We start from the raw sequence: 89,078 nt of genomic DNA on the forward strand, positions 1-89,078 counted from the left end.
TGCCGCCGTTCACGTTCCCGGCGTTGCCGCCGATTTCGTTGCCGAATATTGGTGCTGACATCAACGCGGCGTTGAATGCGCTGTTGTCGGGGAACTTGGCGTTGCCGGGTCTGCCGCCGATCACGCTGCCGCCGTTCGCGTTCCCGGACCTCGGCAGCCTGGGTGTTGAGCTCAGCGCCGCGCTCAACGGGATCAGCGGCTCGCTGAGTGCGTCGCTCAACGGGCTGAGTGCGTCGCTGAACGCGATGCTGGGCGGCAGCCTGAACCTGGGTGCCAACCTCAACGGGTTGATCCAGACGGGCGCGACGCTGGCCGGGAACTTCGTCACCGGTCTCGGCGACCTGGCCGCCAACATCACGGCGGGCCTGAACACGGCGATCCAGACCGGGGCGAACCTGGCCGCCGACTTCTTTGCCGCGCTGCCGACTCTGTCCCTCCCGAACCTGGGTCTGACGATCAACGCGGCACTGAGCGCCAGCCTCGGCGGCGCCCTGAACGGCCTGCTGAACGCCACTGGGTCGCTGGCTGGCGGCCTCACCGGTGGCCTGGCCGGCCTCGTCAGCGCCGGCGAGACCCTCGGGGCGAGCCTCGGCGCCGGACTGGGTGGTCTTGCGCAGACCGGTGGCACGCTGGCCACCATCTGGGTGGACACCACCCGGGCCGTGGCTGACGCCCTGGGCACGGGCCTCGAGGCGAGCGTCGGGGTGGCCTTCCCGGGTCTGTTCCAGACCGGTGAGACCCTCGCACTCGGGCTCGAGGACGCCGTCGGCGGGCTGGCTCAGACGACTGGTGGCCTGGCGGCCTCCCTGGAAGTGGCGCTGACGGACCTGGGGGCCTCCCTCCAAGCCGCCATCAACGCCAGCCTGGGCATCGGTATAGCCGCCTGATCCGCGGGTAGGCCCCAGCGCCCCGGAGCCCTGTCGTCGCGGTCTCGTCCCCAAGCGAGACCCCGACCGACACGGCGCTCCGGGGCGCTGTCATGCCGGCACCAGCCGCATTCGAATGGATTTGCAATCTTCTGCATAAGCATGCAGAATTGTCGAAATGGCCGACGAGACAAGGGTGGCGGTCGCCGGTGCGAGCGGCTACGCGGGCGGAGAGATCCTGCGACTGCTATTGGGGCATCCGCGCTACGCCGACGGCCGGATCACCATCGGCGCGGTGACAGCGGCGGCGAGCGCCGGGAGCGCACTGGCCGAGCATCATCCGCACCTGACGCCGCTGGCGCAGCGGGTGGTCGAGCCCACGGAGTTGTCCGTCCTCGCCGGCCACGACGTCGTTTTTCTGGCGCTGCCGCACGGGCATTCGGCCGCCCTGGCCGAACAGCTCGGCGACGAGACGCTGGTCATCGACTGCGGCGCCGACTTCCGGCTTACCGACGCCGCCGCGTGGGAGCGGTACTACGGGTCCCCGCACGCCGGTAGCTGGCCCTACGGGCTTCCGGAGCTGCCCGCCGGCCGGGAGCGGTTGCGTGGCGCGCGCCGCATCGCGGTGCCGGGCTGTTACCCGACCGCGGCGCTGCTCGGCCTGTGGCCCGCGATGGCCGAGGACCTGATCGAGCCCGCCGTCACCGTGGTGGCCGTCAGCGGTACCTCGGGAGCCGGTCGCGCCGCCAAGACCGACCTGCTCGGCTCGGAGGTCATCGGGTCGGCCCGCGCCTACAACATCGCCGGGGCGCATCGGCACACCCCCGAGATCGCCCAGGGCCTCGAGATGGTCACCGACAGGGACGTCACGGTGTCGTTCACTCCGGTCCTGATTCCCACCTCGCGAGGCATCCTGGCAACCTGTACCGCGCGCACGCGGGCACCGCAATCTCAGCTTCGCACCGCCTATGAGAAGGCCTACGGCGCCGAGCCCTTCATCCATCTGCTGCCCGAGGGGCAACTGCCCCGCACCGGCGCGGTGATCGGCAGCAACGCCGCACACGTCGCGGTCGCGGTGGACGAAGCGGCCGAGACGTTCGTCGCGATCACCGCGATCGACAACCTGGTCAAGGGCACCGGCGGCGCCGCCGTCCAGTCGATGAACCTTGCGCTGGGTTGGCCTGAGACGGAGGGCCTTTCGGTCGTCGGGGTGGCGCCATGACGGAGGTAGCCGGCGCCATGCGCCTGGTGCGCGAACAGGGCGTCACCGCCCCGGCGGGATTCCGGGCCGCGGGCATCGCCGCGGGCATCAAAGCCTCGGGGGCCCGCGACTTGTCTCTGGTCTTCAACGAAGGGCCCGACTACGCGGCCGCCGGCGTGTTCACCCGGAACAAGGTCAAGGCCGCGCCGGTGCTGTGGACGCAGCAGGTGCTGACCACCGGCGAGTTGCGCGCGGTGGTCCTCAATTCCGGGGGCGCCAATGCCTGCACGGGTCCCGGCGGCTTCCAGGACACCCACGCCACCGCGGAGGCCGTCGCGGCGGCGTTGTCGGACTGGGGCACCGAAACGGGGGCCATCGAAGTCGCGGTCTGTTCCACCGGCCTGATCGGGGACCGGTTGCCGATGGACAAGGTGCTCGCCGGGGTGCGGCAGATCGTTCAGGACATGGCCGGCGGACTGAGCGGGGGAGATGAAGCCGCGCAGGCGATCATGACCACCGACACCGTGCCGAAACAGGTTGCGCTGCACCACTTCGGGGACTGGACCGTCGGCGGGATGGCTAAGGGCGCGGGCATGCTTGCACCCTCGCTGGCCACCATGCTGTGCGTGCTGACCACCGACGCGGTCGCCGACTCAGTTGCCCTCGACCGGGCGTTGCGGCACGCCGCCGCCCGCACCTTCGACCGGCTCGACATCGACGGCGCCTGCTCGACCAACGACACCGTGCTGCTGCTATCGTCCGGCGCCAGCGGGATCGCGCCGGACCAGGCCGACCTCGACGAGGCCGTGTTGCGCGTGTGCGACGACCTATGCGCCCAGCTGCAATCCGACGCCGAGGGCGTCACCAAGCGGGTCGCCGTCACCGTGGCGGGCGCCGCCTCAGAGGGCGACGCGGTGGCCGCCGCGCGGGTGGTCGCGCGCGATAGCCTGGTCAAGACGGCCGTCTTCGGGTCCGACCCCAACTGGGGGCGCGTCCTCGCCGCTGTTGGGATGGCGCCCGTTACGCTCGATCCCGATCGAATCGCCGTGTCGTTCAACGGCTTCCCGGTCTGCATCGACGGCGCCGGGGCGCCCGGCGCCCGCGACGTCGACCTATCGGCAGCCGACGTCGACATCACCGTCGACCTGGGGGTCGGCGACGCCTCCGCCACCATCCGGACCACCGACCTGTCGCACGGCTACGTCGAAGAGAACTCGGCCTACAGCTCATGACCCGCGCCACCGAAGACCTGCCGACCCAGATCAAGGCCGAGGTGCTGGCCGAGGCGCTGCCCTGGCTCAAGCAGCTGCACGGCAAGATCGTGGTCATCAAATACGGTGGCAACGCCATGACCGACGAGACGCTCAAACACGCCTTCGCGGCCGACATGGCGTTCCTGCGGAACTGCGGCATCCATCCCGTCGTCGTACACGGCGGCGGACCGCAGATCACCGCCATGCTCCGCCGGCTCGGCATCGAGGGCGACTTCAAGGGCGGCTTCCGGGTCACGACGCCCGAGGTGCTCGACGTCGCGCGGATGGTGCTGTTCGGCCACGTGGGCCGCGAATTGGTGAACCTGATCAACGCCCACGGGCCCTACGCCGTGGGCATCACCGGCGAGGACGCGCAGCTGTTCACCGCCGTCCGGCGCAGCGTCATCGTCGACGGGGTGGCCACCGACATCGGCTTGGTCGGTGATGTCGAACTGGTCAACACCGCGGCGGTGCTCGACCTGATCGCCGCGCGCCGCATCCCCGTGGTGTCGACCCTCGCGCCCGACGCCGAGGGCGTCGTCTACAACATCAACGCCGACACCGCGGCCGCGGCGCTGGCCGAAGCCCTGCGGGCCGAAAAGCTGCTGATGCTCACCGACGTCGAAGGGCTGTACACCAGCTGGCCCAATACCGATTCGCTCGTGAGCGAAATCGACACCGCCACACTGTCGCAACTGCTACCCACGCTGGAGGCGGGCATGATTCCGAAAGTCGAAGCGTGCCTGCGGGCGGTCAACGGCGGGGTGCCCAGCGCGCACGTCATCGACGGCCGGGTCAAGCATTGCGTACTGGTCGAGCTCTTCACCCACGCCGGAACCGGGACGAAGGTGGTGAGCGCGTGAGCACGAACACCGAAGCGCTCCAGCGGCGTTGGGAAGCCGTGATGATGAACAACTACGGCACCCCGCCGGTCGCGCTGGCCAGCGGCGAGGGCGCCGTGGTCACCGATGTCGACGGCAAGAGCTACCTCGACCTGCTCGGGGGCATCGCGGTCAACGTGCTCGGTCACCGCCACCCGGCGGTCCTCGAGGCCGTCACGCACCAGCTGGCGACGCTGGGCCACACCTCGAATCTCTATGCCAGCGAGCCCGGTATCGCCCTGGCCGAGGAGCTGGTCGCCCTGCTCGCCGCCGACGCCCCGACGCGCGTGTTCTTCTGCAACTCGGGCGCCGAGGCCAACGAGGCGGCGTTCAAGCTGACCCGGCTCACCGGACGCGCCAAACTCGTTGCGGCGCAAAATGCGTTCCATGGCCGGACGATGGGATCGCTCGCGCTGACCGGGCAGCAGGCCAAGCGGGCACCGTTCGAACCGCTGCCGGGCGACGTCACCTTCGTCCCCTACGGCGATCCCGACGCGTTGGCCGCCGCGGTCGGCGACGACACCGCCGCGGTGTTCCTCGAGCCGATCATGGGGGAGGGCGGCGTCGTCGTCCCACCCGAGGGCTACCTGGCCGCCGCCCGCGACATCACGACCCGGCACGGGACCCTGCTGGTCATCGATGAGGTGCAGACCGGAATGGGCCGCACCGGCGCCTTCTTCGCCCACCAGCACCACGGCATCACCCCGGACGTCGTGACCATGGCCAAGGGACTCGGCGGCGGGTTGCCGATCGGGGCCTGCCTGGCCACCGGCCCGGCCGCCGAGCTGCTGACGCCGGGGCTGCACGGCAGCACCTTCGGCGGCAACCCGGTCTGCACCGCGGCGGCGCTCGCGGTGGTGCGGACGATCGCGTCGGAGGATCTGGTGCGCCACGCGGAGGTACTGGGCAAGTTCGTGCGCCACGGCATCGAGGCGCTCGACCACCCGCTCATCGACCACGTGCGCGGCCGCGGGCTGCTCTGGGGCCTGGTGCTGACCGCGCCGCGGGCCAAGGAGTCCGAGGCGGCCGCGCGCGACGCTGGGTTCCTCATCAACGCCGCCGCGCCCGACGTGATCCGGTTGGCGCCCCCGCTCATCGTCACCGAGGCCCAGCTCGACGGCTTCATCGACGCCCTGCCCGCCATCCTCGAAAAGGCCGCACATGCCTAGGCATTTCCTGCGCGACGACGACCTGTCGCCCGGCGAACAAGCCGAGATCCTGCAACTGGCCGCCGAACTGAAGAAGGACCCATTCAGCGCCCGCCCGCTGGAGGGGCCACGCGGTGTCGCGGTCCTGTTCGACAAGAACTCGACCCGCACCCGGTTCTCGTTCGAAGTCGGCATCGCGCAACTCGGCGGGCATCCCGTCGTCGTCGACGCCCGCAGCACCCAACTGGGGCGCGATGAGACCCTGGAGGATACGGCGCGGGTGCTGTCCCGCTACGTCGACGCCATCGTGTGGCGGACATTCGGCCACGACCGGCTGCGGGCGATGGCCGAGGTGGCGACGATCCCGGTGGTCAACGCGCTCTCCGACGACTTCCATCCGTGCCAGGTGCTGGCCGACCTGCAGACCCTGGTCGAGCGCAAGGGCTCGCTGAAGGGACTGCGGATGTCCTACCTCGGCGACGGCGCCAACAACATGGCCCACTCGCTGATGCTGGGCGGGGTCACCGCCGGCATCCACGTCACCGTGGCCGCGCCCGCCGGGTTCGCGCCCGGCCCGGCGGTGGTGGCCGCGGCCGAGCGGCGCGCGGAGGCCACCGGTGCCTCGATCACCGTCACCGCAGACCCGGACGCCGCAGCCCGCGGCGCCGACGTCCTGGTCACCGACACGTGGACCTCGATGGGGCAGGAGGACGACGGACTGGATCGCGTCGAACCGTTCCGGCCGTATCAGCTCAACGCGCGGCTGGTGGACCTGGCGGACCCCGAAGCCGTTGTCCTGCATTGCCTCCCGGCCCACCGCAATGACGAGATCACCGACGAGGTGATGGACGGGCCGGCCAGCGCCGTCTGGGACGAGGCCGAGAACCGGCTGCACGCGCAGAAGGCACTGTTGGCGTGGCTGCTGGAGCGGCGCTGATGACCCGCTCGAAACCCGCCCACGACGTCACGCGGGCTGGCCGGCAAGACCGCATTGTGGCGATCCTGTCGTCGGCCTCGATCAGCAGCCAAAGCGAACTGGCGGCACGGCTGGCCGACGAGGGCATCGACGTCACCCAGGCCACGCTGTCGCGCGACCTGGAGGAACTGGGTGCGGTAAAGCTGCGCGGCGCGGACGGCGGCGTCGGCGTCTATGTCGTCCCCGAGGACGGCAGCCCGGTGCGGGGCGTGTCTGGGGGCACGGCGCGGTTGTCCCGGCTGCTCGGCGAGCTGCTGGTGTCGGCCGACGCGAGCGCGAACCTCGCGGTGCTGCGCACCCCGCCGGGGGGCGCCAACTACTTGGCCAGCGCGATCGACCGGGCGGCGCTACCGTACGTCGTCGGCACCATCGCCGGTGACGACACGGTCTTCGTCGCGGCCCGGGACCCGATGACGGGCGCAGAGCTGGCCCGCACCCTCGAAAGCCTTACCTAAGAAGGAGATTGGTTCATGTCAGAGCGCGTCATCCTGGCGTATTCCGGTGGCCTGGACACCTCGGTGGCGATCAGCTGGATCGGCAAAGAGACCGGCCGCGAGGTGGTGGCCGTGGCGATCGACCTCGGCCAGGGCGGTGAAGACATGGAGGTCGTCCGCCAGCGTGCCCTGGACTGCGGCGCCGTGGAGGCCGTCGTCGTCGACGCCCGCGACGAATTCGCCGAGGGCTATTGCCTGCCCACGGTGCAGAACAACGCGCTCTACATGGACCGCTACCCGCTGGTCTCGGCGATCAGCCGGCCCCTGATAGCCAAGCACCTGGTCGCCGCGGCCCGTGAGCACGGCGGCGGCATCGTCGCGCACGGCTGCACCGGCAAGGGCAACGACCAGGTTCGGTTCGAAGTTGGATTCGCGTCCCTGGCGCCGGATCTCGAGGTGCTCGCGCCCGTCCGTGACTACGCCTGGACCCGCGAGAAGGCGATCGCGTTCGCCGAGGAGAATGGCATCCCCATCAACGTCACCAAGCGTTCGCCGTTTTCGATCGACCAGAACGTATGGGGCCGCGCGGTGGAAACCGGTTTCCTGGAACACCTGTGGAACGCACCCACCAAGGACATCTACGCCTACACCGAGGACCCCACCGTCAACTGGAGCACGCCCGACGAGGTGATCGTCGGGTTCGAGCGCGGTGTGCCGGTGTCCATCGACGGCAGACGGGTGTCCGTGCTGCAGGCCATCGAGGAGCTCAACCAGCGCGCCGGCGCGCAGGGCGTCGGGCGCCTCGACGTCGTTGAGGACCGGCTGGTCGGCATCAAGAGCCGCGAGATCTACGAGGCGCCGGGCGCCATGGTCCTCATCGCCGCGCACACCGAACTCGAGCACGTCACCCTCGAGCGGGAGCTGGGCCGCTTCAAGCGCCACACCGACCAGCGCTGGGCCGAGCTGGTGTACGACGGGCTCTGGTATTCGCCGCTGAAGGTGGCGCTGGAGAGCTTCGTCGCCACCACACAGGAGCACGTGTCCGGCGAGATCCGCCTGGTGCTGCACGGCGGCCACATCGCCGTCAACGGCCGGCGCAGCGCCGAATCCCTGTACGACTTCAACCTGGCCACCTACGACGAAGGCGACAACTTCGACCAGTCGGCGGCCAAGGGCTTCGTCTACGTGCACGGTCTGTCGTCCAAGATCGCCGCCCGCCGGGACCACGCCACGTGACCGCGCCCAGTAGTTCCCCCGCGAGCGTGCGTGTCTGTACGGCGACACGCCGCATACCGCGTACAACTGCGCACGCTAGCGCCGGGGTGAAGGCCGGGGTGAAGGCCAAGTGAGCACTCGCGAGGGGTCGCTGTGGGGTGGGCGATTCGCTGACGGCCCGTCCGACGCGCTGGCCGCGCTCAGCAAGTCCACCCACTTCGACTGGGTGCTTGCGCCCTACGACATCACCGCGTCGCGGGCCCACGCCGTCATCCTGTTTAACGCCGGGCTCCTCACCGAGGACCAGCGCGACGGCCTGCTCGCCGGGCTGGACAGCCTCGCGGCCGACGTCGCCGACGGCAGCTTCGGTCCGCTGCCCAGCGACGAGGACGTGCACGCCGCGCTCGAGCGGGGGCTGATCGACCGGGTCGGTGCAGACCTGGGCGGGCGCCTGCGGGCGGGCCGGTCCCGCAACGACCAGGTCGCCACGCTGTTCCGGATGTGGCTGCGCGACGCCGTGCGCCGGATCGCGGCCGGGGCGCTGGACGTCGTCAGCGCGCTGGCCGGCCAGGCCGCCGCGCACCCGGACACAATCATGCCCGGCAAGACGCACCTGCAGTCGGCCCAGCCGATCCTGCTGGCTCACCACCTACTCGCGCACGCCCACCCGTTGCTGCGCGACGTCGATCGCATCCTGGACTTCGACGCGCGGGCTGCGATCTCGCCGTACGGTTCAGGCGCGCTGGCCGGCTCGTCGCTGGGCCTCGACCCCGACGCGATCGCCGCCAAGCTCGGTTTCGCGGAGGCCGCGGACAATTCCATCGACGCGACCGCCGCCCGCGACTTCGCCGCGGAGGCCGCGTTCATCTTCGCGATGATCGCCGTCGACCTGTCCCGGCTGGCCGAGGACATCATCCTGTGGAGCTCGACCGAATTCGGCTACGTCCGGCTGCACGATTCGTGGTCGACGGGCAGCTCGATCATGCCGCAGAAAAAGAATCCGGACATCGCCGAGCTGGCCCGTGGGAAGGCGGGCCGGCTGATCGGGAACCTGGCCGGGCTGCTGGCCACGCTGAAGGCCCAGCCGTTGGCCTACAACCGCGACCTGCAGGAGGACAAGGAGCCGGTGTTCGACTCGGTGGCCCAGCTCGAGCTGCTGCTGCCGGCGATGGCGGGCCTGGTGGCCAGCCTGACGTTCGACGCCGAACGGATGGCCGCCCTGGCGCCGGCCGGCTACACCCTGGCCACCGACATCGCCGAATGGCTCGTGCGGCAGGGGGTCCCGTTCCGCTCCGCGCACGAAGCCGCGGGCGCCGCCGTGCGCGCCGCGGAGGGGCGCAGCGTCGGGCTCGACGAGCTGACCGACGACGAGCTGGCCGCCATCGACCCCGCGCTGACGCCGCGCGTGCGGGAGGTGCTGACCATCGAGGGATCGGTGTCGTCGCGCGACGCCCGGGGCGGCACCGCGCCGCGCCGGGTCGCCGAGCAGCTCGAGGGGGTCCTGGCCAGGGGGGAAGCGCTCCGGGCCCGGCTGACGTGACGACGGTCTCGGTGCCGGGCGGCCGCGAGCGGACTAGACTACGCGATTTGAGTGTCCGCGCTGAACCTCTCGGTCCGGATCGTCGTTACCAAGGATGGGCCCCATGAGCGTCGTCGCCGGAGTTTTCGGTGCGGTGCCGCCGCACCGCTACTCCCAGCGAGAGCTCACCGAGTTCTTCCTCAGCATTCCGGGCTTCGAGGACTACGAGGACATCGTCCGCCAGCTGCACGCCAGCGCCAAGGTCAACAGCCGCCACCTGGTCCTCCCGCTGGAGCAGTACCCCATGCTGACCGATTTCGGGGCGGCCAACCGGACCTTCGTCGACAAGGCCGTGGACCTCGGTTGTGAGGCGCTGTCGGGCGCCCTCGACGAGGCGGGGCTGCGGCCGCAGGACCTGGACGTCCTGATCACCACGACGGTCACCGGCCTGGCGGTGCCCTCGGTCGACGCGCGGATCGCCGGCCGGCTGGGCCTGCGCGACGACGTGCGCCGGCTCCCGCTGTTCGGCCTGGGCTGCGTGGCCGGGGCGGCCGGGGTGGCGCGCCTGCACGACTACCTGCGTGGGACTCCCGACGGCGCCGCCGCCCTCGTTTCGGTCGAGCTGTGCTCGCTCACCTACCCCGGCTACCAGCCGTCGCTGGCCGGGCTCGTCGGCAGCGCCCTGTTCGCCGACGGCGCCGGAGCGGTGGTGGCCGTCGGCGACCGCCGCGCCGAGCAGGTGGACGCCCGCGGGCCGGGCATCGTCGATTCGCGCAGCCACCTCTACCCCGACTCACTGCGGACCATGGGTTACGACGTCGGCGCCGCCGGGTTCGAGCTGGTGCTGTCGAAGGACGTCGCGGCCGTCGTGGAGCAGTACCTGTACGACGATGTCACCGGGTTCCTGGGCTCGCACGGCCTGACCACCGCCGACATCGGCGCGTGGGTCAGCCACCCCGGCGGCCCGAAGGTGATCGAAGCCATCAACGCGAGCCTGGACCTGTCGCCGCAGGCCTTGGAGCTCACGTGGCGGTCGCTGGGCGAGATCGGCAACCTGTCGTCGGCGTCGGTCCTGCACGTGCTGCGCGACACCATCGCCAAGAAGGCGCCCAGCGACAGCCCCGGGCTGATGATTGCGATGGGACCCGGCTTCTGCTCCGAACTCGTCTTGCTGCGCTGGCCGTGAGGCGTCGCCTGTTGGGCCCGAAGATGTGAACGGCAACCACGATGAGCTCGTCAAGGCGCTCCGGAAAACGCTGAAGGAAAACGAGCGGCTGAAGCGGGAGAACCGCCGGTACCTGTCGCTGATCGGGGAGGCGATGCCGGAGCCGGTCGCACTGGTGGGGATGGCGTGCCGGTATCCCGGCGGGGTGGACTCGCCGGAAGCCCTGTGGGAGATGGTCGAGCGCGGCCGCGACGTGGTGTCGGACTTCCCGGCCGACCGGGGCTGGGACCTGGCGGGGCTGTTCGATTCCGACCCCGACGCCGTGGGCAAGTCCTACACCCGGTGCGGGGGCTTCCTGGCCGACGCCGCCGACTTCGATGCCGCGTTCTTCGGCATCGCGCCCAGCGAGGCGCTCGCGATGGATCCCCAGCAGCGCCTGCTGCTGGAGGTGTCGTGGGAGGCGCTGGAGCGCGCCGGCATCGACCCGTCGGCGCTGCGCGGTTCCCCGACGGGAGTCTTCGCCGGCATTTTCCACGGTTCCTACGGCGGCCAGGGGCGGGTGCCGGGGGACCTGGAGCGGTACGGGCTGCGCGGCTCGACGCTGAGCGTGGCGTCGGGGCGGGTGGCCTACGCGCTGGGGCTCGAGGGTCCGGCGGTCTCCGTCGACACGGCGTGCTCGTCGTCGCTGGTCGCCATGCACCTGGCGGCGCAGTCGCTGCGCGCGGGCGAGTGCGACCTGGCGCTGGCCGGGGGCGTGACCGTGATGGCCACCCCGGCGATGTTCATCGAATTCAGCCGCCAGCGGGCCCTGTCCACCGACGGTCGGTGCAAGGCTTACGCCGGCGCCGCCGACGGGACGGGCTTCTCCGAGGGCGTCGGGGTGCTGGTCCTCGAACGGCTGGCCGACGCCCGGCGATCGGGGCATCGGGTGCTGGCGCTGCTCCGGGGTTCGGCGGTCAACCAGGACGGCGCTTCCAACGGTCTGGCGACGCCCAACGGCCCGTCGCAGCAGCGGGTGATCCGCGCGGCGCTGGCCCACGCGCGACTGAACACGGCCGACGTGGACCTGGTGGAGGGGCACGGGACCGGGACCACCCTGGGCGACCCCATCGAGGCCCAGGCGCTGCTGGCCACCTACGGTCGCGGGCGCCCCGCCGACCGGCCGCTTTGGTTGGGCTCGATCAAGTCCAACATGGGCCACACCTCGGCGGCGGCCGGCGCGGGCGGCGTCATCAAGATGGTGCAGGCCATGCGGCACGGGGTGATGCCCAAGACCCTGCACGTGGACGAGCCGACGCCGCACGTCGATTGGTCGGCCGGCGCGGTGTCGCTGCTGACCGCGCAGCGGGCCTGGCCCGCGGTGGACCGACCGCGCCGCGCGGGGGTGTCGTCGTTCGGGATCAGCGGGACCAACGCGCACGTGATCCTGGAGGAGCCTTCCCCGGAGGACGCCGCGGCGGACGGCGACGACGTGCCGGTGCCGTGGGTGGTCTCGGCCCGGTCGGCGGACGCCCTGGCCCGCCAGGCCGCGCGGCTGCTCGAACACGTGCGGGCGCACCCGGAGTCGCGTGTGGTCGACGTGGGCTGGTCGCTGGTGTCGACGCGGTCGCTGTTCGAGCATCGCGCCGTGGTGGTCGGCGGGGACCGCGAACGCGCATTGGCCGGCCTGGCCGCCGGTGAGCCCGGCGCGGGCGTGGTGGTCGGCCGGGCGGGCGCGGTGGGCCGGACGGTCTTCGTGTTCCCCGGCCAGGGCTCGCAGTGGGCCGGGATGGGCGCCGAATTGCTCGACACGTCGGCGGTTTTCGCCGAGCACCTGCATCGCTGCGAGAAGGCGCTCGCCGAGCACGTGCAGTGGTCGCTGGTTGACGTGCTCCGCAGATCGCCGGGCGCGCCCGGCCTGGATCGCGTCGACGTGGTGCAGCCCGCGCTGTGGGCGGTGATGGTGTCGCTCGCCGAGCTGTGGCGGTCGGTGGGCGTGGCGCCCGACGCGGTGATCGGGCACTCGCAGGGCGAGATCGCCGCCGCCTGCGTGGCGGGGGCGCTCTCGCTGGAGGACGCCGCCCGGGTCGTGGCGCTGAGGAGCCAACTGCTGCTGCGATTGTCGGGGGCGGGCGGGATGGTGTCGCTGGCGTGCGGGGAACCGCAGGCCCGGGCGCTGATCGCCGCCTGGGGCGATCGGCTCAACATCGCCGCGATCAACGGCGTTTCGGCGGTCGCCGTGTCCGGGGCGGCGGATGCCCTGGCCGGCCTGATGCGCCGGTGCGAGACCGACGGGATCCGCGCCCGCGCCATCGACGTCGACTACGCATCGCATTCCGCGCAGGTCGAGGTCATCCGCGGGGAACTGGCCGACGCGCTGGCCGGTCTCGAGCCGAGATCGTCGTCGGTGGCGTTCTTTTCGACCGCGACCGGTGAACGGATGGACGGCGCCGGCCTGACCGCCGCCTACTGGTACCAAAGCATCCGGGAGACGGTGCAATTCGTGCGCGCGGTGCGCAGCGCCGGCGAAGCCGGGTACGGCGCGTTCGTCGAATGCAGCCCGCACCCGATCCTGACCGCCGGGATCGAACAGATCTGGACGGACTGCCGGAGCGGCCACGAGCCCGCCGACCCGCTCGTCATCCCGTCGTTGGGCCGCGACGACGGCGGGCTGCAACGTTTCTGGGCTTCGGTGGGTCAGGCGCACGTGGCGGGGGTGGGCGTCGACTGGCGGTCCGCGCTCGCCGGCTTCGGCGGGCGGCGCGTTGATCTGCCCACCTATCCCTTTGCCCGGCAACGATTCTGGCTGCCCGGCGGTTTTGCGGGGTCGTCCGACGCTGCGGGCATGGGTCTGGCGGCGGCCGAGCACGGATTGCTCGGCGCGGTCCTGCGGCGGCCGGACCCGGGTGGGGTAGTGCTCACGGGCCGGATCTCGACGGCCGCGCAGCCCTGGCTGGCCGATCATGCCGTGAGCGGGACGGCGATTCTCCCGGGGGCGGCGTTCGTCGAGTTGGCCGTGCGGGCCGGCGACGAGGTCGGGTGTGCGGCGATCGACGAGTTGACGTTGTCGGCCCCGTTGGTGCTGCCGGTCGCCGGTTCGGTGCGGATCCAGGTGGTGGTGGGTCCGGACGAATCGGGGCGGCGCGAGGTGTCCGTGTATTCGTCTGCTGCACAGGATGATTCGGTCTGGACGCGGCACGCGCAGGGGACTCTTACCGTGGGGTCCGTGCCGGCGGCCGGCGACTTGTCGGTATGGCCGCCGGTGGGTGCAGTGCCCGTCGACGTGAGCGACGCCTACGGGCGGCTGGCGGGGCGCGGGTACGAATACGGCCGCGCTTTTCGTGGGCTGCGGGCGCTGTGGCGACGCGGCGACGAGATTTTCGCCGAGGTCGCCGTGCCCGACGATGGGGTGCCAAGCGGTGGCTTCGCCGTGCACCCGGTGCTACTCGACGCCGCGCTGCACGCGCTCGGGGTCGCGGCCGGCGACGAGCGGACTCTGTTGCCGTTCGCGTGGCAAGGGGTGTCGCTGCACGCGGCGGGCGCGCGGCGGGCGCGGGTCCGCATCGCGCCCGCGGGCGACGGGGCCGTGTCGGTCGCACTGGCCGACGCGGCCGGGCTGCCGGTGCTGTCGGTCCGGTCGCTCGCGATGCGACCCCTCGCCCCCGGGCAACTGGCAGGCGCGGCGACGCCCGGGGACAACCTGACGGGCCTGCTGGGCTTGGACTGGACCTCGGTCCCCGCGGTGGCCGACGCCGGCCACGACGGCGTTGTGGTGTGGGAACTGCCCAGTGCCACAAGCGACGTGGTGAGCTCGGTGCACACGGTGACCACCGAGGCGCTGAAGGTGCTGCAGTCCTGGCTGGCCGGCGACGCGTCCGGTGTGCTCGTGGTGCGCACGAGCGGGGCGGTCGCGCTCGCCGGCGAGGACGTCGGCGACCTGGCGGGGGCGGCCGTGTGGGGTTTGGTGCGCTCCGCGCAGGCCGAGCATCCGGGCCGGATCGTGCTGGTTGACTCCGACGACTCGCTGGACGTGGCGGCGGCGATCGACTGCGGGGAGCCGCAGGTGATCGTGCGCGACGGCACGGCGTACGCCGCCCGGCTGGCGCCGCTTGCGGCGCCACCGCCGCTGAGGTTGCCGCCGGGCCAGTGGCGGCTGGCTGCCGGCGGTGGGGGCACATTCGACGACCTGGTGGTGCGCCGATGCCCGCCGGCGGCGCTGGCGCCGGGGGAGGTGCGGGTCGCGGTCGCCGCGGTCGGCGTCAATTTCCGGGATGTCCTGGTGGCATTGGGGATGTACCCCGGGGGCGGCCAGCTGGGCGCCGAGGGGGCCGGGCGGGTGCTCGAGGTCGGGCCCGGCGTGACGGGCCTGGCCGTGGGCGACGCGGTGCTGGGACTGCTCGGGGTGGTCGGGTCCGAGGCGGTGGTCGACGCGCGGTTGTTGGCACCGGTGCCCGCGGGGTGGTCGTTCACGCGGGCCGCGAGCGTCCCGGTGGTGTTCTTGACCGCGTTCTACGGGTTGTCGGTCTTGGCGGGCCTGCGCGCCGGGCAGCGGGTGCTGGTGCACGCCGCGACCGGCGGGGTCGGCATGGCGGCGGTCCAGCTGGCCCGGCATTTCGGTGCCGAGGTTTTCGCGACGGCCAGCCGCGGCAAATGGGACACGTTGCGCGCCATGGGTTTCGACGACGACCACATCGGCGACTCGCGCACGCTGGAGTTCGAGGAGAAGTTCCGGTCCGCCACCGACGGGGCCGGCGTCGACGTGGTGCTCAACTCGCTGGCCGGCGAGTTCACCGACGCGTCGCTGCGCGTGTTGGCCCCCGGCGGGCATTTCGTCGAGATGGGCAAGACCGACCCACGCGACCCGCGGGCCGTCGCCGAACTGTACCGGGGCGCGGTGTACCGGGCGTTCGACCTCATCGAGGTCGGGCCCGACCGGACAGCGGCGATGCTCGCCGAGGTGCTGCGGCTGCTGGCCGACGGCGCACTGAAACCGTTGCCCGCCAAGGCGTTCGACGTCAGGTGCGCGCCCGCGGCGTATCGGTACGTCAGTTCGGCGCGGCACATCGGCAAGGTCGTGCTGACCCTGCCGGGCGGCCCGGACGGTCTGCTCAGCGGATGTGGCGGGCTGGCCGGCGGCACCGCGGTCATCACCGGGGGGACGGGCATGGCCGGTTCGGCACTGGCCCGCCACCTCGTCGAGCGTTATGGCGTGGCGCACGTGGTGCTGGCCAGCCGGGCGGGCGCCGACGCGCGCGGGGTGAGCGAGCTGGTGGCCGAGCTGACCGATGCCGGGGCGCGGGTGTCCGTGGTGGCCTGCGACGTCGCGGATCGCGACGCGGTGGCGGGGATGCTCGCCCAGATACCGGCGGAGCATCCCCTGCGGGCGGTGGTGCACGCCGCGGGTGTCCTCGATGACGGGCTGATCGCCTCGTTGACGCCGGATCGGGTGGATGCGGTGCTGCGGGCGAAGGTCGACGGGGCCTGGCATCTGCACGAGCTGACCCGGCGCCACGATCTGTCGGCGTTCGTGGTGTTCTCGTCGATGGCGGGCACCGTGGGCACCGCTGGGCAAGCCAACTACGCGGCGGCGAACAGCTTCCTCGACGGCCTCGTCGCCCACCGGCGCGCGCACGGCCTGCCGGGCCTGTCCCTGGCGTGGGGCCTGTGGGAACAAGCCTCGGCGATGACGGCGCACCTGGGCGATCGCGACAAGGCGCGGATGAGCCGGATCGGGTTGGCGCCGCTCACCACCGGACAGGCGCTGGAGGCGTTCGACACGGCGATGCTGGTGGACCGTCCCGTGCTGGTGGCCGCGCACCTGGACCGCGCGGCGCTCGCCGCCAACGCCGACGGCCTGCCGCCGCTGTTGCGCGATCTCGCGGACCGCCCGGCCAGGCGCGTCGTCGCCGAGACCTCCGCCGCCTCAACGACCGGCCTGGCCGCGCGCCTGCGGGCGATGAGCCCGGACGCCCGGCGGCGGCACCTGGTTGACGTGGTCCGTGGCAACGCCGCCACCGTGTTGGGCCTGCCGGACACGGACGTCGACCCCGGCCGCTCGTTCCAGGAGCTGGGCTTCGACTCGTTGACCGCCGTCGAACTGCGCAACCGGCTGAAAACGGCCACCGGACTTACCCTTTCACCCACCTTGATCTTCGATTACCCGACGCCGTCGGTCCTGGCCGGGCACCTCGACACCCACCTTGCCGATGCCGCCGACGCGCCCGGCCCGATGGCCCGGTTCAACGACGTCGCCGCCGAATTGGGCGCGCTGCTCGACGGCCCCGGCTGGGACCCCGACGAGCATGCGGCGGCAAGGGCGCGGATTCAGCAGCTGCTGGGTGCGCCGCCGGCCGGCCCGCTAGACGACGACCTGCAGGCCGCGAGCGAAAGCGAACTCTTCGCGATCCTCGACGAAGAACTGGAATCCTGACATGCCGGGCACCGACAAACATCTCGACTACCTGAAGCGCCTGACGGCCGACCTCAGGCGCTCCCGGCGGCGCGTGTCGGAGCTCGAAGGCCGGCTCTCCGAGCCAGTGGCCATCGTCGGCATGGGCTGCCGCTACGCCGGCGGGGTGGATTCACCGGAAGCGCTGTGGCGCATGGTCGCCGACGGCCGCGACGCGGTGTCGGACTTCCCGGCGGACCGCGGGTGGGACATCGATGCGCTGTTCGATCCCGATCCCGACGCCCCGGGCAAGACCTACACCCGCCGCGGCAGCTTCGTCCAGGACGCCGGCGATTTCGACGCCGGTTTCTTCGGCATCGGGCCCAGCGAGGCGCTGGCCATGGATCCGCAGCAGCGGCTGATGCTGGAGATCTGCTGGGAGGCGTTGGAGCGGGCCGGCATTGACCCGACCGGGTTGCGGGGCTCGGCGACCGGCGTGTTCGCCGGCGTCATCCACGCCGGCTACGGCGGCGAGGTCAAGGGCGAATTGGAGGGCTACGGGCTGACGGGCTCCACGTTGAGCGTGGCGTCCGGCCGGGTGGCGTACGTGCTGGGCCTGGAGGGTCCGGCGGTGTCGGTCGACACGGCGTGCTCGTCGTCGCTGGTCGCCATGCACCTGGCCGCGCAGTCGCTGCGCTCCGGCGAGTGCGACCTGGCCCTGGCCGGCGGTGTGACCGTGATGGCCACCCCCGCCGCCTTCGTCGAGTTCAGCCGGCAGCGGGCGCTGGCCGCCGACGGCCGCTGCAAGGTGTATGCCGCCGCCGCGGACGGCACGTCGTGGTCGGAGGGCGCGGGCGTGCTGGTCCTGGAGCGACTGGCCGACGCCCGGCGCCTCGGGCACCCGGTGCTGGCGCTGCTGCGCGGGTCCGCGGTGAACCAGGACGGCGCCTCCAACGGCTTGACCGCGCCGAATGGCCCTTCCCAGCAACGGGTCATCCGTGCGGCGCTGGCCGGCGCGGGGCTCGGCGCGGCCGACGTCGACGCGGTGGAGGGGCACGGGACGGGGACCACGCTGGGCGACCCCATCGAGGCCCAGGCGCTGCTGGCCACCTACGGGCAGGACCGGCCCGCCGACCGCCCGCTGTGGCTGGGGTCGATCAAGTCGAATATCGGCCACACCTCCGCCGGGGCCGGGGTGGCCGGCGTCATCAAGATGGTCCAGGCGCTGCGGCACGGCGTTCTGCCGGCAACTCTGCACGTGGATTCGCCCTCGCCGCACGTGGATTGGTCCGCGGGCGCGGTGCGCCTGCTCACCGAGGCGCGGCCGTGGCCGGCCGACGAGCGGCCGAGGCGCGCGGGGGTGTCGTCGTTCGGGATCAGCGGGACCAACGCGCACGTGATCGTGGAGGAGGCCCCGCAGCAGCCCGCCTCGGACCCGGACGCCGCCGAGCCGCCGCGCCGTACCCCCGCGCCCGACGTGGCCTGGGTCGTGTCGGGCCGCTCCGCCGAGGCGCTGGCCGCGCAGGCCGGGCGGCTGGTGGCCCACCTGGGCGCCGACCCCGACCCCGTCGATGTGGGTTGGTCGCTGGCCACCACCCGGGCGGTGTTCGAGCACCGGGCGGTGCTGGTGGGCGCCGACGCCGGCGCGCTGACGGCGGCCCTGGCCGGGCTGGCCGCCGGGGAACCGGACGGGGCCGTGGTGCTGGGGCGGGCCCGGCCGACGGGCAAGGTGGTGTTCGCTTTCCCGGGCCAGGGTTCGCAGCGGCTGGGGATGGGCGCGGCGCTGTACGAACGCTTCCCCGCGTTCGCCCGCGCCCTGGACGAGGCCGCCGAGCAGCTGGACCCGCACCTGCGCGTGCCGCTGCGCGAGGTGATGTGGGGTGACGACCCGGAGCTGTTGCAGAGTACGGAATTCGCCCAGCCGGCGCTGTTCGCGATCGGGGTCGCGCTGGCGGCGTTGTGGCGGTCCTGGGGCGTGGTGCCCGACATGGTGCTGGGCCACTCGGTGGGCGAGATCGCCGCGGCGCACGTCGCCGGGGTGCTGTCGCTGGCCGACGCGGCGCGCCTGGTCGCCGCCCGCGGCCGGCTGATGGCCGGGCTGCCGGACGGCGGCGTGATGGTGGCGGTGGCCGCCGGCGAGGCCGAGGTGCTGCCGCTGCTCGGCGAGGGTGTCGACCTTGCCGCCGTCAACGGGCCGCGGGCCGTGGTGTTGTCCGGCGAGCGGTCCGCGGTGAACGCGGCGGCCGACCGGTTGGCGGAGCAGGGCCGCCGGGTGCATCGGTTGGCGGTCTCCCACGCGTTTCATTCCCCGCTGATGGATCCCATGCTTGAGGAGTTCGCCGCCGTGGCGGCCGCGGTCTCGGCCGCCGAACCCCGGATCGAGCTGGTGTCCAACCTGACCGGGCAGGCCGCGGGCCCTGGGTACGGGATGCCGGCGTATTGGGTCGAGCACGTCCGCCGGCCCGTGCGGTTCTTCGACGGCGTGCAGGCCGCCGAGTCGCTGGGAGCCGGGCTGTTCGTGGAGGTCGGGCCCGGGGCGGCGCTGACGGCGTCCATTGGGGAGGCGGTCGAGACGACCGCGGTGGTGTCCATGGCCAAGGACCGCCCGGAGGCCGAGTCGGTGCTGTCGGCCGCGGCGCGGGTGTTCGCCGCGGGCGTCGGCGTGGACTGGGCGGAGACCTTCACCGCCCTTAATCCCGCGCGGGCCGATCTGCCGACGTATGCCTTTCAGCGGCGCCGGTATTGGCTGCCGCCCGAAGCGGTGGGCCTGCGCGACGTCGGCGTCGTCGGCCTGGCGGGGGCCGCGCACGGGCTGCTGGGCGCGGTGGTGGAGCGGCCCGATTCCGGCGGGGTGGTGCTGACGGGCCGGTTGTCGGTCGCCGCCCAGCCGTGGCTCGCGGACCATGCCGTCGCCGGCACGGTGTTGTTCCCGGGGGCGGGGTTCGTGGAACTGGTTCTGCGCGCCGGTGACGAGGTCGGCTGCGCGGTGATCGAAGAGCTGACGCTGTCGGCGCCGTTGGTGCTGCCGGCGTCCGGCGCGGTGCGGGTGCAGGTGGTGGTGGACGGCGCCGGCGACGACGGGTCGCACGTGGTGTCGGTGTATTCGTCTGTGGCGCAATCGGACTCGGAATGGACGCGGCACGCGGCGGGGGTGTTGCGCCTGGGCCCGGTGCCGCCGGTGGCGGACTTGTCGGTGTGGCCGCCCGCGGGCGCGGAGGCGGTGGACCTGACCGGCGCCTACGACGGGCTCGCGGAGCGGGGCTACGGGTACGGCCCGGCCTTCCGGGGCCTGCGGGCGGTGTGGCGCCGCGGGGCCGACACCTTCGCCGAAGTGGAGGCGCCGGGGGACGGCGGTGCGACGACCGCCGGGTTCGGCATCCACCCGGCGGTGTTGGACGCAGCGCTGCACGCGCTGGGGGTGGCCGACGAGGGGACCGGGGCGGCGTTGCCGTTCTCCTGGCAGGGCGTGTGCCTGCACGCGACGGGGGCGACGCGGGTGCGGGTGAGGCTGGCGCCGGCCGGCGCGGGCGCGGTGTCGGTGGACATCGCCGACCCGGCGGGGTCGGCCGTGCTCTCCGTGCGGGAGCTGGTGACGCGCCCGGTGTCGGTCGATCAGCTGACGGCGGCCGTCGGCCACGGGGGCGCGGGGCTGTACGAAGTCGCGTGGTCAGCGGTTGCCTTGCCGGACGGCGCTTCTGGCGGCGCGGACCCGGACGTGTGGGAGTTGGCGCCGGCCGGCTCGGTCCGCGCGGCCGTCCACGAGGCACTGGGCGTCCTGCAGTCCCGGCTGGCGGCGGATGGCACCGGCCCGCTGGTGGTGCTGACGCACGGGGCTGCGGGATTGGCGGGCGAGGACGTCACGGACCCGGCGGGCGCGGCGGTGTGGGGGCTGGTCAGGTCGGCGCAGGCCGAGCATCCGGGCCGCGTGATGCTGGTCGACTCCGACGGATCCGTCGGCCCACGCGCCCTGATGGCCTGCGGCGAACCGCAATTGGTGGTGCGCGACGGGGTCGCCCACCGCCCGCGGCTGACGCCGCTGCGCTCGCACCCGCTGCTGCGGCTGCCGGACCGCCCGACGGTATGGCGGTTGGCCGCGGGCGGCGGGGGCACGCTCGAGGACCTGACGGCGCAGCCCTGCCCGCCGGCCGAGCCGGGTGCGGGTGAGGTGCGCGTCGCGGTGGCGGCCGTCGGCGTCAACTTCCGGGACGTGCTGGTGGCGCTGGGCATGTACCCCGGCGCCGCGGAGCTGGGCGCCGAGGGGGCCGGCCTGGTGGTCGAGACCGGGCCGGGCGTGACGGGGCTCGCGGTCGGTGACGCGGTGCTGGGCATCCTCGGTTTGGCGGGCTCCGAGGCGATCGTCGATCAGCGGTTGCTGGCGCGCGTGCCGCCCGGTTGGTCGCTGCGCGACGCCGCGGCGGTGCCCGTGGTGTTCTTGACGGCGCTGTACGGGTTGTCGGACCTGGCGGGCGTGCGGGCCGGGGAGCGCGTCCTGGTGCACGCGGCCACCGGCGGCGTGGGTATGGCCGCGGTGCAGCTGGCCCGGCGCTGGGGCGCCGAGGTGTTCGTCACGGCCAGCCGCGGCAAGCGGGACACGTTGCGCGCCATGGGTTTCGACGACGACCACATCGCCGATTCCCGCGCGCTGGGGTTCGAGGGCCAGTTTCTATCCGTCACCGGTGGGGCCGGCATCGACGTCGTCCTCAACTCGCTGGCGGGGGAGTTCACCGACGCGTCGCTGCGGCTCCTGGTCCGCGGTGGCCGCTTCATCGAGATGGGCAAGACGGACCTGCGCGACCCGCAGGCCGTCGCCGCACAGCACGCGGGGGTGCGGTACCGGGCGTTCGACCTGATGGAGGCCGGCCCCGACCGGATCGCCGACATGCTGCGCGAGCTGACCGGGCTTTTCGCCTCGGGCGCGCTGACGCGGCTGCCGGTGCAGGCCTTTGACGTGCGCCGCGCGGTGGAGGCCTACCGGTTCGTCAGCCAGGCCCGGCACATCGGCAAGGTCGTGCTCACCCTGCCCGGCGGCCCGGGAGGGCTCGCCGGCGGCACCTCGCTGATCACGGGCGGCACCGGCATGGCCGGTTCGGCGCTGGCCCGCCACCTGGTGCGGCGGTACGGGGTCCCGCACGTGATGCTGGTGAGCCGCCGCGGCGAGCAGGCCGCCGGCGCGACGGACCTGGCCGCCGAACTGCGCGACGCCGGCGCGGCGGTGACGGTTGTCGCCTGCGACGTCGCCGACCGGGACGCGGTGGCCGCCTTGTTGGCGGCGGTCCCGGAGCGGTACCCGTTGCGGGGGGTGTTTCATGCCGCCGGCGTGCTCGACGATGGGCTGATCGAGTCGCTCACCCCCGACCGGATCGACGCGGTGCTGCGGGTCAAGGTCGACGGCGCCCGGCACCTCGACGAGCTGACTCGGCACCTGGGCCTGGCCGCATTCGTGCTCTTCTCGTCGATGGCCGGCCTCGTGGGCGCGCCGGGCCAGGGCAACTACGCGGCGGCCAACAGCTTTCTCGACGGCCTGGCCGCGCACCGGCGCGCCCGTGGGCTGCCCGGCCTGTCGGTGGCCTGGGGGCTCTGGGAACAGGACAGCGCCATGACGCGGCACCTCGGCGAGACCGACCGCGCCCGCATGAACCGCGCCGGGCTGGCGCCCCTGCCCACCGCGGCCGCCCTATCGCTCCTCGACGACGCCCTGCCGGCCGACCGGCCGGTGCTGGTGGCCGCGCGGCTCAACGCGGCGGGCCTGCCCGGCGACGCCGCCGAATTGCCGCCCCTGCTCAGAGAATTGGCGACTCGTCGAGTGCACCGTGCCGCGGCCGACGCCGGCGGCGCGGCCCTGACGTCGGGACTGCGGGCCCGGCTGAACGGGCTCACCGCCGAGCAGCGTCACCGCGAACTCGTCGACCTGGTGTGCAGCAACGCCGCCACGGTACTCGGGCACAGTTCCGCGGACGTCGACGCCGAGCAGCCTTTCCAGGAGCTCGGGTTCGACTCGCTCACCGCGGTCGAGCTGCGCAACCGTCTCAAGGCCGCGACGGGCCTCACGCTGTCGCCGACCGTGATCTTCGACCATCCGACGCCCGCCGCGCTGGCGGCGCATATCGACACCCAGCTGTCCACCACCATCATCGAACAGCGGCCCGATCGCATGGCCCGGTTCAATGACGTCGCCCGCGAATTGCAGGCGCTGGTCGACGAGCCGGGTTGGGAACCCGCCGACAGGACCCGGCTGACCGCCCGGCTGCAGGCTCTGCTCGCCGCCCTGACGGTCCCGGCCCCGCAGCCGCCGCCGGAGGACTTCGACGACGACCTCGCCACCGCCACCGACAGCCAGCTGTTCGCCCTGCTCGACGAGGAGGTCGGCCCCTGATGCCGAGCGACGTCCGCCCGGAGGACGTGGCCGTCGTCGGCGTCGCCTGCAGGTTTCCCGGCGCCGCCGGCCCGGACGAGTTCTGGCAGCTGATCCGCGACGGGCTCGAAGCGTCGCGGCTGACCGTGGACCCGGCCGGGTTCGACGCCGACTTTTTCAACGTGTCTCCCCGCGAAGCCCGCGCGATGGACCCCCGGCAGCGACTGGCGCTCGAACTGGCGTGGGAGCTGCTCGAGGACGCATTTGTGCTGCCGGAAACCTTTCGCGGACAACAGGTCTCCGTGCATCTCGGCGCCATGACCGACGACTACGCCGTCCTGACGCTGCGCGACCCCGACGGCCTCGACCATCACTCGTTCACCGGCATCAGCCGGGCGATGATCGCCAACCGCGTCTCGTACGCCTTCGGGCTGCACGGCCCCAGCATGACCGTCGACTCCGGGCAGTCCTCGTCCCTGGTCGCGGTGCACCTCGCGTGCGCGGGACTGCGGGCGGGCACGTCGACCCTGGCGATCGCCGGTGGCGTGCACCTGAACCTCGCGGCCGAAACCGCGGCGCTCGAGCGGCAATTCGGCGCGATGTCGTCGTCCGGTCACACCTTCGCGTTCGACCGCCGAGCGGACGGCTATGTGCGCGGCGAGGGCGGCGGCCTGGTGCTGCTCAAGCCGCTGCGCGACGCCCTGGACGCCGGGGACCGGATCCGCGCGGTCATCCGCGGCGGCGCCGTCGGCAATGCCGGCCACAACGCGGGCGGGCAGACCGCGCCGTCGGTCTCGGGGCAGGCCGACGTCATCCGGCGCGCCCTGGCCGACGCCGGAATCGACGGTGACGCCGTCGACTACGTGGAGGCCCACGGCACCGGCACCCGGGCCGGCGACCCGGCCGAAGCCGAGGCGCTGGGCCGGGTGTTCGCGGGTCATCGCCGTCGCCCCTTGCGCCTTGGATCGGTGAAGACGAACATCGGCCACACCGGGGCCGCGGCGGGAATCGCGGGTCTGATCAAGGCCGTCCTCGCGCTGGAAAACGGCGCCATCCCACCCACCCCCAACTTCGCCGACCCGGTGTCCGGCCTCGACGGCCTGGGACTGGAGGTCGGCACCGCGGTCGAGCCGTGGCCGGCGGGCGAGGCGCCGCGGTGCGCGGGCGTGTCCTCGTTCGGCATGGGCGGGACCAACGCCCACATGATCGTCGCGGATCCCCCTGTCCGGCCGGCGCCGGCCCAAACCGTTGGCGCGCTAGCTGACCCGGAGCCCGCGGTCGCCTGGGTGGTGACGGCGCGTTCCGCACGGTCGCTGGCCGACCAGGCCGAACGCCTCGCGCAACGGGTGGCAGGCGTCACGGCGCCGCGCGCCGGGGACGTGGCGTGGTCGCTGGCGACGACGCGCACGCGCTTCGAACACCGGGCGGTGCTGGTGGGCCGCGACCGGCAGGCGCTGACGCAAGCGCTGGCGGAGTTGTCGTCCGGGCGGGCGACCGCGGACACCGCGACGGGCGTGTCCCGCGAGGCGGGCAAGACCGTGTTCGTGTTTCCCGGTCAGGGTGCGCAGAGGCTCGGGATGGGGGCCGGGTTGTACGCGCGGTTCCCCGAATTCGCGCGGGCCTTCGACGAGGCTGCCGCGGCGCTGGACGGCCGGCTGCGGCGCCCCGTCCGCGACGTGATGTGGTCCGCCGACGGCGCGGCCCTGGACGACACCGAATTCGCCCAGCCGGCGCTCTTTGCCGTGGAGGTCGCGCTGACCGCGCTGCTGCGGCACTGGGGTATGGTCCCGGATGCCGTGCTGGGTCATTCGGTCGGCGAGATCACCGCGGCGCACGTGGCCGGCGTGCTGTCGCTGCCCGATGCGGCCAGACTGGTGGCGGCGCGGGGCCGCTTAATGGCCGGGCTGCCCGCCGGTGGCGCCATGGTCGCGGTGGCGGCCGGTGAAGCCGAGGTGACCCCGCTGCTGCCGGACGGGGTGAGCATCGCGGCGGTCAACGGCCCGGACGCGGTGGTGTTGTCCGGCGCCGAGGCCGACGTGGGCGCCGTCGCCGAGCGGTTGACGCGGCGCGGCCGGCGGGTGCATCGGCTCGCCGTCTCGCACGCGTTCCATTCCGCGCTCATCGAGCCGATGATCGACGAGTTCGCGGCGGCGGTGGCCGACATCACGCCCAGCCCGGCGCGTATTCCCCTGATGTCCAACGTCTCTGGCCTTCCGGCGGGGGCGGACTACGGGTCGGCGCAATATTGGGCGCGGCACGCGCGCGCCGCGGTGCGCTTCGCCGACGGCGTCCGAGCCGCCGAGGCGTTGGGCGCCGGGGCGTTCGTCGAAGTCGGTCCCGGCGGCGGTCTGGATGCGGCCGTGGAGCAAGCCCTGACCACGCCGGGGCCGGTGGCGGTGGCAACCCTGCCCAAGGACCGGCCCGAGCCGGAGGCGGTGCTCGCGGCGGCAGCGCGCCTCTTCGTCACCGGCACCGAGATCGACTGGGCCGCAGCCCTCGAGGGTGGCAACCGGGTCGCGTTGCCGACGTACGCGTTCGAACGCCAACGGTTCTGGCTGGGGGACGGGCCGGACCCGGCGCCGCCCGGAGCCCCCGATCTGGCGGTGTCCCTGCGCGAGGCCGAGCCCGGCGAACGGCGGCGGCGCCTGATCGACCTGGTCCGCACCCACGCTGCCGCCGTTCTCGGCCACCCGGACGGCCGCGGCGTGGACGCCGGGCGCGCGTTCCAGGACCTCGGGTTCGACTCGATGGGCGCGGTCGAGCTACGCAATCGCGTGGCCGCCGCGACCGGGCTGACCCTGTCCCGGACGGCCATCTTCGACTACCCGAATCCCACGGCGCTGGCCGAGCACGTCGGGCAGCAACTGTTGGCGCCCCGCGGGGCAGAAACCGATGACGAGAAGATTCGCGATTTGTTGTTGAGCATTCCCGTCGGTGAACTCCGGGATGCCGGATTACTCGACAAACTTTTGTTGCTGGCCGGTGACCGCGACGGGTCGTTTATAGACCCTGTTGTCGATGACGACGACATCGACTCGCTGAGTCCCGATGCGTTAATCGCCTTGGCGCTCAACGGCGAAGACCCGAATGATGCGGGTTGAGAGGCAACCGCGGCCATTTTCACCGTGAGTTTTCGACTCGACAATTGTACAGATGTCGAATACCGGCCACTTTGCGGTGGTGAACCGAAACTCTTAAGCTTTCCTCAATTAGGATACCGAACCGCGGCGCGGATCGAATTTCGTTTGTTCAGCGGGGTAACGACCCCAAAGGGATAGGGCCATGAGCGTCATTGCGGGTGTGTTCGGGGTGTTGCCGCCGTACCGGTACAGCCAGGGCGAGATCACCGATCAATTCGTCGAGTTTCCCGCGCTGAAGGAACACGAGGAGATCGTTCGGCGGCTCCACGGCGCCGCGAAGGTCAACAGCCGCCACTTCATCCTGCCGCTGGAGCGCTACCCCTCGCTGACCGACTTCGGCGAGGCCAACGAGATCTTCATCGAGGAGGCCGTCGACCTCGGCTGCGCGGCGCTGCTCGGGGCGCTGGAGGAGGCGGGCCTCCAGCCGCAGGACGTCAACATGATCGCGACCACCACCGTCACCGGCGTCGCCGTGCCATCGCTGGACGCCCGGATCGCCGGGCGGCTGGGGCTGCGACCGGACGTGCGCCGGGTTCCGTTGTTCGGCCTCGGTTGCGTGGCCGGCGCGGCCGGCGTCGCCCGACTGCACGACTACCTGCGTGGCGCACCCGACGACGTCGCGGTCCTGATCTCGGTGGAGCTGTGCTCGCTCACCTTCCCCGCGGTGAAGCCGACGGTATCGGGCCTGGTCGGGACCGCGCTGTTCGGTGACGGGGCGGCCGCGGTGGTGGCCGTCGGGCAACGCCGCGCCGAACGGCTGTGCCCCGCCGGTCCCGACATCCTCGACTCGCGCAGCCGTCTCTACCCGGAATCGCTGCACATCATGGGCTGGAACGTCGGTTCGTCGGGGCTGCAGCTTGTGCTGTCGCCGGAACTCACCGACCTCGTCGACCGGTACCTGGCCGACGACGTCACCGGGTTTCTGGCCACGCACGGGCTGACGAAGGACGACATCGGCGCATGGGTGAGCCACCCGGAGGGGCCGAAGGCCATCAACGCCATCGCCAGGAACCTCGACCTGCCCCCGGACGCGCTCGAGCTGACCTGGCGCTCGCTGGGCGAGATCGCCAACCTGCAGTCCGCCTCGGTGCTGCACATCCTGCGGGACACCGTCGCCAAACCGCCGCCGAGCGGGAGCCCGGGCCTGATGGTGGCGATGGGGCCGGGCTTCTGTTCCGAGCTGGTCCTACTGCGCTGGCACTGAGCCGACCTCGACGAGCAACCCTCATTCGAGCGTCTCCGACAGCTCGAGCCAGCGGCCTTCGGTCGCGCTGACCTCGTCCTCGAGCGCCCGCAGCTCGCCGGTGAGCCGTGTGATGCCGACATGGTCCGACTGGTCATGCTCGGCCAGCTCGTGATGCTTGGCCTTGATCCGGTCGGACAGGCGGCCGAGCTGGCGGTCGACGGAGGCCAGCTCCTTCTCGGCCGCGCGCCGCTCCGCGCCGGACATCCCCTCGACAGGCGGGGGCGGCTCGGCCCGCCCGGCCGCCGGCTCCCGGTGGGCGGCCAGCCGCAGGTACTCGTCGACCCCGCCCGGCAGGTGCCGTAACCGGCCGTCGAGGATCGCGTACTGCTGGTCGGTGACCCGCTCGAGCAGATAGCGGTCGTGGGAGACCACGATCAGGGTGCCCGCCCAGGAGTCGAGCAGGTCCTCCATGGCGGTGAGCGTGTCGGTGTCGATGTCGTTGGTGGGCTCGTCGAGCAGCAGGACGTTCGGCTCGTCGAGCAGCGTGAGCATCAGCTGCAGCCGCCGGCGTTGGCCGCCCGACAGCTCGCCGACGCGCGCGGACAGCTGCCCGCGGCCGAACCCGAGTCGTTCCAGCAGCTGGGTCGGCGTGACCTCGCCGCCGTCGACCTCGTATTCGGCGCGCAGCCCGCCGATCACATCGGCGATCCGGTTCTCGGCGAGGGCCGCCAGCCGCTCGCCCTGCTGGTCGAGCACGGCCAGGCGCACGGTTTTGCCGCGTTTGACGCGCCCGGAGTCCGGCGTGACGGTGCCGGCGATCAGGCCCAGCAGGGTCGACTTCCCGGCGCCGTTGGCGCCGACGATGCCGGTGCGCTCCCCGGGCGCGATCCGCCATTCCACATCGCGCAGCACCGGGCGGCCGTCGAAGGACACGGACACGTCGAGCAGGTCGATGACGTCCTTTCCCAGCCGGGCGGAGGCCAGCTTGGCCAGCTCGACGGTGTTGCGCAGCGGCGGCACGTCGGCAATCAGCTGATTCGCGGCCTCGATGCGGAACCGGGGCTTCGACGTCCGGGCCGGGGGGCCCCGGCGCAACCACGCCAGCTCCTTGCGCATCAGGTTCTGCCGCTTGGCCTCGGACGCCGCCGCCATCCGGTCGCGCTCAACGCGCTGCAACACGTACGCCGCGTATCCGCCCTCGAACGGTTCGACGATGCCGTCGTGCACCTCCCACGTCGTGGTCGCGACCTCGTCGAGAAACCACCGGTCGTGGGTCACCAGCAGCAGCCCGCCCGCGTTGCGGGGCCAGCGCTGCTGCAGGTGGCCGGCCAGCCAGGTGATGCCCTCGATGTCGAGGTGGTTGGTGGGCTCATCGAGGGCGATGATGTCCCAGTCGCCGATGAGCAGCCTGGCCAGCTGGACGCGACGCCGCTGGCCCCCGCTGAGCGTCGAGACGAGCGCGTCCCAGGCGATGTCGGACACCAGCCCGCCGACCACGTCGCGCACGCGCGGGTCACCGGCCCACTGGTGTTCGGGCTGCTCGCCGACGAGCGTCCAGCCCACCGTGCGGCCGGGGTCCAGGGTGTCCGCTTGGCTGAGCGCGCCGACCCGCAATCCGGTGCGGCGGGTGACCCGCCCGGAGTCCGGTCGGAGCTGACCGGTCAGCAGGGCCAGCAGGCTGGACTTGCCGTCGCCGTTGCGCCCGACGATGCCGATGCGCGCGCCGTCGTTGACCCCGATCGTGACCGACTCGAAGACGACTTGCGTCGGGTATTGCAGGTGTACGGCCTCGGCCCCCAGCAGGTGTGCCACCTGCTCGACGCTAGCGTGGCGCCCACTCGAGGGTGAGCAGGACCTGGTCGACGTGGGCCGGAAATCGAGCGCCGCTCTTGGCCCGCCTCGGTTAGCCGGCGCCGCGGCTACCGCCAGCCGGGCGGTAGGTCGGCCGCGTGGTCGGGGATCGTCCATCACCGCGCAGGCCTCCCGCTCGCGGTTGGGATCCGCGTGGCCGATGCCGACGCCGCACCACGGCGCGAGGCCCGCCAGCAGCAGGGGCGCGAGGGCTCGCGCGCCGCCCTTCGCGCGTCGCTTACGCCGGGGCGCGGCGGGGGAGTACTGGTTTGTGTGCAATTGCGAGGCGTACGTAAGGGCCGGTACCCAGACGGCCCGGGATCTCAACCTCGAACCGGCGGATTGGGATCGGTAGCCGCCCGCCGACGCAAACATTTCGCAAGGCGCCGGCCATAACCTTCGGCCCACCACAGCGAAAGGAGTCTTAATGCGCAGCACCCGCACCCTCATGACGGTCATCGCCGGGGCGTTGCTCTCGGGCGGCCTGGCGGCCGGGGGCCTCGGGCTCGCCGCGGGTACCGCCCAGGCACACCCGGGCATCGCCCCGATCCCAGCGGACAACCCCGACTGGGGCCCGGCCCACCGCTGGTGCCCCGGGGAGCCCCTGCCCGCGACCGGCAACCATGTCACCGACCCGTTCCGCGGCTGGGACATGTCCGTGTGCCAAACCTACTACTACCTGTGGCCAGGGATGGGCAACGTCTCCAACATGATTTGGGACGGCGACAACCCGCCGCCGAAGCCGCCGCCCCCACCGGCCCTCATCACGCGGGACAACTGCCAGCAGATCCTGGGGATCTTCTGCCCGCACGCATGAGCGGGGGCCCTCCGCCGGGCACCCTCGCGGGGCGGCGAATCACCGGGCCGGCTGTGCCGAAGGGTGTCGCCCGCGCCGCCCCGCGGGCAAACGCCCTGACCAGAACCACCGCGCTGCCCGGTGTGCCATGATGACCAGGCTGTCAAGAGTCAGGGAGCAGCGGTGGATCTCAATTTTGCGTTGGTCACACGACCGGTCGAGCGGCTGATCGCTACGGCACAGAACGGGCTGGAGGTCTTGCGCTTGGGGGGCTTGGAGACCGGCAGCGTGCCGTCGCCGTCCCAGACCGTCGAGAGCGTCCCAATGTACAAGCTGCGGCGGTATTTCCCGCCGGACAGCCGGCCGGGAAAGCCGCGGGTGGGTCCGCCCGTGCTGATGGTGCACCCGATGATGATGTCGGCCGACATGTGGGACGTCACCCGGCAGGAGGGCGCGGTCGGCATCCTGCACTCGCGCGGGCTCGATCCGTGGGTCATCGACTTCGGCTCCCCGGACAAGGTGGAGGGCGGCATGCGCCGCAACCTCGCCGACCACATCGTCGCGCTCAACCAGGCCATCGACACGGTCAAGGACGCCACGGGCCAGGACGTGCACCTCGTCGGCTACTCGCAGGGTGGGATGTGGTGCTATCAGGTCGCGGCCTACCGGCGGTCGAAGGACCTGGCCAGCATCGTGACGTTCGGCTCGCCCGTCGACACCCTGGCGGCGCTGCCCATGGGCATCCCCGCCAACTTCGCCGCGCCGGTCGCCAACTTCATGGCCGACCACGTGTTCAACCACCTGGACATCCCAAGTTGGATGGCGCGCACCGGTTTTCAGCTGCTCGATCCGCTCAAGACGGCCAAGGCGCGGGTGGACTTTGTGCGGCAGCTGCACGACCGCGAGGCGCTCCTGCCGCGCGAACAGCAGCGCCGGTTCCTCGAGCGCGAGGGCTGGATCGCCTGGTCGGGGCCCGCCGTCTCCGAGCTGCTGAAGCAGTTCATCGCGCACAACCGCATGATGACCGGCGGGTTCGCCATCAACGGGCAACTGGTCACCCTCACCGACATCACCTGTCCGGTGCTGGCGTTCGTTGGCGAGGTCGACGACATCGGCCAGCCGGCGTCGGTGCGCGGCATCCGGCGCGCGGCGCCGAACGCGGAAGTCTACGAAAGTGACATCCGCACAGGGCACTTCGGCCTGGTCGTCGGTTCCAAGGCGGCGCAGCAGAGTTGGCCCACCGTCGCAGAGTGGGTCAAGTGGCTGTCGACCGGTGGCGACAAGCCGGGCAGCATCGACCTGATGGCCGATCAGCCGGCCGAGCACAGCGACAGCGGCGTCGCCCTGAGTTCCCGGCTCGTCCACGGCATCGGCGAGGTCTCCGGCGCGGCGCTGGGGCTGGTGCGCGGCACCGCGGACGCGATGGTGGCGGCGAACAAGTCCATGCGTACCTTGGCCGTGGAGACGGTCCGGACGCTGCCGCGCCTGGTCCGGCTGGGACAGATCAACGACCACACCCGCATCTCGCTGGGCCGCATCATCGAGGAACAGGCGCACGACGCTCCGCAGGGCGAGTTCCTGTTGTTCGACGGGCGGGTGCACACCTACGAGGCCGTCAACCGGCGCATCAACAACGTGGTGCGCGGCCTGATCGAAGTCGGCGTGCGGCAGGGTGACCGCGTCGGCGTCCTGATGGAAACCCGGCCCAGCGCGCTGGTGGCGATCGCCGCCCTGTCCCGGCTGGGCGCGGTCGCCGTCGTGATGAAGCCCGACGCCGACCTGGTCGCGTCCGTGCGGTTGGGCGGGGTGACCGAGATTCTCACCGACCCCACCAACCTCGACGCGGCGCGGGACCTGCCGGTGCAGACCCTGGTGCTGGGCGGCGGGGAGTCGCGTGACCTGCGCCTGCCCCAGGACACCGACGTCATTGACATGGAGCAGATCGACCCGGACGCGGTCGAGCTGCCGGCGTGGTACCGGCCGAATCCGGGCCTGGCCCGCGATCTCGCGTTCATCGCCTTCACGTCGGCCGGCGGCGAGCTGGTGGCCAAGCAGATCACCAACTACCGCTGGGCGGTGTCGGCCTTCGGGACGGCCTCGACGGCCGCGCTGGACCGCCGCGACACCGTGTACTGCCTGACCCCGCTGCACCACGAGTCGGCGCTGCTGGTCAGCCTGGGTGGCTCGGTGGTCGGCGGAACCCGCATCGCCCTGTCCCGCGGGCTCGACCGGGAGCGGTTCGTCCGGGAGGTACGGCAGTACGGCGTCACCGTGGTCTCCTACACCTGGTCGATGCTGCGCGAGATCGTCGACGATCCGGCCTTCGTGCTGCACGGCAACCATCCGATCCGGCTCTTCATCGGCTCGGGCATGCCGACCGGGCTCTGGGAGCGGGTCATCGACGCGTTCGCGCCGGCCCGCGTCGTCGAGTTCTTCACCACCGCCGACGGGCAGGCCGTGCTGGCCAACGTGTCCGGCGCCAAGATCGGCAGCAAGGGCCGCCCGCTGCCCGGGGCCGGGCGCATCGAGCTGGGCGCCTACGACGTCGACAACGACCGGATCCTGGAGAACGACCGCGGCTTCGTGCAGGTCGCCGACACCAACCAGGTGGGCGTCCTGCTGGCCGCGTCCAACGGCCCCATCGACCCGACGGCGTCGGTGAAGCGGGGCGTTTTCGCCGCGGGGGACACCTGGATCGCCACGGAGTATCTGTTCCGCCGCGACAGCGACGGCGACTTCTGGTTGATGGGCCGGCGCGGGGGCGAGATCCGCACCGCGCGCGGGCTGGTCTACGCCGAACCGGTCACCGACGCGCTGGGCTGCATCAACGGCGTCGACCTCGCGGTGACCTACAACGTACCGGTGGGCGACGAGCAGATCGCGGTGTCAGCGGTGACGCTGCTGCCGGGGGCGAGCGTCACCGCGGCCGACCTGACCGAGGCCGTCCGCCGGATCCCCGTCGGGCTGGGTCCCGACATCGTGCAGGTGTGCCCGGACATGACGTTCAGCGCGACCTACCGCCCAACCGTGAGCGCCCTGCGCGCGGCCGGTGTTCCTAAGCCGGGGCGGCAGGTGTGGCACTTCGACACGGCCCGCGGCGAATTCCGTCGCTTGACGCCCGAGGCACTTACTGGGTTGAGTGGGCGTGGTGATGGTTGACGATTCGCTGTTGAGCATTCTGGTGTGCCCGGACGACCGCGGGCCGCTGGTGCTCTTCGATTCGGGCGCTGGGGAGCTGCTCTACAACCCGCGGCTGCGCCGCGCCTACCGCATCGAGGACGGCATCCCGGTGCTGCTGATCGACGAGGCCCGCGACGTCGACGACGACGAGCACGCCCGGATCATGGGGCGAGATTAGACGGCGGCGGCTTCCACAATGCTGAACGGCGACGGCGTCGGCACGATGCGGGTCATCTGAAAATCAGTTTTTTCCAACAAATCTCGATATTCATCACCCGTGCGTTCCCGGCCCGTGTTGACGACCAGCATTTCCAGGTCCGTCCATTTGGCGACGGAGTCGCGGTCGTGTGGTGGTATCACGCACTCGACAAGCAGGACCGTGGTGCCGGTTCGGGTCGAGGCGCGCAGGGTCTTGAGGATCTGTTGGGCTTTGTCGTCCGGCCAGTCGTGGATGATGTTCTTGAGCACATAGAGTTCGCCGCCCTCGGGGACCGCATCGAAAAACGATCCCTCGAGGATTCGCACACGCTCTGCGACAAAGTGATTGGAGAGCAGTGGTTCGGCGCCGGCCACGACGTGGGGCAGATCGAAAAGGATGCCCGTCGCCGTTGGGTTCTTGGCGAGGATGCCGGCCAGCAGCCGGCCATGCCCCCCGGCAACGTCCACGATGGTGCGATAGTCGGCGAAGTCGTATGCGGCAGTCACCGCATCAACGGCCAACTCGGAGAGGTTGGTCATCGCCGCATCGAAGAGTTCACTGAGTTCGGGCTGGCCCGCGAGCCATTCGAAACCGTCCATGCCACGCAACTTGGGTACTACCGCCTCGCCCGTGCGAACCGCATCGATGCAATGGCTCCAGTGTTCCCGCATCTCCGGCGCGCCGACCAGCCGGGCCATGCCGGCCACGGAATCCCGCGCCTCCCAGCGCAGCGTGGCCGCGAGCGGCGTCAGCCCGTACCGGCCGTCGCGGTGCCGGCGGAAGATGCCGCGGCTGATCAGCGCCCGCAGCAACCGGCTCAGCGCGTCGGGGTCGGCGCCCACCCTGGCCGCAAGCTGATCAAGCCCGAGAGGTTCATCGTCGAGCGCATCGGCGATGCGGAGGTCGGCGGCGACGGTGATGGCCTGTGCCAACCAGGCCGCCATGATGAGCTCGGACATCGAGGCCGACGCGGGGGCTAGCGACTGGTGCAGCCGCAAGAGACGATGACGCACCCGCTGCAAGGCGTTGACCATTGGAACGGACGGGACTGTGGTCGTGATCTTCATCGGTTTCCTCTCCGATCGGACTTTGAGTCGACTATTCAGCGCGCTGCGGCCAATACCATCGGTCGGAATGCGGAAGAAATCCGGGCGCCGGTCGAAGATCCGGGGCGACGGACGGCGAAATCTCAGCGGTTTCGCGGATGTTGTGCGGTCGGCAGGCACCGATGCTGGCTAACATGAGCGACACTGGCCCGCGCGCGGGCAGACCCGCGGCGGACGAGAGCGATGTGGGTGTGAGCGAGCTACCAACCGGAACGGTGACGCTGCTTCTCGCCGATATCGAGGGCTCGACGCGGCTCTGGGAAACGCAGTCGCAAGACATGGCGCAAGCCGTTGCACGGCTCGACCGTGCGCTCGCCGAACTGATTGCGGCGCATGGTGGTGTGCGCCCTGTCGAGCAGGGCGAAGGAGACAGCTTCGTCGTCGCGTTCAGCCGCGCCAGTGACGCCGTCGGCTGCGCCCTCAACCTGCAGCTGGCGCCCCTGGCGCCGATCCGGCTGCGGATCGGTTTGCACACCGGCGAGGTCCAATTGCGGGATGAGGGCAACTACATTGGGCCGACGGTCAACAGGACCGCACGGCTGCGCGACTTGGGGCACGGCGGGCAAACCGTCCTGTCCGGTGCAACCGAAGAGCTCGTGGCCGACCATTTGCCTCCCGGCGCCTGGCTGCTTCCGCTGGGTAGCCATCAGCTGCGCGACCTTCGTCGCGCCGAGCGCGTCATCCAGCTGTGCCACCCCGACCTGCACAATCAATTTCCGCCCCTACGTCTGCCCGCCGCGGTATCGAAGGGGCTCCCTCCCCAGCTGACCAGCTTTGTGGGCCGTGAATCGCAAATCGCGGAGTTGTCGCACATTGCCGCGGAGAACCGACTCATCACCCTCACCGGCCCCGGCGGTGCGGGCAAGACCCGCCTCGCAGTGCAGGTCGCCGGCCAGATCGCCACTGAATTTTGTGACGGCACGCAGTACGTCGATCTGGCGCCGATCACCGAACCGGACCTTGTGTCCGCCACGACCGCGCGGACCCTCGGGCTGGCCGACGTTCCCGGGCGCTCCGCGACCGACGCCGTGCTCCGGTTCATCACCGATCGGCAGATGCTGCTCATCCTGGACAACTGCGAGCACCTGCTCGATGCGACGGCCGACCTCGTCGGGGCCATACTTCGGGCCTGCCCGGGCGTAACGGTGCTGACTACCAGCCGTGAGCCGATCGGCATGACCGGCGAAGTGATCTGGCGGGTGTCGTCGTTGTCGATCACCGACGAAGCGGTTGAACTGTTCACCGATCGCGCACGTCTCGTCAGGCCCGAGTTCGCCATCACCGGCGACAACACCGCCGCCGTCGCGGAGATCTGCCAGCGCCTTGACGGCATGCCCCTGGCGATCGAACTCGCGGCGGCGCGAGCGCGGTCATTGTCTGTCACCGACATCCTCGCCAGCCTGCACGACCGATTCAGGATCTTGACCGGCGGCACCCGCACCGCGGTCCGACGACAACAGACGCTGCGCGCCTCGGTGGACTGGTCGCATGCGCTGCTCACCGAGGTGGAACGTTTGATCTTCCGGCGGCTGGCGGTGTTTCGCGGCGGATTTCACCTCGACGCCGCCGAGGCCGTCACCGCCGACGATCAGGTGCAGCGCCACCAAGTGCTCGACGAACTCACCCTACTGGTTGACAAGTCTCTCGTGATCGCCGAAAACGTCAGCGGCCGAACGCGATACCGGCTGCTCGAGACCGTCCGCCAGTACGCACTCGAAAAACTTGGCGAAGCGGACGAATCCGATGCGGTTCGCGCCCGTCACCGGGACCACTACACATACCTGGCCGTGCTGTTGGATCAGCCGAGCTCGGCCGGCCGACGCGAGTTCGTCGAACGGGCCGAAATCGAAATCGACAATTTGCGAGCCGCATTCACCTGGAGCTCTGATAACGGCGAGCGTGAGAAGGCGCTGGAACTCGCGTCCGCCCTGCAGTCGTTGTGGCTCACCCGTGGGCGCGTCCAGGAGGGCCTGTCGTGGATCAAATCGGTATTGTCCGATGCGCCCGCGGCCGCGGCCGACATGGCGTCCACCATTTACGCGCGGGCGCTCGCCGACCAGGCGGTGCTCGCCGCAGCTGTGGGTGACCCGATCGGCATGGAGGAACCTCAGCGCGCCCTCGCGATGGCGCGGGAGATCGATGACCCCGGCCTGCTGCTGCACGCCCTCGTCGCGTGCGGGTGCACAGCCGCATACGACCCGAAAGTTGCGGGGCCATACCTCGACGAGGCGGCAGGCCTGGCCCGCGAATCCGGCGACAGATGGAGGCTGAGCCAAATCCGTTGGTGGCAGGCCTACGCGACGATATGCGGCGGTGAACCCGCAGCCGCGCTCGAGGCAGGCGAAGAAGGCCGCGACCTGGCCGACGAGATCGGAGACCGATTCCTGTCGCGGATGTGTCGATTCTGGGGCATCGGAACGGCCCACGTTATGCGGGGGGAACTCAGCCGCGCTAAGGCCGAATTCCTGGAGATCATGGCGGAGGCCAAGGCCGAACACGACTTGCTCATGTGGGAACTCTGCCACTGCCACCTGGGCCACACCCTGGCGTGGTCCGGAGACACTGAAGCCGCATTGGAATCGGCCGCCGCAGCAGTCAAAGCAGCATCCGAATTCGGTGACATGGCTGAGGGCATGGCGCTCGGCCCGTTAGCTCTCGCGCAACTCGCGGCTGGCCACGTCGCGGCCGCGGTGCAGACCAGTGAGGTCGCCGCACAGCGAATTAGCGCCAAGCAGGGGCACACCGTGGTCAACGCCAACCCAATCGCCGATGTCATGCTGGCGTGCGGGGATGTAGCTGCGGCCAGACGGTGGGCCGACGCGGCGGTCGCGGTAACTGCCGGGTGTCATTTGGGATTGGCGCTGAACACCCGTGCGCGCGTTGCGATGGCGCAGGGTGACCTTGACCAAGCGGAACGCGATGCCCGTGAAGCACTGGCCACGGCAGCTGCGGTCGAGGCCCATGTGGTCACCCCGGACGCCTTGGAGTGCCTTGGCGGGCTTGCCGCCGGTGCCGGCGATTACCGCGCAGCCGCGCGGTTTTACGGCGCGGCTAGTGCGGTCCGGCAAAACACCGGCGTGGTTCGATTCAAAATCCATGACGACGCGTACGCGTCCGCGCTCGAAGCCGTCCGGGAAAACTTGGGGCACAGCGACTTTGAAAAGTTTTGGAGCGAGGGTGCGACGTTGTCCGCACTGGAGGCGATCGCGTACGCGCTGCGGGGGCATGGCAAACGCAAGCGACCGGCAAGCGGATGGTCCGCGCTAACGCCTACCGAGCTTGACGTGGTGCGCCTGGTCAGCGAAGGGTTGGCCAACAGTGACGTCGCTACCCGACTCTTCATTTCGCCGCGCACTGTACAAAGCCATCTCACCCACGTCTACAACAAGCTCGGCGTCAGCTCGCGGGTGCAACTGGTGCAAGAAGCCGCGCGACACTAGCAACGGTGCTGTCGGATGTTGGTAAATCCCTGATCGTCGATAAATTCCGCTTCAACCGTGGAAATCCGGCAGATCCCCGGTGAGGTAGCGCTGCAGGTTCGGCGCGATGGTCCGGGCGATCTGATCGGGCGGCAGCGATGCGAACGGCTCCAATTGCAGGATGTAGCGCGCCATCACGATACCCACCAGCTGCGACGCTACGAACTGGATGCGGGTGACGCCACTGCCCGGCGGATCGTCGACGCGTGAGCCCACCTCCACCGCGATGATGTCCTGGATGAACGTGCGGAACAGGTTCACCTCTGAGCCGGCCAGGATCGACCGGAGCACCGCGATGAACCCGGTGCCCACTTCGGAATCCCACAGCGGCAACAGCATTGACGGCAGTCGATAGCCGAGCTCCTCGGTCGGCACCGCGCGCAGGGGGCCGATGACGTCCATCGGGTCGATCGGGATGTGCACGGCGGCGGCGAACAGTTTCTCCTTGGTGCCGAAGTAGTGATGCACCAACGCCGAGTCGACGCCCGCTGCGGCCGCGACAGCCCGTACTGATGTGTTGCGAATCCCCTTGCTGGCGAAGAGCTCTCGGGCGCTGGCGAGGATGCGCTCGCGGGTGTCGGAGACGCCGGCCGGTCGCCCGGGGCGCCGGCGGCCGGCGTTGGTTCGTGGCATGTCGGGGCGCTCAAGGGGTGCGTGGGGACCCGCCGCGCCCGGCTCCGCCGCGCTTGCGATCCCCACTAAGCGGTCCGTCGCCGCAACGTGGCCGCGGCCAGGCACAGCGCCGCCAGGGCGAAACCCACGACGACGGCGATGTCGCGCACCGCGACGCCGGTCAGTTCCGCGTGGGCCCCAACCTGTTGCAGCGCCTCCAGGGCGTAGCTGGCCGGCATCGCGTCGCTGAGCCGCTGCAGCCAGTGCGCCATCGAGCCTCGGGGCACGATGATCCCGGCCAGCAAAAACTGCGGGACCATCACGAGCGGGATGAACTGAACGGCTTGAAACTCGGTGCGCGCGAACGCGCTACAGAGCAGTCCCAAGCCGACCCCGAGCACGGCGTTGGCGATCGCGATGACGAACACCCACACCGGGCTGCCCGCGGTGTGGAGCCCGAGCAGCCAGAACGACACCCCGCATGCCACGACGGCCTGCACCGCGGCGGCGATCGAGAACGCGGTGCCGTAGGCGCCCAACAGGTCGAGCCGGCGCAGGGGAGTGGTCAGGATGCGCTCCAGCGTGCCCGACGCCCGTTCCCGCTGCATGGTGATCGACGTGATGATGAACATCACGAACAGCGGGAACAGGCCCAGCAGGATCAGGCAGGCGCCGTTGAACGGGGTCGGGCCGCCCGGTCGGTGCGGTGCGTTTTCGAACATGAAATAGATCAACGTGATCACCAGCACCGGCACCAGCAGGATCAGCGCGACGCTGCGGTGGTCGGCGGCCAGCTGCCGCAGAATCCGCACGGTGGTCGCCGCGTAGGGCTGCAGCGAGGCGCGCAGCCCTACCCGGCTTGGCGGCTGGTGTTCTGCGCGGTGCTGCGCCTGATGATGGACAGGAACGCCTCCTCGAGTGACGTGCATCCGGTGTCCTCTCGTAGCCGGGCCGGGGTGGTGTGCGCGACCAACCGGCCGTCGCGCATGAGCACCAGGTCGTCGCAGTGGTCTGCCTCGTCGAGCACGTGACTGGAGACCAGCAGCGTGGTCCCGCCGCGGGCGAGGCCGGTGAACTGTTCCCAGAGGTCGGCGCGCAGGACGGGGTCCAGCCCCACGGTCGGTTCGTCGAGGACGAGCAGCTCCGGCCGGCAGACGAGCGCGCAGGCGAGCGACACTCGGGTGCGCTGGCCGCCGGAGAGGTTGCCGCACGGGGCGGCGCGGTGATCGGCGAGCCCCACGCGGTCGATCGCGGCGTCGGCGGCGCGGCCGTCATACCCGTACAGCGCGGCGAAGTACCGGACGTTGTCGACAATCCGCAGGTCGTTGTAGATGGACGGGTCCTGCGGCATATAGCCCACCCGGCTGCGCAGCGTGGGGCTGCCCGCGCGGTGACCCAGCACGGTGACAGACCCCGCCGTCACGATCTGGGTGCCCACGATGCTGCGCATCAGCGTCGTCTTCCCGCACCCGGACGGGCCGAGCAGGCCGGTGATGGTGCCGCGCTCGATCCGTATCGAGAAGTCATGCAGCGCGGGGCGTTTGAATCGCACGACCCGCAGGTGCTCGATCTCGACGGCGGGCTGGTCGACGCTCGACGATAATTCATCATGCGATGAACTCATCATGTGATGAATATCCGCTCGCGGCCGCCGGTTGTCAAGGGTGCCGGGTGAGCAGATAGCGCCGGCGCTAGCGCTTGCGGGACTCACATATGACTCGGGAGAGTTGACCGCCGTGACGCATCAGACATTGCACCCGCGCCCGGCGTTACCCTGGCGAGCCTGGGCGGCGCAAGGGGAGGTGCCCCTGGACGCCCTCGGCGTAGGCGGTCTCGGCGTGCTGGGTGAAGTCGACGCCGGTGGTTTCGTCCTCCGGGCTCAACCGGAAGCCCATCACCCGGTCGATGATCTTGGCGAGCACGAACGACACCGTGAACGCGTAGAGGGCGACCACCACGATCGCGAGCGCCTGCTTGCCCAGCTGGGCGAAGCCGCCCCCGTAGAACAGGCCGCGCGGCCCGGCCGTCATGACCGCCGTGGCGAGCAGCCCGATCAACGACACCCCGACCACGCCGCCCACGAAGTGGACGCCGACCACGTCGAGTGAATCGTCATAGTTGAAGCGAAATTTCGCCGCCACCGCGAACGAGCAGACGACGCCCGCGGCCAGCCCGACGACCGCCGCGCCGAGCGTGTTGACGGTGCCGCAGGACGGGGTGATGGCGACCAGGCCGGCCACCACGCCGGATGCGGCGCCGAACGTCGTGGGCCTGCCGTCACGGATCTGTTCGACCGACAACCAGCCGAGCATTCCGAGGCACCCGGCGACCAGCGTGTTGAGGAAGATGGCCGCGGCGGTTCCGTTGGCGGCCAGGGCCGAACCGGCGTTGAACCCGAACCAGCCGAACCACAGCAGCCCGACGCCCAGCAGGACGAGCGGCAGGTTGTGCGGCCGCATGGCGTCCTTCTTGAAGCCGATGCGCGGCCCCAAGGCCAAGGCCAGGGCCAAGGCCGAGGAACCGGACACGATCTCGACGACCAGGCCGCCCGCGTAGTCGAGCACGCCCAGCTTGGAAAGCCACCCGCCCGGGCCCCATACCCAATGCGCGACAACGGAATACACGACGATGCTCCACACTGGGACGAATGCGACCCAGGCGGCGAACTTGGCCCGGTCGGCGATCGCGCCGCTGACCAGCGCCGCGGTGATGATCGCGAACGTCAACTGGAACGTGGCGTACAGCAGTTCGGGGACCGCGCCGTGGCGGGTGTCGGGGTTGATGCCGAGCATCCCGACATGGCTGAGATTGCCGATCAAGCCGCCCGCCCCGTCGTCGGAGAACGCCAGGGTGTAGCCGACCAGCAGCCAGGCCACCGTGACCAGTGGAATGGAGATGAAGCTCATCATGATCATGTTCAAGACGCCGGTGGTGCGCACCATGCCGCCGTAGAAAATCGCCAGGCCGGGAGTCATCAGTAGGACGAGGGCGGTGCTGGCCAGAAGCCACGCGGTGGCGGCCGGGTCGATCGCAGGCATCGGTGAGCTCCTTCCAACGGTGCCGGTAGGTTACCGAAGCGTGACGGCCGGCCAGTTGCTAGTGGACCCGGTCGAGGCCGCGCGCCGGCTGCTGGGCGCCACGCTCACCGGCCGGGGCGTGCGGGCGGTCGTCGTGGAGGTCGAGGCCTACGGCGGGGTGGCGGACGGACCGTGGCCGGACGCCGCCGCGCACTCCTACCGCGGTCGCAGCGGTCGGAACGCCGTGATGTTCGGGCCGCCCGGGCGGCTCTACACCTACCGCAGCCACGGGATCCACGTCTGCGCCAACGTCGCGTGCGGCCCCGACGGGACCGCCGCGGCCGTGTTGCTCCGGGCGGCGGCGCTCGAGGAGGGTACCGACGTGGCCCGCGCGCGCCGCGGCGAGCTGGTCCGCACCGCGGCGCTCGCCCGCGGACCCGGCAACCTGTGTTCGGCCCTGGGAATCACCATGGAGGACAACGGCATCGACCTGTTTGATGCCGACAGCCCGGTGGCCCTGCAGCTGCACGAGCCGCTGACCGCGGCGGCCGGCCCGCGTGTCGGGGTGAGCCAGGCCGCGGATCGGCCGTGGCGGTTGTGGTTGGCGGGGCGGCCCGAGGTCTCGGCGTATCGCCGCAGCCCCCGCGCACCCGCGCCGGGCGCCAGCGATTAGCCCGGCCTAGCCCGGCCGCGCCCAACGGAAGCCCCAGCCCCGCCCAACGTCGAGTTGTGACGCGGAAACCGCGACGATCCGCGCCACAAGTCGACGCTCGGCGCGTGGCGACGCTCTGGAAGGATCAACGCCATGATTCTCGACGAGCTCGGCTGGCGCGGGTTGATCGCGCAGTCCACCGACCTCGATGCGCTGGCCGCCGAGGTGCGGCGCGGCCCGCTGACCGTCTACGCCGGCTTCGACCCCACCGCGCCCAGCCTGCACGCCGGGCACCTGGTGCCGCTGCTGGCGCTGCGGCGGTTCCAGCGCGCGGGCCATCGCCCGATCGTGCTCGCGGGCGGGGCTACCGGCATGATCGGCGACCCCCGCGACGTCGGGGAACGCAGCCTGAACGAGGCCGCGACGGTGGCCGACTGGACGGAGAAGATCCGCGGGCAGCTGGAACGCTTCGTCGACTTCGACGGCTCGCCGACCGGGGCGATCGTCGTCAACAACCTCGAGTGGACCGGCCGCCTGTCCGCGATCGAGTTCCTGCGCGACATCGGAAAGCACTTCTCGGTCAACGTGATGCTGGACCGCGACACCGTCCGGCGGCGGCTCGACGGCGAGGGCATCTCCTACACGGAGTTCAGCTACATGCTGCTGCAGGCCAACGACTACGTCGAGCTGCAGCGGCGCCACGGCTGCGCGCTGCAGATCGGCGGCTCGGACCAGTGGGGCAACATCATCGCGGGCGTCCGCCTGGTCCGCCAGACGCTGGGCGCTTCGGTGCACGCGCTCACGGTGCCGCTGGTCACCGCCGCCGACGGCACCAAGTTCGGCAAATCCACCGGGGGCGGCAGCCTGTGGCTGGATCCGCAGTTGACCAGTCCGTACGCCTGGTACCAGTACTTCGTGAACACCGCCGACGCCGACGTCATCCGGTACCTGCGGTGGTTCACGTTCCTGTCTGCCGATGAGCTCGCCGAGCTGGAACGGGCCACGGCCGAGCGCCCGCAGCAGCGGGCCGCCCAGCGCAGGCTGGCCCACGAGCTGACGGCGCTGGTGCATGGGGAGGCGGCCACCGAGGCCGTCGAGCATGCCAGCCGGGCGCTGTTCGGGCAGGGGGAGCTGGACCGGCTCGACGAGGCGACCCTGGCCGCCGCGCTGCGCGAGACCTCGGTCGCCGAGCTCGAACCCGGTGCCCCCGACTCGATCGTCGACCTGCTGGTGGCCACCGGACTGTCCGACAGCCGCAAGGCCGCGCGCCGCACGATCGGCGAGGGCGGCGTCTCGGTCAACAACTCGCGGATCGAGACCGACGAATGGGCCCCGCAGCCCGCCGACTTCCTGCATGGCCGGTGGCTGGTGTTGCGCCGCGGCAAGCGCAACGTCGCCGGGGTCGAAAAGGCTTGACGCCCGAACGGTGACCGTGTCGTGCCCTCGACGTGACCGGGGTTGGCCAGGGTAGTCACGGTGACTTCCGCGACACGGGTGATCCGGCTGCTGGGTGCGACCGCGTGGGCGGCCGGCATGACTGCGGCGCTCGCGCCGCCCGTCCACGCCGACCTGATGGGCAACGCGTTCCTGCGGGCGCTGGCGAACGCCGGGGTTCCGGTCTCGCAACCGGACGCCACGTTGGCGCTGGGGCAACAGGTCTGCCCGCTGCTGCTGGCGCCCGGCGCCTCGTTCGACGCGGTGGTGGCCAGCACGGCCGACGCCGCCGGGATGTCCGACAACGCCGCCGGCGCGTTCACGGTCGTCGCGATCGGCACGTATTGCCCGGCGGTGCTGGCGCCGCTGCTGTCCAATCGGCTCCCGGGCTGATAGCGGTGCCGCCGATGGGCGGCGCCCACCGGCCAGCGATGCAATCAAGCCTCTTGATTGCCCAACACGGCTTGGGTTTGGGTGACCTGGGCGACGCGTTTGCCGCGATCGTCTCTCAAGTCGGTCTGGACGACGATGGTGCTGCGGCCGACGTGCAACGGGTTGCATGTCGCGCTCACGATGCCGCCGCGGACTGCGCGGAAGAAGTTGGTCTTCGATTCGATGGTAGAGGTGCCCGCGCCCTCCGGCAGATTGACGACCGCGCACAGGGCGCCCACGGTGTCGGCGAAGGCCATGAGCGCCCCGCCGTGCAGAATGCCACCCGCGGTACACAAATGCTCGGCCCAGGCCATCGTCGCGGTGACTTCCTTGGCGGTCACCTTCCCGATGCCGATCCGGAGGGTGTCAGCGAACGGGAGCTGCGGAATGTCGGCGGTTCGATCTGAGGTGTTCATCCCGTCAGCTTTCACCCGGGCCCGAACGATGGTCGAGGCGTGCCGAGGTCGCGGTCATCGGAGGGCCTCCTGCACGCACCGCAGCCGGTGCAGCTGCTCGACGAACCCGTCCGGACCGACAACGCCCGGGCGGCACACGATGTGCCGAGCGCCGGCGTCGACGAAGCTCGCCAGCCGGGCGACGACGGCGTCGGGTGTCCCCGCCGCGAACGTCTGGATCCGCTCGACGATGTCGATGCCGAATCCGTATGTGTTGGTGGCGAAGTGGTCCAGCGCGGCCCGACCACTATCGGCATCCTCGGTTACTAGGATGGTGACAAACAACGCGGGCATGACGGCGTCGGCCCCGCGGCCGGCGCCGTCGACGGCGGCGCGCACCTCGCCCAGACCCGACCGATAACTTTCGGGCACAGGCGGATAGGGGAGCCACCCGTCGTACATCCTGCCGGCACGGGCTCGGGCGCCCGGCGTGTCGCTGGCCAGCCACACGGGCGGGCCGGACGCATGGAACGGCGTGATGCCGGCCGGGATTTCCTCGAGGTGCAGCACGGCACCGTGAAACGAGCTCGGTTCCTCGGTGTTCCAGAGCTGACGCCACAGCGCGACGGTGTCGTCGAGGCGCGCGAACCGTCGACTCCACGGCACCTCCGAGGCGGCGTATTCGACCTCTGACAGCCCCGGGAAGCCGGCGCCGACCGCCACGGCCAACCGTCCGCCGGACAGCCGGTCGATGGAGGCGAGGACCTGCGCGGTCTGCACCGGCCGGCGCAGCGCCGGCTGCAAGGCGGCGGTGCCCAGGGTTATCCGATCGGTGACCGCGGCCGCGGCCGACAGAAAGGTCAGCGCTTCGATGCGGGGCCGCACCAACGAGTCGTTTGCCCACACCGAGTCGAACCCCAGGTCCTCGATTGCGCGGGCGAAGTCGAGGAGCCGGCGCAGATCGGCACAGGCCCAGGGCTCGGCGGCCAGGGGTGGCATCACACCGAGGCGAAGTGGCTGATTCATACCGCGATCGTGTCGCCCGTGGGGATGGGCGGCAATTCCCCGCAAGGAATAGCGCCCAGAGTCGTTCGCGGGTTGACTGTGTGCATGTCCACTGCCACGCCGGCGGACTTCGGCACGGTGCTCCGCGGATGGCGCAATCGGCGCCGGCTCAGTCAGGTCGACCTGGCGAACGACGCCGGCACCACCCAGCGGCACCTGAGCTTCCTGGAGCAGGGCCGATCGGCGCCCGGGCGCGACATCGTCAGCCGACTGGCCGACTCACTCGGGCTGACGCTGCGGCAGCGCAACGCGCTGCTGTCGGCGGCGGGCTTCGTGCCGGCGTACCCCGAGTCACCCCCGGACGCGCCGGTCCTGCAGCCCGTGCGTGAGGCGCTGCGGCATGTTCTCGACGGTCACCTGCCGTATCCGGCGTTGGTCATGGACGGTTTCGGCGAGTTGGTTGCCGCCAACGCCGCACTGGGGGTGCTGACCGACGGGGTGGCGGGGTCGCTGTTGGAGCCGCCGGTCAACGTGCTGCGCGTCGCGTTGCACCCGGAGGGTATGGCGCCGCGCATCGTGAATCTCGACGACTGGCGGCGCCACATCCTGCACGGCTTGCGCGAACGCGGCCCACACCCGCGCATCGACGCGCTGACCGAGGAACTCGAGGGTTACGGCCTGCCGTTGCCGGGCGGCCGGCCGGTCGAATCGCTGGGCTTCGCGGTGCCGCTGCACCTGCGCTGCCCCGACGGTGACGTGCGGCTGGTCGCGACGATCGCGACGTTCGTCACGGCCCTCGACGTCAGCGTGTCGGAGCTGCGCCTGGAAGCGTTCCTGCCCGCCGACCCGCAGACCGCCGCAACGCTCGCCCGCCACCACGGCGGCTGAGGCGACGCGGCCCGCCGTCACGAACTGAGCGCACAGTTTCGTGGCGTTTTCGTCTCTACATCTTCGACAGCTACCGAAATTCTGCCGAGGAGGATCCATGAGGATTGCCGACAAGACCGTGCTGATCACGGGGGCCAGCCGAGGAATCGGACAGGCGTTGGTCGAGGAAGCGCTGGCCAGGGGCGCAGGGCGCGTCTACGCCGCCATGCGCCGGCCCGCGGCCCACCCGGACGGGCGCGTCACGCCCCTGACCCTGGACGTGACCAACGCCGCCCAGACTCGGGCCGCCGTCGAACAAGTCGGATCTCTGGACATCCTGGTCAACAACGCCGGCGTGGCGCTATACGACGACCTGAGCGACCATTCGGTGCTCGAACGGCATCTCGCGGTGAACCTGTTCGGTACCCGCGACGTGACCCAGGCTTTCCTGCCACTGCTGACGCGGTCCAAGGGGGCAGTCGTCAACAACCTCTCGATCAACGCCTTGGCTCCGTTGCCGCTCATCCCGGCCTACTCGATCTCCAAGGCGGCCGCATTCAACCTCACACAATCGCTACGCGCACTGCTGGCGGGTCGAGGCGTGCGCGTGCACGCCGTCTTGACCGGCCCGGTGGACACCGACATGACGGCAGGCCTCGACATCCCGAAGGCGGCTCCGGACTCGGTGGCGCGAGCCATCTTCGATGGGGTCGAACAAGGGGCGGAGGACATCTTCCCCGACCCGATGTCGGGGTCGATGGCGCGCAGCTGGCACAGCGGCGCGGTCAAGGAGATCGAGCGCCAATACGCGGCGGTCCTAGCTGCCACGCCGGTCGGAAGTGACCGCTGAAAGCGATTGTCGCACTGCATCACAACGATGCCGCCTGGCGGCGAAGGGAACAAACACCATGTTACTGGAAGACAAGAACGCGATCGTCCACGGCGCCGGGGGCACCATGGCCGCCATGACCCACCGCAAGCGGGCCACCACGTTGGGGGAGCTTGCCGACGCCGCGGCATTTGTGGCCTCCGACCGCGCCGCCGCGATGACGGGTACGGTCGCGAACCTGACCGGCGGGATCGTCGTCGACTGACGGGCACGTCGAGGGTGACCGCGATCCCGGCCACGTCGGGTCTTCGCCCACACGGCCCGTATCCTCTGCAGCGTGGTCGACGACAGATTCGCGCGCGGGCGAAACGGTGAACGGCGACTGCGCTCCGCGCCCGGCAAGCGGTCGGGGCCGGGCCGCGCGCGGCCGGCCCAGCCGGACGCCTCCGCCGAGCGTGCGCCGCACGACGCGCCCCCGATACCGGCCGACGTGGAGGCCCGGCAGCTGGCACCCGAGGTCCGGCGTGAGCTGAGCACCCTGGACCGGGCGACGGCCGACGCGGTCGCCCGCCACCTGGTCGCCGCAGGCGAGCTCCTCGACGAGGACCCGGAGGCCGCCCTCGGTCACGCCCGGGCGGCGCGGGCGCGCTCCAGCCGGATCGCCGCGGTCCGCGAGGCCGTCGGGATCGCCGCCTACCGCTGCGGCGACTGGGCCCAGGCGCTGGCCGAGTTCCGCGCCGCACGTCGGATGGGTAGTAAGTCGTCGCTGCTGGCGCTGATCGCCGATTGCGAGCGCGGCCTCGGCCGTCCGGAGCGGGCGATCGAGCTGGCCCGCGGCCCGGAGGCGGCCGAGCTCAGCGGCGACGACGCCGACGAGCTGCGCATCGTGGCGGCCGGGGCGCGCGCCGATCTGGGACAGCTGGAGCAGGCGCTGACCGTCCTCGCGACCCCCCAGCCCGACCCGAGCCGCACCGGCACGACGGCGGCGCGGCTGTTCTACGCCTACGCCGACGCCCTGCTGGCGCTGGGTCGCAAAGACGAAGCGCTGCAATGGTTCCTGCACTCCGCGGCCGCCGACGTCGACGGCGTCACCGACGCCGAGGAACGGGTCGACGAGCTGGGCATGGGGGAATGACCGTGGAAACCATTGCGCAGCAATACGATTGCCTGCTGATCGACCTCGACGGCACCGTTTTTCGCGGCGCCCAGCCGACGACCGGTGCCGTGCTGGCACTGGACGAGGTGCGCAGCCGCAAGCTCTTTGTCACCAACAACGCCTCCCGCAGCGCCGACGAGGTCGCGTCGCACCTGCGCGACCTCGGCTTTGCGGTCACCGGCGACGACGTCGTCACCAGCGCCCAGAGCGCGGCCCACCTGTTATCCGGCCTGATACCGCCGGACTCGCCGGTGCTGATCGTGGGCACCGACGCGCTGGCCAACGAGATCGCCGCGGTCGGCCTGCGCCCGGTCCGCCGATACGACGACGACCCCGTCGCCGTCGTCCAGGGCCTGTCGATGACGCTGGGTTGGCCGGATCTGGCCGAGGCGGCGCTGGCCATCCGGGCGGGGGCGCTGTGGGTGGCGGCCAACGTCGACCCCACGCTGCCCACCGAGCGGGGGCTCCTGCCCGGCAACGGGTCCTTGGTGGCCGCGCTGCGGGCGGCCACCGGCGCCCAACCCCGGGTCGCCGGCAAGCCCGCCCCGCAGCTGATGAACGACGCGGTGGGCCGGGGCGACTTCCGCGCACCCCTAGTGGTCGGCGACCGGCTGGACACCGACATCGAGGGCGCAAACGCCGCGCAACTGCCCAGCCTGATGGTGCTGTCCGGGGTGAGCACCGCGCGGGACGCGGTGTATGCCGAACCGGTCCGGCGGCCCACCTATATCGCGCACGACCTGCGCTCGCTGCACACCGGCTCCGAGGCGCTCGCCGTCGGGCCGCAGCCGGACTGGCGCGTCGAGGTCGGCGCCGGGGTGGTGACGGTCCACGGGAACGGCTCCGCTGAGGGGGACGGGTTGTCGGTCGTCCGGGCGGTGGCCAGCGCCGTCTGGGGCGCCGATTCCGCGGAGCCGCCCCCGCGCATCGAGGGCGCCGATGACCGGGCCCGCGAGGCGCTGGCGCGCTGGTCGTTGGTGCACGCCGATTGACCGGTGACTAGCGTAGGAGCGCAATGAGTATCGATCCCGAACAGCTGCATGCCGAAATCGAGGCCCTGGTCGCCCAGTTGCCCGACCCCGCCGACCCCGAGAACGGGCCGTCGCTCGCCGAGCTCGAGGAGATCGCCCGGCGATTGTCGGAGGCGCACGACGTGCTGATGCAGGCGCTGAAGTCGGCGGAGAAGGGCTGAGTGCACGCATGGCACGACGTGCCCGCGTTGACGCCGAGCTGGTTCGGCGCGGCCTGGCGCGGTCGCGTCAGCAGGCGGCCGAGTTGATCGGCGCCGGCAGGGTGCGCATCGACGGCATGCCCGCGGTCAAGGCCGCCACCGCCGTCGCGGCCACGGCGGCGCTGACTGTCGCCGGGGACGACGAACGCGGCTGGGTGTCCCGGGGCGCGCACAAGCTGATCGGGGCGCTGGACGCGTTCGGAATACCGGTGACGGGCCGGCGCTGCCTGGACGCCGGAGCGTCGACGGGCGGGTTCACCGAGGTGCTGCTGGACCGGGGCGCGGCGGAGGTGGTCGCCGCCGACGTGGGGTACGGCCAGTTGGCCTGGTCGCTGCGCAGCGATCCCCGGGTGGTCGTCGTCGAGCGGACCAACGCGCGCCATCTCTCGCCGGAGGCGATCGGCGGGCGGGTCGACTTGGTGGTCGCCGACCTGTCGTTCATCTCGCTGACCGCGGTGCTGCCCGCGCTGATTGGATGTGCTTGGCCCGGTGCGGATATCGTGCCGATGGTGAAGCCGCAGTTCGAGGTGGGCAAGGGCCAGGTCGGCGCCGGTGGGGTGGTCCACGACGCGGGATTGCGCGCCGACGCCGTGCTGAGCGTCGCCCGGTACGCCCGGGACTTGGGCTGGAGCACCGTTGGTGTCACCGCCAGCCCGCTGCCGGGTCCCTCGGGCAATGTCGAATACTTCCTGTGGCTGCGCGCCCAGACGGATCGGGGGCTATCGGATGAGGGGCTGGAGGACGCGGTGCGCGACGCGGTAGAGGACGGCCCGTCGACGATGCGGGCCGGAACGGCCCGAGATGGGGGCACCTCCCGCTTGCGGGGGAGAGCGGGCCAATCCGAGGAGGGCCCGCAGTGACCCGCACCGTGCTGATGGTGGTTCACACCGGCCGCGACGAGGCCACCGAGACCGCGCGTCGCGTCCAAAAAATGCTGGGCGACAACGATATTGGACTCCGGGTGCTTTCCGCCGAGGCGGTCGACAGGGGGCCGCTGCACATGTCACCCGGCGACGTGCGGGCCATGGGCGTCGAAATCGAGGTGGTCGATGCCGACCCGCTCGCCGCCGAGGGCTGCGAACTCGTGCTGGTGCTCGGCGGTGACGGCACCTTCCTGCGGGCCGCCGAATTGGCGCGCAACGTCGGCATTCCCGTGCTCGGGGTCAACCTCGGCCGCATCGGGTTCCTCGCCGAGGCCGAGGCGGAGGCCATCGATCGCGTGCTCGAGCATGTCGTCACCCGCGACTACCGGGTGGAGGACCGGCTGACCCTGGATGTGGTCGTGCGCAAGGGCGATCAGATCATCCAGCAGGGCTGGGCGGTCAACGAGGCGAGCCTCGAAAAAGGCCCTCGGCTGGGGGTTCTCGGCGTGGTGGTGGAGATCGAGGGGCGCCCGGTGTCGTCGTTCGGCTGCGACGGCGTGCTGATCTCGACGCCCACGGGGTCCACCGCCTACGCGTTCTCGGCGGGCGGCCCGGTGCTGTGGCCCGACCTCGAGGCGATCCTGGTGGTGCCCAACAACGCTCATGCCCTGTTCAGCCGGCCGATGGTGACCAGTCCCGACGCCACGGTCGCCGTCGAGATCGAGGGTGACGGGCACGACGCCCTGGTGTTCTGCGACGGCCGCCGCGAGATGCTGTTGCCCGCCGGCGGGCGGCTCGAGGTGAGGCGTTGTGGCACACCAGTGAAATGGGCGCGCCTGGACAGCGCGCCGTTCACCGACCGCCTGGTGCGCAAATTCCGGTTGCCGGTGACCGGGTGGCGCGGGAAGTAACGGCGTCCCTGTAGATGCTGACGGAAATCCGCATCGAGTCGCTGGGCGCGATCAGCGCCGCCGTGGGCGAGTTCGGCCGCGGCCTCACCGTGCTGACCGGCGAGACCGGCGCCGGCAAGACCATGGTGGTGACGGGCCTGCACCTGCTCGGCGGCGCCCGCGCCGACGCCACCCGAGTCCGGTCGGGCGCCGAACGCGCCGTCGTCGAAGGCCGGTTCACCACAACGGATCTCGATGAGGCGATGGCCTCGCACCTGGACGGGATGCTGGAAGCCTCGGGGGCCGAGCGCGACGAGGATGGCAGCGTCATCGCGTTGCGCTCGGTCAGCCGCGAGGGGCCGTCGCGGGCGTACCTCGGCGGGCGCAGCGTGCCCGCCAAGTCACTCGGCGATTTCACCACCGAGCTGCTCACCCTGCACGGGCAGAACGACCAGCTGCGCCTGATGCGCCCAGAGGAGCAGCGTGGCGCCCTGGACCGGTTCGCCGGAACTGCCGCGGCGCTGGAGCGCTACCGCAAACTGCGCGACGCCTGGCTCATGGCGCGGGGCGACCTCGTCGACCGCCGCAACCGCGCGCGGGAACTGGCCCAGGAGGCCGACCGACTCAAGTTCGCGCTCAACGAGATCGACACCGTCGACCCACGCCCGGGGGAGGACGACGCGCTGGTCGCCGACATCCTGCGGCTCTCCGAACTCGACACGCTGCGTGAGGCCGCGGCCGGCGCCAGGGAGGCGTTGTCGGTGGAGGACCCGGACGGATCCGCCCTCGGCGCCGCCGAGTGCGTGGGCCGGGGCAGGGCGGCGCTCGAATCCACCGACGACGCCACGCTGCGGTCGTTGGCGGCACAGCTCGACGAGGCGCTGACGGTGATCAACGAGGTGGCGCGCGAACTCGGCGCCTTCCTGGACGAGCTCCCCGTCGACGCCAGCGCGCTGGAGTCCAAGCTGGCCCGGCAGGCCGAGCTGCGCACGCTGACCCGCAAGTACGCCTCGGACATCGACGGGGTGCTGCGCTGGGCCGACGAGTCGCGGCAGCGGCTGGCGCAACTCGACGTGTCCGAGGAGGGCCTCGCGGCGCTTGAACGGCGGGTCGACGAGTTGGCGCGTGAACTGGCCGGCGCCGCAACCGATTTGAGCAAGGGGCGACGTAAGGCCGCCAAGCGGCTGGCCAAGGAAGTGACAGCGGAGCTCGGCGGGCTCGCGATGGCCAGCGCCGAGTTCACCATCGACGTGGCCACCGATCTCGCCGGCGACCGGGACGACCCGGCCGCGCTCGCGCTCCCGTCCGGTGAGCTGGCCCGGGCCGGAGCGGACGGCGTCGACCAGGTCGAGTTCGGGTTCGCCGCCCACCGAGGCATGACGGTCCTACCGCTGGCGAAGAGCGCGTCCGGTGGCGAATTGTCGCGGGTGATGCTGGCGCTCGAGGTGGTGCTCGCGGCCTCGGCGGCCGGCACGACGATGGTGTTCGACGAAGTGGACGCGGGCGTTGGGGGCCGGGCGGCGGTGCAGATCGGGCGGCGCCTGGCCCGCCTCGCCCGCACGCACCAGGTCATCGTGGTCACGCACCTGCCGCAGGTCGCCGCGTACGCCGACGTGCACCTGGTGGTGCACAGCGCCGGCCCGCGGGGGACCAGCGTGGTACGGCGGGTGACCGACGACGACCGCGTCGCCGAGCTGGCGCGGATGCTGGCCGGGCTCGGCGACTCCGACACCGGCCGCGCGCACGCCCGGGAGCTGCTCGACGCCGCCCAGAACGACAAGGCCTGACCCGATCTGATCCGATCCGACGGACTCGCCCCCGATTCGCGAGCGTGCGTGTTTGCACAGTGACACGCCGAGCAAGGCGTACATTTGCGCACCCTCGCGCAAACCGATCGCGACCAAGCCGATGCGCAGGATTCATTGACCTGTGACTGGTGTGAATATAGATAACTTCTGTGGCGGATGTTACGGCGCGCCTCCGCGGGGAACGGCCCCCTGCCCGACAGAATCGAGCGTCATGAAGATGTCAGGTCTACTGTCCCGTAATACGTCTCGGCCGGGCCTCGTGGGCACCGCCCGGGTTGACCGCAACATCGACCGACTGCTGCGCAGGGTGTGCCCCGGCGACATCGTGGTGCTCGACGTCCTCGACCTGGACCGCATCACCGCCGACGCGCTGGTCGAGGCTGACATCGCCGCGGTCGTCAACGCGTCCCCGTCGGTGTCGGGCCGCTACCCCAACATGGGGCCGGAGGTGCTCGTCAACAACGGGGTCACACTGATCGACGAGACCGGGCCCGACATCTTCAAGAAGGTCAAGGACGGCTCGAAGATCCGGCTACACGAGGGCGGCGTCTACTCCGGCGACCGCCGCCTGGTCCGCGGCACCGAGCGCACCGACCACGACATCGCCGACCTGATGCGCGAGGCCAAGAGCGGGCTCGCGGCCCACCTGGAGGCGTTCGCCGGCAACACGATCGAGTTCATCAAGAGCGAGAGCCCGCTGCTGATCGACGGCATCGGCATCCCGGACATCGACGTCGACCTGCGCCGCCGGCACGTGGTGCTCGTCGCCGACGAGCCCGCCGCCGAGGAGGAGCTGAAGTCGCTCAAGCCGTTCATCAAGGAGTACCAGCCGGTGCTCATCGGGGTGGACAGCGGCGCGGACGTGTTGCGCAAGGCGGGGTACCGGCCGCAGATCATCGTGGGCGACCCCGACCACATCAGCACCGAAGCCCTTAAGTGCGGCGCCCACGTCGTGCTGCCGGCCGACGCCGACGGCCACGCGCCGGGCCTGGAACGCATCCAGGACCTGGGCGTCGGCGCCATGACCTTCCCCGCCGCGGGCTCCGCGATGGACCTGGCCCTCCTGCTGGCCGACCACCACGGCGCCGCCCTGCTCGTCACCGTCGGCGACCGGGCCAACATCGAGACGTTCTTCGACCGCACCCGCGCGCAGAGCAACCCTTCGACGTTCCTCACCCGGCTTCGGGTGGGGGAGAAGGTGGTGGACGCCAAGGCCGTTGCCACGCTGTACCGCAACCACATCTCCGCGGGCGCCATCGCGCTACTGGCGCTCACCATGCTGATCGCCGTCATCGTCGCCCTGTGGGTTTCCCGCACCGACGGCCTGGTGCTGCACTGGGTCGTCGACTACTGGAACCGCTTCTCCCTGTGGGTGCAGCACTTGATCACGTAGTTTTCGCGCTCATCGAGGACGTGCACTCATGATTTCCTTACGCCAACACGCGCTCTCGCTCGCCGCCGTCTTCCTGGCGCTGGCGGTCGGGGTCGTCCTGGGGTCCGGTTTCTTGTCCGACACCCTGCTGTCGAGCTTGCGTGCCGAGAAGCGGGACCTCTACTCGCAGATCAACCGGCTCAACGATCAGAAGAACGTCCTGAACGAAAAGCTCAGTGCGGGAAACAATTTCGACGCACAGCTGGCCGGCCGGATCGTGCACGACGCGCTGACCGGCAAGTCGGTGGTGGTGTTCCGCACCCCGGACGCGCAGGACGACGACGTCGCCGCGGTCTCGAAGTTCATCGGCCAGGGTGGGGGCACGGTCACCGGAACGGTGGCGCTGACGAGTGAGTTCGTCGACGCCAACTCCGCGGAGAAGCTGCGGACCGTGGTGAACTCGTCGGTGCTGCCGGCCGGTCAGCAGCTGAGCACCAAGCTCGTCGACCAGGGATCGCAGGCCGGCGACCTGATGGGCATCGCCCTGCTCATCAACACCAATCCGGCCATCCCGCCCGTCGACGACACGCAGCGCGACACCGTGCTCGCCGCGCTGCGCGAGACCGGCTTCGTGACGTTCCAGCCCCCCGATCACATGGGGGCGGCCAACGCCGCCGTGATCATCACCGGCGGGTCGCTGCCGCAGGACGCCGGCAACCAGGGCGTCAGCGTGGCCCGGTTCGCGGCGGCGCTGGCTCCGCACGGATCGGGCGCCCTGATCGCCGGCCGCGACGGCTCGGCGACCGGCGGCGCCGCGGTGGCAGTGGCCCGCGCCGACGCCGGCATCGCGTCGGGGATCAGCACAGTCGACGACGTCGACGCCGCGCCCGGTCGCATCACCGCGGTGTTGGGGCTGCACGATCTGATCAACGGCGGCCACGTCGGGCAGTATGGGACCGGTCACGGTGCCGCGTCGATCACCGTCCCGCAATAGCTCAGACCATCCATCGACGCCCCGTCGGGCGTGTCGCGGCGATGGGCGCCGCCGGATGTTAAGGTGGGTTTCCGTGGGTCGGCAGGCCCCAGCTGATAGCGGAACCATCAGTCCAAGAGGTTTTCAAGCCCTGCCCGTCTTCACGGAGGTCGCTAATTGCGTAGGCATCCGCAGACCGCCACCAAGCACCTCTTCGTCAGCGGTGGTGTGGCGTCCTCGCTCGGTAAAGGGCTGACCGCAAGTAGCCTGGGGCAGCTGTTGACCGCCCGGGGACTGCGGGTGACGATGCAGAAACTCGACCCGTACCTCAATGTCGATCCCGGCACGATGAACCCGTTCCAGCACGGCGAGGTCTTCGTCACCGAGGACGGCGCCGAAACCGACCTCGACGTCGGCCATTACGAACGGTTCCTCGACCGCGACCTGTCGGGATCGGCGAATGTCACGACCGGGCAGGTGTATTCGACGGTCATTGCCAAGGAGCGGCGCGGCGAGTATCTGGGTGACACCGTGCAGGTGATCCCGCACATTACCGACGAGATCAAGAGCCGCATCCTGGCGATGGCCGAACCCGACGCCAACGGCCGGCGGCCGGACGTCGTCATCACCGAGATCGGCGGCACGGTCGGCGACATCGAGTCGCAGCCCTTCCTGGAGGCCGCGCGTCAGGTCCGTCACGACCTCGGGCGCGAAAATGTGTTCTTCCTGCACGTGTCGCTGGTGCCGTATCTCGCGCCCTCAGGGGAGCTGAAGACCAAGCCCACCCAGCATTCGGTGGCCGCGCTGCGCAGCATCGGCATCACCCCGGACGCGCTGATCCTACGCAGCGACCGCGTCGTCCCGGAGGCGTTGAAGAACAAGATCGCGCTGATGTGTGACGTGGACATCGACGGCGTCATCTCCACCCCGGACGCGCCGTCGATCTACGACATTCCCAAGGTGTTGCACCGCGAGGAGCTCGACGCGTTTGTGGTGCGCCGGCTGAACCTGCCGTTCCGCGACGTCGACTGGACGGAGTGGGACGACCTGCTGCGCCGCGTGCACGAGCCGCACGAGACGGTGCGAATTGCGTTGGTGGGCAAGTATGTTGACCTGTCGGACGCCTATCTTTCGGTGACCGAGGCGTTGCGCGCCGGTGGGTTCAAGCACCACGCGAAGGTCGAATTAGTCTGGGTGCCCTCCGATGACTGCGAGAGCGCCACCGGTGCGGCGTCGGCGCTCGGCGACGTGCACGGCGTGCTGATCCCGGGCGGTTTCGGCATCCGCGGCATCGAAGGCAAGATCGGCGCCGTGCGGCACGCGCGGACGCGCGGGTTGCCGGTGCTCGGGCTGTGTCTGGGCCTGCAGTGCATCGTCATCGAGGCGGCGCGCTCGGCCGGCCTGATCGAGGCGAGCTCGGCGGAATTCGACCCGGACACACCCGATCCCGTCATCTCCACGATGGCCGACCAGCTCGACATCGTCGCCGGGCAAGCCGATCTCGGCGGGACCATGCGGCTGGGGGCCTACCCGGCGGTCCTGGAGCAGGGCTCCATCGTGGCGCAGGCCTATGGGGCGACCCAGGTGTCCGAGCGGCACCGGCATCGCTACGAGGTCAACAACGCCTACCGGGAGAAGATCGCCGAGAGCGGCCTGCGCTTCTCCGGGACCTCGCCCGACGGCCACCTGGTCGAATTCGTCGAATACCCGCGCGAGATCCATCCCTTCGTCGTCGGCACCCAGGCCCACCCGGAGCTGAAGAGCCGGCCCACCCGGCCGCATCCGCTTTTCGTCGCGTTCGTCGGGGCGGCTATCGATTACAAGGCCGGCGAGCTGTTGCCGATGGACATCTCCGAGCACTCGGCCAACGGCAACCATCAGGACGACGCCCAGCGGCTATCCGCGCCCGCGGCCCGTGGCTGAGCACCTCTTCGAGACGACCTCGTCCGAAACCCTGTACACCGGAAAGATTTTCGCGCTGCGTCGCGATCATGTCCGGATGCCGGGCAATACCACCGCGGTGCGCGAGGTCGTCGAGCACTTCGGTGCGGTCGCCGTTTTGGCGATGGACGACGGCGGCAATATCCCGCTGATCTACCAGTACCGTCACCCCCTCGGCCGCCGGCTGTGGGAGCTGCCCGCCGGGTTGCTCGACGTCGACGGCGAACCGCCGCACCGGACGGCCGCCCGGGAACTCGAGGAGGAGGCGGGTCTGCAGGCGGTGGCGTGGCAGGTGCTCGTCGACCTGGACTCCACGCCGGGGTTCAGCGACGAATCGGTGCGCGTGTACCTGGCCACCGGCCTCAGCGAGGTCGGCCGGCCGGAGGGCGAGCACGAGGAGGCGGACCTGACGCTGCAGTGGTACTCGCTCGCTGACGCCGTGCGCCGGGTGTTCAGCGGCGAGATCGTCAACGCCATCGCCATCGCCGGGATCCTGGCCGCGCACGCCGTCAGCCACGGATTCGCCCAGCCGCGCCCCGTGGAGAGCCCGTGGACCGACCGGCCGCGATCGTTCTCCGCGCGGAGGTCCGCGCCTTGACGACGGTGGCGCTGGAGGCCCAAATTCAGGGCTACCTCGACCACCTGACCATCGAGCGGGGAGTGGCGAAGAACACGCTGAGCTCCTATCGGCGCGACCTGCTCCGCTACAGCAAGCACCTGTCGGACCGTGGAATTCACGACCTGGCCAAGGTGGGCGAGGGCGACGTCAGCGACTTCCTGGTGGCGCTGCGCCGCGGCGACCCCGACTCGGGCGCCTCGGCGCTGTCGGCGGTGTCCGCGGCGCGGGCGCTGATCGCGGTGCGCGGCTTGCACCGGTTCGCCGCCGCCGAGGGCCTCACCGAACTGGACGTCGCCCGGGCCGTGCGGCCGCCGACGCCGGGCCGTCGGCTGCCTAAGAGCCTGACCATCGACGAGGTGCTGGCCCTGCTGGAGGCCGCGGGCGGGGACAGCCCATCCGACGGCCCGCTGACCCTGCGCAACCGGGCGCTCTTGGAGCTGTTGTACTCCACCGGCTCACGCATCTCGGAGGCCGTCGGCCTCGACGTCGACGATATCGACACCGAGGCCAGGTCGGTGCTGCTGCGCGGCAAGGGCGGCAAACAGCGGTTGGTGCCAATCGGGCGCCCCGCCGTGCAGGCGCTGGACGCCTACCTGGTGCGCGGCCGCCCCGAGTTGGCGCGGCGTGGCCGGGGAACGCCGGCGATCTTCCTCAACGTCCGCGGCGGGCGGCTATCCCGGCAGAGCGCGTGGCAGGTGCTGCAGGACGCCGCCGACCGCGCGGGCATCACCTCCGGGGTGTCGCCGCATATGCTGCGGCATTCGTTCGCCACACACCTGCTCGAGGGTGGCGCCGACGTCCGGGTGGTGCAGGAGTTACTGGGACACGCCTCGGTGACGACGACGCAGATCTACACGCTGGTCACGGTGCACGCGCTGCGCGAGGTGTGGGCCGGAGCACACCCGCGGGCGACCTAGCCGCTCCCGCCGAAGGTCAGCCTCTCTCGCCGAACGTCGAGCCTCTCTCGCCGAACGTCGAGTTGTTGCGCCCGTCCGCCCAATTCCACGCCATCTAGTCGACGCTCGGCGCGAGGGCGCTCAGCCCAGGTGCTCCGACTCCAGCACCAGGTCCGACAGCAGCGACTGGTATTCGAGGTGGGCCTTGTGCTCGACCGTGTTCCACTGCTTACCCTGCTGCTGACGCATGTAGTCGCGGTACTTCGGCGCGCCGGGGATCCGCACGTTGTCGGCGACCACGATGGCGCCCGGCCGCAGCCAGCCGCGGGCCATGATGCTCTTCAGGTCGTCCAGGTAGGCGTCTTTGTCGTGGTCGAGGAAGACGAAATCCAATGTGCCCGAGGTGATTCCGTGCTCTTCGGCGAGGCTGTCCAGGGTGCGCCCGCCGTCGCCGATGGTGCCCACGACGCACGTCACCCGGTCCGCGACGCCGGCGTGCTCCCAGATCCGGCGGGCGTTGGCGGCGTTGGCTTCGGCCAGCTCGACGGAGAACACTCTGGCGTCGGGAGCGGCCTGGGCGATGCGCAGCGCGCCGTATCCGCAGTAGGTGCCCAGCTCGAGCGCGACCGCCGGGTTGGCGCGGCGGACGGCCGCGTCAAGGATCAGGCCCTTCTCGTCGCCGACGTTGATCAGCATCGACTTTTCGTAGGCGAACTTGTCGATGGTGGCCAGCACGTGGCCGATGTCGTCCGGGCGGGCGTTCTTCAGGACGAAGTCGACGACGGCGGCCTCGCGGCCGTCACCGATCTGGCCCGTGGTGGTGATGTTGCGGTTGCCGGCGGCCATCCGCCAGACCGACCACCGCAGCAGCGGCATGCGACGCTTGAGATCCATGATGGCCACGATAGTGCCGGTTTTTCCCACCACCACGACGCCGACGTATGGTGCTGGTGTGACGGCTGTTGCAAAAGCGGCAAAAGGTGCCATCGACCAGGGAATATCGCTGATATTCGCTGGTGAAACGCGCTGCGGGTCGGCCGGCGCAGTGGCGTCGAGCCGTTAGACTTTCCCCCGATGTTCACCTCCCGAGCTGCCCGGGCATGACGACCGACCACCCGGACACCGGCGTCGAGATCGGCTTGACGGGACGCCCGCCGCGGGCGATTCCCGAGCCGCAGCCGCGCACGTCGCACGGCCCGGCGAAGGTCGTGGCGATGTGCAACCAGAAGGGCGGCGTCGGGAAGACCACGTCGACGATCAACCTCGGCGCCGCGCTCGCCGAGTACGGCAGGCGCGTCCTGCTGGTCGACATGGACCCGCAGGGCGCGTTGTCCGCGGGGCTGGGCGTGCCGCACTACGAGCTGGAGAAGACCATTCACAACGTCCTGGTCGAGCCTCGGGTGTCGATCGATGACGTGCTGCTGAACTCGCGGGTGAAAAATCTGGATTTGGTGCCCAGCAACATCGACCTGTCGGCCGCCGAGATCCAGCTCGTCAACGAGGTGGGCCGCGAACAGACGCTGGGCCGGGCGTTGCACCCGGTGCTGGACCGCTACGACTACGTGCTGATCGACTGCCAGCCGTCGCTCGGGTTGCTCACGGTCAACGGCCTGGCCTGCGCCGACGGCGTGGTAATCCCCACGGAGTGCGAGTACTTCTCCCTGCGGGGCCTGGCGCTGCTGACCGACACCGTCGACAAGGTGCGCGACCGGCTCAATCCCAAGCTGGAGATCAGCGGCATCCTGCTCACGCGGTACGACCCGCGGACCGTGAACGCCCGCGAGGTGATGGCGCGCGTGGTCGAGCGGTTCGGTGACCTGGTGTTTGACACCGTGATCACCCGGACCGTCCGATTCCCGGAGACCAGCGTGGCGGGCGAGCCGATCACCACGTGGGCGCCCAAGTCGACGGGCGCCATCGCCTATCGCGCGCTGGCCCGCGAGTTCATCGACCGATTTGGCGCGTGAACGCCGCCGCGAACGGTGAGGCGGCCCAGCAGAACGGCAGCTCGACCGGTTTCCAGGTCCGCCTGACCAACTTCGAAGGCCCCTTCGACCTGCTGCTGCAGCTGATCTTCGCCCATCGCCTCGACGTGACGGAGGTGGCGCTGCACCAGGTCACCGACGATTTCATCGCCTACACCCGCCAGATCGGCGCCCAGCTGGACCTCGAGGAGACCACCGCGTTCCTGGTGGTCGCGGCCACCCTGCTCGACCTCAAGGCCGCGCGGCTGCTGCCGGCGGGTCAGGTCGACGACGAGGAGGACCTCGCGCTGCTGGAGGTCCGCGACCTGCTGTTCGCCCGGCTGCTGCAGTACCGCGCGTTCAAGCACGTCGCCGAGATGTTCGCCGAGCTGGAGGCCGCCGCGCTGCGCAGCTATCCGCGTGCGGTCTCGCTGGAGGACCGGTTCACCGAGCTGCTGCCCGAGGTGATGCTCGGCGTCGACGCGCAGCGCTTCGCCCAGATCGCCGCGATCGCGTTCAGCCCGCGACCGGTCCCGACGGTGGGCCTCGGACACCTGCACGAGGTGCAGGTGTCGGTCCCGGAGCAGGCCAAGAAGCTGCTCGAGGTGCTACAGGCGCGGGGCAGCGGCGCCTGGGCCACCTTCTCCGAACTCGTCGCCGACTGTCAGGCCCCGATGGAGGTGGTGGGCCGCTTCCTGGCGCTGCTCGAACTGTATCGTTCCCGGGCGGTAGCATTCGACCAATCAGAGCCGCTTGGCGTGCTTCAGATCTCGTGGACCGGAGAGCGTCCCACCAACGAAGCCTTGTTAGAAGTGCGGGACGAATAGATGAGTGACAACACGGACGTCGACCTCGACGGCATCCCCGACATCGCCGAGGCGGCGCCCATGGAGGCCGAGGAGCTCCATTCGGTGCTCGAGGCGCTCCTGCTGGTGGTGGACACCCCCGTTACGGCCGAGGCGCTCGCCTCCGCCACGCAGCAGCCCGTCTACCGGGTCGCGGCGAAGCTGCAGTCAATGTCCGACGAGCTCACCGCCCGCGACAGCGGCATCGACCTGCGGCAGACGGGCGAGGGGTGGCGCATGTACACCCGCGCCCGCTTCGCCCCGTACGTGGAGAAGCTGCTGCTCGACGGCGCTCGGTCGAAGCTGACGCGGGCCGCGCTCGAGACGCTCGCCGTGGTCGCCTACCGCCAGCCCGTCACGCGCGCGCGAGTGAGCGCCGTGCGCGGGGTGAACGTCGACGCTGTGATGCGCACGCTGCTCGCGCGGGGGCTGATCACCGAGGCGGGGGTCGACGACGACTCCGGCGCGGTGACGTTCGCCACCACCGACCTATTCCTCGAACGCCTGGGTCTCACGTCGCTGACCGACCTACCCGACATCGCGCCGCTGCTGCCCGACGTCGACACGATCGAGGACCTGAGCGAATCCCTGGACAGCGAGCCACGATTCATCAAACTGGCGGGCCGGCCGGCGTCCGACCAGGCGCTGACCTTCGACGTGGACCACGATTGATGGTCGACACCGAGGGAGTCCGGCTGCAGAAGGTGTTGTCCCAGGCCGGAATCGCGTCACGGCGCGCGGCCGAGAAGATGATCCTCGACGGCCGCGTGGAGGTGGACGGCCGGGTCGTGACCGAGCTGGGCACCCGGGTTCACCCGGACAGCTCGGAGATCCGCGTCGACGGGGCCAGGGTGGTCCTCGACGATTCGCTGGTCTACCTGGCGCTGAACAAGCCGCGCGGGGTGCACTCGACGATGTCGGACGACCGGGGTAGGCCCTGCATCGGCGACCTGATCGAGCGCAAGGTCCGCGGCAACAAGAACCTATTCCACGTCGGGCGATTGGATGCGGACACCGAGGGGCTGATCCTGCTGACCAACGACGGCGAACTGGCGCACCGGTTGATGCACCCGTCCCACGAGGTCCCCAAGACCTACCTGGCGACCGTGGCCGGCTCGGTGCCCCGCGGGCTGGGCAAGCAGCTGCGCGCGGGGGTCGAGTTGGAGGACGGGCCGGCGAAGGTCGATGATTTTGCGGTGGTCGACGCGATTCCGGGCAAGACGTTGGTGCGGTTGACGCTGCACGAAGGGCGCAACCGCATCGTGCGCCGGCTGCTCGCGGCGGCGGGATTTCCGGTGGAGGCGCTGGTGCGCACCGACATCGGCCCGGTGACGCTGGGCAAGCAACGTCCCGGCACCTTCCGGGCCCTCGGCCACAGCGAGATCGGTCAGCTCTACAAGGCGGTCGGGTTGTGAGCGCCGTCGTGGTGGCGATCGACGGTCCGGCCGGCACCGGAAAGTCTTCGGTCTCAAGGGGTCTGGCGCGCGCGCTGGGCGCCCGATACCTCGACACCGGCGCCATGTACCGGATGGTGACGCTGGCGGTGCTGCGCGCCGGAGTCGATCCCGCGGACGCCGAAGCGGTCGGATCGGTCGCCGCCGGGGTGCGGATGTCGGTGGACTACGACCCCGCCGGGGACCGCTACTACCTTGACGAGGAAGACGTTTCGGCCGAGATCCGGGGCGACGGGGTGACCCGCGCGGTCTCGGCCGTCTCGTCGGTCCCCGCCGTGCGGACCCGGCTGGTGGCGCTGCAGCGAGCGATGGCCGAGGGCACGGACAGCGTCGTCGTCGAGGGAAGGGACATCGGCACCGTCGTGCTGCCGGACGCGCCGGTGAAGGTCTTCCTGACCGCGTCGGCGGAGACCCGCGCCCGGCGCCGCAACGACCAGAACGTCGCGGCGGGGCTCGCCGACGACTACGACGGCGTGCTGGCCGACGTCCGCCGCCGGGATCACCTGGACTCCACGCGGCCCGTGTCGCCGCTGCGCGCGGCGCCGGACGCGGTGGTCGTCGACACCAGCGACATGACCGAGACCCAGGTGATCGCGCACGTGCTCGACCTGGTCCAGGAGCGAAGCGGGGCCGTACGGTGACACAGGACGGCACCTGGGCCAACGAAAGCGATTGGGAATACTCCGATTCCGACCTGGAGCAAGCGGAGGAGGCCGGGCCGGCGCCCGTCGTGGCCGTGGTGGGCCGGCCCAACGTGGGCAAGTCGACGCTGGTGAACCGGATCCTCGGCCGCCGCGAGGCGGTGGTGCAGGACATCCCCGGCGTCACCCGCGACCGCGTCTCGTACGACGCGCTGTGGGCCGGGCGCCGGTTCGTCGTGCAGGACACGGGGGGATGGGAGCCCGACGCCAAGGGCCTGCAGCACCTGGTGGCCGAGCAGGCGGCGGTGGCCATGCGCACCGCCGACGCGGTCATCCTGGTGGTCGACGCGACCGTCGGCGCCACGGCCGCCGACGAGGCCGCCGCGCGCATCCTGCTGCGTTCGGGCAAGCCGGTCTTCTTGGCCGCCAACAAGGTTGACAGCGAGAAGGCCGAGGCGGACGCGGCGGCGTTGTGGTCGTTGGGGCTCGGCGAGCCGCACGCGATCAGCGCGATGCACGGCCGGGGGGTGGCCGACCTGCTCGACGAGGTGCTTGCCGTGCTGCCGGCCCTGTCCGAATCCGCACCGGCAGAAGGCGGCCCTCGCCGGGTGGCGCTGGTGGGCAAGCCGAACGTCGGCAAGAGTTCCCTGCTGAATAAGCTTGCCGGAGACGAGCGTTCGGTGGTGCACGACGTCGCCGGGACGACCGTCGATCCGGTGGACTCACTGATAGAACTGGGGGGCAGGGTCTGGCGTTTCGTCGACACCGCGGGATTGCGGCGCAAGGTCGGGCAGGCCAGCGGGCACGAGTTCTACGCCTCGGTGCGCACCCACTCGGCGATCGACGCCGCCGAGGTGGTGGTAGTGCTCATCGACGCGTCCCAGCCCCTGACCGAGCAGGACCAGCGGGTGCTGTCGATGGTCATCGAGGCGGGGCGGGCGCTGGTGCTGGCCTTCAACAAATGGGACTTGGTCGACGAGGACCGTCGCGAGCTGCTCGAGCGGGAGATCGACCGTGAGCTGATCCAGCTGCGGTGGGCGCAGCGCGTCAACATCTCGGCCAGGACCGGTCGCGCGGTGCAGAAGCTGGTGCCGGCGATGGAAACCGCGCTCGAGTCGTGGGACATGCGGATTCCTACCGGTCCGCTGAATTCCTGGCTGAAGGAGGTGGTGGCGGCGACGCCGCCACCGGTGCGCGGCGGCAAGCAGCCCCGCATTCTGTTCGCCACGCAGGCCACCGCGCGGCCGCCGACGTTCGTGCTGTTCACCACCGGATTTCTGGAGGCCGGATATCGCCGCTTCCTGGAACGCCGCCTGCGCGAGACGTTCGGGTTCGAGGGCAGCCCGATCCGCATCAACGTGCGCGTGCGTGAAAAACGGGGTCCCAAGCGGCGCTGACCTTTCGCGTGCTTGGTGGCCCTCTCCGGACCGTTTGGCGGTTGTCGAACGCGATAGCGCCGGCGATAGCGCCGGCGAATCGCTTCAGCGATGCTGATATTGCGAGTTTTCCTGCGATGCGGGATGTGAAAGCTGTATCACAGGAATATCTGTTGACTTCTTCGCCCGGCTGTCCTTACGGTTCTCGTAAAACGGGTGTCTAATACCGTATTGCGGGATTTAGAGGGGACGTGAACGTGCCACAGGAAGCGCCCGCCGCCGCGCGCTTCAGCGTCGAAGGCAAGTCGATCCTGATCACCGGGGCGACCGGTTCGCTGGGCAGCGTCGCGGTCCGGGCCTTGGCCGCGGCCGGGGCGCGACTAACGCTGGCCGGCGGGAACGCCGCGGGCCTGGCTGAGCTGGTCAACGGGGCCGACATCGAGGATGCCGCGGTGGTGGCGCGCCGGCCCGAGACCCCGGCCGACGCCCGGGCGATGGTCGAGGCGGCCGTCGCGCGGCACGGCCGGCTCGACGGCGTGCTCGTGGCCTCGGGCATGAACCACGTCGCGCCCATCGTCGACATGGCCGTCGACGACTTCGACAAGGTGATGGCCGCCAACGCGCGCGGCGCCTGGCTGGTGTGCCAGGCCGCCGGGCGGGTGCTGATCGACCAGGGCGCCGGCGGCAGCGTCGTCCTCGTCTCGTCGGTGCGCGGATCGCTCGGCCATGCCGCCGGATACAGCGCGTACTGCCCGTCGAAGGGGGCCACCGATCTGCTGGCCAAGTCCCTGGCCGCCGAATGGGGCGCCGACGGCATCCGCGTGAACGCCCTCGCCCCAACGGTTTTCCGGTCCGACCTGACCGAATGGATGTACGCCGACGACGAAAGGGGCCGCACCACCCGCGAGGCGATGTTCGCGCGAATTCCCCTGCGCCGCTTCGCCGAGCCCGAGGACTTCGTCGGCGCCCTGATCTATCTGCTCAGCGACGCTTCGAGCTTTTACACCGGCCAGGTGATGTACCTGGACGGCGGATACACCGCCTGCTGAAAGGAATTTGGATGACCATCACCTGGCCGCTCGGCGAGGCCGAATCGAAGCTGGAGTTCTACGACCTGTCCCACCCGTGGGGTCATGGGGCGCCGGCGTGGCCGTACTTCGAGGACGTCAAGATCGAGCGCCTGCACAACATGGCGCGCAGCCGCGTGCTCACCCAAAAGATCACCACCGTCATGCATTCCGGCACGCACATCGACGCGCCCGCGCATGTGGTCGAGGGCACGCCATTCCTGCACGAGATCCCGCTGAGCGCGTTCTTCGGCACCGGGGTCGTGGTTTCGATCCCCAAACAGAAGTGGGAGGTTGTCACGGCCGAGGATCTGGAAAAGGCGACACCGCAGATTCGGCCGGGCGACATCGTCGTCGTCAACACCGGCTGGCACCACAACTACGCCGACAGCGCCGAGTACTACGCCTATTCGCCCGGCTTCTACAAGGACGCGGGCGAGTGGTTCGCGGCCAAGGGCGTCAAGGCCGTCGGCACCGACACCCAGGCGCTGGATCACCCGCTGGCCACCTCGATCGCGCCGCACGGCCCCGCCGAACACACCGGCGGCCTATTGCCCTGGGCGGTCAAGGAATACGAGCAGGAGACCGGCCGCAAGGTGCTCGACGACTTCTCCGAATGGGAGCCGTGTCACCGGGCGATCCTGTCCGAGGGCATCTATGGCTTCGAGAACGTCGGCGGGGACCTGGACCAGGTCACGGGCAGGCGCGTCACCTTCGCCGCCTTCCCGTGGCGGTGGGTCGGCGGTGACGGGTGCATCGTGCGGCTGGTGGCGATCGTCGATCCCACAGGTGACTACCGCATCGAGACCGGCCGGGCGGCATGACGTCCGACGGCACCGGCATCCAGGTCATCGCCCGGGCAGCCGACATGTTGAGGCTGCTGCAGGCGCACCCCGGCGGGCTCAGTCAGGCCGAGATCGGCGAGCGGCTGGGGATGGCGCGGTCCACCGTCAGCCGGATCCTGGGGGCGCTGGACGACGAAGGGCTGGTGGCCGCCCGGGGTGCCCGCGGTCCGTACCGACTCGGGCCGGAGATCGCGCAGATGGCCGACACCGTGCGCCTCGGGGTGGTGATGGACGTGCACCCGTTCATGGAGGAACTGTCGCGGGAGCTGGGGGAGACCGTCGACCTGTCGGTCCTCGACGGCGACCGCGCGACGTTCGTCGACCAGGTGGTGTCCCCGCACCGCCTGCGCGCCATTAGTGCGGTGGGGGAATCGTTCCCGCTGCACTGCTGCGCCAACGGCAAGGCGCTGCTGGCCAACCTGCCGCCCGAACGGCAGGCCAGCCGCCTGACCCCACTCACCCCGAACACCATCACCAGTCCGGCGGTGCTGCGCAAGGAACTCGAGCGCGTCCGAGCCGAGGCCGTCGCCTACGACCGCGAGGAGCAGACCGAGGGCATCTGCGCGGTGGGGGCGGTGCTGCGCGGCGTACCCGGGCAGATGGTGGCCGTCAGCGTCCCCGTTCCCGCGCAGCGGTTTTACGGCCGGGAAGCCGCACTGGCCGCGGCGCTGCTGGCGTGGGTTGAACGCGTGAGCGCCTCGTTGGAAAAAGCCTGATGGCGGGCCGTCGCGGAACCGGTCGGCGACTGCGGTAGGCTTTCGACCTGCTGCCGGTCCTCCCGGCCGCATCCGGGCTGTGGCGCAGTTTGGTAGCGCACTTGACTGGGGGTCAAGTGGTCGCAGGTTCAAATCCTGTCAGCCCGACAGAGCTCAGAGGTGGTTTTGACCAGATGCGACCTTCGAGATTTCGAGGCTTACCCCAGTTGTTACCCCAGTTGGGGTAACCTGCCGCCATGGGCACACGCTCGGCCAACGGCACCGGCAACATCCGCAAGCGTCCCAACGGAACGTGGGAAGTGCGACTTTCCTACACCGATGCCGACGGCACCCTCAATCGCGTCAGCGTCTACGGGAAAACGCAGCGCGAGGTACGCGAGAAGGTCAGGGCGGTTCGTGACCGTGTCGACAACGGCGCGCCCGCCACGGACGACAAGATGGCGCTCGCCGCCTGGATGGCGCGGTGGCGCGAGACCACACTGGCAGCGTCAGCTCGTAAGGCAAGTACGCGGTCGCTGTACGCATCGCTGAGTCGCAAGCACATTGAGGACGGGGTGATCGGCCTAGTATCGCTGGCCAAGCTGCGGCCGTCCGATGTTGAGAAGCTGATCTTGTCGATGCGGTCAGCCACCAAACCGGGCAAGCCCACCAAGGACAAGCCCAACCCCGAGCCGGTGCGGGCATTGAGCGACTCCACTATCCGCAGCACCTATGCCGTGCTGCGCCTGGGCCTGGATGGCGCTGTCCGGGACGGCCTACTGGCACGCAACCCGGCCGCCTCGGTGCAACGACCGGGCGTAGCACGCAAGGAGGCGGCACACCTTGACCCGCAACGAGTCACGGAGCTTCTGGCGGCCGCCGAAAGCTCTCGGTATCACACGGCGCTGCTGCTAATCGCCACAACCGGCCTGCGGCGCGGAGAGTGCCTCGGCCTGCGATGGTCCGATGTAGACCTTGATGCAGGTGTGCTCCGTGTGCGGGATACTGTGCAGCGCATCGACGGGAAGCTGTCCACAGGCGAGGTGAAAACCGACCGCTCACGGCGAACGATCCCACTCTCACCGGCCGTGGTCGCCATGCTGCGCCGACACCGCGTCACCCAACTAGAGGAACGCATGCGGGCGGCCAACCAGTGGACGGACACGGGACTCGTATTCACCACCGAACTGGGGAGTGTTGTCGACCCGCGCAACCTGCTGCGGGTGGTTGAGGCGGCGGCTAAGCGCATCGGGCTGGAAGGGGTTGGGGCGCATACGCTGCGGCACTCGGCGGCAACGGCATGGCTAGAGGCCGGCGTCCACATTAAGCAAGTCTCGGATCTGCTTGGGCACTCATCCGTCGCGATCACGGGCGACGTGTACGGACACGGTTCTGACCAATCGGCACGCGCCGCAGTCGATGCGCTGAGTGGGGCGCTGGGTTTCTAGGCGGCTGGCAGGGATGCGACGAACGCGGCCACGGACGCCTGGGTGATGAACGCCCGGCGACCGATCTTGACGCGCGTGACGCTCCCGGTGTCGATCAGCTTGTAAAGCAGGGTGAGGCTGATGCCGCCTAGCGCAGCCTGAGCCTGGGGGAGGCTTAGTAGCCATTGGTCGCGTGCGAGCACCTCGTTCATTGCAGCCCGATGCCCTTGACCCTCAAGCCGTTCTCGTGCCGCCGTGCGCTAGTTGCGGCTCTCAGGAAAGCATGCCCGTCCTGGCTTGAAACTGTTCCCACGTCAGGGCCGTGATCGGGTGCCGTATCGGTGGTGGGCGCGGTCATAGCTGTCAGTGAATCACGCTGCGGGAGGCGTGAAACGGGAGCGAGGTCAGGGCTGTAATCGGCTGCGGTGTCGGTGGTCGCTGCTGTCATGCGCCCAGCCAAGCAGACTGATGGCCGAGTAAACCGGGAGCGACTTCGGCCTCAGTTGTGCCAGTTGTGCCAGTTGCCGAGCCTGGCACAACTGGCACAGCACAAGCGATTTCAACGCCCGGTTCACGGTCGCGAAGGTGGTCTACACTGAGCCTGTCGCATCCCAACGATGGTTCATGAAGTTTGCTGTATAATTATGAGTAGAAGGGAAACAACAATTTCGGACGAACGCAAGATAGCTGGTCGCATCTACACAGTCACAAAGCTCCCACCCAAGCTGCCCATGTCGAAGCGGAACACGATCTCCTCCAAGCGGATTCGGACGCGCAATAAGCTCAGGCGGGCACGGCAACAGGAATACCGTAGCGTCTACCGAGTAGACGATGGTGACAGCCGGACCTGTCCCGATCAGATCGTTGGTCGATAAGTCAAATCCCCACAACCGAATAGGCCTGCCGTTCGCAGCGGAGGAAATACCACCGTCAGATGGGGAGAACCGGTGTCCTCACTTTGAGGATACAAGCTGTCTGCCGCCAGGACAGCATTCCAATATTCGATTGGTGAGGTCAGGAACGTCCAAGTTGGAGCCGGAGCGTTCGCAAGAGTTGACCCCCAAGTGCCCGCCCCAACCCCAGTGGGGGGCAAGAGAAATGTGCGGGTTGCAACTACGCCAGGATTTGATAGCCCGCGAGGGCATGGAAGGAAGAGTACACAAATGAGCACTACACAGACTGACGAGTTGGTCACCGCGCAGCAATACGCGGACGAGATGGGTGTGACCCTGAGGCACGTCTACCAGATGCGATACCACGGCACCGGCCCAGCCTCCCATATCCGCAGTGGCCGGATCGTGTTCCGGCGCAGCGACATCGACGCCTACCTTGAGCGTCAGCGCGTGCGGACATTGCGGGGTGAGGGAGTCATGAACGAAGCGCATGCAAATGCTGGCGACTGATTTCCCAGGGGAGAGAAGGGCGCATTCGCACGGGTGTCCGCGCCCTAGCGCCCGTGGGGTACTCCCCCAGGCGAAGCCAAGAGAGGCAGAAACCGCGAGGTGCAGGGAGATCCGGTGTCCCAGGCGCGCTCACTCGCGCGGGTACTGCACGACCCACTATCGCCGTTGGCGTAGCGGTCAGCCGATGGACGCGCCGATCCGGCGCTACAGGCGGAAGCGGAAGAAGCCATTCGCCGCCGAATATGCCCTTCTGGCTGAGTTGGGACTCATCCGTAAGTAGCCTCGAAGGCCGTTCTGGTCACTCTGCGATGTGCCACGATTGCCAGCATGGTCCAGACTGATCTTCCCGGCCTGACAGCATCAAAGGCGTTGGCCTTGGCCCAAACATGGACCGATGGCGGACTTTGGAATGACGTACTCTGGCTCGCGCGGCGATGCTGGCAAATCGATGAACCTACTGCGCTTGCGTTGCGGTGGCATCATCTCGTTCTTGCCGTTGGCAACTTTAAGCGACAACGTGGACGAAGGTTGCACCCATCCCGCATCGATGACATTGAGCAACCTGTTCCCGTGCTGGGTGAGCGGTTCACGTTGCCTTCGGGACTGGTTGTGGAGCGGGAGAGTCAAAGCTCTTGGCAACAGCTCAAATCCGCTCTTCCAGGCGCGGGACTTGCCACCACGACGGCGTTGCTTGCCGCGCTGTGGCCTGAACACCACTTCGTGTTCGACTGGCGGGTTCATAGTGCGGCCGACGCGTTACGGATACATGCCCACTTAGCTCCCTCGCCGAGCACCGAGCTAGAGATGGAAGGCCGCAGGGGAGTGGCTGAAGACTTCACCGACTACGCAACGGTGCGCGGTTGGTTAGGAACCATCGCATGCCCGCTAGTGGTCTGCGAGCGTGCTCTTTACCGCCTCTCGCAGAAGGTTCCTAGTGTCGAAGGCCGCAGCTGGATGGACTATGCCAGCGAGATTGCGTCGAAGCTCGAATGCGTTGATCTGTAGTGCGGTCTGCTGGATATACCATTCGCGCCGAGTACACCCTCCTGGCCGAGTTGGGCTGCGTCGCCGCTAACCTTGCCGCTTCCTCTTGGCCGGCGACAGATGGGCGAACTTCCGCCTAATCTGTTCGGACGTCAGGATGCGCCAGATGTACCCGCACTCACAATCCCACCGCTCCGGGTTCTCCTTCGTCGGCGCAGGGTGCGGATGGTGCCCCTTAAGGCGATGACGTTCAGCCCAAACCTCAACGCTGTGTTTGCGTTGTTCTGCCGTGGGCTGCGGATCACCGATCCAACCGCGCTCGGCACTCATCGCGTCCGCCCACCTGAATGAGTCAGACAGGTCCCGTCGCCATAGCGGCACGGCTCGAGGGGTGTTCCCGTCGCCGACTTCTCTAGGTGACGCCACTTGTATCCCTCGCGCTGCATCTTCTTGGCCATGCTGAGCGGTATATAGGGGTTACCGTGCTTGGCCCGTTGAAAAGCCAGTATCTCGTCATCGGTCATTGCTGCCTGCTCCTCGCGGGTCATCGGTGCGGACGCCCCGCCGCATACTGATCAGCGATCCGCAAGGGGGGTCCGCTAGGGATCGGCAGCGCGGCGTTCTTCTGCTCCTGCTCTACCTGGATCTCTTTAATGTGTTCCCGCTGCCTGTGCATACTCTCCCTAGGCACCCGTGGATCGCCGCCGCAGCGTTGGCAGTGGTCGCCTTGGACATAGATGGGCGGGTGGGGGCAGCGGTCCGGGGTGGTGCAGCGGCAGACTAGGGGGAATTGCTTGTAGCGGGTGGCCTGGCCACAGCGGTCACAAGGGTCGTGGCGGTATCTATGTGCTGAAGCCCTATCCGCGGCGGCGTTGAGTCGCCGGTGGCGCTCGATGTCTTAGGGTTGGTGGTGGCCGGATAAAAGCCGAACTCTTGGGCCAGCTCGCGCAGCCTGGCCACGTTGGGCGGCGGTGACGTGCTTCCCGACGAGGCTGTGCCTTCGGGTGGGCCCATGGCGGGTCCGCGCGGGTTTTTGGCAGTCTCGCGGTCGGAGGGACGGTCGCGGTTCGGCTTAGTGGTGTCGGTCATTTGCCCGTTCCTCATTCGGGCCTCCACTGAGTGAGGCGCTCTTGCCTGCACCGAGTTGGTGCTGGCCGCTTCGTCATCCGAGCCACCCACGAGCGTGGGGTTGGCGTGCCGTCCAGTCGGAGCTTGGCGACGGCGTCTCATGAAGCACGGTCAGTTTACATCGACCCGCCGACGACTTCGGTGAGAAGCGTGGAAGGACCAGGATTCACGCCTGCGTCGCATAATCAGCGTGTCTAGCTAGGGCACACCCATGCCAAACGCGTCGTCGAACCGCATCTCGCGTCTAACTAGGGTGGGGTTGCGCATTGATAGGCAGTAGTCTAAGTTGACTCTCAGAGCTCAAATAGACACTCTGGGAGCGCACATGGGTAAGGGGCAGACCATCGGCTACGTGCGGGTTAGCACCGTCGATCAAAACACCGACCGTCAGTTAGACGGGCTTCATCTGGACAAGATATTCACCGACCACGCCAGCGGCAAGGACACCAACCGGCCTGCGCTAAACGAGTGCCTGACATACCTGCGCGAGGGCGATGAACTGGTAGTTCACAGCATGGACCGGCTGGCCCGGTCGCTGGTCGATCTCCGTCAGACCGTTGACACGCTGACGGCCAAGGGCATCCGGGTTCGATTCGCCAAGGAGGGCCTGACGTTTGGCGACGCTAGCGACCCGTGCGCGACGCTGATGCTGTCGGTCATGGGCGCGGTGGCAGAGTTCGAACGCGCCCTGATTCTAGAGCGCCAGAAGGAGGGCATTGCCATCGCCAAGACCAAGGGCATCTACAAGGGCCGCGTCCCGTCGCTGAACGACGAGCAGGCCGACGCGGTGGCCCAGCGGTTGACCGAGGGCGAGTCCGCTTCGGCGCTGGCTCGTGAGTACGGCGTCAGCCGGGCCACGGTCTACAACGCCCGCACGCGCCAGCCTTGGTCCGAGGACCACACCATCGCCGCTGACGACTTCTACCGCAAGTACGGACTGCTCCCCGCCGAGCACCCGGAGGTACAAGCCCTGGCTCGCGGACTGGGCCGCGTTCACACGGCGGTTGCTATGAAGCTTGTGGACCTGGACAAAGCGCACGCAGAGCCAGGTGTTTACCCCGGCAAGCACTGGCGCTTCAGCAAGCTCGACCGCAAGGTGGCCGACCGATGATCCCGGCGCACCTGGTCGAGCAACTGTCCACTGCCCTGGCAAGGTGGGACGGGCGCGGCCCGACCGAGGATGACATGCTCGATGCGGGCAAGGAGCTGGCCAGCGCGGCGATGGCCGTGCTGACGTGGGACGCCCAGCAGTGAGTGCTAGCCACCAACCCCTCCGCGCAAGTGTCTTGCGGCCCTCTGACGACGACGTGGTCTCGCTCGGTCGTACTCGCGGGATTTCTCATTGTGCGTCTCGCGGCATAGATCGCACCTACAACCTGAGCGGTACGCGAGAGCCGTTCCATGCTCGCTAAGTATTCGGCCCGATGCACGGATGCGCTTCATGTACTCGGCCTGGTTGATCCGATTCGCCTCTCTGCACTTATCACACCGGCAACGGTGGTTTCCGTAGCCGTTCGCTGTGCCGTGCCGAGGGTCATCTGGGCCGAGCCTCGAAAAACTTCGAGCTTGTTTCACCTTCATGATGGTAACGGCGCTCGTCCAATACGTGACGCATGTGAGGGTCGATACCAAACCAAGAGCGGTGGCTCCAAGGCTCGTATGCCCTACTGCGCTTCGAGTGCCCACCTTCCATGCACGGCGCAGGCAGTGAGCAGGACTTGCGTGACTGTGATCTTGGAGTCCGAGCGATCAATACGAATCTTCATGTACGGATGGTCCGAGTCAGGAGGAATGGGGATCGTCGCCAGTTGCGCGGTCGCCGTGTCCAAGTAATCGGCTGGTGCGAAAAGGTCGGTGGGTATCTCGATGAGCTCATACAAAACGCCGGCGTTGCCCTCGAAGCCGCGAAGGATGACGATTGCGTCGCAGGCTTCCCGGTACTCGCGGAACAGTTCGACGATCCTGTCTCGACGGTCGACTTGGCGTCGGACATCCTGTATCCAGGCGGCCTCTGTCAACTTCGAGATGTGAACGTACCTCCTGCTCATTGCCCTTGCCGATGTGGCTTTGAGCGAGATTCGCTTGGGCGGCTGACCGGGAATTGTGATCTTGGAATCGAAGAACCGTTGCGTCGCCGAGGTGGCCGATTCAACCGTCCATCCAGCGGCCTCACATGCGTTCTCAAAGGCCGCTTCGAACTGAGTCGTCGATAGCGGCTCGCGACTCAGAGCATGATGCGCCCTGAGACGCGCTAGAAAGGCTTTCGACCATTCGCTGGTCGTCAACCATGAGCCGTCCAGAAGCTGCTCTGCCACAGGGGTGAGCAACGCGTCTACGAACTCATTGACGACGGCGATTTCGTACATGCCGAGGGCGTCGATCTTCTGATGGAGCTCGTCGCGGCTCGCGGGACTATTCAAGCCGCCTCTTCACGAGCCGTGACGATGTCAGCAGCCTGCAAGGATGTGTTTGGAAGGATGAGCTCAGCGATCTGACGACGGTTCCCCGTTAGGCACCACTCCACGGCACAGGCGATCTGGTAACTGATCATGGGGGGCACCGCGTCGCCGACGTGCCGGTACTTATTCGCGAGACTCGTGCCGCCGAATCGGTATGTCGATGGGAAGCCGTTCAAGATAGCCAGCTCTCGGAGGGTGCAAAGTCTGTCATCGACTGGGTGCGAGTATCGACCGTTGCCGACATGGCCACACTCGCGTTTGATCGTGGGGGCGGGCCTGTTCCAGGCCATACGCCCGTACACGTCTGGGTGGTTACCAAGTTTTTTCGCGTCGATCAGCTTCCACATCGCCGGTGTAAGGAATTGCTCGGTCGCCTGGCCACCCCCGATGAGGTCGCGCCAAGAACCACCGTCGGTAGGTATGGCGGCGATGCGGCCCAGTGCATGGTCTGACACGAACCTTGGCGAAACGTGGGCGCTGTCCGACGGATCCATCGCGCCTGCGTTGAGGGACGGCAAGTGCCCTATGGCATTCTTCACGGTTAGCGCGTCATCGCAGACCTTGAAGCCCCGCCACAGATCGTCAAGTGTTCTGGTGGGTAGGTCGGCGAGTACCGCGATAACCAGGGCGCGTTCTCGCACTTGCGGGAGCCCGAACTTGGTCAGCATGTGGATGTCCCCAGCAACCCTGTAGCCGAGCCGCTGAAGGCGGTTGCGGAGTCCGATGAAGTGCTGCCGAAAGTTGCCCATCAAGAGCTCGCGAGCGTTCTCCATCACCACCACCGAGGGGCCGAATGCCTCGACATAGGCTGCCACTCTTGGAACCAAGCTGTTGCGTGAATCATCAACGAGGTGATTCTGGGAGTTAGTCCGAGTGAACCCAGTGCAGGGAGGGCAAGCGGCTAAGACATCGACTGCGCCAGTTACGCCCAGCGCCTTCTTTAGCTTCGACGGCGGGGCCGACGACAGATCCGCAATCAGGGGTTCGATCCCCATATTCAACGCATACGTCGAGTTGCAGCCCAAAGACCCGCTCTTGCTGCTTGGCTTGCCCAACTGTGCGTCGACTGCGCCTATTAGTTCGAACGCGGGATGAGCATGGAATCCGTAGCTCATGCCGCCGCCACCTGAGAACAGGTCGACCACGGTGAACGCGCGCTTCACGAACGTGAACTATACGGCTGGGGACTGACGATTCGCGGGATCACCGCGCCGCCACCCGCTAGTCGACTGAGCGTCAGCTCTTAACGTCGTGCGAGCACGACTTCACGTACTCGCATAGCGGCCTCTCGGAGGTCCTCATGCTCCCAGACCCGAAGGCTGACCCAGCCGGCCTCGGCTAAGCGTTCATCCGTGTCGCGGTCGCGCGCTTTGTTTTCGGCGATTTTGTCGGCCCAAAACTTCGCGTTAGTCACTGCGACCGTGTGGTGGTCGGGACAGCCGTGCCAAAAGCATCCGTCAAGGAAGACTGCAACCCTCGCTCTTGGAAAAACCATGTCGGCGGTGCGCCGCAGCCCCTTGAGGGGTCTTGACGAGACCTTGTAGCGCAGACCTAAAGCGTGTACCGCCGAGCGGAGCGCAACCTCAGGCTTCGTGTCCCTGTTTTTGTTGGCCTGCATGCAGAGACGGACCCCAGGCGATGACGCCCACGATTGCGGCATGGCCTCCAGCGTAGAACTAGACGAGCTTCCACTTCTCCCGCTCGATCCGGGTTATCTCGTGCTGGATCAGCTTCGAGATCTTCCCGTGCCGCTGATGAATCGGCTGTTCGCTCAAACCTTCGACCTCGTTTAGGACATCAGGCGACATCTCTGGGCGAAGTGTGACCCACCAATCTTTCGTTCGAACGTCGCCGCTGATCCTCTCGGTCGTGAGGTAGCCCTCCTGCCCGTGATTTGCTTCAGCCCAGTCGAGGTTTTCCACCCCATCGCGCCACTCCTTGATGCGCCTGACCCGCCGCTCTCGGGTGAGGCGTTTCTTCTCGATCCCCCAATTGGCCCAGGGAGCGACGAGTGAGCTGATCGTGCCGGTCACAGCGCCGGTCAACAGGCCCGCGCCGCCACCGATGAATGCGACTGCTATATCTGATGCCACCGCGCCAGTGTTCCAGCGCGGTCCGACGATTACGCATGATCGCTCGGCGTGTCCATTTCGCCCGCAGGATTCCCGAGCAGTGCTCATCCTGACCAACGATCCGCCCGCTGTCGGCGTGTGAGGTCTGGCGCGGTAAACGGCAATTCCCACCGTGGCCGTACCCCAATTCTTACCCCAATTGGCTCGCCGCACCCATCAGCGCCAATCGAGAATATCCAGTTCAGCGGGCTCCAGCGGGTTCCCAAAAATGCAGTGCCGCTAACTGGGGGTCAAGTGGTCGCAGGTTCAAATCCTGTCAGCCCGACGCAGGTCAGAGGCACTTTTCGGCCTCCATGGTCCAATTTCTGAGCGGCTCGACCCAAACGTTTGACCCAAACCAGCTCTTGCTGGTCGCCGAAACGCGTTTGCTGTGCTTTCCTCGTGCGACTGGCGTCACCCCGTTCACCACCGTTGTAATGCGGCCTTCGCCTGGGACAATTGGGCGCCGGGGGGCGAACAAAGGGGCTGTGCGTGATGGTGACGGATTGGCAGCAGGCGCTGACCGTGCTGCTGATCGTGGTGCCAGGGTTTGTATACCGGGGACGCCTTGCTCGGCTTCGTGGCCCGACAACTGAGGACCGTGATCTTCTTGGCGTACGGATTCTGCGTGCCTTGGCCGCATCCGCCGGGTTTGCGCTCAGTTATGTGGTGGTGCTCGGGCCGTCACTGACGGGCAAGGCGAGCAAACCCCGCGACTACCTTGTTGCCCACCCGAGGGGTGCGGCCATCGCGCTCGCTGTGCTGGTGTTCGGCATTCCAACCGCGTTCGCCTACGTGCAGCATCTGCATGCGGCCCGTCGCCAGTACCCTAAGTTGTCCTGGAAGCAGGCGCTCAAGGCTTACAACACCGACCCAACCGCGTGGGATTTCGTCGTCAACCGCGTCGAGCCCGGATACGTGCGCGTGCACACCAAGGACGGCAGGTGGCTAGGCGGCTACGCGGGGGAAGGGTCGTTCTACACGACTTACCCAGGCCCGCGCGAGATTTTCGTTGAGCAAGCCTGGGAATTCGACGACGAAGGTGAGTTCAAGAAGGCCACACTTGGCACCGGAGAATGGATCCAGTGCGACGATGCCGCCGCCGTCGAGTTCGTCCAGCCAGCGCAGCCTGAGCCCCATGCCGGTCGATGGTCGACTTTGATCGCACTCGCGCTCGTGATCTGGGTATGGGGTCGTCGATCACGTGGATGAGCGATAATTGGTAGTGAACAGCACGGAAGGCGGACATGACCGAAACGACAATGGCCGATCGCGGATCCGGTGGGCTCCGGATGGAAAGAGCGACACTCCCTCCGAGTCGTGGTGACGAGCGAAGAGGCGGCAGGGTTCCACAACCGGGCCGTGTTCCACCCCCTCCTCCATCGAAAGCCCCACCCCCGCCGCCTAAGAAGACTAGGTAACGCTGGCCGGGTACCGGCTCTACAGTCCGAGCGTGCTCGACAGCCCGTCGATCGCGGCCCGCGTCGTCGCGTCGGAGCTGTGGCCATAGATATCACCGGTCACCGCAATCGAGCTGTGCCCCAACAGGTCCGACACTGCCTTGATGTGAACCCCGGCCTCAAGCCACGCCACGGCCGCCGAATGGCGCAGGGTGTGCACGTCGACACCCTCAACACCGACCGCCGCCGCCGCCGCGACCTCGACAACGCGCAGCAGGTTCCGGGGATCGACCGGGGTGCCCAGCTCCGTGGTGAACACTAGCTTGCTCTCAGTCCATTGGTTGACTGCCCGCAGCTTCTCGGCAGCCTGAGCCGCCTTGTGCTTGCGTAGCATCGCCACGACGGCCGGCGAGAGCGGCACCGTGCGGCGAGCGCGGTCTGTCTTGGGCTCGGTGATGACCAGGCGCCCGCCGACGCGTGCGATGGTGCGGCGCACCTTCAGCCAACCCTCGTCGAGGTTCAACGGTAACCCGTCGAGACGCCCCGATCTGGACCCACGCCAGCTCGCCAGCTTCGAAGAGTCGGTAGATCGATGAGCGTGAAATACAAAGGGCCGCAGCTGCTTCGGAAACCTTGAGCAGCAATCTGCCGTTGATAGGCCTGCCGGTGAAGGAGTTATGCTCAGTTGAGCTTGGGGAGTGTATCTGGGTCATGGGATCCCCTCGTGGTGAGTGCTATTCCACCACTGTAATTCGCCGCAGGACTACTTCCTGCACAATCTTCGGGACACTCGCGCTTCATAACGCTTTACGTTAATAACGCCTCACGTTATCATTGGTGAGTGATCCGCTCGTTCCGGGATAAAGACACCGACGCGATCTGGCACCGCCGCTGCGTCAAGAAACTTAGCCCGGAATTCAGCAGGCTCACATACAACAAGTTCGTTCTCATCAATGCCGCCGAGAACATCAACGACATGCGGGTGCCCCCGGGCAACCGGCTGGAGAAGTTGGCCGGCAACCGCGCCGGCCAATATAGCGTCCGTGTCAACGACCAGTGGCGCATCTGCTTCACCTGGAGCGCCAGCGGCGCCGCCAACGTCGAATTTGTCGATTATCACTAGAGAAGGACCGACGCCATGGCAGACTTCGCACCCACCCAGGCGAGATCCTATTGACTGAGTTTCTCGAACCGATGGGGATCTCGCAGTATCGAGTCGCCAAGGCGATAGATGTGCCGGCCCGCCGCATCAACGAGATCGTGCACGGCAAGCGCGGGATCAGCGCCGACACCGGGTTGCGGCTATCACGCGCGCTCGGGCTCAGCGACATGTTCTTCATCAACATGCAGGCGCATTACGACGCTGAAGTCGTGCGAGAGCTGCTCGCTAATGAGTTGGCAAGTATCGACCGTATCGCATGAGTCCGAAGCCCACCGGCGCAAATCAGTGCCTTGCACGCGCACTAAGCCCTACCATCACCGCAGGTCAACGCACCGCGATCTTCAAGATCCGATGTACGTGACCCAAGTCGGGAGCGAAAGGGCAACGCATCATGTAGACGCGACCTATCATCGGACGACCAAACCCCCGTTGCGCCAAGAGTGTGATCACGGTGAGGATGGCGAAGGCCGGGCCGCTGCAAGAGCGCGGCGACCGCTGCAAAAACTCGGGATGGTTCAGAGTGCCTGGCGTTTCCACTGGAACAATGTCGCCTGACAGATAGCGGTATCGACCGCCACGGCGGCCACCGGTTCACCCGACCGCAGCCGAGCAACGATTTGCCGGCGCACCGACGACGAAAACTGACGGGGCATGTGACCTCCTAATGATCACTCTGCCCTCGACTCTCACAACCGTGGACCTACAGCACGGGTACAGCTCTCCCGGTCTCAATCACGGGGAACAGGCCAGGCGGAGTGCTCAATTCGCCGCCGTGTTCCTTGGCTGACCCAGACTGCCACAAGCCCGCGGATATCAAAGGCTCAGTAAGACGCGAGATCCGTCTGGACGCTTCACCGCGACCTCCAGTTCGCCGCCGGTGGCCTCGACGTACTTGCGGAGGGTGTCGACCCGGCTGGTGCCCAGATTGCCGTGCTCCATCTGGGAAACGCGGTTCTGTCCGACGCCGATGGCTGCTGCGAGGGAGGTCTGGGTGTAACCAGCTTCTTCACGCAGCTCACGGAGACGGTACTGTGCAACCTCGCGATCCATCGCGTGCTTGATTGCGTCAATGCGGGCATGGTTGCCCGGACGGCGACGTCGAAGATCATCAAGCGTTGTCATCGATTCTTCCCCTTTCTTGTCTTCGGCTTGACGGCTTTGGCCGCTTCAGTCTGCTTCTTTAGTTTCCCTTGGTGTTCGGTGAACAGGCGATCGGCGATGGGGATGTTCGCCGCATACCACTTCGTCCAATTTCCTGCCTTGTCCCCGGCGACGAGCATGATCGCCCGAGACTGGATGTCGAAGGCGAACAGCATGCGTACGTGGGCTCCGCCTTTGGTGGTGTGAGGTCGAAGCTCCTTCATGTTCGGATGCTCCGATCCTTCGAGGGTGTCCACGAACGGCCGGCGTGTGACGGGTCCGTGTTCCTCCAATTGTTCAAGAGCCGCAATCACGTTGTCGTATTCCTCATCATCGAGGGTGTCGATCCATGCTTCGATGAGAGTCAGATCGACCTCCCACTTCCGCACCAGGGGATGTTATCAGTTTGAACTGATATCAGCTAGAGGTGATTCCCGAAGGCCGTCGGGGCAGGTCGCGCTGGGACCATCCAGGGACCACACGTCATGCGCGATGCTGAACGACCTGCGCGTCCATGAACGTCACGCATCGCAATGCTCTCGGGAATCACCTGTGACCTGGGAAAACGCACGACCGCTACCTAATGGGGGTCAAGTGGTCGCAGGTTCAAATCCTGTCAGCCCGACTATAGAAATAGCGTCTGATCAGGTCTTTTATCCGAAGCCCGATTGCGCACACGTTCGAGGCACCACAGATTGTCACAAGAGACGGTTCGTTGTCGTAGGGGTGGCACCCAGCCGGCCGAGGGGGTCTTGGGATCGTCTTGGTCAAACGCTCGACCGCCCACGTCGACGCGCGTCTTGTCTATCAGCACAGTTCAATTGGCGAGGCCTACGTCCTCCCAGCGCAAGCCCGCGATCTCGCCCCGCCGGAGGCCCGCAAGAGCGAGGTGTCACGCATGACGATTGCGATCCTTCGCGATGCCGGTCTAGACGATGCGCACCTGATTGGCGGTGACTGTCTCGAACTTCCTGACCTTGTCCGGCACGCGATCGACCAGTGAGGCAACGTTTCTCGCTAAACGTCCTTCCGCTACCAGCTGCGCGGGCACCTGCGACAGGGCGCCGAGAATGCCCCAACGACTCGCTTCCACCGCCCGGCAGGCTGCCGAGCGGGCACGCGGCCGCCTTACGGACGGGGGACATGGGCTCGACTCATGAAAGTAGCGAAACGACCTTGACCACCAAAGTCACGACATTCTGCTTCACCGCTGGAGCGCTCGCGTATAGGGCAAATGCGTCTTGTCTGCCCAGAGACCTTGGCGTAGTCTGGGCGCGAGCGAAACTGATTCGGGCTCCCGGTGTTTGGGGGAATCAATGGCGATCATGACGTTGAGCGAGCAGGTATCTGCGGTCGGCTACATCGCCAGTCTCGAACGGCTTCTGACGCTCGATGCCATCTGGACAGCGCACCTCGACGGCGCGTCAGGGCGCCAGCTCAACGCGGATGACAGTGCGGCGCTAGGCCAAATTGCCGACGAGATGACTCAACTGCTGTCTCAGTGTCCGGCGGCGGCAACCTTGGCCCACGAGCTTATGCAGCGCGACGGCGACAGCATCCATCGAATGATTGGCTCGGCGATCTCGACGCTACCGGCCCCCCCGGCGGCGCAGGACAGCATCCGTGTGCGGCTCGTGACACAGCAGGGGCTCGGCGCACTTATCAGCCGGGCAGCCGAACAGATGCCAGCCGCGGTGGAAGCCGAGCAGCGTGATATCGCACAAAAGCGCCGTCAGATCGATGGTGGCGCGGTTCCGCCCGGCGACATGAGCAAGAATTCGCTCTGCTTCGCCGGAGGAGTGGTCTTGGGCCTGACTACCGGGACAGCGATCGCGACGGGGTCTGTCGCAGAAGGACTTTTCGCGGTCTATCAGGCGAAGGAAATCGCGGGTGAGTGTTTGCAATAGTTGCTGATCAACTTCGAGGGAGGTGTCCACGTGGACGTCACGATCGATGATCAAAGTCGAGCGATTTCGGGGCAGAACACCATCCTCAAATTGCTGCGCCTCGACCGCGTTTGGACCAATTACGTCGAGAGCAACTCCACCGTCGCCGACGGCGACAAAGCGGCGTTGCAGTCGTTGACATCGCAAATGAGCATGCTTTTGGATCAGACGCCCGAGCTGGCGCAGTGGATTCATAGCTTGGTGGCCCGCGACGTGCCTGCTTTTGAGGCCGCTCTGAGCGACGCGATTAAAAGGGCAGCGCCGGACTCGCCGGAAATGCAGGAGCATCATCGCCGCCTGGTCGATGAGCACAGAGCGGTCACTCTCATTGAAACGGCGGCCACGCAGCTTGCTGCTCAAGTCAAGGCAGAACAGCAAGCTATCGCCGAGAAGGTCAACCAACTCAGCAGTGGCGTTAGCGTCAAGGGCGACATCAGCGAAACTGCGGTGTGCGCCCTGGCAGGCACCACGGTGGGCCTCAGCGTGGCGGCCGCAATCGCTACGACGAATCCTCTCCCGCTGGCCGGCTTGGTGGTAGGTCTGGGTGTAGGCGGCGCAAGCCATTGCTTTGAGTGACAAGACGTCAATCGAGGGAGGCGCGTTTATGCCCGATTTCAGCGGCTTACTTGTCAGCGTGGAGGGCACTCTTTCGCCCGACATTCTGAACCAGATCGCCGACGCAGTGCAGACTGCGGTGCGCACGGAAGTCGCCGGCATCGACGTCATGCGCGACTATCAAGAATCGGGAGCGACGGGCACAGATCCTTCCGATCCGTTGCGTATTCCTGAGCCGGAGATTCTTGACCTGGCATTGCCGAGGCCAATTCTGGGCATTATCTATAAGCCACCGACGCCGCCGCACCCGCATTAAGCCCTCGCGAACTTCATCCAATCCGGTACGAAAGTTGGAGCGTGACCATGACGACGGAAAAGCCAGCGCTTTCGGTCAAAGTACAGGGTGGCGGCCTGCCCAAAGATGTTGTGGCCCGCATCGCGGAAAAGGTTGACGCGGCGGTCCGCGATGAAGTGGCGAAGCTTGACTTGCTCGCGGGCTTTCGCGGGCTTCCGCTGCTCGATGCGATGCCAGGGTCCACTACCGGGGGCATCGTCTACGTCCCGCCTGACACCTTCCCGCCGGTGATCGAGTCCTCGTGACGGACTCCAGCGTCAGCTCCAGCCAAGCCATGACATGTCCAAGTCACAACTGCTCGCCCGGCAATCTGCTGATCGGCATCGTCCAAGCTGACGGCTCCGTGGCGTCGGTGACGCCGGCCATCCGGATCGACGACAAGTTCGTGGAGCGCGCCAAGAGCGCCAGCGTGAATGCGCCAGAGTCGAGGTTCCGATTCGCTGGGCCGTGTGTGATGACGTCATGCGAGCAATGGACGGGAACGCGATGCAGCGTCGGCGACGCGGCCGCCAAAGCGTCTGGCTCGGATTCGAAATCCTTGTTGCCATGTGAGATTCGCGCAACCTGTCGATGGTGGGCGCAGAACGGGCCCGCGGCGTGTAGGTCCTGCCGCCGAGTGATTCATACGCCGCCGGGCCAACTCGCTTCCGCCGAGGGAAATGTGTCTACTGGCCCCTAACGCGGCCAGTTGACGCCACGCTTGGTGACGGACGGTGGATGACCAGACCTGTGGGGGTCACGTCGAAGGCCGGGTGGAAGACATCAGGTACGCCCTGCAGCACAAGGCGATTACGTCGAACCCAATCGACGGCGTCGACTATTCGGCCAACAGCGCGCAGCGCCGTAACAGGCGGCACCAGCGTGCTTCTGCCAACGGCCCCGTATGGCGTCTGGCCGAACTAGCAAACCGGGCAGCCAAACTCGCACTACATGACTCCAGCACTTGGCTTTCGCACAGTGTTGTCACAAGTAAATGCGAATTGCGGGAGCGGCGAGCGACGGCTTGAGATGGTTTCGGCTGGTCAGCGCGCTATGAAAGCCATTGTGGGATAGCTGAAATCGATCATGCGCGGGGTTAAGTGGTCGCAGGTTCAAATCCTGTCAGCCCGACGCACGACGATCGACTCCGCGAGATGCCACCCAAACTGTTGCGCCGGCCTGCCTTCGGTGCGGAATCGGGCGCCCGTATGAGACGACCGCCATGCCCGTCGCAGACGCATTCACGTTGGCAAGGCACAATGGGGCTAATGACCACTCCCCAGGGGCCCTCGCGCGGCGATTCGCCGGAATGGAATCGCCCCTCCGAGCCGCCTGGCCGCGGCGGGGGACCGGTACCTCCAATACCCCAACCAGCGACTCCATCGGGATCTCCGACCCGACAGATCCCGCAGGGCGGTCGGCCATACCCGCCACCGCCGCGACCGAACCGACCACACCCGCCCGGTCGCCCACCGATTCCGCAGCCGTATCCGCCGGGGCGTCCACCGACCCCGCGGCAGCATCAATCCGGCGCGCCACCAAGACAGCCGGAGCCGGCCACCACTCGGCTGCCTACCCAGCAGCCGCGGAGCGAGGGGCCGGCCCGAAGCCGACGCCGCTTGTTGGGCAACCGGCGGTCGATGGCGCTGGTCCTGGCCATCGTGCTGGTGGTCATCCTGGCCGCCGTGGTCGGTGCCGAGCTAATCCTCCGCCACCTGGTCGGCAGCAAAGTGGCAAGCGCAGTGGCGTGCGAGGTGCAGGACAGCGCCACCGCGTCCTTTGCCGCCATGCCGCCAATGCTCTGGCAGTACTTCAGCGGCCAGTATCCCGACATCTCGGTGCAGACCGCCGGCAATCAGGTGCGTAGCGCCAAGGGCATGAAAGTCAACATCGCTATCACTGATCTTCGCCTCAGCGACACCAACAACTCCAAGGGCACCATCGGCGCGCTCAGCGGCACCATCACCTGGTCATCCGACGGCATCAAGCAATCGATCCAGGATGCCGTCCCCGTGCTAGGCAGTTTCGTGACCAGCAAAGTCACCACCAACCCCAGCGACGGAACCATCCAATTGAAGGGTTCCCTCGACAGCGCCACCATCAAGCCGCAGATCGCCAACAACGGGCTGTCACTTCAGGTCGTCAACCTGACCGCATTGGGCTCCAAGATGTCGACGGACAAGGTGCAGGCGAATCTCAACGATCTCACGTCCAAAGCGACCCAGAACTATCCGCTGGGCATTCACGCCGACAACGTGAAAGTCACGGATACCGGCGTGGAGGCTACGTTTTCCACCACCAACGCGGCCATCCCGGCGGCATCGTCGTCGTCGCAGACCGGTCAGGACTGCTTCAGCGGAGTGTGATCGGCCGGGCCCGTCACGGGTGGGCGCCGGCTCGACGAGGGGATCGCCGCGCCAACAACCGAGCGGCCCCGGGCGGCCTAAACTTGCACCATGCCACTTGGGCGCGACTACGCCGGTCAGGACTGCGCGCTCGCCCGCGCGCTGACGATTCTCGGTGAGCGGTGGACGCTGCTGATCGTCCGCGATGCCTTTCACGGGTTGACCCGCTACGACGAGTTCCTGCGCAGCCTCGGGCTGGCGACAAATGTTTTGAGCGCCCGACTGCAGAAGTTGGTGGAGCACGGCGTCATGGAGCGGAGCGGGTCGCGAGGTTCGTACCACCTGACCGAAAAGGGCCGCGACCTCTTCCCGGTGGTCCTGACCCTGATGGCCTGGGCCGACCGCCACGAACCGGGCCCCAAGGGCCCCGAGGTACTGATCCTGCACAACGACTGCGATCACGAGGCCGGCGGCGCGCTGCGATGCGAACACTGCTACCAGCCGATCGAGTTGCGCGACCTGCGCGTGGTGCCGGCGCCCGGCGCGGTCGGACCGGACGGCGGGCCGACCACCCTGACACCGCCCCAGCTCGCCGCGTGGGAAGGCCGCCCCACGCGTCATTGAACCGGCCCATTGCCCGCGAACTTGCACCATGCAAGTATAGATCCATGTCCATCAGCCCAGATCTCGGCCAGGAGCGCCGCGTCGCCATCCCGCAGGGCGCGATCGGCTACCGCGAACGCGGCGATGGCCCGCCGATCGTGTTCGTGCACGGCGTCGGCGTCAACGGCGATCTGTGGCGACACGTCGCGCCCCGCCTGGCGGCAGACCATCGATGCATCACCCCGGACCTGCCGTGGGGCTCGCACTCGATCCCGCTGGACGCCGACGCCGACCTGTCGTTGCCCGGCATGGCGCGGATCGTCGCGGACTTCCTCGCCGCCCTGGACCTCGACGACGTCACGATCGTCGCCAACGACACGGGTGGCGCCGTCGCCCAGGCGTTGGTCGGACGCCACCCGGACAGGATCGCCCGCCTGGTGCTCACCTCGTGCGACGCGTTCGAGAAGTTTCCGCCGACGCCGCAGAAGTACTTGGAGGTAATGGCGCGCTCGCGGCTGCTCACCTGGATCGTCGCCTACACCGCGCAGTTCAAGGCGATCCAGCGCTTGCCGACCGCCTACGGGTTTGTGACGTCGCGGCCGATGCCACCGGAGATCATGCGCTCGTTCACCGACCCGGTGCGACTCAGCCCCGGGGTCAGGCGCGATTTCCGGCGCATGCTGCGGGCGGTCGACACGAAATACACGTTCGAGGCCGCGGACCGGCTCACCAACTTCGACAAGCCCGCGCTCGTGCTCTGGGCCGACAACGACAAGATCTTTCCCCGCGACCATGGCCGGCGACTGGCAAAACTGTTGCCGCAAGCGAGATTCGAACTGATCACGGGAAGCCGCACCTTCATTCCCGAAGAACAGCCCGATCAGCTTGTCACCGCGATCGAGGACTTCCTTGCCGCGCACCCGACGAGAGCGGAGTGAGCAGTGCGCCGCAGCCCCGCAGCACCGGTCGGCTCGCTGGAATGGGAAAGACTGGGCGGTCCGCCATTGTCGGTGCCCCAGCGCGTGGCCTTGCTCGCGGGCACCGGCGCGGTGCTGCTCGGTGACGCCGCCCCCCGACTGCGCTGGACCCTCCGTCATATCGCTCCGCCGAGCGCCCCCCGAAAGATCGACCTCACCCAATGGGAGCCGCCGCGCACGGAAGCGGTTCGTGCGGCCGAGGAGCGCCTGCGCGCCGTGGCCAGCCCCCACATCGTCGACCACAGTTTCCGCACCTACTACTTCACGGCCATCCGCTACGAGTTGAGCGGCCACCCCGACCCAATCGACCGCGAAGCACTTTGTGTCGCAGCGCTACTCCACGACACCGGGCTCTTCGACCCCGATCGGCGCGGGTGCTTCACCGTCGCCGGAGCCAGACTGGCTCGCGAAATCACGGCGGCCGCTGGCTGGGCGAGCCCGCGCCGGGACAGCGTGGCCCTGGCGATCACGACGAACCTCAACCCGTTCGTCCCCGCGCGTCGGTACGGGCCGGTGGCCCATTGGCTCCGGGCGGGTGGGCTGATCGACGTCCTGGCTCAGCAGTGGGCGCTGCATCCCGAGAACCTCGAGGAAATCCTCGACCGCCACCCTCGCGACGGATTCGCCGAGGACACCGCCCGGCTCGTCAGACAAGAGGCCCGCCGCAACCCCGGCTGCCGATTCGCGTGCTTTGGCCCGATCTTTCCCACCGCGGTCCGCTGGAGCAATTTCACCACGGCGGACGTAAAGCCGGTTTGATTGCGTTCAACGACGCTGCTGCAGGTCATGCAGGCCATACGCATCAGGCGTGAGTCAGCTAGGGCGTGTCTGACAATGGTTTCGGGTGTTGTGCGTGAGGCTTGGGGTATGTCGCGGTTTCAGTTGCTTACCGATGCCCAGTGGGCCTTGAT

At 68.9% G+C, this 89,078-nt stretch carries 78 protein-coding genes, 1 tRNA gene, 2 pseudogenes and 1 riboswitch; of the genes and pseudogenes, 62 read left to right on the forward strand and 19 right to left on the reverse strand.

Going from position 1 to position 89,078, the window contains the following annotated elements:
* From SKC42_RS22510 to SKC42_RS22575, 14 genes are all read left to right on the forward strand, one after another.
* On the forward strand, positions 1–887 hold an 887-nt coding region (locus tag SKC42_RS22510; protein WP_330966469.1), incomplete at its 5' end, for a hypothetical protein.
* A gap of 157 nt (positions 888–1,044) precedes the next feature.
* The gene (argC, locus tag SKC42_RS22515) at positions 1,045–2,088 is read left to right on the forward strand and encodes an N-acetyl-gamma-glutamyl-phosphate reductase (protein ID WP_330966470.1); all 1,044 of its coding nucleotides are present in this window, start codon (positions 1,045–1,047) and stop codon (positions 2,086–2,088) included.
* Complete coding sequence (argJ, locus tag SKC42_RS22520) at positions 2,085–3,299, forward strand: bifunctional glutamate N-acetyltransferase/amino-acid acetyltransferase ArgJ (protein WP_330966471.1); 1,215 nt, start codon at positions 2,085–2,087, stop codon at positions 3,297–3,299. The genes argC and argJ overlap by 4 nt, the downstream gene beginning before the upstream one ends.
* Positions 3,296–4,183: an acetylglutamate kinase gene (gene argB, locus SKC42_RS22525; protein ID WP_330966472.1), complete on the forward strand. Its 888-nt coding sequence runs from the start codon at positions 3,296–3,298 to the stop codon at positions 4,181–4,183. The genes argJ and argB overlap by 4 nt, the downstream gene beginning before the upstream one ends.
* Complete coding sequence (locus SKC42_RS22530) at positions 4,180–5,370, forward strand: acetylornithine transaminase (RefSeq protein WP_330966473.1); 1,191 nt, start codon at positions 4,180–4,182, stop codon at positions 5,368–5,370. Before argB ends, SKC42_RS22530 begins: the two co-directional genes overlap by 4 nt.
* Positions 5,363–6,286: an ornithine carbamoyltransferase gene (gene argF / locus SKC42_RS22535; protein ID WP_330966474.1), complete on the forward strand. Its 924-nt coding sequence runs from the start codon at positions 5,363–5,365 to the stop codon at positions 6,284–6,286. Before SKC42_RS22530 ends, argF begins: the two co-directional genes overlap by 8 nt.
* Positions 6,286–6,780 (forward strand): arginine repressor, encoded by a 495-nt coding sequence (locus SKC42_RS22540; RefSeq protein WP_330966538.1) that lies wholly within the window; start codon positions 6,286–6,288, stop codon positions 6,778–6,780. Before argF ends, SKC42_RS22540 begins: the two co-directional genes overlap by 1 nt.
* A gap of 15 nt (positions 6,781–6,795) precedes the next feature.
* On the forward strand, positions 6,796–7,995 hold the full coding sequence (locus tag SKC42_RS22545; RefSeq protein WP_330966475.1) for an argininosuccinate synthase: 1,200 nt from the start codon (positions 6,796–6,798) through the stop codon (positions 7,993–7,995).
* 109 nt (positions 7,996–8,104) lie between these two features.
* Positions 8,105–9,514, forward strand: coding sequence for an argininosuccinate lyase (argH, locus tag SKC42_RS22550; RefSeq protein WP_330966476.1), 1,410 nt, complete (start codon positions 8,105–8,107; stop codon positions 9,512–9,514).
* Positions 9,515–9,617: 103 nt separating this feature from the next.
* Positions 9,618–10,679, forward strand: a complete 1,062-nt coding sequence (locus tag SKC42_RS22555; RefSeq protein WP_330966477.1) for a type III polyketide synthase — start codon at positions 9,618–9,620, stop codon at positions 10,677–10,679.
* Positions 10,680–10,704: 25 nt separating this feature from the next.
* The gene (locus SKC42_RS22560) at positions 10,705–17,067 is read left to right on the forward strand and encodes a type I polyketide synthase (RefSeq protein WP_330966478.1); all 6,363 of its coding nucleotides are present in this window, start codon (positions 10,705–10,707) and stop codon (positions 17,065–17,067) included.
* A 1-nt stretch (position 17,068) separates the two neighbouring features.
* A complete protein-coding gene (locus tag SKC42_RS22565; protein ID WP_330966479.1) occupies positions 17,069–23,398 on the forward strand; it encodes a type I polyketide synthase in 6,330 nt (2,109 codons plus the stop codon).
* Positions 23,398–26,478 (forward strand): type I polyketide synthase, encoded by a 3,081-nt coding sequence (locus SKC42_RS22570; protein ID WP_330966480.1) that lies wholly within the window; start codon positions 23,398–23,400, stop codon positions 26,476–26,478. The genes SKC42_RS22565 and SKC42_RS22570 overlap by 1 nt, the downstream gene beginning before the upstream one ends.
* A gap of 181 nt (positions 26,479–26,659) precedes the next feature.
* The gene (locus tag SKC42_RS22575; RefSeq protein ID WP_330966481.1) at positions 26,660–27,721 is read left to right on the forward strand and encodes a type III polyketide synthase; all 1,062 of its coding nucleotides are present in this window, start codon (positions 26,660–26,662) and stop codon (positions 27,719–27,721) included.
* A gap of 21 nt (positions 27,722–27,742) precedes the next feature.
* Here SKC42_RS22575 and SKC42_RS22580 read toward each other — a convergent pair whose 3' ends face one another.
* Positions 27,743–29,515 (reverse strand): ABC-F family ATP-binding cassette domain-containing protein, encoded by a 1,773-nt coding sequence (locus tag SKC42_RS22580; protein ID WP_330966482.1) that lies wholly within the window; start codon positions 29,513–29,515, stop codon positions 27,743–27,745.
* A gap of 466 nt (positions 29,516–29,981) precedes the next feature.
* On the opposite strand from SKC42_RS22580, the gene SKC42_RS22585 reads away from it, so the two are divergent.
* The 3 genes from SKC42_RS22585 (at position 29,982) to SKC42_RS22595 (ending at position 33,708) form a co-directional block, all read left to right on the forward strand.
* On the forward strand, positions 29,982–30,371 hold the full coding sequence (locus SKC42_RS22585) for a hypothetical protein (protein WP_330966483.1): 390 nt from the start codon (positions 29,982–29,984) through the stop codon (positions 30,369–30,371).
* Between the two features lie 162 nt (positions 30,372–30,533).
* Complete coding sequence (locus SKC42_RS22590) at positions 30,534–33,509, forward strand: acyl-CoA synthetase (RefSeq protein ID WP_330966484.1); 2,976 nt, start codon at positions 30,534–30,536, stop codon at positions 33,507–33,509.
* Positions 33,502–33,708, forward strand: coding sequence for a Trm112 family protein (locus tag SKC42_RS22595; RefSeq protein WP_330966485.1), 207 nt, complete (start codon positions 33,502–33,504; stop codon positions 33,706–33,708). Before SKC42_RS22590 ends, SKC42_RS22595 begins: the two co-directional genes overlap by 8 nt.
* On the opposite strand, the gene SKC42_RS22600 is transcribed toward SKC42_RS22595, so the two are convergent.
* Entirely contained in the window at positions 33,705–34,796 is a 1,092-nt protein-coding gene (locus SKC42_RS22600; protein WP_330966486.1) for a methyltransferase, read from the reverse strand. The two genes, SKC42_RS22595 and SKC42_RS22600, sit on opposite strands and share 4 nt — an antisense overlap.
* A gap of 161 nt (positions 34,797–34,957) precedes the next feature.
* On the opposite strand from SKC42_RS22600, the gene SKC42_RS22605 reads away from it, so the two are divergent.
* Positions 34,958–38,275 (forward strand): helix-turn-helix transcriptional regulator, encoded by a 3,318-nt coding sequence (locus SKC42_RS22605; RefSeq protein WP_442932229.1) that lies wholly within the window; start codon positions 34,958–34,960, stop codon positions 38,273–38,275.
* Positions 38,276–38,326: 51 nt separating this feature from the next.
* Here SKC42_RS22605 and SKC42_RS22610 read toward each other — a convergent pair whose 3' ends face one another.
* From SKC42_RS22610 to SKC42_RS22625, 4 genes are all read right to left on the reverse strand, one after another.
* Complete coding sequence (locus tag SKC42_RS22610; RefSeq protein WP_330966487.1) at positions 38,327–38,947, reverse strand: TetR/AcrR family transcriptional regulator; 621 nt, start codon at positions 38,945–38,947, stop codon at positions 38,327–38,329.
* A gap of 65 nt (positions 38,948–39,012) precedes the next feature.
* Entirely contained in the window at positions 39,013–39,855 is an 843-nt protein-coding gene (locus tag SKC42_RS22615) for an ABC transporter permease (RefSeq protein ID WP_330966488.1), read from the reverse strand.
* Positions 39,777–40,553, reverse strand: coding sequence for an ABC transporter ATP-binding protein (locus SKC42_RS22620; protein WP_330966489.1), 777 nt, complete (start codon positions 40,551–40,553; stop codon positions 39,777–39,779). Before SKC42_RS22620 ends, SKC42_RS22615 begins: the two co-directional genes overlap by 79 nt.
* Positions 40,554–40,695: 142 nt before the next feature.
* On the reverse strand, positions 40,696–41,964 hold the full coding sequence (locus SKC42_RS22625) for an ammonium transporter (RefSeq protein ID WP_330966490.1): 1,269 nt from the start codon (positions 41,962–41,964) through the stop codon (positions 40,696–40,698).
* Positions 41,965–42,004: 40 nt separating this feature from the next.
* On the opposite strand from SKC42_RS22625, the gene SKC42_RS22630 reads away from it, so the two are divergent.
* The 3 genes from SKC42_RS22630 to SKC42_RS22640 all read left to right on the forward strand — a co-directional run bounded on the left by SKC42_RS22630 (position 42,005) and on the right by SKC42_RS22640 (position 44,422).
* Positions 42,005–42,616 carry a DNA-3-methyladenine glycosylase gene (locus SKC42_RS22630; protein WP_330966491.1) on the forward strand — a complete coding sequence of 204 codons (612 nt, stop codon included), beginning with the start codon at positions 42,005–42,007 and terminating at the stop codon, positions 42,614–42,616.
* A gap of 123 nt (positions 42,617–42,739) precedes the next feature.
* Positions 42,740–44,011, forward strand: a complete 1,272-nt coding sequence (gene tyrS, locus SKC42_RS22635; protein WP_330966540.1) for a tyrosine--tRNA ligase — start codon at positions 42,740–42,742, stop codon at positions 44,009–44,011.
* Between the two features lie 117 nt (positions 44,012–44,128).
* Positions 44,129–44,422, forward strand: coding sequence for a DUF732 domain-containing protein (locus SKC42_RS22640; RefSeq protein WP_330966541.1), 294 nt, complete (start codon positions 44,129–44,131; stop codon positions 44,420–44,422).
* 44 nt (positions 44,423–44,466) lie between these two features.
* Here SKC42_RS22640 and SKC42_RS22645 read toward each other — a convergent pair whose 3' ends face one another.
* The gene (locus SKC42_RS22645) at positions 44,467–44,877 is read right to left on the reverse strand and encodes a PaaI family thioesterase (RefSeq protein ID WP_330966492.1); all 411 of its coding nucleotides are present in this window, start codon (positions 44,875–44,877) and stop codon (positions 44,467–44,469) included.
* Positions 44,878–44,931: 54 nt separating this feature from the next.
* Positions 44,932–45,882 (reverse strand): LLM class flavin-dependent oxidoreductase, encoded by a 951-nt coding sequence (locus SKC42_RS22650; RefSeq protein WP_330966493.1) that lies wholly within the window; start codon positions 45,880–45,882, stop codon positions 44,932–44,934.
* 84 nt (positions 45,883–45,966) lie between these two features.
* Here SKC42_RS22650 and SKC42_RS22655 point away from each other — a divergent pair, with 84 nt between their 5' ends.
* From SKC42_RS22655 to xerD, 14 genes are all read left to right on the forward strand, one after another.
* Entirely contained in the window at positions 45,967–46,749 is a 783-nt protein-coding gene (locus SKC42_RS22655) for a helix-turn-helix domain-containing protein (RefSeq protein WP_330966494.1), read from the forward strand.
* Between the two features lie 97 nt (positions 46,750–46,846).
* Positions 46,847–47,578: an SDR family NAD(P)-dependent oxidoreductase gene (locus SKC42_RS22660; protein WP_330966495.1), complete on the forward strand. Its 732-nt coding sequence runs from the start codon at positions 46,847–46,849 to the stop codon at positions 47,576–47,578.
* A 58-nt stretch (positions 47,579–47,636) separates the two neighbouring features.
* Positions 47,637–47,822, forward strand: a complete 186-nt coding sequence (locus SKC42_RS22665) for a hypothetical protein (protein WP_330966496.1) — start codon at positions 47,637–47,639, stop codon at positions 47,820–47,822.
* 72 nt (positions 47,823–47,894) lie between these two features.
* Complete coding sequence (locus tag SKC42_RS22670; protein ID WP_330966497.1) at positions 47,895–48,692, forward strand: tetratricopeptide repeat protein; 798 nt, start codon at positions 47,895–47,897, stop codon at positions 48,690–48,692.
* Between the two features lie 2 nt (positions 48,693–48,694).
* Positions 48,695–49,705 (forward strand): HAD-IIA family hydrolase, encoded by a 1,011-nt coding sequence (locus SKC42_RS22675; RefSeq protein ID WP_330966542.1) that lies wholly within the window; start codon positions 48,695–48,697, stop codon positions 49,703–49,705.
* Between the two features lie 23 nt (positions 49,706–49,728).
* Positions 49,729–49,905, forward strand: a complete 177-nt coding sequence (locus tag SKC42_RS22680; protein ID WP_330966498.1) for a hypothetical protein — start codon at positions 49,729–49,731, stop codon at positions 49,903–49,905.
* Between the two features lie 8 nt (positions 49,906–49,913).
* Positions 49,914–50,804 carry a TlyA family RNA methyltransferase gene (locus SKC42_RS22685; RefSeq protein ID WP_330966499.1) on the forward strand — a complete coding sequence of 297 codons (891 nt, stop codon included), beginning with the start codon at positions 49,914–49,916 and terminating at the stop codon, positions 50,802–50,804.
* On the forward strand, positions 50,801–51,718 hold the full coding sequence (locus SKC42_RS22690) for an NAD kinase (protein WP_330966500.1): 918 nt from the start codon (positions 50,801–50,803) through the stop codon (positions 51,716–51,718). The genes SKC42_RS22685 and SKC42_RS22690 overlap by 4 nt, the downstream gene beginning before the upstream one ends.
* 14 nt (positions 51,719–51,732) lie before the next feature.
* Complete coding sequence (gene recN, locus SKC42_RS22695; RefSeq protein ID WP_330966501.1) at positions 51,733–53,484, forward strand: DNA repair protein RecN; 1,752 nt, start codon at positions 51,733–51,735, stop codon at positions 53,482–53,484.
* 232 nt (positions 53,485–53,716) lie between these two features.
* The gene (steA, locus tag SKC42_RS22700; RefSeq protein WP_330966502.1) at positions 53,717–54,898 is read left to right on the forward strand and encodes a putative cytokinetic ring protein SteA; all 1,182 of its coding nucleotides are present in this window, start codon (positions 53,717–53,719) and stop codon (positions 54,896–54,898) included.
* Positions 54,899–54,926: 28 nt separating this feature from the next.
* A complete protein-coding gene (locus SKC42_RS22705; protein ID WP_330966503.1) occupies positions 54,927–55,871 on the forward strand; it encodes a copper transporter in 945 nt (314 codons plus the stop codon).
* 156 nt (positions 55,872–56,027) lie between these two features.
* Positions 56,028–57,773: a CTP synthase gene (locus tag SKC42_RS22710; protein WP_330966504.1), complete on the forward strand. Its 1,746-nt coding sequence runs from the start codon at positions 56,028–56,030 to the stop codon at positions 57,771–57,773.
* Positions 57,766–58,389 (forward strand): NUDIX hydrolase, encoded by a 624-nt coding sequence (locus SKC42_RS22715; RefSeq protein ID WP_330966505.1) that lies wholly within the window; start codon positions 57,766–57,768, stop codon positions 58,387–58,389. Before SKC42_RS22710 ends, SKC42_RS22715 begins: the two co-directional genes overlap by 8 nt.
* The gene (gene xerD, locus SKC42_RS22720) at positions 58,386–59,327 is read left to right on the forward strand and encodes a site-specific tyrosine recombinase XerD (protein WP_330966543.1); all 942 of its coding nucleotides are present in this window, start codon (positions 58,386–58,388) and stop codon (positions 59,325–59,327) included. Before SKC42_RS22715 ends, xerD begins: the two co-directional genes overlap by 4 nt.
* A gap of 120 nt (positions 59,328–59,447) precedes the next feature.
* Here xerD and SKC42_RS22725 read toward each other — a convergent pair whose 3' ends face one another.
* Positions 59,448–60,200, reverse strand: a complete 753-nt coding sequence (locus SKC42_RS22725) for an O-methyltransferase (RefSeq protein WP_330966506.1) — start codon at positions 60,198–60,200, stop codon at positions 59,448–59,450.
* Between the two features lie 206 nt (positions 60,201–60,406).
* Here SKC42_RS22725 and SKC42_RS22730 point away from each other — a divergent pair, with 206 nt between their 5' ends.
* From SKC42_RS22730 to SKC42_RS22780, 11 genes are all read left to right on the forward strand, one after another.
* Positions 60,407–61,273: a ParA family protein gene (locus tag SKC42_RS22730; protein ID WP_330966507.1), complete on the forward strand. Its 867-nt coding sequence runs from the start codon at positions 60,407–60,409 to the stop codon at positions 61,271–61,273.
* Positions 61,270–62,097 (forward strand): segregation/condensation protein A, encoded by an 828-nt coding sequence (locus SKC42_RS22735; RefSeq protein WP_330966508.1) that lies wholly within the window; start codon positions 61,270–61,272, stop codon positions 62,095–62,097. Before SKC42_RS22730 ends, SKC42_RS22735 begins: the two co-directional genes overlap by 4 nt.
* On the forward strand, positions 62,098–62,787 hold the full coding sequence (gene scpB, locus SKC42_RS22740; protein WP_330966509.1) for an SMC-Scp complex subunit ScpB: 690 nt from the start codon (positions 62,098–62,100) through the stop codon (positions 62,785–62,787).
* Entirely contained in the window at positions 62,787–63,530 is a 744-nt protein-coding gene (locus SKC42_RS22745; protein ID WP_330966510.1) for a pseudouridine synthase, read from the forward strand. Before scpB ends, SKC42_RS22745 begins: the two co-directional genes overlap by 1 nt.
* Positions 63,527–64,210, forward strand: coding sequence for a (d)CMP kinase (cmk, locus tag SKC42_RS22750; RefSeq protein WP_330966511.1), 684 nt, complete (start codon positions 63,527–63,529; stop codon positions 64,208–64,210). Before SKC42_RS22745 ends, cmk begins: the two co-directional genes overlap by 4 nt.
* On the forward strand, positions 64,207–65,607 hold the full coding sequence (der, locus tag SKC42_RS22755) for a ribosome biogenesis GTPase Der (protein WP_330966512.1): 1,401 nt from the start codon (positions 64,207–64,209) through the stop codon (positions 65,605–65,607). The genes cmk and der overlap by 4 nt, the downstream gene beginning before the upstream one ends.
* Positions 65,608–65,837: 230 nt before the next feature.
* Entirely contained in the window at positions 65,838–66,635 is a 798-nt protein-coding gene (locus SKC42_RS22760) for an SDR family NAD(P)-dependent oxidoreductase (protein WP_330966513.1), read from the forward strand.
* An 11-nt stretch (positions 66,636–66,646) separates the two neighbouring features.
* Positions 66,647–67,477 carry a cyclase family protein gene (locus SKC42_RS22765; RefSeq protein WP_330966514.1) on the forward strand — a complete coding sequence of 277 codons (831 nt, stop codon included), beginning with the start codon at positions 66,647–66,649 and terminating at the stop codon, positions 67,475–67,477.
* Entirely contained in the window at positions 67,474–68,214 is a 741-nt protein-coding gene (locus SKC42_RS22770; RefSeq protein ID WP_330966515.1) for an IclR family transcriptional regulator, read from the forward strand. Before SKC42_RS22765 ends, SKC42_RS22770 begins: the two co-directional genes overlap by 4 nt.
* Before the next feature lie 73 nt (positions 68,215–68,287).
* Positions 68,288–68,361 (forward strand) — tRNA-Pro (locus SKC42_RS22775).
* A gap of 89 nt (positions 68,362–68,450) precedes the next feature.
* On the forward strand, positions 68,451–69,641 hold the full coding sequence (locus tag SKC42_RS22780; protein WP_330966516.1) for a tyrosine-type recombinase/integrase: 1,191 nt from the start codon (positions 68,451–68,453) through the stop codon (positions 69,639–69,641).
* On the opposite strand, the gene SKC42_RS22785 is transcribed toward SKC42_RS22780, so the two are convergent.
* Positions 69,638–69,832 (reverse strand): DNA-binding protein, encoded by a 195-nt coding sequence (locus SKC42_RS22785; RefSeq protein WP_330966517.1) that lies wholly within the window; start codon positions 69,830–69,832, stop codon positions 69,638–69,640. The genes SKC42_RS22780 and SKC42_RS22785 overlap by 4 nt on opposite strands.
* A 951-nt stretch (positions 69,833–70,783) precedes the next feature.
* Here SKC42_RS22785 and SKC42_RS22790 point away from each other — a divergent pair.
* The 4 genes and pseudogenes from SKC42_RS22790 (at position 70,784) to SKC42_RS22805 (ending at position 74,389) form a co-directional block, all read left to right on the forward strand.
* Positions 70,784–71,023, forward strand: coding sequence for a helix-turn-helix transcriptional regulator (locus SKC42_RS22790; RefSeq protein WP_330966518.1), 240 nt, complete (start codon positions 70,784–70,786; stop codon positions 71,021–71,023).
* Between the two features lie 327 nt (positions 71,024–71,350).
* Entirely contained in the window at positions 71,351–72,028 is a 678-nt protein-coding gene (locus SKC42_RS22795; protein ID WP_330966519.1) for a hypothetical protein, read from the forward strand.
* A gap of 1,100 nt (positions 72,029–73,128) precedes the next feature.
* Positions 73,129–73,241: riboswitch (SAM riboswitch) on the reverse strand.
* Between the two features lie 219 nt (positions 73,242–73,460).
* Positions 73,461–74,015: pseudogene (locus tag SKC42_RS22800) on the forward strand (recombinase family protein); the annotation flags it as partial.
* A gap of 227 nt (positions 74,016–74,242) precedes the next feature.
* The gene (locus SKC42_RS22805; protein WP_330966520.1) at positions 74,243–74,389 is read left to right on the forward strand and encodes a hypothetical protein; all 147 of its coding nucleotides are present in this window, start codon (positions 74,243–74,245) and stop codon (positions 74,387–74,389) included.
* A 410-nt stretch (positions 74,390–74,799) separates the two neighbouring features.
* Here the strand turns inward: SKC42_RS22805 and SKC42_RS22810 are convergent, their stop codons facing one another.
* The 4 genes from SKC42_RS22810 to SKC42_RS22825 all read right to left on the reverse strand — a co-directional run bounded on the left by SKC42_RS22810 (position 74,800) and on the right by SKC42_RS22825 (position 77,687).
* Complete coding sequence (locus SKC42_RS22810) at positions 74,800–75,555, reverse strand: hypothetical protein (protein WP_330966521.1); 756 nt, start codon at positions 75,553–75,555, stop codon at positions 74,800–74,802.
* A complete protein-coding gene (locus SKC42_RS22815) occupies positions 75,552–76,757 on the reverse strand; it encodes a DNA cytosine methyltransferase (protein WP_330966522.1) in 1,206 nt (401 codons plus the stop codon). Before SKC42_RS22815 ends, SKC42_RS22810 begins: the two co-directional genes overlap by 4 nt.
* A gap of 80 nt (positions 76,758–76,837) precedes the next feature.
* Entirely contained in the window at positions 76,838–77,254 is a 417-nt protein-coding gene (locus SKC42_RS22820; protein WP_330966523.1) for a very short patch repair endonuclease, read from the reverse strand.
* Between the two features lie 16 nt (positions 77,255–77,270).
* Entirely contained in the window at positions 77,271–77,687 is a 417-nt protein-coding gene (locus SKC42_RS22825) for a hypothetical protein (RefSeq protein ID WP_330966524.1), read from the reverse strand.
* A 513-nt stretch (positions 77,688–78,200) separates the two neighbouring features.
* Between SKC42_RS22825 and SKC42_RS22830 the strand changes: the two genes are divergently transcribed.
* On the forward strand, positions 78,201–78,917 hold the full coding sequence (locus SKC42_RS22830; protein ID WP_330966544.1) for a DUF6338 family protein: 717 nt from the start codon (positions 78,201–78,203) through the stop codon (positions 78,915–78,917).
* Between the two features lie 228 nt (positions 78,918–79,145).
* Here SKC42_RS22830 and SKC42_RS22835 read toward each other — a convergent pair whose 3' ends face one another.
* Positions 79,146–79,628 carry a site-specific integrase gene (locus tag SKC42_RS22835; RefSeq protein ID WP_330966525.1) on the reverse strand — a complete coding sequence of 161 codons (483 nt, stop codon included), beginning with the start codon at positions 79,626–79,628 and terminating at the stop codon, positions 79,146–79,148.
* 55 nt (positions 79,629–79,683) lie between these two features.
* A pseudogene (locus tag SKC42_RS27845) lies at positions 79,684–79,818 on the reverse strand (hypothetical protein); the annotation flags it as partial.
* Positions 79,819–79,946: 128 nt separating this feature from the next.
* Here SKC42_RS27845 and SKC42_RS22840 point away from each other — a divergent pair.
* Both SKC42_RS22840 and SKC42_RS22845 read left to right on the forward strand, forming a co-directional pair.
* On the forward strand, positions 79,947–80,228 hold the full coding sequence (locus SKC42_RS22840; protein ID WP_330966526.1) for a type II toxin-antitoxin system RelE/ParE family toxin: 282 nt from the start codon (positions 79,947–79,949) through the stop codon (positions 80,226–80,228).
* Positions 80,210–80,527 (forward strand): HigA family addiction module antitoxin, encoded by a 318-nt coding sequence (locus tag SKC42_RS22845; protein ID WP_330966545.1) that lies wholly within the window; start codon positions 80,210–80,212, stop codon positions 80,525–80,527. The genes SKC42_RS22840 and SKC42_RS22845 overlap by 19 nt, the downstream gene beginning before the upstream one ends.
* A 255-nt stretch (positions 80,528–80,782) precedes the next feature.
* Here SKC42_RS22845 and SKC42_RS27850 read toward each other — a convergent pair whose 3' ends face one another.
* From SKC42_RS27850 to SKC42_RS22855, 3 genes are all read right to left on the reverse strand, one after another.
* Positions 80,783–80,920, reverse strand: a complete 138-nt coding sequence (locus SKC42_RS27850) for a transposase (protein ID WP_442932228.1) — start codon at positions 80,918–80,920, stop codon at positions 80,783–80,785.
* Positions 80,921–81,080: 160 nt separating this feature from the next.
* Entirely contained in the window at positions 81,081–81,389 is a 309-nt protein-coding gene (locus tag SKC42_RS22850) for a helix-turn-helix domain-containing protein (RefSeq protein WP_330966527.1), read from the reverse strand.
* A complete protein-coding gene (locus SKC42_RS22855; protein WP_330966528.1) occupies positions 81,386–81,796 on the reverse strand; it encodes a type II toxin-antitoxin system RelE/ParE family toxin in 411 nt (136 codons plus the stop codon). Before SKC42_RS22855 ends, SKC42_RS22850 begins: the two co-directional genes overlap by 4 nt.
* A 374-nt stretch (positions 81,797–82,170) precedes the next feature.
* On the opposite strand from SKC42_RS22855, the gene SKC42_RS22860 reads away from it, so the two are divergent.
* The 9 genes from SKC42_RS22860 to SKC42_RS22900 all read left to right on the forward strand — a co-directional run bounded on the left by SKC42_RS22860 (position 82,171) and on the right by SKC42_RS22900 (position 88,926).
* Positions 82,171–82,410 (forward strand): hypothetical protein, encoded by a 240-nt coding sequence (locus SKC42_RS22860; RefSeq protein ID WP_330966529.1) that lies wholly within the window; start codon positions 82,171–82,173, stop codon positions 82,408–82,410.
* A gap of 313 nt (positions 82,411–82,723) precedes the next feature.
* Positions 82,724–83,314 carry a hypothetical protein gene (locus SKC42_RS22865; RefSeq protein ID WP_330966530.1) on the forward strand — a complete coding sequence of 197 codons (591 nt, stop codon included), beginning with the start codon at positions 82,724–82,726 and terminating at the stop codon, positions 83,312–83,314.
* Positions 83,315–83,344: 30 nt separating this feature from the next.
* A complete protein-coding gene (locus tag SKC42_RS22870; RefSeq protein ID WP_330966531.1) occupies positions 83,345–83,929 on the forward strand; it encodes a hypothetical protein in 585 nt (194 codons plus the stop codon).
* 28 nt (positions 83,930–83,957) lie between these two features.
* A complete protein-coding gene (locus tag SKC42_RS22875; RefSeq protein WP_330966532.1) occupies positions 83,958–84,224 on the forward strand; it encodes a hypothetical protein in 267 nt (88 codons plus the stop codon).
* Positions 84,225–84,265: 41 nt separating this feature from the next.
* The gene (locus SKC42_RS22880; protein ID WP_330966533.1) at positions 84,266–84,508 is read left to right on the forward strand and encodes a hypothetical protein; all 243 of its coding nucleotides are present in this window, start codon (positions 84,266–84,268) and stop codon (positions 84,506–84,508) included.
* 1,374 nt (positions 84,509–85,882) lie between these two features.
* Positions 85,883–86,608: an LmeA family phospholipid-binding protein gene (locus SKC42_RS22885; RefSeq protein ID WP_330966534.1), complete on the forward strand. Its 726-nt coding sequence runs from the start codon at positions 85,883–85,885 to the stop codon at positions 86,606–86,608.
* A 90-nt stretch (positions 86,609–86,698) separates the two neighbouring features.
* Positions 86,699–87,211 carry a winged helix-turn-helix transcriptional regulator gene (locus SKC42_RS22890; protein WP_330966535.1) on the forward strand — a complete coding sequence of 171 codons (513 nt, stop codon included), beginning with the start codon at positions 86,699–86,701 and terminating at the stop codon, positions 87,209–87,211.
* Positions 87,212–87,255: 44 nt separating this feature from the next.
* A complete protein-coding gene (locus tag SKC42_RS22895) occupies positions 87,256–88,128 on the forward strand; it encodes an alpha/beta fold hydrolase (RefSeq protein ID WP_330966536.1) in 873 nt (290 codons plus the stop codon).
* Between the two features lie 3 nt (positions 88,129–88,131).
* Complete coding sequence (locus SKC42_RS22900) at positions 88,132–88,926, forward strand: HD domain-containing protein (RefSeq protein ID WP_330966537.1); 795 nt, start codon at positions 88,132–88,134, stop codon at positions 88,924–88,926.
* Positions 88,927–89,078: the final 152 nt, after the last annotated feature.

It is taken from the genome of Mycobacterium sp. 050134, assembly GCF_036409085.1.
In the GTDB taxonomy this organism is placed as follows: domain Bacteria; phylum Actinomycetota; class Actinomycetes; order Mycobacteriales; family Mycobacteriaceae; genus Mycobacterium.

What these genes read in the sequence shown, in the direction of transcription:
- argC (WP_330966470.1), top strand. Translation starts at nt 1,045, where the DNA reads ATGGCCGACGAGACAAGGGTGGCGGTCGCCGGTGCGAGCGGCTACGCG.
- argJ (WP_330966471.1), top strand. Translation starts at nt 2,085, where the DNA reads ATGACGGAGGTAGCCGGCGCCATGCGCCTGGTGCGCGAACAGGGCGTC.
- argB (WP_330966472.1), top strand. Translation starts at nt 3,296, where the DNA reads ATGACCCGCGCCACCGAAGACCTGCCGACCCAGATCAAGGCCGAGGTG.
- argF (WP_330966474.1), top strand. Translation starts at nt 5,363, where the DNA reads ATGCCTAGGCATTTCCTGCGCGACGACGACCTGTCGCCCGGCGAACAA.
- SKC42_RS22540 (WP_330966538.1), top strand. Translation starts at nt 6,286, where the DNA reads ATGACCCGCTCGAAACCCGCCCACGACGTCACGCGGGCTGGCCGGCAA.
- SKC42_RS22545 (WP_330966475.1), top strand. Translation starts at nt 6,796, where the DNA reads ATGTCAGAGCGCGTCATCCTGGCGTATTCCGGTGGCCTGGACACCTCG.
- SKC42_RS22555 (WP_330966477.1), top strand. Translation starts at nt 9,618, where the DNA reads ATGAGCGTCGTCGCCGGAGTTTTCGGTGCGGTGCCGCCGCACCGCTAC.
- SKC42_RS22565 (WP_330966479.1), top strand. Translation starts at nt 17,069, where the DNA reads ATGCCGGGCACCGACAAACATCTCGACTACCTGAAGCGCCTGACGGCC.
- SKC42_RS22570 (WP_330966480.1), top strand. Translation starts at nt 23,398, where the DNA reads ATGCCGAGCGACGTCCGCCCGGAGGACGTGGCCGTCGTCGGCGTCGCC.
- SKC42_RS22575 (WP_330966481.1), top strand. Translation starts at nt 26,660, where the DNA reads ATGAGCGTCATTGCGGGTGTGTTCGGGGTGTTGCCGCCGTACCGGTAC.
- SKC42_RS22585 (WP_330966483.1), top strand. Translation starts at nt 29,982, where the DNA reads ATGCGCAGCACCCGCACCCTCATGACGGTCATCGCCGGGGCGTTGCTC.
- SKC42_RS22595 (WP_330966485.1), top strand. Translation starts at nt 33,502, where the DNA reads ATGGTTGACGATTCGCTGTTGAGCATTCTGGTGTGCCCGGACGACCGC.
- SKC42_RS22600 (WP_330966486.1), bottom strand. Translation starts at nt 34,796, where the DNA reads ATGAAGATCACGACCACAGTCCCGTCCGTTCCAATGGTCAACGCCTTG.
- SKC42_RS22605 (WP_442932229.1), top strand. Translation starts at nt 34,958, where the DNA reads ATGCTGGCTAACATGAGCGACACTGGCCCGCGCGCGGGCAGACCCGCG.
- SKC42_RS22610 (WP_330966487.1), bottom strand. Translation starts at nt 38,947, where the DNA reads ATGCCACGAACCAACGCCGGCCGCCGGCGCCCCGGGCGACCGGCCGGC.
- SKC42_RS22615 (WP_330966488.1), bottom strand. Translation starts at nt 39,855, where the DNA reads ATGCACGTCACTCGAGGAGGCGTTCCTGTCCATCATCAGGCGCAGCAC.
- SKC42_RS22620 (WP_330966489.1), bottom strand. Translation starts at nt 40,553, where the DNA reads ATGATGAGTTCATCGCATGATGAATTATCGTCGAGCGTCGACCAGCCC.
- SKC42_RS22625 (WP_330966490.1), bottom strand. Translation starts at nt 41,964, where the DNA reads ATGCCTGCGATCGACCCGGCCGCCACCGCGTGGCTTCTGGCCAGCACC.
- SKC42_RS22640 (WP_330966541.1), top strand. Translation starts at nt 44,129, where the DNA reads ATGACTGCGGCGCTCGCGCCGCCCGTCCACGCCGACCTGATGGGCAAC.
- SKC42_RS22645 (WP_330966492.1), bottom strand. Translation starts at nt 44,877, where the DNA reads ATGAACACCTCAGATCGAACCGCCGACATTCCGCAGCTCCCGTTCGCT.
- SKC42_RS22650 (WP_330966493.1), bottom strand. Translation starts at nt 45,882, where the DNA reads ATGAATCAGCCACTTCGCCTCGGTGTGATGCCACCCCTGGCCGCCGAG.
- SKC42_RS22655 (WP_330966494.1), top strand. Translation starts at nt 45,967, where the DNA reads ATGTCCACTGCCACGCCGGCGGACTTCGGCACGGTGCTCCGCGGATGG.
- SKC42_RS22660 (WP_330966495.1), top strand. Translation starts at nt 46,847, where the DNA reads ATGAGGATTGCCGACAAGACCGTGCTGATCACGGGGGCCAGCCGAGGA.
- SKC42_RS22665 (WP_330966496.1), top strand. Translation starts at nt 47,637, where the DNA reads ATGTTACTGGAAGACAAGAACGCGATCGTCCACGGCGCCGGGGGCACC.
- SKC42_RS22680 (WP_330966498.1), top strand. Translation starts at nt 49,729, where the DNA reads ATGAGTATCGATCCCGAACAGCTGCATGCCGAAATCGAGGCCCTGGTC.
- SKC42_RS22685 (WP_330966499.1), top strand. Translation starts at nt 49,914, where the DNA reads ATGGCACGACGTGCCCGCGTTGACGCCGAGCTGGTTCGGCGCGGCCTG.
- recN (WP_330966501.1), top strand. Translation starts at nt 51,733, where the DNA reads ATGCTGACGGAAATCCGCATCGAGTCGCTGGGCGCGATCAGCGCCGCC.
- steA (WP_330966502.1), top strand. Translation starts at nt 53,717, where the DNA reads ATGAAGATGTCAGGTCTACTGTCCCGTAATACGTCTCGGCCGGGCCTC.
- SKC42_RS22705 (WP_330966503.1), top strand. Translation starts at nt 54,927, where the DNA reads ATGATTTCCTTACGCCAACACGCGCTCTCGCTCGCCGCCGTCTTCCTG.
- SKC42_RS22725 (WP_330966506.1), bottom strand. Translation starts at nt 60,200, where the DNA reads ATGGATCTCAAGCGTCGCATGCCGCTGCTGCGGTGGTCGGTCTGGCGG.
- SKC42_RS22730 (WP_330966507.1), top strand. Translation starts at nt 60,407, where the DNA reads ATGACGACCGACCACCCGGACACCGGCGTCGAGATCGGCTTGACGGGA.
- scpB (WP_330966509.1), top strand. Translation starts at nt 62,098, where the DNA reads ATGAGTGACAACACGGACGTCGACCTCGACGGCATCCCCGACATCGCC.
- SKC42_RS22745 (WP_330966510.1), top strand. Translation starts at nt 62,787, where the DNA reads ATGGTCGACACCGAGGGAGTCCGGCTGCAGAAGGTGTTGTCCCAGGCC.
- SKC42_RS22765 (WP_330966514.1), top strand. Translation starts at nt 66,647, where the DNA reads ATGACCATCACCTGGCCGCTCGGCGAGGCCGAATCGAAGCTGGAGTTC.
- SKC42_RS22770 (WP_330966515.1), top strand. Translation starts at nt 67,474, where the DNA reads ATGACGTCCGACGGCACCGGCATCCAGGTCATCGCCCGGGCAGCCGAC.
- SKC42_RS22780 (WP_330966516.1), top strand. Translation starts at nt 68,451, where the DNA reads ATGGGCACACGCTCGGCCAACGGCACCGGCAACATCCGCAAGCGTCCC.
- SKC42_RS22785 (WP_330966517.1), bottom strand. Translation starts at nt 69,832, where the DNA reads ATGAACGAGGTGCTCGCACGCGACCAATGGCTACTAAGCCTCCCCCAG.
- SKC42_RS22790 (WP_330966518.1), top strand. Translation starts at nt 70,784, where the DNA reads ATGAGCACTACACAGACTGACGAGTTGGTCACCGCGCAGCAATACGCG.
- SKC42_RS22795 (WP_330966519.1), top strand. Translation starts at nt 71,351, where the DNA reads ATGGTCCAGACTGATCTTCCCGGCCTGACAGCATCAAAGGCGTTGGCC.
- SKC42_RS22805 (WP_330966520.1), top strand. Translation starts at nt 74,243, where the DNA reads ATGATCCCGGCGCACCTGGTCGAGCAACTGTCCACTGCCCTGGCAAGG.
- SKC42_RS22820 (WP_330966523.1), bottom strand. Translation starts at nt 77,254, where the DNA reads ATGCCGCAATCGTGGGCGTCATCGCCTGGGGTCCGTCTCTGCATGCAG.
- SKC42_RS22830 (WP_330966544.1), top strand. Translation starts at nt 78,201, where the DNA reads ATGGTGACGGATTGGCAGCAGGCGCTGACCGTGCTGCTGATCGTGGTG.
- SKC42_RS27850 (WP_442932228.1), bottom strand. Translation starts at nt 80,920, where the DNA reads ATGCCCCGTCAGTTTTCGTCGTCGGTGCGCCGGCAAATCGTTGCTCGG.
- SKC42_RS22850 (WP_330966527.1), bottom strand. Translation starts at nt 81,389, where the DNA reads ATGACAACGCTTGATGATCTTCGACGTCGCCGTCCGGGCAACCATGCC.
- SKC42_RS22865 (WP_330966530.1), top strand. Translation starts at nt 82,724, where the DNA reads ATGGCGATCATGACGTTGAGCGAGCAGGTATCTGCGGTCGGCTACATC.
- SKC42_RS22875 (WP_330966532.1), top strand. Translation starts at nt 83,958, where the DNA reads ATGCCCGATTTCAGCGGCTTACTTGTCAGCGTGGAGGGCACTCTTTCG.
- SKC42_RS22885 (WP_330966534.1), top strand. Translation starts at nt 85,883, where the DNA reads ATGGCGCTGGTCCTGGCCATCGTGCTGGTGGTCATCCTGGCCGCCGTG.
- SKC42_RS22890 (WP_330966535.1), top strand. Translation starts at nt 86,699, where the DNA reads ATGCCACTTGGGCGCGACTACGCCGGTCAGGACTGCGCGCTCGCCCGC.
- SKC42_RS22895 (WP_330966536.1), top strand. Translation starts at nt 87,256, where the DNA reads ATGTCCATCAGCCCAGATCTCGGCCAGGAGCGCCGCGTCGCCATCCCG.